Annotated in this window: 87 protein-coding genes and 1 pseudogene; 42 read left to right on the plus strand and 46 right to left on the minus strand. The window is 71.5% G+C overall.

Annotated elements, in window-relative coordinates; all coding sequences use genetic code 11:
• Positions 1-74: 74 nt before the first annotated feature.
• The 3 genes from ACFU5F_RS11635 to ACFU5F_RS11645 form a co-directional block, all read right to left on the minus strand.
• Positions 75-1,691: a CpaE family protein gene (locus tag ACFU5F_RS11635; RefSeq protein WP_383885358.1), complete on the minus strand. Its 1,617-nt coding sequence runs from the start codon at positions 1,689-1,691 to the stop codon at positions 75-77.
• A gap of 172 nt (positions 1,692-1,863) precedes the next feature.
• Positions 1,864-2,580: a Flp pilus assembly protein CpaB gene (cpaB, locus tag ACFU5F_RS11640; RefSeq protein WP_383885361.1), complete on the minus strand. Its 717-nt coding sequence runs from the start codon at positions 2,578-2,580 to the stop codon at positions 1,864-1,866.
• Positions 2,581-2,668: 88 nt separating this feature from the next.
• A complete protein-coding gene (locus ACFU5F_RS11645) occupies positions 2,669-3,550 on the minus strand; it encodes a hypothetical protein (protein WP_383885585.1) in 882 nt (293 codons plus the stop codon).
• 322 nt (positions 3,551-3,872) lie between these two features.
• Here ACFU5F_RS11645 and ACFU5F_RS11650 point away from each other — a divergent pair, with 322 nt between their 5' ends.
• The 3 genes from ACFU5F_RS11650 (at position 3,873) to ACFU5F_RS11660 (ending at position 7,373) form a co-directional block, all read left to right on the plus strand.
• On the plus strand, positions 3,873-5,594 hold the full coding sequence (locus tag ACFU5F_RS11650) for a chitinase (RefSeq protein ID WP_383885364.1): 1,722 nt from the start codon (positions 3,873-3,875) through the stop codon (positions 5,592-5,594).
• A gap of 100 nt (positions 5,595-5,694) precedes the next feature.
• On the plus strand, positions 5,695-6,384 hold the full coding sequence (locus tag ACFU5F_RS11655; RefSeq protein WP_383885367.1) for an RNA polymerase sigma factor: 690 nt from the start codon (positions 5,695-5,697) through the stop codon (positions 6,382-6,384).
• Positions 6,381-7,373, plus strand: coding sequence for a CU044_5270 family protein (locus tag ACFU5F_RS11660; RefSeq protein ID WP_383885370.1), 993 nt, complete (start codon positions 6,381-6,383; stop codon positions 7,371-7,373). The genes ACFU5F_RS11655 and ACFU5F_RS11660 overlap by 4 nt, the downstream gene beginning before the upstream one ends.
• 1 nt (position 7,374) lies before the next feature.
• Here the strand turns inward: ACFU5F_RS11660 and ACFU5F_RS11665 are convergent, their stop codons facing one another.
• Positions 7,375-7,878, minus strand: coding sequence for a hypothetical protein (locus tag ACFU5F_RS11665; RefSeq protein WP_383885372.1), 504 nt, complete (start codon positions 7,876-7,878; stop codon positions 7,375-7,377).
• 159 nt (positions 7,879-8,037) lie between these two features.
• On the opposite strand from ACFU5F_RS11665, the gene ACFU5F_RS11670 reads away from it, so the two are divergent.
• Entirely contained in the window at positions 8,038-8,547 is a 510-nt protein-coding gene (locus tag ACFU5F_RS11670; protein ID WP_383885375.1) for a SigE family RNA polymerase sigma factor, read from the plus strand.
• Between the two features lie 70 nt (positions 8,548-8,617).
• Positions 8,618-9,904 (plus strand): hypothetical protein, encoded by a 1,287-nt coding sequence (locus tag ACFU5F_RS11675; protein ID WP_383885378.1) that lies wholly within the window; start codon positions 8,618-8,620, stop codon positions 9,902-9,904.
• Between the two features lie 27 nt (positions 9,905-9,931).
• Here the strand turns inward: ACFU5F_RS11675 and ACFU5F_RS11680 are convergent, their stop codons facing one another.
• Positions 9,932-11,254 carry an Nramp family divalent metal transporter gene (locus tag ACFU5F_RS11680; RefSeq protein WP_383885380.1) on the minus strand — a complete coding sequence of 441 codons (1,323 nt, stop codon included), beginning with the start codon at positions 11,252-11,254 and terminating at the stop codon, positions 9,932-9,934.
• Positions 11,255-11,499: 245 nt separating this feature from the next.
• The gene (locus ACFU5F_RS11685) at positions 11,500-11,910 is read right to left on the minus strand and encodes an ATP-binding protein (RefSeq protein ID WP_383885587.1); all 411 of its coding nucleotides are present in this window, start codon (positions 11,908-11,910) and stop codon (positions 11,500-11,502) included.
• Positions 11,911-12,316: 406 nt separating this feature from the next.
• Here ACFU5F_RS11685 and ACFU5F_RS11690 point away from each other — a divergent pair, with 406 nt between their 5' ends.
• Positions 12,317-13,690 (plus strand): M14 family metallopeptidase, encoded by a 1,374-nt coding sequence (locus ACFU5F_RS11690; RefSeq protein WP_383885383.1) that lies wholly within the window; start codon positions 12,317-12,319, stop codon positions 13,688-13,690.
• A gap of 71 nt (positions 13,691-13,761) precedes the next feature.
• On the opposite strand, the gene ACFU5F_RS11695 is transcribed toward ACFU5F_RS11690, so the two are convergent.
• The 4 genes from ACFU5F_RS11695 to ACFU5F_RS11710 form a co-directional block, all read right to left on the minus strand.
• Entirely contained in the window at positions 13,762-14,451 is a 690-nt protein-coding gene (locus ACFU5F_RS11695; protein ID WP_383885386.1) for a hypothetical protein, read from the minus strand.
• Positions 14,452-14,573: 122 nt separating this feature from the next.
• A complete protein-coding gene (locus ACFU5F_RS11700; protein ID WP_383885389.1) occupies positions 14,574-14,987 on the minus strand; it encodes a RidA family protein in 414 nt (137 codons plus the stop codon).
• A gap of 16 nt (positions 14,988-15,003) precedes the next feature.
• Positions 15,004-15,765, minus strand: coding sequence for an IclR family transcriptional regulator (locus tag ACFU5F_RS11705; protein WP_383885392.1), 762 nt, complete (start codon positions 15,763-15,765; stop codon positions 15,004-15,006).
• A complete protein-coding gene (locus ACFU5F_RS11710; protein WP_383885394.1) occupies positions 15,762-17,105 on the minus strand; it encodes a sugar kinase in 1,344 nt (447 codons plus the stop codon). The genes ACFU5F_RS11705 and ACFU5F_RS11710 overlap by 4 nt, the downstream gene beginning before the upstream one ends.
• Before the next feature lie 142 nt (positions 17,106-17,247).
• On the opposite strand from ACFU5F_RS11710, the gene ACFU5F_RS11715 reads away from it, so the two are divergent.
• Together ACFU5F_RS11715 and ACFU5F_RS11720 are read left to right on the plus strand one after the other, a co-directional pair.
• A complete protein-coding gene (locus ACFU5F_RS11715) occupies positions 17,248-18,537 on the plus strand; it encodes an amino acid deaminase (RefSeq protein ID WP_383885396.1) in 1,290 nt (429 codons plus the stop codon).
• 50 nt (positions 18,538-18,587) lie between these two features.
• On the plus strand, positions 18,588-20,207 hold the full coding sequence (locus tag ACFU5F_RS11720) for an amidohydrolase family protein (protein ID WP_383885399.1): 1,620 nt from the start codon (positions 18,588-18,590) through the stop codon (positions 20,205-20,207).
• A gap of 9 nt (positions 20,208-20,216) precedes the next feature.
• Here the strand turns inward: ACFU5F_RS11720 and ACFU5F_RS11725 are convergent, their stop codons facing one another.
• Entirely contained in the window at positions 20,217-21,125 is a 909-nt protein-coding gene (locus ACFU5F_RS11725; RefSeq protein ID WP_383885402.1) for a trypsin-like serine peptidase, read from the minus strand.
• A gap of 244 nt (positions 21,126-21,369) precedes the next feature.
• Here ACFU5F_RS11725 and ACFU5F_RS11730 point away from each other — a divergent pair, with 244 nt between their 5' ends.
• The 6 genes from ACFU5F_RS11730 to ACFU5F_RS11755 all read left to right on the plus strand — a co-directional run bounded on the left by ACFU5F_RS11730 (position 21,370) and on the right by ACFU5F_RS11755 (position 27,710).
• A complete protein-coding gene (locus ACFU5F_RS11730; RefSeq protein WP_383885405.1) occupies positions 21,370-22,581 on the plus strand; it encodes a pyridoxal phosphate-dependent aminotransferase in 1,212 nt (403 codons plus the stop codon).
• 106 nt (positions 22,582-22,687) lie between these two features.
• Positions 22,688-23,095, plus strand: coding sequence for a hypothetical protein (locus ACFU5F_RS11735; protein ID WP_383885408.1), 408 nt, complete (start codon positions 22,688-22,690; stop codon positions 23,093-23,095).
• A gap of 148 nt (positions 23,096-23,243) precedes the next feature.
• Entirely contained in the window at positions 23,244-24,317 is a 1,074-nt protein-coding gene (locus tag ACFU5F_RS11740; RefSeq protein ID WP_383885409.1) for a substrate-binding domain-containing protein, read from the plus strand.
• 18 nt (positions 24,318-24,335) lie between these two features.
• Positions 24,336-25,526: a toxic anion resistance protein gene (locus tag ACFU5F_RS11745; RefSeq protein WP_383885412.1), complete on the plus strand. Its 1,191-nt coding sequence runs from the start codon at positions 24,336-24,338 to the stop codon at positions 25,524-25,526.
• The gene (locus ACFU5F_RS11750; protein WP_383885415.1) at positions 25,523-27,121 is read left to right on the plus strand and encodes a substrate-binding domain-containing protein; all 1,599 of its coding nucleotides are present in this window, start codon (positions 25,523-25,525) and stop codon (positions 27,119-27,121) included. The genes ACFU5F_RS11745 and ACFU5F_RS11750 overlap by 4 nt, the downstream gene beginning before the upstream one ends.
• Positions 27,122-27,125: 4 nt before the next feature.
• The gene (locus ACFU5F_RS11755) at positions 27,126-27,710 is read left to right on the plus strand and encodes a hypothetical protein (RefSeq protein WP_383885590.1); all 585 of its coding nucleotides are present in this window, start codon (positions 27,126-27,128) and stop codon (positions 27,708-27,710) included.
• Between the two features lie 157 nt (positions 27,711-27,867).
• Here the strand turns inward: ACFU5F_RS11755 and ACFU5F_RS11760 are convergent, their stop codons facing one another.
• From ACFU5F_RS11760 to ACFU5F_RS11790, 7 genes are all read right to left on the minus strand, one after another.
• On the minus strand, positions 27,868-29,031 hold the full coding sequence (locus ACFU5F_RS11760) for a hypothetical protein (RefSeq protein WP_383885418.1): 1,164 nt from the start codon (positions 29,029-29,031) through the stop codon (positions 27,868-27,870).
• A 94-nt stretch (positions 29,032-29,125) separates the two neighbouring features.
• Positions 29,126-29,911, minus strand: coding sequence for a PP2C family serine/threonine-protein phosphatase (locus ACFU5F_RS11765; protein ID WP_383885421.1), 786 nt, complete (start codon positions 29,909-29,911; stop codon positions 29,126-29,128).
• Between the two features lies 1 nt (position 29,912).
• The gene (locus tag ACFU5F_RS11770) at positions 29,913-30,674 is read right to left on the minus strand and encodes a VWA domain-containing protein (RefSeq protein WP_013001156.1); all 762 of its coding nucleotides are present in this window, start codon (positions 30,672-30,674) and stop codon (positions 29,913-29,915) included.
• 151 nt (positions 30,675-30,825) lie between these two features.
• A complete protein-coding gene (locus ACFU5F_RS11775; RefSeq protein WP_383885423.1) occupies positions 30,826-32,091 on the minus strand; it encodes a hypothetical protein in 1,266 nt (421 codons plus the stop codon).
• Between the two features lie 159 nt (positions 32,092-32,250).
• Positions 32,251-32,535, minus strand: coding sequence for a hypothetical protein (locus ACFU5F_RS11780; protein WP_383885426.1), 285 nt, complete (start codon positions 32,533-32,535; stop codon positions 32,251-32,253).
• 238 nt (positions 32,536-32,773) lie between these two features.
• A complete protein-coding gene (locus tag ACFU5F_RS11785; protein ID WP_383885429.1) occupies positions 32,774-33,763 on the minus strand; it encodes a serine/threonine-protein kinase in 990 nt (329 codons plus the stop codon).
• Between the two features lie 414 nt (positions 33,764-34,177).
• Positions 34,178-36,013 carry a phosphoenolpyruvate carboxykinase (GTP) gene (locus tag ACFU5F_RS11790; protein ID WP_383885432.1) on the minus strand — a complete coding sequence of 612 codons (1,836 nt, stop codon included), beginning with the start codon at positions 36,011-36,013 and terminating at the stop codon, positions 34,178-34,180.
• Positions 36,014-36,363: 350 nt separating this feature from the next.
• On the opposite strand from ACFU5F_RS11790, the gene ACFU5F_RS11795 reads away from it, so the two are divergent.
• The 4 genes from ACFU5F_RS11795 to ACFU5F_RS11810 all read left to right on the plus strand — a co-directional run bounded on the left by ACFU5F_RS11795 (position 36,364) and on the right by ACFU5F_RS11810 (position 40,244).
• Entirely contained in the window at positions 36,364-37,122 is a 759-nt protein-coding gene (locus ACFU5F_RS11795; protein ID WP_383885434.1) for a hemolysin III family protein, read from the plus strand.
• 136 nt (positions 37,123-37,258) lie between these two features.
• Complete coding sequence (locus ACFU5F_RS11800; RefSeq protein ID WP_383885436.1) at positions 37,259-38,839, plus strand: DHA2 family efflux MFS transporter permease subunit; 1,581 nt, start codon at positions 37,259-37,261, stop codon at positions 38,837-38,839.
• A 4-nt stretch (positions 38,840-38,843) separates the two neighbouring features.
• The gene (locus ACFU5F_RS11805; RefSeq protein ID WP_383885439.1) at positions 38,844-39,485 is read left to right on the plus strand and encodes a TetR/AcrR family transcriptional regulator; all 642 of its coding nucleotides are present in this window, start codon (positions 38,844-38,846) and stop codon (positions 39,483-39,485) included.
• A gap of 33 nt (positions 39,486-39,518) precedes the next feature.
• Positions 39,519-40,244 (plus strand): Mut7-C RNAse domain-containing protein, encoded by a 726-nt coding sequence (locus ACFU5F_RS11810; protein WP_383885442.1) that lies wholly within the window; start codon positions 39,519-39,521, stop codon positions 40,242-40,244.
• 156 nt (positions 40,245-40,400) lie between these two features.
• On the opposite strand, the pseudogene ACFU5F_RS11815 reads toward ACFU5F_RS11810, so the two are convergent.
• Positions 40,401-40,631: pseudogene (locus ACFU5F_RS11815) on the minus strand (transposase); the annotation flags it as partial.
• A gap of 834 nt (positions 40,632-41,465) precedes the next feature.
• Between ACFU5F_RS11815 and ACFU5F_RS11820 the strand changes: the two are divergent.
• From ACFU5F_RS11820 to ACFU5F_RS11830, 3 genes are all read left to right on the plus strand, one after another.
• Positions 41,466-42,047 carry a matrixin family metalloprotease gene (locus ACFU5F_RS11820; protein ID WP_383885444.1) on the plus strand — a complete coding sequence of 194 codons (582 nt, stop codon included), beginning with the start codon at positions 41,466-41,468 and terminating at the stop codon, positions 42,045-42,047.
• Positions 42,048-42,050: 3 nt separating this feature from the next.
• A complete protein-coding gene (locus tag ACFU5F_RS11825; RefSeq protein ID WP_383885446.1) occupies positions 42,051-42,686 on the plus strand; it encodes a hypothetical protein in 636 nt (211 codons plus the stop codon).
• Between the two features lie 118 nt (positions 42,687-42,804).
• Positions 42,805-43,125 carry a hypothetical protein gene (locus ACFU5F_RS11830; RefSeq protein WP_383885449.1) on the plus strand — a complete coding sequence of 107 codons (321 nt, stop codon included), beginning with the start codon at positions 42,805-42,807 and terminating at the stop codon, positions 43,123-43,125.
• A 125-nt stretch (positions 43,126-43,250) separates the two neighbouring features.
• Here the strand turns inward: ACFU5F_RS11830 and ACFU5F_RS11835 are convergent, their stop codons facing one another.
• Positions 43,251-43,622, minus strand: coding sequence for a hypothetical protein (locus ACFU5F_RS11835; RefSeq protein WP_383885452.1), 372 nt, complete (start codon positions 43,620-43,622; stop codon positions 43,251-43,253).
• Between the two features lie 204 nt (positions 43,623-43,826).
• Between ACFU5F_RS11835 and ACFU5F_RS11840 the strand changes: the two genes are divergently transcribed.
• On the plus strand, positions 43,827-44,108 hold the full coding sequence (locus ACFU5F_RS11840) for a MarR family winged helix-turn-helix transcriptional regulator (protein ID WP_383885455.1): 282 nt from the start codon (positions 43,827-43,829) through the stop codon (positions 44,106-44,108).
• 120 nt (positions 44,109-44,228) lie between these two features.
• Here ACFU5F_RS11840 and ACFU5F_RS11845 read toward each other — a convergent pair whose 3' ends face one another.
• From ACFU5F_RS11845 to ACFU5F_RS11865, 5 genes are all read right to left on the minus strand, one after another.
• Positions 44,229-46,688: a galactose oxidase-like domain-containing protein gene (locus tag ACFU5F_RS11845; RefSeq protein ID WP_383885593.1), complete on the minus strand. Its 2,460-nt coding sequence runs from the start codon at positions 46,686-46,688 to the stop codon at positions 44,229-44,231.
• A gap of 11 nt (positions 46,689-46,699) precedes the next feature.
• Positions 46,700-47,980, minus strand: coding sequence for a glycosyltransferase (locus ACFU5F_RS11850; protein WP_383885458.1), 1,281 nt, complete (start codon positions 47,978-47,980; stop codon positions 46,700-46,702).
• Positions 47,977-49,743: an ArnT family glycosyltransferase gene (locus ACFU5F_RS11855; protein WP_383885461.1), complete on the minus strand. Its 1,767-nt coding sequence runs from the start codon at positions 49,741-49,743 to the stop codon at positions 47,977-47,979. The genes ACFU5F_RS11850 and ACFU5F_RS11855 overlap by 4 nt, the downstream gene beginning before the upstream one ends.
• Positions 49,740-51,002: a glycosyltransferase gene (locus ACFU5F_RS11860; protein WP_383885463.1), complete on the minus strand. Its 1,263-nt coding sequence runs from the start codon at positions 51,000-51,002 to the stop codon at positions 49,740-49,742. Before ACFU5F_RS11860 ends, ACFU5F_RS11855 begins: the two co-directional genes overlap by 4 nt.
• Positions 51,003-51,215: 213 nt before the next feature.
• Positions 51,216-53,264, minus strand: coding sequence for a thioredoxin domain-containing protein (locus ACFU5F_RS11865; RefSeq protein ID WP_383885466.1), 2,049 nt, complete (start codon positions 53,262-53,264; stop codon positions 51,216-51,218).
• 190 nt (positions 53,265-53,454) lie between these two features.
• On the opposite strand from ACFU5F_RS11865, the gene ACFU5F_RS11870 reads away from it, so the two are divergent.
• On the plus strand, positions 53,455-56,868 hold the full coding sequence (locus ACFU5F_RS11870) for a tetratricopeptide repeat protein (protein ID WP_383885469.1): 3,414 nt from the start codon (positions 53,455-53,457) through the stop codon (positions 56,866-56,868).
• A 317-nt stretch (positions 56,869-57,185) separates the two neighbouring features.
• On the opposite strand, the gene ACFU5F_RS11875 is transcribed toward ACFU5F_RS11870, so the two are convergent.
• Complete coding sequence (locus ACFU5F_RS11875) at positions 57,186-57,431, minus strand: hypothetical protein (protein ID WP_383885472.1); 246 nt, start codon at positions 57,429-57,431, stop codon at positions 57,186-57,188.
• A 21-nt stretch (positions 57,432-57,452) separates the two neighbouring features.
• The gene (gene mca, locus ACFU5F_RS11880) at positions 57,453-58,304 is read right to left on the minus strand and encodes a mycothiol conjugate amidase Mca (protein ID WP_383885596.1); all 852 of its coding nucleotides are present in this window, start codon (positions 58,302-58,304) and stop codon (positions 57,453-57,455) included.
• A 250-nt stretch (positions 58,305-58,554) separates the two neighbouring features.
• On the opposite strand from mca, the gene ACFU5F_RS11885 reads away from it, so the two are divergent.
• Both ACFU5F_RS11885 and greA read left to right on the plus strand, forming a co-directional pair.
• On the plus strand, positions 58,555-58,953 hold the full coding sequence (locus ACFU5F_RS11885) for a DUF4307 domain-containing protein (RefSeq protein ID WP_383885475.1): 399 nt from the start codon (positions 58,555-58,557) through the stop codon (positions 58,951-58,953).
• A gap of 197 nt (positions 58,954-59,150) precedes the next feature.
• Positions 59,151-59,651 carry a transcription elongation factor GreA gene (gene greA, locus ACFU5F_RS11890; RefSeq protein WP_013001180.1) on the plus strand — a complete coding sequence of 167 codons (501 nt, stop codon included), beginning with the start codon at positions 59,151-59,153 and terminating at the stop codon, positions 59,649-59,651.
• 81 nt (positions 59,652-59,732) lie between these two features.
• On the opposite strand, the gene ACFU5F_RS11895 is transcribed toward greA, so the two are convergent.
• From ACFU5F_RS11895 to ilvA, 3 genes are all read right to left on the minus strand, one after another.
• A complete protein-coding gene (locus ACFU5F_RS11895; RefSeq protein ID WP_383885478.1) occupies positions 59,733-60,578 on the minus strand; it encodes an ABC transporter permease in 846 nt (281 codons plus the stop codon).
• The gene (locus ACFU5F_RS11900; protein WP_383885481.1) at positions 60,575-61,591 is read right to left on the minus strand and encodes an ATP-binding cassette domain-containing protein; all 1,017 of its coding nucleotides are present in this window, start codon (positions 61,589-61,591) and stop codon (positions 60,575-60,577) included. Before ACFU5F_RS11900 ends, ACFU5F_RS11895 begins: the two co-directional genes overlap by 4 nt.
• 184 nt (positions 61,592-61,775) lie before the next feature.
• Positions 61,776-63,005 carry a threonine ammonia-lyase gene (gene ilvA / locus ACFU5F_RS11905; RefSeq protein WP_383885485.1) on the minus strand — a complete coding sequence of 410 codons (1,230 nt, stop codon included), beginning with the start codon at positions 63,003-63,005 and terminating at the stop codon, positions 61,776-61,778.
• Positions 63,006-63,169: 164 nt separating this feature from the next.
• On the opposite strand from ilvA, the gene ACFU5F_RS11910 reads away from it, so the two are divergent.
• The 3 genes from ACFU5F_RS11910 to ACFU5F_RS11920 all read left to right on the plus strand — a co-directional run bounded on the left by ACFU5F_RS11910 (position 63,170) and on the right by ACFU5F_RS11920 (position 64,514).
• Positions 63,170-63,664 carry a MarR family winged helix-turn-helix transcriptional regulator gene (locus tag ACFU5F_RS11910; RefSeq protein WP_383885599.1) on the plus strand — a complete coding sequence of 165 codons (495 nt, stop codon included), beginning with the start codon at positions 63,170-63,172 and terminating at the stop codon, positions 63,662-63,664.
• Between the two features lie 113 nt (positions 63,665-63,777).
• Positions 63,778-64,269 carry a sigma factor-like helix-turn-helix DNA-binding protein gene (locus tag ACFU5F_RS11915; protein ID WP_383885488.1) on the plus strand — a complete coding sequence of 164 codons (492 nt, stop codon included), beginning with the start codon at positions 63,778-63,780 and terminating at the stop codon, positions 64,267-64,269.
• On the plus strand, positions 64,266-64,514 hold the full coding sequence (locus tag ACFU5F_RS11920) for a hypothetical protein (protein WP_383885491.1): 249 nt from the start codon (positions 64,266-64,268) through the stop codon (positions 64,512-64,514). Before ACFU5F_RS11915 ends, ACFU5F_RS11920 begins: the two co-directional genes overlap by 4 nt.
• Positions 64,515-64,530: 16 nt before the next feature.
• On the opposite strand, the gene ACFU5F_RS11925 is transcribed toward ACFU5F_RS11920, so the two are convergent.
• Positions 64,531-65,685, minus strand: coding sequence for a cystathionine gamma-synthase (locus ACFU5F_RS11925; protein ID WP_383885495.1), 1,155 nt, complete (start codon positions 65,683-65,685; stop codon positions 64,531-64,533).
• A gap of 141 nt (positions 65,686-65,826) precedes the next feature.
• Between ACFU5F_RS11925 and ACFU5F_RS11930 the strand changes: the two genes are divergently transcribed.
• The 3 genes from ACFU5F_RS11930 (at position 65,827) to ACFU5F_RS11940 (ending at position 69,862) form a co-directional block, all read left to right on the plus strand.
• A complete protein-coding gene (locus tag ACFU5F_RS11930; RefSeq protein WP_383885497.1) occupies positions 65,827-66,945 on the plus strand; it encodes a hypothetical protein in 1,119 nt (372 codons plus the stop codon).
• Positions 66,946-67,121: 176 nt separating this feature from the next.
• Positions 67,122-68,762 (plus strand): M48 family metallopeptidase, encoded by a 1,641-nt coding sequence (locus tag ACFU5F_RS11935; protein ID WP_383885499.1) that lies wholly within the window; start codon positions 67,122-67,124, stop codon positions 68,760-68,762.
• Positions 68,759-69,862: a hypothetical protein gene (locus ACFU5F_RS11940; RefSeq protein ID WP_383885501.1), complete on the plus strand. Its 1,104-nt coding sequence runs from the start codon at positions 68,759-68,761 to the stop codon at positions 69,860-69,862. The genes ACFU5F_RS11935 and ACFU5F_RS11940 overlap by 4 nt, the downstream gene beginning before the upstream one ends.
• A 52-nt stretch (positions 69,863-69,914) precedes the next feature.
• On the opposite strand, the gene msrA is transcribed toward ACFU5F_RS11940, so the two are convergent.
• Positions 69,915-70,427, minus strand: coding sequence for a peptide-methionine (S)-S-oxide reductase MsrA (gene msrA / locus ACFU5F_RS11945; protein WP_383885504.1), 513 nt, complete (start codon positions 70,425-70,427; stop codon positions 69,915-69,917).
• 209 nt (positions 70,428-70,636) lie between these two features.
• The gene (locus ACFU5F_RS11950; protein WP_383885506.1) at positions 70,637-71,680 is read right to left on the minus strand and encodes an NAD(P)-dependent alcohol dehydrogenase; all 1,044 of its coding nucleotides are present in this window, start codon (positions 71,678-71,680) and stop codon (positions 70,637-70,639) included.
• Between the two features lie 170 nt (positions 71,681-71,850).
• Between ACFU5F_RS11950 and ACFU5F_RS11955 the strand changes: the two genes are divergently transcribed.
• Positions 71,851-72,777 (plus strand): helix-turn-helix domain-containing protein, encoded by a 927-nt coding sequence (locus tag ACFU5F_RS11955; protein ID WP_383885508.1) that lies wholly within the window; start codon positions 71,851-71,853, stop codon positions 72,775-72,777.
• 136 nt (positions 72,778-72,913) lie between these two features.
• Here the strand turns inward: ACFU5F_RS11955 and ACFU5F_RS11960 are convergent, their stop codons facing one another.
• From ACFU5F_RS11960 to ACFU5F_RS11980, 5 genes are all read right to left on the minus strand, one after another.
• Entirely contained in the window at positions 72,914-76,306 is a 3,393-nt protein-coding gene (locus tag ACFU5F_RS11960) for a S8 family peptidase (protein ID WP_383885509.1), read from the minus strand.
• Positions 76,307-76,569: 263 nt separating this feature from the next.
• Positions 76,570-77,253, minus strand: coding sequence for an ABC transporter ATP-binding protein (locus tag ACFU5F_RS11965; protein WP_383885512.1), 684 nt, complete (start codon positions 77,251-77,253; stop codon positions 76,570-76,572).
• 62 nt (positions 77,254-77,315) lie between these two features.
• A complete protein-coding gene (locus ACFU5F_RS11970; protein ID WP_383885515.1) occupies positions 77,316-78,797 on the minus strand; it encodes an ABC transporter permease in 1,482 nt (493 codons plus the stop codon).
• Between the two features lie 177 nt (positions 78,798-78,974).
• Positions 78,975-80,228: an Ig-like domain-containing protein gene (locus ACFU5F_RS11975; RefSeq protein WP_383885518.1), complete on the minus strand. Its 1,254-nt coding sequence runs from the start codon at positions 80,226-80,228 to the stop codon at positions 78,975-78,977.
• 232 nt (positions 80,229-80,460) lie between these two features.
• On the minus strand, positions 80,461-80,799 hold the full coding sequence (locus ACFU5F_RS11980; RefSeq protein WP_383885520.1) for a hypothetical protein: 339 nt from the start codon (positions 80,797-80,799) through the stop codon (positions 80,461-80,463).
• Between the two features lie 110 nt (positions 80,800-80,909).
• Between ACFU5F_RS11980 and ACFU5F_RS11985 the strand changes: the two genes are divergently transcribed.
• Positions 80,910-81,227: a hypothetical protein gene (locus ACFU5F_RS11985; RefSeq protein WP_383885522.1), complete on the plus strand. Its 318-nt coding sequence runs from the start codon at positions 80,910-80,912 to the stop codon at positions 81,225-81,227.
• Positions 81,228-81,316: 89 nt separating this feature from the next.
• On the opposite strand, the gene hutH is transcribed toward ACFU5F_RS11985, so the two are convergent.
• The 3 genes from hutH to ACFU5F_RS12000 all read right to left on the minus strand — a co-directional run bounded on the left by hutH (position 81,317) and on the right by ACFU5F_RS12000 (position 85,387).
• Positions 81,317-82,855, minus strand: a complete 1,539-nt coding sequence (gene hutH / locus ACFU5F_RS11990) for a histidine ammonia-lyase (protein WP_383885601.1) — start codon at positions 82,853-82,855, stop codon at positions 81,317-81,319.
• Positions 82,856-83,258: 403 nt separating this feature from the next.
• Complete coding sequence (locus ACFU5F_RS11995; RefSeq protein WP_383885525.1) at positions 83,259-84,431, minus strand: diguanylate cyclase domain-containing protein; 1,173 nt, start codon at positions 84,429-84,431, stop codon at positions 83,259-83,261.
• A 122-nt stretch (positions 84,432-84,553) separates the two neighbouring features.
• On the minus strand, positions 84,554-85,387 hold the full coding sequence (locus ACFU5F_RS12000) for an enoyl-CoA hydratase/isomerase family protein (RefSeq protein ID WP_383885528.1): 834 nt from the start codon (positions 85,385-85,387) through the stop codon (positions 84,554-84,556).
• 421 nt (positions 85,388-85,808) lie between these two features.
• Here ACFU5F_RS12000 and ACFU5F_RS12005 point away from each other — a divergent pair, with 421 nt between their 5' ends.
• Entirely contained in the window at positions 85,809-86,558 is a 750-nt protein-coding gene (locus ACFU5F_RS12005) for a hypothetical protein (protein WP_383885531.1), read from the plus strand.
• 106 nt (positions 86,559-86,664) lie between these two features.
• Here ACFU5F_RS12005 and ACFU5F_RS12010 read toward each other — a convergent pair whose 3' ends face one another.
• The gene (locus tag ACFU5F_RS12010) at positions 86,665-87,828 is read right to left on the minus strand and encodes an adenylate/guanylate cyclase domain-containing protein (RefSeq protein WP_383885533.1); all 1,164 of its coding nucleotides are present in this window, start codon (positions 87,826-87,828) and stop codon (positions 86,665-86,667) included.
• A 311-nt stretch (positions 87,829-88,139) separates the two neighbouring features.
• Complete coding sequence (locus ACFU5F_RS12015; protein ID WP_383885535.1) at positions 88,140-89,027, minus strand: biotin--[acetyl-CoA-carboxylase] ligase; 888 nt, start codon at positions 89,025-89,027, stop codon at positions 88,140-88,142.
• A 319-nt stretch (positions 89,028-89,346) separates the two neighbouring features.
• Here ACFU5F_RS12015 and ACFU5F_RS12020 point away from each other — a divergent pair, with 319 nt between their 5' ends.
• The 4 genes from ACFU5F_RS12020 (at position 89,347) to ACFU5F_RS12035 (ending at position 92,480) form a co-directional block, all read left to right on the plus strand.
• Positions 89,347-90,954 carry an acyl-CoA carboxylase subunit beta gene (locus ACFU5F_RS12020; RefSeq protein WP_383885538.1) on the plus strand — a complete coding sequence of 536 codons (1,608 nt, stop codon included), beginning with the start codon at positions 89,347-89,349 and terminating at the stop codon, positions 90,952-90,954.
• 18 nt (positions 90,955-90,972) lie between these two features.
• On the plus strand, positions 90,973-91,182 hold the full coding sequence (locus ACFU5F_RS12025) for an acyl-CoA carboxylase epsilon subunit (protein WP_319362587.1): 210 nt from the start codon (positions 90,973-90,975) through the stop codon (positions 91,180-91,182).
• A 72-nt stretch (positions 91,183-91,254) separates the two neighbouring features.
• On the plus strand, positions 91,255-91,383 hold the full coding sequence (mmpB, locus tag ACFU5F_RS12030) for a morphogenic membrane protein MmpB (protein WP_383885541.1): 129 nt from the start codon (positions 91,255-91,257) through the stop codon (positions 91,381-91,383).
• 476 nt (positions 91,384-91,859) lie between these two features.
• The gene (locus tag ACFU5F_RS12035; protein WP_383885544.1) at positions 91,860-92,480 is read left to right on the plus strand and encodes a Maf family protein; all 621 of its coding nucleotides are present in this window, start codon (positions 91,860-91,862) and stop codon (positions 92,478-92,480) included.
• Between the two features lie 60 nt (positions 92,481-92,540).
• On the opposite strand, the gene ACFU5F_RS12040 is transcribed toward ACFU5F_RS12035, so the two are convergent.
• Complete coding sequence (locus ACFU5F_RS12040) at positions 92,541-93,023, minus strand: hypothetical protein (RefSeq protein ID WP_383885547.1); 483 nt, start codon at positions 93,021-93,023, stop codon at positions 92,541-92,543.
• Between the two features lie 393 nt (positions 93,024-93,416).
• Between ACFU5F_RS12040 and ACFU5F_RS12045 the strand changes: the two genes are divergently transcribed.
• The gene (locus ACFU5F_RS12045) at positions 93,417-95,189 is read left to right on the plus strand and encodes an acetyl/propionyl/methylcrotonyl-CoA carboxylase subunit alpha (RefSeq protein WP_383885550.1); all 1,773 of its coding nucleotides are present in this window, start codon (positions 93,417-93,419) and stop codon (positions 95,187-95,189) included.
• A gap of 153 nt (positions 95,190-95,342) precedes the next feature.
• Positions 95,343-95,954 carry a TetR/AcrR family transcriptional regulator gene (locus ACFU5F_RS12050; RefSeq protein ID WP_383885553.1) on the plus strand — a complete coding sequence of 204 codons (612 nt, stop codon included), beginning with the start codon at positions 95,343-95,345 and terminating at the stop codon, positions 95,952-95,954.
• Positions 95,955-96,089: 135 nt separating this feature from the next.
• On the opposite strand, the gene ACFU5F_RS12055 is transcribed toward ACFU5F_RS12050, so the two are convergent.
• Together ACFU5F_RS12055 and ACFU5F_RS12060 are read right to left on the minus strand one after the other, a co-directional pair.
• A complete protein-coding gene (locus ACFU5F_RS12055; RefSeq protein ID WP_383885555.1) occupies positions 96,090-97,082 on the minus strand; it encodes a DeoR/GlpR family DNA-binding transcription regulator in 993 nt (330 codons plus the stop codon).
• 194 nt (positions 97,083-97,276) lie between these two features.
• Positions 97,277-98,725 carry an NAD(P)H-quinone dehydrogenase gene (locus ACFU5F_RS12060; protein WP_383885558.1) on the minus strand — a complete coding sequence of 483 codons (1,449 nt, stop codon included), beginning with the start codon at positions 98,723-98,725 and terminating at the stop codon, positions 97,277-97,279.
• A gap of 214 nt (positions 98,726-98,939) precedes the next feature.
• On the opposite strand from ACFU5F_RS12060, the gene ACFU5F_RS12065 reads away from it, so the two are divergent.
• Both ACFU5F_RS12065 and ACFU5F_RS12070 read left to right on the plus strand, forming a co-directional pair.
• Positions 98,940-99,377, plus strand: a complete 438-nt coding sequence (locus ACFU5F_RS12065) for a gamma-glutamylcyclotransferase (RefSeq protein ID WP_045562870.1) — start codon at positions 98,940-98,942, stop codon at positions 99,375-99,377.
• A gap of 128 nt (positions 99,378-99,505) precedes the next feature.
• Positions 99,506-100,330 (plus strand): purine-nucleoside phosphorylase, encoded by an 825-nt coding sequence (locus tag ACFU5F_RS12070; RefSeq protein ID WP_383885561.1) that lies wholly within the window; start codon positions 99,506-99,508, stop codon positions 100,328-100,330.
• The last annotated feature ends 137 nt before the right edge of the window (positions 100,331-100,467 follow it).

A 100,467-nucleotide genomic window follows, 5' to 3' on the forward strand; every position in this document is an offset into this window, starting at 1 on the left:
CAGTGCGTGGATCGTCCGGCGTGCGGAGGTCGTCCGGCGTGCGCGGATGGTTCGGCGTGGCTGGGTCGGGGCGGTCATTGGGGGTCTCCCTCCAGGGCCGCGCCTGCCTCGCCGTTGACGGTCCAGCCTGCGTCGAAGCCAGGGAAGAAGAGGGGGACGGTGGCCTGGACCTCGGCTCGCATGACGGTGCCCGCGGGGGCGCAGTCGATGGCGGTGTCGGCCCAGGCGCCCGGGAGGTTCTGGGTGCCGGCGGCCTCGCAGGCGGCGGCCACGTCGCCGTCGACCGCGTAGGCGGCGGTGGCGGCGCGGGCGGCCTCGTCGGCGGCGTTGCCGGCGAGGGAGTAGGTGTAGCCGTAGAGGGCGGCCTGCCAGAGGATCGTCATGGTGATCAGGAGCAGGGGGAACATGCCGGCGAATTCGAGGGTCACCGAGCCCCGGTCCCCGCCCTTGCGGCGCAGGACCAGGGCGCCGCGGTCGGAGGTGGACCTGCGGCGGCGGCCGCTGTGGCCGTGTTCCGGTGCGGCGACCAGTTCCAGTTCCCCGGCGAGGGCCCAGATGGCCTGTTTGACGGTCGAGCGGGCGTCGAGGTCCTGGAGGCGGCCCGCGTCGACGACGGACTGGAGTTCCTTGAAGGCGGCGGGGACGGCGGCGCGGGCCACCTTGGTGCCGGTGACCTTCTCGACCAGGGAGGGCTGGATCTCCGTGGCGCGGGACAGGCGGTTGACGACCGTCAGGGTCTCCTCGGCCTTGCGGATCTGGAGGCGGTCCCAGAGGCGGACCATCCGTTTCGCGGCGCGTACCGCGATCACGTCCGGGGTGACCAGCAGGAGGGCGTGGTCGGCCATCTCCACGGCCGCCGCCGTGGCCGCGGTCATCTGCGAGCCGCAGTCGACGATCACCACGTCGTGCCGGGAGCGGAGCGTGGCCACCACCTGGCGGGCCACCCGGTCCGTCACCTCCTCGCCGCGCTCGCCCTCGGCGGGGGCCAGGAGGAGGGCGATACCGGTGTCGTGGGCGTAGACCGCCTCCTGGAGGACACGGGGGTTGAGGTCCGTGATGCCGGCCAGGTCGGCGACCGAGCGGCGGAACTGCACGTCCAGGTACGAGGCGACGTCGCCCGACTGGAGATCGAGGTCGAGGAGGGCGACCGTACGGCCGGACGCGCGGGCGGCGAGCGCGAGGTGCACGGCGGTGACCGTGGCACCCACTCCGCCCTTGGCGCCGCTGACCGTGACGACGGTGCCGCCGGGGCCGGTGTACAGCTCGGGTGTGGGGCTGCCGAGGTGGCGGCGCATACCGGCCGACCAGGCGGCGGCGGCCTGGACGCGTTCGGCGAGGGCCTCGTAGGACAGGGGCAGGTTGACGATGCCGCGGGCGCCGGAGTCCATGGCGGCGGTGAGGACGCCGGTGCTGGTGTCGGAGGTGACGAGGACGACGCCGACGGCCGGGAAGCGCAGGACGAGATCGCGGACCAGGTCCAGCGCCGGTACGGGGCCGATGCGTTCGTGGACGAGCACCACCTCCGGCAGTTCGTCCAGGGAGTCGGCGGCCAGCCGCGCCAGGGTGTCCAGCAGGGCGGTGGAGTCGGACACGTGGGGTGCCGGTTCGGCGTCGGCCAGCTGACCGAGCAGGGTGGTGAGGGCGCGGGCCGAGTCCAGGTCCCCGGCGGCGGGGAGGATGCGGATGGTCATCGGCGGATCCCCGTTCCGTTCGCGGACGTGCGCGGCTCGGCGGCTCCGCACCGGCCGGGTGCGCTCGTGTGCCGTGCCCCCAGGAGCATGCCCACCCGCATCGGCGTTCGACGCACCCTCGTTCGCGACTTCCCCGTGCGGACGTTCCGGACCGACCTCATCACGGGGCCTCCTACTTGTCCTCGTCGAGGGTGTACGAACGGTCGTCCGGCACGACGACGGTGGCCTCGCCGCCCCCCACGAGGGCGAGCCGGACGTGCTCGGCGAACGACTCGGCGAACGCGACGCGCTGGGCGTCGGCGGTGTCGAGGGCGAAGGTGATCGGGACGGCCTCGGTGGCCGTGCGCCGACGGTCGCTGCTGGACTGGCCGGATTCCAGGGGGGTCAACCTGCCGACGTCGATGACGCGGGCGTCGGTGACCATCAGCTTGGACGTGTCCTTCTTGGAGTCGCTGTCCTTCTCCTCGAAGGTGGCGTAGATGTTGACCCGCGAACCCGGGTTGATCTTCCCCGCCACACCGGTGGACGCGTCGATCAGGATCGCGATCTCCTGCTGTCCGGCTTCGAGTTCCGGCCGGTCGACGATCATGTCGGACTGGAGCAGGGAGCCCTTGCGCAGCTGGGTGACGGCGATCTTGCCGCGGAGCTCCGACAGATCGGTGACGGCGGTCCCGGACAGCCACCGCTCGGGCATCGAGATCCTCTCGAACTGGTCCGCCGTCAGCTCCTTGTAGGGTGCGATGTCGCCCTTGAGCCGGTACGCGGTCACCTCGGGCCCGACCTTCGCGTTCACGTCCCGGATCACCGAGAGCACCCCGGCGAAGGCGGCCAGGGCGCACAGGGCCGAGAGGACCAGCAGGATGACGCCGCGGCGCTGGCGTGAGTTCACCGATTCTCACCTCGTGGGGATGTGCCGGGCAGTTCAGCGGGCCTGCTGTCTCCGCATGCTCGCGGGCTGTGGAGTTGTCGTACGGCTGTCATACGGCCCCTCGGGGAAGGGCCTCGCGGGCCGCGTCGGCGGGGGGTTCCGGTTCCCGTAACGGGGCCGCGCAGAATCCGCAGCGGTCGCCGATGAGTTCGAGGCCGCACCAGTGGCACGTCTCACGGCGTACGGACGACACGAGCTGGTAGAGCACGGAGACGTCCGAGAGTCCGGCGGCGAACTCGACGAGCTTGCCGGTCCCCCACCAGCGCACCGACTCCTCGGGCAGCGGCACCGGCAGGGACCCCTGGACCTGCCAGTCCGGGGCGAGCGTCGCGGTGACCCAGTCGGAGGGCGGCTGCGGCCCCTGTGCGACGAGCAGCCGGGTGCCGAACTCGGGTCCGGCGAGGGGTTCCTGGCCGGTGGCGTCGAGCCGGACGAGCTGGGGCCTGGGGTTGGCCAGGACGGCGAACCGGGCGCCCGGCAGCCAGGACTTGGCGTGCGACTTCAGCGAGACCGGCACCCGGTCGAGCTTGGCGACGGAGCCGAGGAGGGCGCCGGCGTAGATGTAGTGCGCGAGGAGGCGTACGGAGGAGGCGAGGACTCCCGGGCTGAAGTCGCAGGCGGAGAGCTGCCGCAACTGCTGGGCCAGCAGGGCGAGGCCGAGCGGGGGCAGGTCCACGCCGAGCAGGGCGATGCGGTCGCTCTCCAGCACGGAACGGACCGTGTGCAGCCGCCGGGTGAGGGCCGGCGGGCCGGAGGCCGAGTGCAGGGCGATGACATAGCCGTGCTGCTCGATCAGCGCGTGCATGCCGAACAGGGAGGCTTCGAGGGTCTCCTGCGGCTGGACGACCGCGGGCGGGGTCTGCCGGTCGTGCGAGGGGAGCACCAGGCCGGAACTGGTGACGGCTATCGCGGTCGGCACGCTGCACACCACCCCGTTCGCTGCGGCGGGGTGGTCGCCCACCGCCTCAGCTGGCCCCTGTGAGGAGCGGCGTTCTGCCCGCCGCCCCTCCTGCATCCTCTTGCATCAGCACCATATCCACGGCATGGCCAGATCAACACCGGATCTCCTTGATCAACTCACGGAAGGTGCGGGCCGTATCCACACAGAGTGAGACGCATATGCCTCAACTCGGCAGGTGGAGAAGCCGGTTGGGGCACCCGTACGGGTGAACGACTTCCGGCCGGGAGTATTGACAACCCAATTGGTCTGGACCAGCGTACCGGGCATGGTCAGACACGGAAGACGCATACGCATGCGGACGAAAGCGCAGGGGCGGACACGGGGGCGGACTCGCCTCCGGCCGGGAGCCGTCACCACGGCCCTCGTCACCGCCCTCGCCCTCGGTCTCTCGCTCGTCGGCGCCGGACAGGCGTCCGCCGCCGACATCAACAACGTCAGGAACGCCGGATTCGAGTCGGGGCTCAGCGACTGGAACTGCTCGGCGGGCAGCGGCGGCGCCGTCACCTCCCCCGTGCACGGCGGTACGGCCGCGCTGCGGGCGACCCCGGCCGGGCAGGACAACGCCCGCTGCACCCAGACCGTGGCCGTCCGGCCCGGCTCGACGTACACGCTCAGCGCCTGGGTGCGCGGCGGGTACGCCTACCTGGGCGCGAGCGGCACCGGCACGACCGACGTCTCGACGTGGACCCCGGACTCGGCGGCCTGGAAACAGCTGTCGACGACCTTCACCACGGGCTCCTCGACGACCTCGGTGACGGTCCACACGCACGGCTGGTACGGGCAGGCCGCGTACTACGCCGACGACGTGTCCCTCTTCGGCCCGGACGGCGGCGGTGGCGGCGACCAGCCGCCCACCGTCCCGTCGGTCCCGGCCGGGGTGACGGTGTCGGGCTCGACCTCCTCCTCGGTGTCCCTGGCCTGGAACCCGGTCGCGGGCGTCACGGGCTACCACGTCTACCGGGGCGGGACGAAGGTCCAGTCGGTGACCGGCACGTCGGCGACGGTGACGGGGCTCGCGGCCTCCACCTCGTACACCTTCCAGGTGACGGCGGCGAACTCGGCCGGCGAGTCGGCGCGTTCGGCGACCGTGACCGGGACGACGACGGCGCCCCCGGGCGGTGGCACGGGTCTCCCGAAGCACGCCGTGACCGGGTACTGGCAGAACTTCGACAACGGGGCCGCCGTCCAGAAGCTGTCGGACGTGCAGGCGGGTTACGACATCATCGCCGTGGCCTTCGCGGACGCCACCGCCACGCCGGGCGCGGTGACCTTCGACCTCGACTCGGCCGGGCTCGACGGCTACACCGACGACCAGTTCAAGGCGGACGTCCGGGCCAAGCAGGCGGCCGGCAAGAAGGTCATCATCTCGGTCGGCGGTGAGCGCGGCACGGTGACGGTGAACGACTCCGCCTCCGCGACGAACTTCGCGAACTCGGTGCACGACCTGATGCGGACGTACGGCTTCGACGGCGTCGACATCGACCTGGAGAACGGGCTGAACGCGACCTGGATGACACAGGCGTTGCGGTCGCTGTCGGCGAAGGCGGGCCCGTCGCTGGTCATCACGATGGCGCCGCAGACCATCGACATGCAGTCGACGTCGAACGCGTACTTCCGGACCGCACTGAACGTCCAGGACATCCTGACCGTCGTCAACATGCAGTACTACAACAGCGGTTCCATGCTGGGCTGCGACGGCAAGGTCTACAGCCAGGGGTCGGTGGACTTCCTCACCGCCCTCGCCTGCATCCAGCTGGAGGGCGGCCTCGCTCCGTCGCAGGTGGGTCTGGGTCTACCGGCCTCGACACGGGGTGCGGGCAGCGGGTACGTCCCGCCGGCCGTGGTGACCAACGCCCTCGACTGTCTGACCCGCGCCACGAACTGCGGTTCCTTCAAGCCGCCGCGGACGTACCCCGACCTGCGGGGCGCGATGACCTGGTCGACCAACTGGGACGCCACGGCGGGCAACGCGTGGTCGAACGCGGTGGGGCCGCACGTGCACGGGTTGCCGTAGGCGGCCGGTGGTGACCCGCGCCCGACTGTGGCGCGGGTCACCGGAACCTCTCCCGCCGCCCGGAGAGACATGGGTGTGAGGTGGGAGAGGTGCATACGAGATGAGTGACCCCGAGCGGGCACCGGCGGAGGCGGAGTCCTCGGTCCGGGCGCGGATCCGGGCGGGCGACCGGGATGCCTTCGCGGAGATCTACGACGCGTACGCGCGGGCCGTCTACAACCACGCCTACCGGCTGACCGGTGACTGGTCGACGGCCGAGGAGGTGATGGCGGACACCTTCCTCGACGCCTGGCGCGCCCGGCGGCGGCTGGAGCCGGACGGCGGCTCGCTGAAGCCATGGCTGCTGGGCATGGCGACCAACAAGGCCCGCAACGCCAACCGCGGTCTCGCGCGCCGCCTGGCGTTCCTGGCCCGCCGGCCCGCCCCGCCCCCGGTGGCCGACTTCGCCGACGAGTCCGCCGGGCGGCTGGACGACGCCCGCCGGCTCGCGGCCGTACGCCAGGTGTACGGCCGACTGCGGCGCGCGGAGCGGGAGGTGCTGGCGCTGTGCGTGTGGGCCGGCCTCGACTACGGGCAGGCTGCCGAGGCGCTGGGTGTGCCGGTGGGGACCGTGCGGTCGCGGCTCTCACGGGCCCGCGCGCGGTTGACCCGTCTCACCGACGAACGGCTGCGCGCCGAGCGTGCCGAGCACGCGAAAGACACGGAACCCGGGCGCCGTCGCGGAGAGGTGCAGGGCGAGGCCGTGTTCGCGGCCCGTCCGCTCAAGGAGATCCAGGAGGGAACCCGATGAACGAGGAGCCGGCCCGACTGCTGCCGTCCCCGCCCGAACGGGACGTCCCGCCTGATCGCCTCGCCCACCACAAGGACCGTTTGATGCGACTCATCGACGACGCCCCGGCCACGACACCCGCCGCACCGCGGAGGCGGGTTCCCACACTGCCCCGCCCGGCGCTGTGGCTGCCCGCCGCCGCGCTGACCCTGGCCGGGGTGCTGACCCTCGGCCTGGTCACGACCACGGACTCCGGCGACGGCCCGCGGCCCTCCGACGGCGGGAGCGCCGTCGTCCTGCTCGACCGGATCGCCGACGTCGCCGCGCGGACGGAGGTCGAGCCGGTCCGCGACGACCAGCTGGTCTACGTCAGGAGCCTGACGGCCGGGGCGGAGGCCGTGGAGGACGGCCCGTACCGGCCCGGGAAGCTGCACCGGCGGGAGGTGTGGGTGTCGCAGGAGCCGGGCCCGGTGAAGCAGCTGGCCCTGCACTACGAGGACGGTGCCTACTCCCCGCTCCGGGAGCTGCTGCCGCCGGGATCGCCCGGCGTCCCCGCCGGGATCGACCGCCCCACCTACCGGTGGCTGGCCTCCCTGCCCACCGACCCCGACGACCTGCTGGCGGAGCTGTACCGCCTGACCAGGACCTGGAAGGGCGAGGAGAAGGCGCAGGCCGTCTTCGACCGGATCGGCGGACTGCTCGGCGAGACGGTCATGCCCCCGAGGACCGCCGCCGCGCTCTACGAGGCCGCCGCGAGGATCCCCGGGGTGACCCGTACCGACGACGCGGTCGACCCCGCCGGACGTCGTGGCGTCGGCATCCGCCGCGTCGACGCGCGCGCCAGGTGGGCCACCGAGTGGGTCTTCGACCGGGACACCCTCGCGTACCTCGGCGAACGCAGCCGGCTCACGGCGGACGGCCCGATGGGCACCAGGGGCACGGTCCTGAGCGAGACCGCGGTCCTGGAGCGGGCCGTCGTCGACGAGTACCGCGAGCGGCCGGGTTCGTAGGTCATCCCCTCGGGCGGTAGTGGCCGAGGACCTGGGCCAGGTGGGCGAACCACTGGTGGAGGCGTTCGCGCGGCTTGGCCTCGACCGAGCACTCGAAGAAGGTGCCGTCGGCGTGGATCACGGCGACCATGAGGGCCTTGCCGTTGCCGCTCGCCTTGTAGTGGACGCTGCGGATCTCGGGCCACGGGAAGTCGACGGAGACCCCGTGGTCCTCGAAGGCGACACCACCGGCGTCGACGACGACGGAGTTGTGACGGTCGACGGCCATGAACTCCGGCCCCTGCGACGGCCCCTCGCCCACGGGCGGCTGGGGGTAGGGCTGCCCGTACGGCTGCTGCGGCTGGGCGTAGGGCTGGGGCGGCTGCCCGTACGGCTGCGGTGGACCGGGCGGCGTGGGCGGGGGCGTGTACGGCGGGGGCGGGGGGCCGAAGCCCGGCCGGTCCCCCGGCGGCGTCCACGGCCGCGCCGGCGGTGGCGGCTGGTGCCCCTGCTCGGACTGCTCCATGACTGATCGTCCCCCTGCCCCGTGCTGATGCTCGTACGGCACCGTATCCCTCACCCACCCGTGAAACATTCCCCGGAGGCCACCGCATCAAGGGAGTGAGAGGCGGCGGAGCGAAGAAGCGGCCTGGGCCCACACGAGCTCGTTCAGGGGGAGCAGGAGATGAGACAAGTCCGCGCGGACGGATACCAGGAGTTCGCGGCGGCGCGCGCGGGGCATCTGTACCGGTCCGCATGTCTGCTCACCGGCGGGGACACCCATCTCGCCGAGGACCTCGTCCAGGAGACGCTCGGGCGGTTGTATGTGAAGTGGGGGCGGGTGCGGCGGGCGGAGAACCCGGCCGGGTACGCGCAGACCGTGCTGACCAGGACCTTCCTCGCCCACCGCAGGCGGCGCAGCAGCGGGGAACGGGCCACCGATGTACTCCCGGACGTGCCCGCCGCACCTGGATCCGACTCGTCGCTGCGGCTCACCCTCGTCGAGGCGCTGGCCCAACTGCCGCCCAAGGACCGGGCAGTGGTCGTCCTGCGGTACTGGGAGGACCGGTCCATCGAGGAGACCGCGACGGCGATGAACACCAGTTCGGCGGCCGTGCGCACCCGGTGCGTCCGCGCCCTCGCCCGGCTGCGCGCCCTGCTCGGGGACACGATCGGTGAGTACGCCACCCCCTGAGCAACCCCGCCGGATGCCGGCGGCACGCACGCCCACAGTCACACCCCACTCCGAGAAACGGTGGTTCGTCATGCCCCTGGACCAGCACGCAGACCCCTTCGAGGAAAGGCTCGGCGACGCCCTGCGCCGAGCCGGCGACGGCTTCGAGACCGAGGGACACACCCTGGTCGACGGCGGAGCCGCACGCGGCCGGCGGCGGCTGTTCCGGCGCCGGGCGGCGATGCTGGGCGGCGTCGCCGGGATCGCGCTGGTCGCCGTGGGCGGGGCGGTGCTGCTCCCCGGTGCCGGAGGCGGCAGCGGGAAGCAGTCCGTGGCGGCGGAGCGGTCCGGTGAGCCGGAGGTCAGGGACGACGACGGCAAGGTGTCCGGCGCCCAGCTCGTCGAGCGGCTCAAGGATCTGCTGCCGGAGGGGAGGCTGAGCGGGGAGTCCGCGCGCGGCACGGGCGCGGAGGAGGGGCCGTACGCACGGGTCGTGTACGACGACGGAGAAGGCGCGTCGGCGGTACAGCTGGCGCTCGGGCGGGTCGACCCCGACAGCGAGCAGGCCCGGCAGCTGACGGCCTGCCCCGACAAGGCGGCCGTCAGGTACGACTCCTGCACGGAGAGCACCCGGCCGGACGGCTCGCGCCTGATGCTCTTCCAGGGGTACGAGTACCCCGACCGACGCGTGGACACCAGACACTGGTACGCGCAGCTGGTCGACCCGGAAGGGTTCGAGGTGAGCGTCATGGAGTGGAACGCCGAGGCGCAGAAGGACGCGCCGGTCACCCGTGCCGAACCTCCGCTGTCCGTCGCCGCTCTGCGGGCGATCGTGACGGAGCCGCAGTGGCGCGAGGTCGTCGATGCCATCCCCGAGGACGAGGCGGAGGACGGGGACAGGCAGCCGTCGTCGACGGAGAAGCCCCGGACCGGTCCCGTCGACGCTCCGACGGTGGACGGTCTCGCCATCCGGAAGACGCTCCTCGGGCTCCTCCCGGAGGGGGTCCGCACCGTCGAGGAGGGCAATCAGGAGTCGGACTTCGCCCATGTCGTCCTCGACGACGGCAAGGGGCGGAGCCTGGTGCAGATCAATGTGCAGCCGGGGATGGCGGACCTCGCGGACTCGCTGTTCGACGCGGACGCCGAGACCCTGCCCGACGGCACGAAGGTCGCCACTCGGCAGGAGCCCGGCGAGAAGGGCGGCGAGGGGGTCGTGAGGTGGACCGTGGACACGCTCCGCACCGACGGGCTGCGGGTCGTGATCAGCGCCTTCAACTCCGGCGCCCAGCACACGGCCGCGACCCGCGAGACCCCCGCGCTCACCGTGGCGCAGCTGAAGGAGATCGCCACCAGCGGGACCTGGAGGACGATCGGCTAGCCGGTCCCGCCGCTCCTCACAGCGGGGTCAGAAGAAGTCCGCCCACGGCTGGTCCCAGATCTGCTTCACGGCCAGGACCAGGAACAGCAGGCCCGCGAGGGCCAGCATCGTGTTGCTGAGGACGCCGTTGCGCCATTGGCTCGGGGTGCGGGAGGAGTTGAGGAGCCACAGGAGGGTGGCGGCGAGGAAGGGGAGGAAGGCCGCGCCGAGGACGCCGTAGAGGATGATCAGGCGGAACGGCTGGCCCTGGAAGAGCAGGACGATGGGCGGGAAGGTCAGCCAGAGCAGGTAGGCGCGGAACGGCCAGGACTTCTCGCGCCGGCCGGAGGCGACCTCCTCACCCGTCACCGCCGCCTTGCGGCGGAAGCGCTCCACGAAGTCCGCGAACATCAGGCTCACGCCGTGCCAGACGCCGATGAGGGAGGTGTACGAGGTGGCGAAGAAGCCGATCAGGAAGAACTTGGCGGTGGCCGTGCCGTACTCGTCGGCCAGGATGTCGCCGAGCTGGATGAGGCCCTTGTCGCCGGAGGCGAGGGCGATGTTCGCGGAGTGCAGCAGTTCGGCGCCGACGAAGAGCATCGAGATCACGAAGATGCCGGTGGTGATGTACGCGACCCGGTTGTCGAGGCGCATGATCTTCATCCAGCCGGTGTTCGTCCAGCCCTTGGCGTTGACCCAGTAGCCGTACGCGGCGAGTGTGATCGTGCCGCCGACGCCGCCGATCAGACCGAGGGTGTTGAGGATCGAGTCCTTCTCGTCGGGCAGCACGGGCAGGAGCCCGGCGAAGGCGTCCGCGAGGTTGGGGGTGACCCTGATCGCCAGGTAGACGGTGACGACGAACATGACGCCCACGAGGACCGTCATGACCTTCTCGAAGATCTCGTACTTGTTGAACCAGACGAAGACCAGACCGCTCAGGCCGCACAGGACGGCCCACCACGTGAGGTCCATGACGTCCGGGAACAGCGCCTGCAGGGGCAGGGCGCTGGAGGACATCGCGGCCGCGCCGTACACGAAGCCCCAGATCACGACGTAGACGACGAAGAACCACGTCGTCCAGCGGCCGAGGCTCGCCCAGCCGTCGAAGAGGGTGCGGCCGGTGGACAGGTGCCAGCGGCCGGCCGCCTCGGCGAGGGAGATCTTGACGAGGCAGCCGATGACGGCCGCCCACAGCAGGGTGTAACCGAAGTTGCTGCCCGCGATCAGTGTCGCGACGAGGTCACCGGCGCCGACACCGGTCGCGGCGACGACGATGCCGGGGCCGATGTACTTCCAGCTGGATGCGCGGGGTGGGGGGTTGGGGCCGGATGGTGCGGGGGTGTCAGTGGGGTTTCCCGTGGTGTCCGCCATGCAGGTCAAGAAACCCCAAAGCTCCCGCCCGGACAAGAGGGCCTCCCCCGCCCTTCAGGAGCGCGGACAACCACACGGTCCCGCCCCCTCACAGGCGTGGACAACCACGCGGCCGCGCCCCTCAAGGGGCGGGGGGAACTGCGCGACCAGCCACGACGAACCGGCGGACGAACGACAACCCGAGCCCCCACCGAACGGCGGCCCCGGCAACCCATAGCCACCGAAGCCGCCGACCCAGCGGAGCGCTACGGCTGTCGCCGACCGCAGCCGTCCGACCCGCAGGTGCCGAGCTCGAACCACACGGTCTTGCCCGGCCCGTCCTGGTGGCAGCCCCATCGTCCGGCCAGCGCGTCCACCAGGAACATCCCCCTGCCGCTCTCCGATATCTCCGTCGTCGCCCGGCGCACCCGGGGCGGGCGGCCGTCCGCGTCCGACACCTCACAGCGCAGGACGCCGTGCGCGGCCGACAGAGTGAGCTTCAGCCGGCTCTCCGCGTGCACGAGCGCGTTGGTGACCAGCTCGCTCACCAGCAGCTCCGCCGTGTCGGTCTGGTCGAGCAGTCCCCATCCCTCCAGCTGCCGGCGCACCTGTGCGCGGGCCTGTGCGGCGGCGGTGGGACGGGGGTCGTACTCGACGCTCAAGTGGCCCGCACCCATGGGCGGTTGGGGGTACGAGGCGAAATGGGGGCCGGAATCCGGAAGGAGGCCCCCGGAGCGATGCAGCATGTCTCCAGGGTTGCCGCCGTACGTACGCGGCACACGGGGAGGATTACCCGTTTCCGGCTCTGCATATACCTGTTTCCTGCCTAATTACGTCCACAATGAGGGGCTTATGACACCTATTCACCCCTACGCGGTCGTGCGCGGCTTACGCGCCCGTCGGCCACCCTCCCACTCTTGACCTGGTCATGCCAGAGCCGCACCATGAGCGCCACACCCGCACGAGGGCCCGCCGGACGCCCCCAGGTCGTCGCCAGGCCCGAGGCACGTCGCAAGGATCCACCCCCCGCTCCACTCCCCGCTTCCGGAGACCCCGGAATTCCTGGAGAACAGAGGAGACTTCATGCGACTCCGCATACGCGGCAGATCGGCCAGGCCCGACGGCACGGGCAGGAGATCGGGCCGCCGCACCGCCGGCCTCGCCACCCTGCTGGCCCTCGCCCTCGCCGCCCCGGTCGCCGCGACGACCACGGACGCGACGGCGACCAGCGCCGAGCGGCCCAGGGCCTCGGCGGACGACATCCGCCAGTACGAGGTGCACATGCACTCGGACAGCAAGTCCCGCACGGCGCTGCAACAGGCCGGCGTGACCGTGGACGACGCCGACGACCACTCGGTCTTCGTCTCCGGACGCGCGGACCAGATCAAGAAGCTGCGGCAGCAGGGCTACGAGATCACCCGGCTCGGCGCGGCACCGGACCGCTCGAACGGCGAGGACGACGTACGCCTCTTCGACTTCCCGTCCGCCGACTCCCGCTACCACAACTACGCGGAGATGACGAACGAGATCAACTCCGTGGTCGCGGCGAACAGTTCGATCGCCAGCCAGCGGGTGATCGGCACGACGTACCAGGGCCGGAACATCGTCGCCATCAAGATCAGCGACAACGTCGGCTCGGACGAGGCCGAGCCCGAGGTGCTGTTCACCCACCACCAGCACGCCCGTGAGCACCTCACCGTGGAGATGGCGCTCTACCTGCTCAACGAGCTGACCTCCGACTACGGGACCGACTCCCGCGTCACCAACATGGTGAACAACCGCGAGATCTGGATCATCCCGGACATCAACCCGGACGGCGGCGAGTACGACGTCGCCACCGGCTCGTACCGCTCGTGGCGCAAGAACCGGCAGCCCAACAGCGGTTCGTCGGCCGTCGGCACCGACCTCAACCGCAACTGGAACTACCGCTGGGGCTGCTGCGGCGGCTCGTCCGGGTCGACGTCCTCGGACACCTACCGGGGTCCGGCCGCCGAGTCGGCGCCCGAGGTGAAGGTCGTCGCGAACTTCGTGCGCAGCCGGGTCGTCGGCGGGGTCCAGCAGATCAGGACCGGCATCGACTTCCACACCTACAGCGAGCTGGTGCTGTGGCCGTTCGGGTACACCACCGCCAACACCACGACCGGGATGACGGCGGACGACCGCAACGCCTTCGCGACGGTCGGCCAGAAGATGGCCGCGAGCAACGGGTACACGCCCGAGCAGTCCAGTGACCTCTACATCACGGACGGGTCGATCGACGACTGGCTGTGGGGCAACCAGAAGATCTTCGGATACACGTTCGAGATGTATCCGGGGTCGGCGTCGGGCGGCGGGTTCTACCCGCCCGACGAGGTGATCGCCCGCGAGACCTCGCGCAACCGTGACGCGGTGCTGCAGCTGCTGGAGAACTCGGACTGCATGTACCGGTCGATCGGCAAGGAGGCGCAGTACTGCTAGCCGTGACGTTCGTCCGGTGAGGGGGAGCCGCGGGACCGCCGAGGTGGCGGGTCCCGCGGCTCCCCGTCGCCCTACGGGGTGCTGTCCCCGGCCTCCGCCTCGTCGGAACCGCGGTCACCCTCGTCACCGCGGTCACTCGCGTCACCGCGGTCACCCTGGTCGTCGTCGAAGTACGCGTCCAGGACCTCGTCGATCTGCTTCTCCCAGACCGCGTGCTCCGACTTGGCCTTGGCCTCGATCTCCAGGAAGTACCAGCGGCGGTCGGGGGTGTGGACCGTGATCGTGAAACGCTTGCCGAAGCGGGGGGACTCCGTCTCGACCGCGCCGATCTCGTCCCAGCCGAAGTCGCACTCCTGGTCGTCCAGGCGCAGCCGTACGCCACGGCTGTCGGCGGTGATCCTCGCGCGGCGGTCGGAGGCCTCGAAGACCGGGCCGTCGGCCGGATCGTCCGTGCCGTCCGCGTCGTCCTTTTCGTCCCCGGCGTCTGCCGTGTCCTGCTCGGCCATGTCGTCGGCCGCCGCGTCCGTGTCGGCCTCGGCGGGTGCCTTGCCGAGGGACGGCTTCGGCGCCGCGGCGACGGCCGGCTCGTTCCGCTCCGGGGCAGCCTCGTCCGGCTCGACGGGCTCCGTCGGCTTGATGTCCTCCGGCTCCTCCTGCTTCTCCTTCTTCACGGACACCGGTGCCGTGAGTCCGGGGATGTGCGACGGGTCGACCGCGGCGGCGGCCAGGGGCTGGTTGTTCGAACCGATGCGCTGCTCCACAGCGGGCAGTATGGTCGACGATCCTGTGCCGGGGACAGTCGGGCCGGGCATATGTCCGTATCTGGATTTCCAGACCCCGCCCCGCCGCCCCGTGCCATCCGGACACGTCCGTACGAACGGGCTCAGGACGGGTCCAGGACCGCCAGTGCGTCGATCTCGATCAGGAGGCCGGCCGGGAGGCCCACGTACACCGTCGTGCGGGCCGCCGGGACCGCGGTGAGGTGTTCCTCGAAGTACGCGTTGTAGAGCGCGTTCATCTCGGCGAAGTGGTCCACGTCGGTGAGGTAGACGCGGATCATCATCACGTCGTCCCAGGTGGCGCCGCCCTCCTCCAGGATCGCCCGGACGTTGGCGAGGGTCTGGAGGGTCTGTTCGCGCAGGGTGGGGCCGGCGGGGGTGGGGGGCTCGCCCTCGACGGCCGGGAGGAAGCCGACCTGCCCGGCGACCTGGAGGATGTTGCCCTTCCGTACGCCGTGGGAGAACTTCGCCGGGGGTGTGGTGTGAGTCCTGGGGGTGAGGGCGATCTTGTCGGTCATCGGGGGTCCTTGTCCGTCATACGGGGTCTGACGTGGGGGTTCTGCCGGAGTACTCACCGCTGATCGCGTCCGCGGCGCGGCGGACCAGCGGGAGCAGGGTGAGGAGTTCGTCGGCGGTGACGACGACGTTGGGCGCGGAGACCGACATCGCGGCGACGACCCGGCCGTCGGTGCCGCGGACGGGCGCGGCCACGCAGTTGATGGACTCCTCGTGGCCGCCGAGGTCGGTGGCCCAGCCCTGCTCGCGGACCCGCGCCAGCTCCTTGAGGAAGGCGGGGGCATTGGGGGTCGAACGGGGCGTGTACAGGGGGTAGTCGAGCTTCTCCGCGAGGGCGCGGCGCTCTGCCTCGGGGAGGTCGGCGAGGAGCAGCTTGGCGACGGCCGCGACCGTGAGGGCGACCGGCCTGCCGATGCGGGAGTACATCCGGACCGGGTAGCGGCTCTCCACCTTGTCGATGTAGATGACCTCGTCGTCCTCGTGGACGGCGAGGTGGACGGTGTGGCCGCACGTCTCGTTGAGGCGGACGAGGTGGGGGTGGGCGATCTCGCGGATGTCGAGGTTCTCGACGGCCTCCTGGGCGAGGGCGAAGAGGCGGGCGCCGAGGCGGTAGCGCTGGTCGGACTGGCGGTAGACGAGGCCGTGTTCGTGCAGGGTCCGCAGGAGGCGCAGGGCCGTGGACTTGTGGACGCCGAGGCGGTCGGCGACCCGGCCGAGGTCGGCGGGCCCCTCGGCGAGCAGCGGCAGGATGCTCAGCGCGCGGTCGACGGTCTGGCTCATGGGGTGGGTACCTCCTCGGGGGCCTGCTCGGCCTGCGTCCAGCCGGGGCCGAGTCGAAGTCTCCCCCACGTGTCGTCGTCCAGGGCCGCCAGGCGCTCGGCGTGGTCGCGGGACGGCGGGGCGGCGAGGTCGCCGGGGGAGGTGAGGGCGGCGGCGGCCATGAGGTGGCCGTGGCGGAGGCGGGCGCGGGCGGGGAGGGCGCGCAGGGTGGCGGAGAGGAAGCCGGCGGCGAAGGCGTCGCCGGCGCCGGTCGCCGCCGCGATCCGGACCGTGAGGGCGGGGACGAAGGTGGTGGTGTCGACGGGGGCGGCGGCGAAGGGGGTCGCTTCGACGGGGGCCGCGGCGAAGGGGGGCGGGTCGGCGGGGGCGGCGACGGAGGTGGCCGGGTCCGTGGTCGGCCGGGTGCGCGTCGCCGTGGGGTCGCCTGCCGCGGGGGTGGGGTCGGGGGCGCGCCGGGGCGCCTCCGTCCTCGGTCCGGCGGGCGCCGTCGGGTGGAGTCGTGCTCGGGGGTGGACGTCGGCCGCTGCGGGCGGACACCCCCCGGTACACCCCCTTGCCGCCGTACGCGGCCGGGCCGTGGGGGCGGGCGGGCGTTCGAAGAGGGTGGCTCCGTGCGCTCCCTGTTTCACCACCAGGGTGCGCGGCTCCGGGAGGAGGGCGCGGATCGCCGGGGGGCCGCCCGTGACGCCCCAGGCTTCCTGGGCCTCGTCCTCACCCACGAAGACGAGGTCGGCGGTGCGGGCCAGTTCCAGGAGGACGTGGGGGCCGTGGGGGGTGCGCCACAGGCCCGGGCGGTGGTTGACGTCGAAGGAGACCAGGGGGCGGCCGGGGTGGGGGGCCGTCAGGTCGCGCAGCAGGGTCAGGCAGTCGTCGGACAGGGCCGCCGTGATGCCGGAGAGGTGCAGGACGCGTCCGGCCCGTGCCGCCGCGAGGTCCACGGTGGCGGGCGACATGGCCGAGGCGGCCGAACCGGCCCGGTAGTAGGCGACCTCGTGCGCGTCGGTGGCCCGGTCCCCCGCCGTACGGAAGTACACGCCCGTCGGCCGGGCCGGGTCCCGTCCGACGAAGGTCACGTCCACGCCGTGGCCGCCGATCGTCTCGACCAGGTGATCCCCGAACCCGTCAACCCCCACCCGGCTCACCCAGCGGACGGTGTGCCCGGCCGCCGCCAGCGCGCACGCGAGGTTGGACTCGGCGCCGCCGATGGCCCGGTCGAAGGAGGGGACGTCGGCGAGGCGTCCGGGGCGGGCGGGGAGAAAGGTGACCATGGACTCGCCGAGCGCGACGACGTCGACGCCGGCGGGTGCGGCGTCGGGGCGGCGGAGTCGGTCGACGGTCACGATGGTGCGGGCTCCTCCTGGCGTCGGCGGGGTGGTTTCGGCACCGTTGACCCGGTGTCGGCTGGGATGTTAGACAGCCGTGAACGCTATGTGCAATGGGCGTTGCATTGATTGCAACGCATGTCGTCAGGGAGGACCCCCCATGGGCGTCGAGAGTGCCGAAGCGCTGGCCCGGCTGGCCGCGGAACGCGTCGACCACCGCTTCAAGGGCCTCCCGCCGGACGCCGACGGCAGCACCGTGGCCGAGCTGGCGGACCGCCGCCTCAATCTGTTCACCGACGGTTTCACCACTCCCGTGCTCGCCCTGTCCGCCGAGCGCCTGGAGCACAACCTGGCGCTGATGGAGACCTACTCCGCCCGCCACGGCCTCGCCTTCGCCCCGCACGGCAAGACGTCCATGGCACCGCGGCTGTTCTGGCGGCAGATCGAACGCGGCGCCTGGGGCATCACCTTGGCCGTGCCCCATCAGGTGCGCGTGGCGCGGGAGTTCGGGATCGAGCGGGTCTTCCTGGCGAACGAGGTCGTCGACCCGGCCGCCCTGCGGTGGATCGCCGGCGAGCTGGCCGCCGACCCCGCCTTCCGCTTCGTCTGTTACGTCGACTCCGTGCGCGGGGTCGAGCTGATGGACGCGGCGCTGCGGGCCTCCGGGGCCTCCGCCCGGCCGGTCGACGTGGTCGTGGAGCTGGGCGCGGGCGAGGGCGCGCGCACCGGGGTCCGTACGGAGGCGGAGTGCGCGGCCGTCGCGGACGCGGTGGCCGCGGCCGGGACGCTGCGGCTCGTGGGGGTCGCCGGATACGAGGGCGAGGTGCCCCGGGCCGACCCCGAGCGGGTGGGCGCGTGGCTGCGCCGGCTGACCGCGCTGGCCGTCGACTTCGACAAGGCGGGCCGGTTCGCGGGGCTCGACGAGGTGATCGTCAGCGCGGGCGGCAGCGCGTGGTTCGACACGGTCGCCGAGGTGCTCGCGGAGCTTCCCGAACTGTCCCTGCCCGTACTGAAGTTGCTGCGGTCGGGCGCGTACGTCTCGCACGACTCCGGCCACTACCGCCGGCTCACCCCCTTCAACCGCGTTCCCGAGGAGGGCGCTCTGGAGCCCGCGTTCCGGCTCTGGGCGCAGGTCGTCTCCCGTCCCACCCCGGACCAGGCGTTCGCCAACGCGGGCAAGCGCGACGCCGCGCACGACCTGGACCTGCCGTCGGCCGAGGTGGTGCGGGACGCGGGCACGGGCGCGGTCCGCGACGCGGCCGGGATCACGGTGACGGGGCTGTCCGACCAGCACGCGTGGCTGCGCACCGAGGACGGGTCCGCGCTGGAGGTGGGTGACTGGGTGGGGCTGGGGCTCTCGCATCCGTGTACGTCGTTCGACAAGTGGAAGCTGATCCCGGTGGTGGAGGCGGACGGCACGGTCGTGGACTACGTGCGCACGTTCTTCTGACCCGCCGGTGGCCCTTCCCGATCCCGGCGCACTCCTCGGAGGTGACGCAGATGGACCTGGTGTTCCGTGATGCCGAGGTCGTCGACGGTTCCGGCGACCCCTCGTACCGCGCCGACGTGGTCGTGGGGGACGGCAGGATCACCACGATCGTCAAGGAGGCCGCCGCGGCCGGGTGCCAGCGGCCGCGGGCCCGGCGGGAGATCGACGCCGAGGGCCTGGTCCTGGCCCCCGGCTTCATCGACATGCACGCCCACAGCGACCTCGCGCTCCTGCGGGACCCCGAGCACACCGCGAAGGTGGCCCAGGGGGTGACGCTGGAGGTCATCGGCCAGGACGGGCTGTCGTACGCGCCGGTCGACGACCGCACCCTCGAAGAGGTCCGCCGCGCGATCACGGGCTGGAACGGCTACGGCGAGGACATCGACTTCACCTGGCGTTCGGTCGGCGCGTACCTGGACCGGCTCGACCACGGCTTCGGGGGTGAGGGCATCGCCGTGAACGCCGCCTACCTCGTGCCGCAGGGGACGGTCCGGATGCTCGCCGTGGGCTGGGAGGACCGGGAGGCGACGCCCCGGGAGCTGGACCGGATGCGGGAGCTGGTGGCGGCGGGCCTGCGGGAGGGGGCGGTCGGCATGTCGTCGGGGCTCACCTACACCCCCGGCATGTACGCGAAGGACGCCGAACTCACCGAGCTGTGCCGGGTGGTGGCGTCGTACGGCGGCTACTACTGCCCGCACCACCGCTCCTACGGGGCGGGCGCGCTCCGGGCGTACGAGGAGATGATCGCCCTCACCCGGGAGGCCGGCTGCGCCCTGCACCTGGCCCACGCCACCATGAACTTCGGCGTCAACGAGGGCCGGGCCCCGGAACTGCTCGCCCTCCTCGACGACGCGCTGGCGGCGGGCGCGGACATCACGCTCGACACCTACCCCTACACCGCCGGCTGCACGACGCTCGTGGCGCTGCTGCCGAGCTGGGCGGGAGAGGGCGGTCCGGAGGCGGTGCTCGCGCGGCTGCGGGACGACGAGACGGCCGAACGGGTCCGGCACCACATGGAGGTCGTCGGCGCCGACGGCTGCCACGGCGTGCCCGTCGACTGGGACACCATCGAGATCTCGGGCGTCACCGACCCGGCGCTGTCGTCGTACGTGGGCCGGACGGTCGCGCGGTCGGCCGAGGCGCGTGGCGAGGACCCGTGGGTGACCGCCCGGCGGATGCTCGTCGAGGACCGGCTCGGCTCCACGGTCCTCCAGCACGTCGGGCACGAGGAGAACGTGCGGACCGTCATGCGCCACCGTGCGCACACCGGCGGCTCGGACGGCATCCTGCGCGGCGACAAGCCGCATCCGCGGGCGTACGGGACGTTCCCGCACTATCTCGGCCGGTACGTGAGGGAGCTGGGCGTGCTCTCCCTGGAGAGTTGCGTCGCCCACCTCACCTCACGCCCCGCCGCGCGGCTCGGCCTCGCGGACCGGGGACTCGTCCGCGAGGGGTACCGCGCCGACCTGGTGCTGTTCGACCCGGCGGCCGTGGCCGCCGGGTCGACGTACGAGGCGCCGCGCACGCTGCCGACCGGCATCCCGTACGTCCTGGTCGACGGCCGTCCGGTCATCGAGGACGGCCGGCGCACGGACGTCCTGGCGGGCCGGGCGATCCGGCGTGGCGCCTGACGGGTTCCCCTACGGCCTGGGCAGGATGCAGCCGCTGCGGGTGAGGTCGAGCTTGTTGTCCACGCCGAAGCAGGCGGGGACGTGCCAGGTCTGCTGCCCGTAGTTGATGCCCGGGCGGACGGTCACGGTGCCGTTCGCGTCGACCTCGCAGGGGTTGTTGTCGGTGCAGCGCCCGCCGTCCTCGTTGCCCGTGTTGTTGACGCCGACGACCTTGCCGGTGGCGTTGTTCAGGACCGGGGAGCCCGAGGTGCCGCCGATGGTCCGGCAGGCGGAGGTGTAGCGGATGGAGTCCTTCCAGGTCCAGCTGCCCTCCTTCAGGCGGTACGCGTATCCGTCGACGGCGCAGCTGTAGGTCCGCTTCCAGTACCCGGAGACGACGGTGATGGGGGTGCCGGCGGCCGGGCGGGCGGTGTCGTAGACGAGGGCGTCGATGCCGTACGTGCTCTTGATCTGGGCGTACGTGGTGGTGAGCTGGTACACCGCCATGTCCGTGTCGGTCATCGTGCCGTACGCGATCTTGCTGGCGCGCAGCGTGCCGACGCGGGTGCCGGCGGAGTTGAGCAGGCCGAAGGTCCGGCTGGAGGCCCGGTCGACGAGGACCTGGCCGGGGGCCGGGAAGCCGGTCTCCAGGCAGTGGCCGTTGGTCATCACCAACGCCGGGTCGTTGTCCTCGGAGGCGGGCATGCGCACGACCGAGCCGGAACAGTTGCTGAGCGAGACGGTGCCGGCGAAGTTGACGGCCTTGACCGCCGGGGCCGGGGCCGCGAGATCGGCCACGGCCTTGTTCGCCGTGCCGACGACGGTGCCGACCGCCGACGTCACGGGAGCCGCCGCGGTTTCCGGCGCCGCGACCGCCGGTGCCGCGCCCGCCCCGGCAATGACCAGGGCGAACAGCGAGGCGACGAGAGGCTTTCTCATGTGGGGGTCCCCTCTTGCTACGTGGTGGGCCACGTGGGTGACTGAAGATCTTTCGGCCACCGCAGTTTGTCATGCGCATTGTGAAGGCCGGGTGATGGCCGAGCAAGGAGTTGGTTCCGGCCGCACGATCTTCGGCCACGGAGTGGCGGTCCGGAGGATGCCGAGGTGATCCGGGGGAGAGAGGGCGCCCCGGGTGGCGGAAAACACCACACGGAACGCGTTACCGGGCCGTAAGCTCACCGGCATGCAGGTGATTCAGTCGACGAAGCTTGCCAACGTCTGTTACGAGATCCGGGGCCCGGTGCTCGAGGAGGCGATGCGACTAGAGGCGGCGGGGCATCGGATCCTCAAGCTGAACACCGGCAACCCGGCGGCGTTCGGCTTCGAGTGCCCGCCCGAGATCCTGGAGGACATCCTCCGCAACGTGTCGTCGGCCCACGGCTACGGCGACGCGAAGGGCCTGCTCGCGGCGCGCCGCGCGGTGGTCATGCACAACCAGACCCTCGGTATCGAGACCGACGTCGAGCACGTCTTCATCGGCAACGGCGTCTCCGAGCTGATCGTGATGGCCATGCAGGGTCTGCTCGACGACGGCGACGAGGTCCTCGTCCCGTCCCCGGACTACCCGCTGTGGACGGCAGCGGTCTCGCTGTCCGGCGGCACGGCCGTGCACTACCGCTGCGACGAGCAGGCCGACTGGATGCCGGACCTCGCGGACGTCGAGCGGAAGGTCACCGACCGCACCAAGGCGATCGTCATCATCAACCCGAACAACCCGACGGGCGCGGTGTACGACGAGGCGATGCTGCGCGGCCTCACGGACATCGCGCGCCGCCACAACCTGCTGGTCTGCTCGGACGAGATCTACGACAAGATCCTCTACGACGACGCCACGCACACCCCGACGGCCTCGGTCGCCCCCGACCTGCTGACCCTCACCTTCAACGGCATGTCGAAGGCGTACCGGGTGGCCGGCTACCGGGTGGGCTGGATGTCGATCTCCGGTCCCCGCGCGCACGCCGACTCCTACATCGAGGGCCTCACGATCCTCGCGAACATGCGGTTGTGCGCGAACATGCCGGGGCAGCACGGGGTGGTCGCGGCGCTCAGCGGGCGCCAGACGATCAACGACCTGGTGCTGCCGGGCGGGCGGCTCAAGGAGCAGCGGGACGTCGCGTACGAGATGCTCACGCAGATCCCGGGCGTCACGTGCGTGAAGCCGAAGGGGGCGCTGTATCTCTTCCCGCGCCTCGACCCGAACGTCTTCAAGATCAAGGACGACCGGCGGATGGTCCTCGACCTGCTCCGGCAGGAGAAGATCATGGTGGTGCAGGGCACCGGGTTCAACTGGGCCGAGCCCGACCACTTCCGCGTGGTCACCCTGCCGACGGTGGGCGACCTGCGGTCCGCGATCACGCGGATCGGGAACTTCCTGGACGGATACGGGCAGGCGTAGGCGGCGGGGGGCGTGCCCCGAGCGGCGAGCCAGAGCTTTCGGACCTCACTCAACTTTAGACGAGATCTAAGGTAGAGTGAGCGTCCGAGAGCTTGGAGGCCATCCCATGTACGAGCCGATCCGCACGAAGTCGGTCCACACGATGGCCGGCACGACCTCCTCCGACTTCCCTCACCGTTCGCGTGAGGAGGAGCTGGACATCCAGCTCGCGGGCCACCTGGCGGCGCTGCTGACTGCCACCGACGAGCTCCGGGCGCTGACCCCCTCCGGCGACCTCGACGCGGCCGCGGAGGCGCTGGCCGCGCGGGTCGCGTGGCTGCGGGGCGGGCGGCCCCCGGTGCGGTCCGCCTCCGGCGGGGGCGAGGGGGATGCGGCCGCGCTGCACCGGCGCGCCCACGCGCTCGCGGGTCGGGCGCTGGTGGTCGCGGCGTCGCGGGCGGACACGGGGTCGGCGATCCTGGCGGCCGAACGGATGGACGCGCACGCACACGCGGCCGTACCGCTGAGCGCCTGACAGCTCGGGGGCGCGGGGTGCGCTGTCGGGTGCCGGCCCGGCGGCAGCCGCTCGGCGGCAGCCGTCCGTTGCGTTCCGGGACCACCGCTTCACCCCCCGTTCACCCGGAACGACGAGGAACGTTGGGTTCCGGGAGCACTCTCCCCGTGTGAGACGAATCGCAGGAATCGTCCTCGCGGTCCTGCTGATCGGCGGCGTGGTGGCAGCCGTCGTGGCAGGCCGGGACACCGGGGACACGAGCACGGCAACGAAGACCGTGCGAGGAGTGATCGGGTCGGAGAAGGCGGAGTTCTTCGCCGACCCCCAGGTGGTGAAGGCCCTGGCCGCCAAGGGCTACACCGTGAAGACGGAGACGTCGGGATCCTGGGCCATGGACGGCCTGGATCTGAAGGGGTACGACTTCGCGTTCCCGTCCAGCAAGGCACCCGCCGACGAACTGGCCGCGAAGTACAAGATCCGGGAGCCCCTCCCCCGCCCCTTCTACTCCCCCCTCGTCGTGGTCGCCCACCGGGACGCAGCCGAGGTGCTGCGCGGCAACGGGCTCGCCACGCTCGACAAGGACCGGGGCGTCCTCGACATGGCCGCCTATCTGAAGGCCGCCGAGAAGGGCCGGACGTGGCAGGACCTCAAGGGGTCCGAGAAGTACGGCGAGTTGATGGGGCTGCTCTACATCGCCACCACCGACCCGACCACCTCCAGCTCGGGCGCGCTCTACCTCGCCGCCGCCTCCAACGTCGCCAACGGCGGCCGCGTGGTCGCGAGCAAGGCGGACCTCGACCGGACCGCGCCCCTGATGCAGGAGCTGATCAGGGTCCAGGGCGCCCAGCAGCCCAGCACCGACGCGGCGTTCCGTGACTTCGTCAGCGGGGTCGGCAACCCGCTCGTGCTCGTCTACGAGTCACAGGTCGCCGCCCTGCTCACCGCGGGCCAGGACATCGACGACCTGGTCGTCCTCTACCCGGACACCACCGTCTTCAGCGACCACACCGTCGTCCCGGTCACCGACGAGGGCCGCGCGCTCGGCGAACTCCTCGGCACGGAACCGGCGTTGCGCGAGCTGGCCGCCCGGCACGGCTTCCGGCCGCAGGGCGCGGCCACCGAGTTCACGTCGGCGATCGCCGGCCACACCACACATCTGATGCAGAGGCTGACCGTCCGGCAGGCGCCCGTGCCCACCTCCGAGGTGCTGCACGAGATGGCGCGCCGGGCCAGGGGCCGGTAGGACGGGGGAAGACGACACATGACCATCGAAGACGGCAACGACGACACCACTTTCACCCTCACCCCTCCCGCGCCGGTAGCCGCCGTGCCCAGGGAGAAGGCCGGCGGACTCGTGCCGGTCGAGGAGTCCGTACGGACGGACATGGCGCGCAAGGCCGAGGAGTACGTGCGGGGGCTCACCGCTCTCGACGCGCGCTCCCCGGAGTTCGCCGGCCGGGTCGGGGAGATCACCTCGCTCGGCGCGGGCGAGATGCGCTCCGCCGCCGCTCAGTCCAACCGGATGCTGGAGCGCACCGTACACAGCCTGCCGGGAAAGGGCGGGGACGCACAGTCGCAGGTCGCGGGCTCACTCGTCGAACTCCGGCGCGTGGTGGAGGACCTGGACCCGCGCGAGCTGCCCGCGAACAAGGGGCGCAGGTTCCTGTCCCGGCTGCCGGGTGGCAACAAGCTGCGGGACCATGTCGCCAAGTACGCCTCCGCGCAAGGGACGCTGAACAGGATCGTGGGCTCCCTGCGCGGCGGGCAGGACGAACTGCGGCGCGACAGCGCCGCGTTGCAGACCGAGCGGGTCCGGCTGTGGGAGACCATGGGCAAGCTCCAGGAGTACGTCGTCCTGACGGAGGCCCTGGACTCGGCCGTCGAGGACCACATCCGGACGCACGTCGACGGGGCCGACCCGCAGCGGGGCGACACCCTGCGCGCCGATGTCCTCTTCCCCGTCCGGCAGAAGCACCAGGACCTGCTGACCCAGCTGGCCGTCTGCGCCCAGGGCTACCTGGCCATGGACGTCGTACGGCGCAACAACGAGGAACTGATCAAGGGCGTCGACCGGGCCGCCACGACCACGGTGTCGGCGCTGCGCATCTCCGTGATGCTCGCCTCCGCCCTCGACAACCAGCGAAAGGTCGTCGACCAGGTCAACGCCCTGCGCGGCACCACCGAGGACCTGATCCGGGGCAACGCCGAGATGCTGGCCACCCAGAGCGGCGAGATCCAGCGCATCGCCGCCGACCCGGCCGTCGGCGCGGAGACGCTCCGCTCGGCCTTCCAGCAGATCTACCGCACCCTCGACGCCATCGACACCTACAAGGTGCAGGCCACGGAGACCATGGCCGCGACCGTCGAGTCCCTGACCTCCGAACTCCAGCACGCGAGCCGGTACCTGGAGCGCAGCCGGAACCAGGGAGCGCTGGAAGGAGGCCTCGGATGAGCGCACCGACCAGAGCGGGGACGGTGGCCCGCACAAGAGCACGTACGGCGGCGGCCGTCGCCGCGGTGGCCTCGCTCGTACTCCTGGCCACCACCGCCTGCACCGCCGCGGACCGGGCCGGGCCCGACCCGGCGGAGGCCACCGCGTACACCCCCGGCACCCTCCGTGTCCTCGCCTCCAGCGAACTCGCCGACATGAAGCCGGTGCTGGAGCGCGTCGAGAAGGACACCGGGATCAGGGTCCGGCCCACCTACATGGGCACGCTCGACGCGGTCGACCTGCTCGCGCGGCGGGGGGCGAAGGACGCGTACGACGCCGTCTGGCTCTCCTCCAACGACTACCTGCGGCTCCGCCCGGACGCGGCGAAGCAGGTCGTGTCGGAGACACCGGTGATGTCCAGCCCGGTCGCGATCGGCGTGCGGAACGAGACCGTACGGAAGCTGGGGTGGAGGCCGGACACCGTCACCTGGTCGGACATCGAGAACGCGGTGGCGGACGGGAAGCTGACGTACGGCATGGCCGACCCGTCCCGCTCCAACTCCGGCTTCTCGACGCTCATCTCGGTGGCGTCGGGACTCTCCGGCGCCCAGGCCGCCCTCACGGACGCGGACGTGACGCGGGCGACGCCCCGGCTGAAGCGGTTCTTCGCGGGGCAGAGGCTGACGTCGGGGTCGTCGGGCTGGCTGGCGGCGGCGTACGACCGGCGCGGTGACGTCGACGCGCTCCTCAACTATGAGTCCGTGCTGACGTCACGCGCGGACCTGACGGTGATCCGGCCGCGCGACGGGGTCGTCACCGCCGACTACCCGCTGTCCTCGCTCGCGTCCACGGGCAAGGACGTCCGGGACGACGTACGCCGGCTCACGGACGCCCTGCGCACGCCGGACGTCCAGCGGCTGATCACCGAGCGGACACTGCGCCGCCCGGTCGTCGCCTCCGTCCCGCCCGCGGCCGGTCTCGACACCACGCGCCGCCGCGAACTCCCCTTCCCCGGCAGCCGGTCCGTCGCCGACGGCCTTCTCGACGCCTACGAGAACGAGCTGCGCCGCCCGTCGCGGACCGTGTACGTCCTGGACACCTCGGGTTCGATGGAGGGCGACCGGCTCGGCCGGCTGAAGACCGCGCTCACCGAGCTGACCGGTGACTTCCGCGACCGGGAGGAGGTCACGCTGATGCCGTTCGGGTCGGACGTGAAAAGCGTACGGACACATGTCGTACGGCCCGAGGACCCGAAGACCGGGCTCGACGGCATCCGCGCCGACACGCGGAAGCTGTCCGCCGCGGGTGACACCGCCATCTACACCTCGCTGCGGAAGGCGTACGAGCTTCTCGGCGCCGGGGAACGGGACACCTTCACCTCGATCGTGCTGATGACGGACGGCGAGAACACCGAGGGTGCGAGACCGGCCGACTTCGACGACTTCTACGGTCGGCTGCCCGCCGCCGACCGGCGGATCCCCGTCTTCCCGATCCTCTTCGGCGACTCCGACCGGGACGAACTGGAGCACATCGCCGACCTGACCGGCGGCCGCCTCTTCGACGCCCGGCAGGGCTCGCTGGACGGCGCCTTCGAGGAGATCCGTGGCTACCAGTAAGTTCATGACGTACGTCGAGTCCCGCAAGAACCTCACCGGCAGCGCCCTCGGGATCGCCGGGCTCGGACTGACCTTCGTGGGCGTCGCGGGACCGTACTGGCCGGTCGTGGTCGTCGGGCTGTACGGGGCGGGCGCCCTGCTCGCCCCGCCGGAGCGCCCCCCGCTGCCGGACTTCCCGGACCCGTCCGCCCAGCTCGACGAACTGCGCACCGACTTCGGCACCCTCCGGGAGTACCTGGCCGGCATCGAACTGCCGCCCGCCGCGTCCGGCCGCCTCACCGAGCTGACCGAACTGCTCACGGCCCTCCTCGACCCCGGCTGGGTCGCCGAGATCCTCGCCCGCGACCCCGAGGGCGTCCACGCCCTCTCCCGGGCCGTACGGCAGGACGTCCCCGAGGCGGTCGACACGTTCGTCCGCACCCGCTGGTGGACCCGGCTGACCCCGGGAACGGACCCCCCGGAACGGCATCTTGAGCGACAACTGGATTTGCTACAGCAGGAGTTGGGGCGTCTCGCGGTAGCACTGCGCGATGCGGAGGCTCGCCGCCAGGAGTCGCACACGCGGTATCTGGAGGACCGGTCGGGGTGAGGGGGCGGGGTCGGTTCGGACTCGGGTGCGGGTCCGGTGGGGGCTGATCGCGCAGGGCCCGATGCTTTCAGGGGCGGGGGGAACTGCGCGAGAAGCCCCACCGGGCCCGCACCTGCCGACGAACCCCAGACACCCCCACACAGGCAGCCGTCAGCCGTCAGCCCAGGTTCGCCAGGATCACGATCAGCAACACCACCCCCACCACCACCGCCAGCACCTTCACCACCGCGTAGGGAGACGGCGGCTGATCCGGCGGAGCCACCGGCGGGACCGGCACCGACGCGGCCCGGGGCCCGTTGAACACGTCGTGACCGGTGACCGCCGCCCGGGTGCACCAGGGGCACGTCGGCAGATGGGAGCCGTACGTGTGCAGGGGGCGCACCGTGCAGGCGCGCACCTCGCCGCGCTCCTTGTCGAGGGCGCGGAGCCACGCCTCGGCCTTCGGCCGGGCGTCCGGGTTCTCCACGCCCGCGCCGAAGGCGGCCCTGGCGAGGGTGAGGAGCTCGGTCGGCAGGACGGAGGGGTCGATCGTGCCGCGCGGGATGGTGACCCGCTCGGGGCGGACGACGTAACTGCAGCTCGCGGCGATGTTGTCCTTCACGGTCGACTCGGAGGCACTCTCGTGCGGGACCCCGCCGAAGGGGTGGTTGCCGGCGGTGAGCAGCTGGTAGACGAGGACGGCGAGGGCGAAGTCGTCGCTCTGCCGGGTCGCGGGGCCGCCCGCCTGCCGCTCGGGGGACGAGTAGTCGGTGGTGTGCATCAGGCACGGGAAGAGTTCGCCGGTGACCGGGTCGGTGAAGGCGATCGAGTCGCAGTCGAGGAAGGTGACGAAGCCGTTGGCGTCGACGACGACGTTGCTGCTGGAGAAGTCGCCGATGACGAGGTCGTCGTAGTGCATCCGGGCCGTCATGAAGGCGAGGTTCCAGGCGACGCCCAGCAGGAAGCGCCAGTCGGCCCGGTCCGGGAAGAGCTTGAGGCGCTGGACCCGGGTGAACAGGCCGACGAGCTGGACGTGCTGGGGTTCGCCGAACCGTCGCATGGCGTAGCCGAGGAACTCGCCGTTCGTGCCGCGGGCGATCGCGGTGGGCCAGGCCAGCTCGGGCGGCTGGCTGGCGTCCGTCGGGCGGGCGGCCAGCGGGGACATCGTGAGCATGCGCGCCAGCCGCCGTTCCTGGTCCGGCCCGGGGGTGTCCCGGTAGATCTTGACGACGATCCCGGTGTCCCCCTCCACGGGGAACACCGCCGCCTGCCCGCCGCCCTTCAGCGGCAACTCGGCCAGCGTGACCCGCTTGCCGTCGAGAAAGACCGTGCGGCCGCTCATGGCCGTACCTCCGAATGTCATGGGGCCGGTCGCCGCCGCGCGGATGCGTCGTCCTGGAGCCGCGACCGGCAGGGTCGTCCGCCGTGCGGGGCGGTCACCGCCGGTTCGTACGCACGGCTCGCAGCAGGGTCTTGTCGTCCGCGTTGAGTGCGGTGAGGCGGTCCGAGCGCAGGAGGGCGGCCAGGTTGGGGTCGCGGTCGTCCTCGGGGGCGGCGTCGAGGGAGCGGAAGACGGCCTCGGCGAACGAGGTGTTCGGCGACGAGGCGCCGTCGGCCGACCGGTTGAGCATGGCCTGGGCCAGCCCGTCCGTGGAGAGGAGCACCCCGTCGACGCCGTCGTCCGCGACGCACTCGGTGCGGGTCCAGCGCCCCACGTCCGGCGAGGTCAGGAACACCGTCTCGTTGCTGTACTCGCTCACCGCCGCGGCCTGCGGCAGCAGATGGAACTGCCGCTCCCCGTCCTCCGTCCCGGACCGTACGACGACGAAGCCGTCCCCGACGGTGACATGGCCGATCCAGCCGGGGGCGAGCACCACCACCGTGAGCGTCGTCGCGAAGTCCTGCGCGTCGGCCCCGGTCAGGTCGAGGAACTCCTCGCTCACGTCGTGCAGGGCATCGCGCAGCAGCTCGTGCACGGCCTCCCCCGGCGCCACCCCCACGGCCGCCTCGGCCCGCCGCGTGAAGTGCTCGGTCGCCAGCCGCACCGCGAGCCGCGAGCCCTCCTCCGACCGGGGCCGGCTGCCGGCCCCGTCGGCGACGGCGAGCACGGCGACCGAGGACGTGGCGGCGGCGGCGCACGCGTCCTGGCAGGGCAGGCCCTGGCGCCGGTGCCGGTAGCCCTCGACGCTCAGGCCGTGGATCCGCCAGGGCGCGGCGGTCACCTCACGCCTCCCAGGCCGGGCGCTGTGTCTTGAACTGGCTGAAGATCTTCTCGAACACCTCGTCCCCCGCCCCCTTCTGCTCGGCGTTGGCGCTGGCGGACATCATCTGGAGCAGCTCCCGGAAGGGGAATCCCTGAATCCGGGCGTTGAACTTCGGCGCGAACGCCTTCAGCACCTGCTCGCCCCGGTCCGTGATCCCGCCGACCCCGATCGCGTACAGCCGGAACCGGCGGGCGCTCTGCTCCTCGGCGAGGACGGGGACCAACCGGTGCCAGGAGTCGGTGAGATGACCGGTCGGGTCGGTGGGCAGGCCGTCGGTGACGAGGCAGATCTGCGGCCGGTAGTACTGCAGCCCCGAGGCCCGCAGTTCGCTCTTGCGGGCCGCGACGATGTGCATCGCCAGCTCCAGCGCCTCGGTCATCAGGGTGACGCCGGCGGCCGTGAGCTGCGGCGCCTGGAAGGCGTGCGCGGGTATGAAGGGGCTCGTACGGGTGCGCGGGTCGAGGAGCTGGGGTCCACGCCAGGCGCCGACGCCCTGTCCGCCGAAGGTGACGACGGCGACCTCCACGCTGTAGCTGAGGCTGACGTCGTCGTGGAGTTCGCGGGTCCACTCGGCGAGCGCGTTGTTCAGTGTCTGGATCGGCGGGCCCGCCATGGAGCTGGACGTGTCGAGGCAGAGCACGAGCGGCATGCGCTGGGCGTTGTTCTCGAACTCGATGTCGGCGTACTCCGCCGGCAGCGTGGGCGGGTATTCGCGGTGCATGGTTCTTCCCCCTGTGCCTGTGTGGTGCTGATGCCTCTGGTGGTGCTGATACCTCTGCTGTCGCCTGTGCCTGTGCCTGTGCCTGTGCCCGTACTGCTGGTGCGGTGGCCGGTGCGGGGCGGGCGGTGGGTGCCGGCCGGTGCCGCGGGGGTCACCTGGGTGTTCCCTTCGCGTGCCGGGCGGCGGTGGGCGGGAAGGCGTACAGGACGTCGGAGTCGTGTTCCCGCGCGTCGGTGACGTCGACGAGCGCGCCGGGCGCGGGCGGTGGCCGGCCCGGTTCGGCCCAGACGGCCCGGCGCAGCACCCGGTCCAGCTCGACATAGCCCTGCGGGTGGAGTTCGGTCCGTACGACGGCGGTGCGGGCGTGCGCCGGGCGGGCCCCGACCTGGCGCCCGTACCGGGGCGCGGGCGCGGCGCGCAGCCGGGTGGTGGCCTCGTCCCCACCGCCGGTCCCGGCGCCATCGCCGAGCGTGGCGTCACCCCTGAGCGCAGGACCACTGCCGTGCGCAGTGCCACCGGCGGCCCCACTGCCCGCGCCCGACGCACCACCGCCACCGGCCCCGCCGCCACGGGCCCCGTTGCCGACGCCGGGCCCGCCGCGCGCCGCGTGCGCCGGTGCCGTCCGTCCGGGCCCGCCGGGAGCCCGCCCCGAGGGCACCGCCCGGTGCCCCACGGCCACCGGGCCCCTGGACCGCCGGATCACGATCACGAAGGCGAGCAGCAGCAGGGCGAGCAGGAGACACATCCAGAACGCGGTCCAGGTGGCGCTGCTGTACCCGGCGGGTTCGCCGTCGGCGGTGCCGGCCTGGTCACCGCCCCGCTTCCCGCCTCCCTGCTGGGCGCTGGTGCCGGGCGAGGTCGTGGCGGGCGGCTTCTCCTCGTTCTCCGCCGGGCCGATGGCGTCGACATGGGTGCGGACGTCGGCGGCCAGACCCTCGTCGATCAGCGTTCTGCCGTCCAGGGGACCGGATTGCGCGCCCTTGCTCTCGATCAGCTCGCACACCAGCGTGCGGTCGACGCAGAGGCCCGCCTCCTTGAGAGCGCTCATCGGGCCGGGTCGCAGCCGGTCGATGCGGGCGTCCGGGTGGACGAGCCGCCCCTCGGCCAGGACCAGCAGCGCCGTACCGCCCTCACCGGTGGCCTTGCCCTTCGGCACCCGGACGATGAGCGGGTAGCGGTCCCTGCGCAGGGTCTCGATGTCCTGGTGCCGGCGCTCCTCGATCTCCTCGTACGCCAGGGGCTCGTCCAGCGTGATCACGACGGGGCCGTCCTTGATCACGCCGGCCCAGCACTCCAGCTGCTCGGTGAGCCGGTCGGCGCACGCGTCGGGGACCGCCACGGCCGCACCACCCGGCACGAGTGCGACCAGCGACCCCACCAGTACACCGACGAACGACAAACGCCCGATCGCACCCATCGCACCAACCCCCCGTGGCCTGAAAGGCACGCCCCCGCGGCCCTGAAAAAGCCCATCCCATAGTGGAGCAGGTGGCCGGGCGGCCGGAAGGGTTTGGTGAATTCCGCCGGTGGAGTTTCGGCGACGTTCGTCAACTTACGATCAGTACGCTTTTCACTTCTACAACTTGAACACCTGATGGCAACGGCTGAACATCTGTCGCGCCCGGTCCACCCAGTCATTGGCCAGCGCGTCGAAGTCCGCCTGGGTGATGCGGCACGTCAGCGGCAGATCGCACACGCCGGCGAGACAGGGGCGCGGCCCGCGCACGTCCCAGACGGAAAGCATGGGGATCAATTGTTCTGTATTCCAGGCGTTCGATGCGGCCGCCGCGATGGCGAGTTGGTCCTGCCGGAGGAAATGCCCGTCCGTCGCGAAGGCCACGAGAAGTCTTTTGGTGGTCATGAATCTCACCGTGACCAGGCGCCCCGCCTCATGGAGATCGAATCTCAGGGACACGGAAACGGTGTCGTGGACCGTGTGGTAATTCCGCCGGGCGACCCAGTTCTGCACCAACTGCCGCCAGTGCGTGCCGAGGTCGTATATCTCGCCGTTCAGGGAAGGAGGCGAGTCCCGACCCACGGAGGCACGGCCGCTCGGGTAGGAGGCTCTGTTCGCGTAGGAGTCGCTGTCCGGGAAGGAGTCAGGCGCCGTCACGGACCACCGCCCCGGCGACCATGACGTCGGTCAGACCGGCGTCGAGCAGTGCCTGCGCGTGGAGCAGCAGACAGGAGGGGACGGACTCGCTCGTCGTACGGCGCAGATGACGCTCCTTCAGCTCCTCGTACCGCACCTCGATGGTCCGGGCCACCTGCGGCGGCGGCCACACCTCGGCGCTCGCGTCCTCCTCCACCAACTCGGCCAGGATCTCGGCGAGCGACGGCCGGTCCTCGGGCCGCTTGGCCAGGCAGCGGGCGATGACGGGCCGCAGTCCCGCCGGTACGCCGTCGAGCCGGGGCTCGCCCCGGACGACCTCCACGCGCACGCCTTCGCCGCTGCCGTGCGGTGAGCGGCCCGTCAGCGCGTACACCAGGACCCCGCCGAGCGAGAACACATCGCTCGGCGGGCCGACGCGGGCGCCGCGGATCTGCTCGGGCGACATGAACGGCGGGGTGCCGACGACGACACCGACGCGGGTGAGGCCGGGGGCGCCGTCGACGCGGGAGATGCCGAAGTCGATGACGCGGGGGCCGTCCTGGGCGAGCAGGACGTTGGCCGGCTTGAGGTCGCGGTGGACCACGTGGGCCGCGTGGATGGCCTGCAACGCCTCGACGAGTCCGGCGCCGAGGGGGCGGACCTGGGCCTCGGGGAGCGGTCCGTCGGCGCGGACGGCTTCCGCGAGGGAGGGGCCGGGGACGTACAGGGTGGCCAGCCAGGGAAGTTCGGCGGTGGGGTCGGCGTCGACGACGGCGGCGGTGTAGGCGCCGCCGACCAGGCGGGCGGCGGCGACCTCGCGGGCGAAGCGTTCGCGGAACTCGGGTTCTGCGGCGAGTTCGGGGCGGGCGACCTTGACGGCGACCTCGCGGCCGGCGGGTGAGCGGCCCAGGTAGACCCAGCCCATGCCGCCCGATCCCAGGCGGCCGACTATCTTGTACGGGCCGATCTTCAGGGGGTCACTTACGGGTGTACGCACCCCGCTCACCTCATTTCGGGGTTCGGTGCGGATGTCCCGAGTGTCCCGCGAATTCCGGTGCGCGGCAGCCCTTTTCGCCCCCTCCGCCCCTACCCGTCCCTCTTCCACTCTCGGCTTCGCTCGACCGGGAGGTGCCCCCATCCAGGGGCTGCGCCCCTTCGACCCCAGCCGTCCGCCCGGTGGGGACTGATCGCGCAGTTCCCCGCGCCCCTCAGAAAGCAGGGACTGCGCCCCGTGCTTCTTGCTTTCAGGGGCGTGGGGAACTGCACGAGAAGCTCCACCGGAGCCACACCCGAACCCCCGAGCCACCAGGGCCCTTACCACCCGGCGCACAAAAAATCCGCGACCGGCCGAGGAGACGTCGCTGGTCAGGGCAACCCATATCCGGCCGGTCGCGGAGCATCACCGCGGAGGTCAGCCCAGCCGGCTCACCAACGCCCGGTACTCCTCCCACAGCTCCTTCGGCGTGTGCTCACCGAAGGTGTTGAGGTGCTCGGGCACGAGCGCCGCCTCCTCCCGCCACACCTCCTTGTCGACCGTCAGCAGGAAGTCGAGGTCGGACGCGGAGAGATCCAGCCCCTCCGTGTCGAGCGCCTGCGGCGTCGGAAGGATGCCGATCGGCGTCTCCACACCCTCCGCCCTGCCGTCCAGCCGGTCCACGATCCACTTCAGGACGCGGCTGTTCTCGCCGAACCCGGGCCAGACGAACTTGCCCGCGTCGTTCTTGCGGAACCAGTTGACGTAGTAGATCTTCGGCAGCTTCGCCTGGTCCTTGCCCTTGGCGACATCGACCCAGTGGCCCATGTAGTCGCCCATGTTGTAGCCGCAGAAGGGCAGCATCGCGAACGGGTCGCGGCGCAGTTCGCCGACCTTGCCCTCGGCGGCCGCGGTCTTCTCGGACGCCACGTTCGCGCCCAGGAACACCCCGTGGTTCCAGTCGAAGGACTCCGTCACCAGCGGCACCGCCGTGGCACGGCGGCCGCCGAAGAGGATCGCCGAGATCGGCACGCCCTTGGGGTCCTCCCACTCGGGCGCGATGATCGGGCACTGCGAGGCGGGCACCGTGAACCGGGCGTTCGGGTGGGCGGCCGGCGCCTCGGCGTCCGGCGTCCAGTCGTTGCCCTTCCAGTCGGTGAGGTGGGCCGGGGTCTCCTCCGTCATCCCCTCCCACCACACGTCGCCGTCGTCGGTCAGCGCCACGTTGGTGAAGACCGAGTTGCCCCACAGCGTCTTCATCGCGTTGGCGTTGGTGTGCTCACCGGTGCCGGGCGCGACGCCGAAGAACCCGGCCTCGGGGTTGATGGCGTAGAGCCGCCCGTCCTCACCGAACCGCATCCACGCGATGTCGTCGCCGATGGTCTCGACGGTCCAGCCCTTGACGGTGGGCTCCAGCATCGCCAGGTTCGTCTTGCCGCACGCCGACGGGAACGCGGCGGCGACGTACTTCGGCTCGCCCTGCGGCGGGGTCAGTTTGAGGATCAGCATGTGCTCGGCCAGCCAGCCCTCGTCGCGCGCCATCACCGACGCGATGCGCAGGGCGTAGCACTTCTTGCCGAGCAGCGCGTTGCCGCCGTACCCGGAGCCGTAGGACCAGATCTCGCGGCTCTCGGGGAAGTGGGAGATGTACTTGGTGCTGTTGCAGGGCCACGGCACATCGGCCTGACCGGGCTCCAGCGGGGCGCCGAGGGTGTGCACGGCCTTCACGAAGAAGCCCTCGGAGCCCAGCTCGTCCAGCACCGGCTGTCCCATACGGGTCATGGTGCGCATGGAGACGGCGACGTACGCGGAGTCGGTGATCTCGACACCGAGCGCGGAGAGCGGTGACCCCAGCGGACCCATGCAGAACGGCACGACGTACATCGTGCGCCCGCGCATCGAGCCGCGGAACAGGCCCTTCTCGCCGTTCTCGCCCTGGAAGATCTTCCGCATCTCGGCGGGGGCCTTCCAGTGGTTGGTCGGGCCCGCGTCCTCCTCCTTCTCCGAACAGATGAACGTACGGTCCTCGACCCGGGCGACATCGGTCGGGTCGGACGCGGCGTAGTAGGAGTTCGGGCGCTTGATCGGGTCCAACCTGCGGAAGGTGCCCTTCTCGACGAGCTCCCCGCACAGGCGCTCGTACTCGGCCTCGGATCCATCGCACCAGACCACGTTGTCCGGCTCGGTCAGTTCGGCGATCTCGTTCACCCACGCCACGAGTTCTCGGTGCGTGGTCGGGACGGTGGAAGGGGGAGCCGCGATGTCGCGCGCCACGATTGCTCCTAAATGAGGGATTTTGTGTTGGAGGCCCCGTGGGGGCTGCGACCCGGATGCTTCATCAGTGATGCCCTTGGCGCTCATCCGGTGCCGACCGCACTCATTTGATCATCCGACGGGAGCGCCCATATGTCCAGAGGGGCGCCCACGTGAGCATGGTGACCATCACCACTCACCGAATCCGACCCGAGAGGTTTCCCTGTGTCACCGCCGCATCACCACGCGTGTCCACGCACGGTCCCGCGGCCTCCCCTTCGGCGGCGCCGCGTGAGATGATGGCCACTTCCGTGCGCACGAACAGACCGGACGGTCCCGTAAGTTACGGTTCCGTAGGTACGATGCAAGGCATGACAGCGTCCGTCCCCGATGCGCACCCGGAGACGCCGGCCGACAGCCGCACGTCCGACGCGCGATCCCTGCCGCACCAGATCGCCCACACGATCACCGACGAGATCCAACAGATCACCGGTGAGATCAAGCCCAGACTCCGGGGCTGGCTCCATCTCGGCATGTTCCCGGCCGCACTCGTCGCCGGCCTGGCGCTCACCGCTCTCGCGGGTTCCACGCGCGGACGCATCGCCTGCGGGATCTTCACCCTCACGGCCTGCCTGCTGTTCGGCGTGAGCGCGCTGTACCACCGGGGCAACTGGAGCCCGCGCATGGACGGCATCCTGCGCAGGCTGGATCACGCCAATATCTTTCTGATCATCGCGGGCACCTACACTCCGCTGACGATGCTGCTCCTGCCGGGCGCCAAGGGGCAGTGGCTGCTGTGGGGCATCTGGGCGGCGGCGCTGGCCGGCATCATCTTCCGCGTCTTCTGGGTGGGCGCCCCGCGCTGGCTCTACACCCCGTGCTACATCGCGATGGGTTGGGCAGCCGTCTTCTTCCTGCCCGACTTCATGCGCACCGGCGGCATCGCCGTCCTCGTCCTGGTGATCGTAGGCGGCGTCCTCTACAGCGTCGGCGGCGTCATCTACGGCCTCAAGCGCCCGGACCCGTCACCGCGCTGGTTCGGCTTCCACGAGGTCTTCCACTCCCTGACGCTGGCGGCGTTCATCACGCACTACGTGGGGATCTCCCTGGTGGCGTACCAGCACGCGTAGCGCGCCGACCCGCGTTCTCCAAGGCCACGGCTTTCGAGCCGTGGCCTTTTTCGTGCGCCCGGACGACCTGGCGGCAGGGACGCAAAGGCGGTGCATGTATTGACAGTTACTCTATTTTGACAGCTACTCTCACTTCATGGCTACTGTCACTCAGTGTCCCCCCTCCCGACCCGACCCCCGCCGCTGGTGGGCCCTCGGCGCCCTCGTCGCGAGCATGCTGGTGCTCGGTTTCGACACGACGATCCTCAACGTGGCGCTGCCGACCATGGCCGGGCAGCTCGGCGCCGGCACCGGACAGCAACAGTGGATGGCGGACGCGTACATCGTCGTGTTCGCGGCCCTGATGCTCCCGGCCGGACTCCTCGGCGACCGGTTCGGACGGCGGCGCATGCTGATCGCCGGGCTCGGTGTCTTCCTCGCCGGGTCGGTCGTGGGCGCGCTGGCCCAGGACGTGAACGCGGTGGTGGCGGCCCGCGCCGTGATGGGGATCGGCGCCGCGCTGGTCACCCCGCTCGCCCTCTCGGTCCTGCCCTCACTCTTCGCCCCCGACGAGCGCGCCAAGGCCGTCGGCATCGTCTCGGCGGGCTCCACGCTGGGCCTGCCGCTCGGCCCGATCATCGGCGGCTGGCTGCTCGACCACTACTGGTGGGGTTCGGTGTTCCTGATCAACATCCCGATGGCGGCGGTCGGCGTGGCCGCCTGCGTCTTCCTGCTGCCCGAGACCCGGGACCCCGCCTCGCCCAGGGTCGACCCGGTCTCCACCGCGCTCACCGCGGCCGGACTCGGCTCGCTCGTCTACGCGATCATCGAGGCACCCACACGCGGCTGGACCGACCCCCTGGTCCTCGGCATGCTCGCCGTCTCCGTCGTCCTGATCACCGCGCTGGTACTGCGTGAGCGCCGGGCCGTCCGCCCCATGCTCGACATGGGACTGCTCGCCCACCGCGGCTTCCTCTTCAACGCCCTCGCCGCGACCCTCGTCATGTTCGTGCTGTCCGGTCTGATGTTCGTCCTGCCGCCGTACCTCCAGGCCGTCCTCGGCAACGACGCCCTGGGCACCGGCGTACGGCTGCTGCCCCTGATGGGCGGTCTGCTGGTCGGCGCGCGGGTCGCGCAACCGGTCGTCGTCCGCTTCGGGTCCCGGTCCGTGGTCAGCGCGGGCCTGGTGGTGCTGGCCTTCGCCGCCCTCCTCGGCAGCCGTACGACGGCCGGCTCCGGCTACGGATTCACGGCACTGTGGCTGTCGGTCGCCGGAGCCGGCTTCGGGCTCTCGATCGTGCCCGCGATGTCCGGCGCGCTCGGCACCCTGCCCGCCGACCGGGCGGGCAGCGGTTCGGGGCTGCTGATGACCTTGCGTCAGGTGGGCGGCGCGATCGGCATCGCCCTGCTCGGCAGCCTGCTCGCGGGCGTCTTCCGGGACCGGCTCGACACCGCCGGGCTGCCCGCGCCGGCCGCCGAGACGGCCGGGGAGTCGGTGGTGGCGGCCCACGCGGTAGCCGAACGGACGGGCGCGGCCCCACTCCTCACCTCCGCGAACGCCTCGTACGTCCACGGCATGGGCCTCGTCCTGCTGGTGTGCGGCTGCGCGGCCCTGGTCGCGGCGCTGTTGGCCGCCGCTCTCCTGCCGAGCACGCCGACGGCGAAGGAGGGCGGAGGCACCGGCGGCGAGGTCACCGGGCCTGACCTGGCCGACGCGCGGGCCGATACCCGACAATGACCGCATGACGGCCGCACGCCCCCGCACCCCCACCGCCACCCCCGCCGACCGCCCCGCGCTCGGTCTCCGTGAGCGGAAGAAGATCAAGACCCGCGAGGCGATCCGTGCCGCGACCTACGCGCTGGTCGAGGAGCAGGGCTACGACGCCACGACGATCGAGCAGATCGCCGACCGGGCGGAGGTGTCGCCGTCGACCGTCTTCCGCTACTTCCCCACCAAGGAGGACATCGTCCTCACCGACGAGTTCGACCCGGTCCTCATGGAGGAACTGCGGGCCCGGCCGGCGGACGAACCCTGGACGGACAGCATCCGGCACGTGATGCGCGAGGCGATCCGCACGGGCGTCGAGGAGGACGCGGCGGTGGCGCGGCTGCGCACACGCCTGATGGTCCAGGTCCCCGCGGTGCGCTCGCGCATGATGGAGAGCATGTCGGTGACGGGCCGCATGCTCTGCACCGCCGTCGGTGAACGCACCGGCCGGGACCCGGACAGCCTGGAGGTACGGGTCTACGCCATGTCCCTGATCGGCGGCCTGCTGGAGGCGTCCCTCTACTGGGCCGAGAACGGCCACCGCGACGACTTCGCCGAGCTCGTCGACCGCACCCTGACCACGCTCCAGCACGGCCTGCCGAGGGAAATTCCCTGAACCCGCGCCCCTCCCCCGTGCCATCCTGACCAGGTGAGAGCCGCCGAGATCCACATCGAAGTCGCCCCCGAACTGGCCCTGTTCGTGCCCCATGGCCGCCGTGCGGGCGCGACCTTGCTGGCCACGGACGGGGTCTCGACCCTGGGCCACGTGGTCGAGTCCCTCGGGATCCCGCTGACGGAGGTGGGCGCGCTGGTCGTCGACGGCCACGAGGTCGCGGTGTCCCACATCCCGGCGCACGGCGAGTCGGTGACCGTACGCCCGGTGGAGCGCCCCCAGCGCGTCCCCGGCGCCCCGCTCCGGTTCCTCCTCGACGTCCACCTCGGCACCCTCGCCCGGCGCCTGCGCCTGCTGGGCGTGGACACGGCCTACGAGTCGACGGACATCGGCGACCCCGCCCTGGCCACCCGCTCCGCCACCGAACAGCGGGTCCTCCTCAGCCGCGACCGTGGCCTGCTGCGGCGCCGCGAACTGTGGGCCGGCGCGTACGTCTACAGCACGCACCCGGAGGAGCAACTGGCCGACGTGTTGGCCCGTTTCGCCCCCGACCTGCACCCCTGGACCCGCTGCACGGCCTGCAACGGCCTCCTGAAACCGGCGACGAAGGAACAGGTCGCCGACCGCCTGGAGGGCGGTACCCAGAAGTCCTACGACGTCTTCGCCCAGTGCGACGCCTGCGGCCGGGCGTACTGGAAGGGCGCGCATCATGAGCAGTTGGAGGCGATCGTGCGGGAGGCGTTGAGGGGGCGGGCGGGGTGAGCGGGGCGGGCCCGTCAGGTCTCCCTTTTCAGGGCCCGCCGGCGACGGGATCTGAGGGCGCCGGACCCGCATGCTCACCGAGTCGATCGCGCAGCGGGACCGGTCCAACTCGTCGCGCGAGCCGGGCTCGTCGAGGACCAGGCGATGGAGCTTGGCCCGCACCCTGACCTTCGACCACTCGGCAAATCGGCAGTGAGCCGTCGCCCCCGACAGACCGAACGACGCAGCGGGCAACTGCTGCCACGTGCGGCCCGACGTGGCCATGAACACGATCACGGCCAGCACCTCACGGCCGCCATGCCGGCGGCGGCCACCGCCCTGAGGCCGAGAGGGCGCCTCCGGTACCACCCGCTGGAAATACTCCACAACTCGTCCGGCATCAGCCACTCAACGATCCCCGCCACGAAGCACGCCCTACCGAGGCAGCCAAAAGAGATGACTTCTCAGGCATCGCACCCTCATCGGCAGTCTCTGACGGACCACGAGAACCACAGAGCCCCTGAGAGCTCACCATCATCGCGCTCTGTTTGGTGTCATACGATCGCCGCGTTATCGACACCGGTCACAGCAACGCCGGCAGCGGCGGCATGAGTCGTGCGATCAAGTTCGTCTCCGCGCCACCTTCGGGTTCCGCAGCGCCACGAACCAACGACTACGCACACTGTGTCACCACCCGCCGAGCCCGTGGACACCCCCACATCGATCTACCCCCATGACCCGCGCTACCAGACAGCCGGTTCAACTGACATGTGCAGGTGACAGGTTGACAAAGAGCGCCCGCTTGACGTGACCCTGACCACAGCTGAATTCCGTGGCTGGAGACATCCCTGCGACATAGGGTTGGACAGCCCCCGTTCACGATCAGTGATGGGCACGCCAAGGACAGCGCGACCGCGATCAGCGAAACGTCCACGGACGGGCCCGGGCCGCCAGCTGCACACGGAAGGGGGTACATAGAGCGCCGATGACTAGATGGACGCGCGTTCCACGCAGAGCACTGCGACAAGAAGGAATCGCCAGGGGGTGCGGTCCGTACACGATGGATCAGCGTCCAGAACGGGGCCATCAGACACATAGAGGGCCTGAAAATCTACGCGCCTTTTCCATGGATCGCACATTATCTCACGTAACACGGATCGCTGGAATCAATACTACATATTCACCTTGCCCACTCCCGGAATACGGGATTTGCGACGCAGTTGAAGTGAAAGGGGAGATCACATGAGACGCCACATTCCACGAGGGCTGGACAGGACACGTCAGGTCAGAACAAACAGGACCCCTCTTCGTACAGTGGTGCTCTGCACCACTGTCGCCACACTCACAGTCCTCGGTCACGCCACTACCGCCACCGCCGACTCCCGGGGCAATTCATCAGTGGACAATAAAGAGATCCGCTGGGAGGACGAGACGAAGTTCGATGACGCTCGGAAATGGGCGCACACCGCCTGGAACAATAAGAAGTACAACTTGACAACCATCAAGATCGCTCCGGATGAGTGGGACACCATCACCGACCTTGAGTGGCGCGACGAGAACCGCAGCGATGTCAAATGGGTTGGCGCCTGGGGTGGACTACCAGGCGCGGACAGAATATACCTGAACAAGCACTTTCTGGACAATGGAAAGAAATACGGCAAGAAAGGTTGGCGCAGGAAAGCAGCCGCGCACGAACTCGGCCATGCGCTCGGCCTTTCCCACAAGGTCAACGGAACACTCATGTCAAAGACCATCGGCTACATCCCCGGAAACGCTCGGCCGACCTCAACTGACCGCAAGGCATACCACGACCTCTGGGACTGATCAATGATCAAGAAAAAGGCCATCATCATCTCCACAGCCGCAGCCGTGATTCTAGGTGCGGGCGGCATCGGCGCCACTGTCTACTGGAACGAATACGAGCCAAACGTTCCCGAGACCGAAGAGATGCACCTGACGTACGACGTCGATTTCTCCGTGGACGAGAACCTTGCAGGTGGCGCCCAGGATCTCTTCTACGGAAAGGTCACGGCCCTGAAGGGCCAGAAGGACCTTGGCATGGGCCCCGAGACCCAGTTCGCGGTCGCAGTGCAGCGCGTCTTCAAGGGAGATGTCACCGGTACCATCGTCGTCAACCAGCAGGGTGGCACCACCGATGAAGGAACCCTTGTCCTTCCCGAGGGCGACAACCTACTGCAAGTGGGAAAGCGTTACCTGTTCGCCACGAATTATCATGAGGAGCAGCGATTCAACACGCTGATTCCTGTTTATGGCGACCAGTTGATCCCTGATACCGAGGCCCCGGCCCCCGGCGTGCCGGACGCTGACGGCAACGGGCAGTCCACCATGTCGGACCGGTGGGTGAAGGCGGTCAAGAACCAAAATGACCTCTCCTCCGCACCCCCGGAGGTTGAGCCGACCGAGGAACCGGACGAGGACCCGACGCCGAAAGCCAGTCCCTGACGGCAGCCGCCGCAAAACCCGGAGATCCGCCCCCTGCCCACGTGCGCCATACGGGAGTAACCCCGGCGACCGCTCGCGACGGCCCCGGGACAGCGCCGGTCCGACAAGGAGACCGACGATGCATCTTCCCTCACGCGCACGTGTACGAGTGAGGGCGGTGTTCCTCGGGGCACCCGTCTCCGACCGTGCGGCACAGGAGGCGGACACCGGGCCGATCAGCGTCGAGGAGCTGTCGATCCCCCACCCTTCTCCCGAGATGTGGGCCGCCTTCCTCGCGAGCGCCCGGCGTCGTAGAGCCCGATGCTCGTGGGCGCGAAAGGCAGACCTGCCCGGCATCACGGCCGAGGAGATCAGCAGCACTCTCGTCGGTGCCTCTCTCCTCACCCCCGAGGTACGTCAACAGAGGCGACAGGAACAGCAGTTCGTGAAGGTCTCCTGATGCCGGACGAGCGGGTGGCGGCTGCCGTGCGGCGGGGGACCGCTTCATGGGTTGGAGCGTCCGCCAGGGTCGATCCGGGGCATGTCGGCGAGCCGCCCGGGCAGCGGCGGCGACGGCAAGAGGCGTCACGCCGCGCGGAGTTGGAGGATGTCGAGGGTGCCGTCCCCGCCGGCGAGGCGCCGGTTCCAGGGGGTCGAGGCCGAGTCGGGGAGGGTGGCTGCGCAGGACGAGCCGTTCGCCCGCCGCCGATGCCACGACGATCTCGGCGCGTCGCCGGGCGACAGCGACACCCGGTCCGCCCGGTGGGGCTCGGCGAGCAGCCCTCCGTCGGTGGCGACGAGCGCGAACGGCCGGCCGTCGGTCAGTCCGAAGCGGTGTACCCGCGTGCGGGACGCGTTGAGCAGGCGCAGACGCACGTGCTCGGTGGTGACGTCGACGTACGGCGTGAGCGTGCCGCTGACGCTGACGGTGTCACCGAGCGGGCCCGCGCCGCTCATCGTCGGCCCCGACTCGTCGAGTCGGTTGTCGGCGTGGAACCGCTTGTCCTGGACGATGACCGGGATGTCGTCGACGCCGTACCGGTGCGGGAGTCCGTCCGGTCCGGTCGTCGGGTCGTCGGGTCGTCGACGAGGACCAGGCCGGCCACGCAGCGGTACAGGTGCCGGGTGGTCCGCCCGTGCGGGTGCGGGTGGTACCAGAGCGTGGCGGCCGACTGGTCGGTGAGCGGGCTGGTCGACCGGCTGGAGCGCAAGGGATTCGTCCGCCGGACGCGGGACCAGGCCGACGGCCGCCGGGTGATCGTCGAGATCGACCGGGACCACGTGGCGAGTTTCGGCGCCCTGTTCGCCGACTTCGTCACCGGCCTGGAGACGCTGTACGCCGGCTACACCGATGAGCAGCTCGACGTGATCCTCGACTTCCTCCGCCGCTCGGCCGCCGTCCAGCAGCAGGCCACCGGCAAGCTGACCGGGCAGGCCATCTGACGATGCCCGCGACCGCCCCCCGCGCCCCCGCACACGACCAGGCCCCGCACCCGACGGATGTCCGCCGAGTGCGGGGCCATGGGCCTCAGGGAGCCGCGTCCGGGGCGCGGCCGCTGCGCGTCAGCGGCGTCGTACGTCCCCCTTCCCGCACGCCACGCCGTCCCCGTCCCGGTCCAGCTTCAGTGGGTCGTCCCCGCCGTTGACCTTCAGGCGGCCGTAGTCGTTCTTCTTGAGCCACGCGCAGCGGGCCGCCGTCGTCCTCCCGACCTCCGCCGGGAAGGCCGTCGGGACGCAGACGTTGGCCGAGCCGTAGTGGCGGTCGCAGCCGGAGATCGTGGGGCTGACCTTCTTGGATCTGGTCTTCTTCTGCGGGCCCGTGACCTTGCCCTTCGGGGCGTCCGCGAAGTCGTGGACGTGGGCCGAGGGGGCGTCACCGGAGGCGACGGCCAGGGCGGACGGGCCCTGGAGGTGGACCCATTCCGCGACCGACGGGACGCCGTTCGCGTCGACCGCGAAGAGCATGTACCAGCCGGGCGGCGCCAGGTTGGGGTTGCTCGTCACGTTGAGGTCGATGTTGTTGCCGTCGACGGACAACGGCAGGTCCACGAACCGCTGGTTCGGGTCCGAGGAGTGCGTGACCGCGGCGGGGCGGATCAGTTCCGCCTTCACGATGGGCCGGTCCACCGTGATCCGCTGCGTGTCGCCGTACACCCACTCCTTGTCGATCACCGACGTGATCTTCGGGCGGGGGCCCTTCAGGAGGTACGGCGGGGTGTAGACCGACACGTCGTGGTTCCAGGAGCCGTTGCCGGGGTTGTCACCCGTCGTCATGACACGGCCGTCGGGGAGCAGGAACGCCGAGGAGTGGTAGCCGCGCTCCTCCGGGTCCGCCGCCACCGGGTCGAAGGTGTTGGTCGCCGGGTCGTAGAGCGACGACTCGTAGACCGGGTCGGCCCGGTTGTGCAGGGCGCCGCCCGTCTCCAGGACCTTGCCGTCGGGCAGGAGTACCGCGGAGACGTACATCTTGCCCTGGTTGCCCGTCTGGGCGACCTTGCCGTTGCCCAGGTCCACCGTGCCCTGCGGGATCGGCGGGCCCGCGACGTACGCCGGGTTCGCGGCCTTCAGGTCGATGACGTCCGTCAGACGGTTCGCCTCCGGGTTGGACTCGATGTTGCCGCCGCCGAGCGTCAGGACCTTCTGGTCCTGGGCGGGAGGCAGCAGCACGCTCGCGGACTGGTCACGCTGGTCCTTGTTCTGCAGGCCCGGGACGGACGTGATCGTGTTGGCGCCGTAGTCGTAGAGGGCGCTGCCCGTGCCGGGGATGTTGTTGCCGAAGACATGGCTGCCGGAGTAGAAGAGGCGGCCGTCCTGCATGAGGATCATGGACGGGTACAGACCCCAGTACGACCAGGTCTGGTTGACCTTCCACAGTTCGAGCCACTTCTGTTCGGCGTCCGACCACAACTCGGCCGTCACCGACCCCGTGGAGTCCTCGCGCAGACCGCCGAACGAGATGACGTCACCGTTGCCGAGGATCGTCGCCGACGGGTACCAGTGGCCGTCGTTCATGTCATTGGTCTTGCTGTACGTCTCGGTGACCGGGTCGAAGACGTACGAGTCCTTGTAGCCCTCGTAGCCGTGACCGCCCGCCACCGGGTACGCCTTGTTCCCGCTCATGACGAGGACACGGCCGTCGTCCAGCTGCACATGGCCCGCGCAGAACATGTCGTCCGGGGTCGGGATCTGCTTGTACGTGCCGTTCTTCGGGTCGTAGACCGCGGACGTGAACGTCCCCGCCTCGAACATCTGCTCGCTGTTGCCGGAGCCGGCGATCAGCAGCACCTTGCCGTTGTTGAGGACGACGGAGTGCATGGAGCGGACGGGGTTCTGCGTGGGCAGCACGTCCCAGCGGCCGTTCAGACACTCGTCCGGCGTGCCCGTGCACTGCGGCTGGGGGACGGGGTCGGCGACCTGGTCCATCGTGTAGTCGTCGGTGGTGACGGAGCCGGTGCCGTAGACGGAGACGCCCCAGGTGATCCGGTCGGTGCCCGCCGGGATCTCGGGGGTGCGGACGGTCGCCTCGGTCCAGCTCCCGGCCATGTCCAGCGTCTTGAGGTCGGTCCAGTACTGCCAGCCGGCCGTGGTGTCGTGCCGGAAAAGGGTGACGGAGGTGTCCGGGGTCGTCGACTTGTACCAGAGGGCCAGGTCGTACTGCTTGCCCACCGTGACCGGGGGCGCACAGGCCGCCGACTCGGTGATGAGTGCCTTGCGGTCGCCGGACACCCGGCGGGTCAGCTCGACCTTCATGGCCTTGGTGCCGGAGTGGGCGCCCGACACCGTGGTGAAGGTGAAGTCGTTGTCGCCCCAGCCGGACTTCTCCCAGCAGTACGGCATGCCGTCGCTGCCGGCGGTCTCGAACCCCGGGTTCTGGACGAGGTTGGCGGCGGACGCGGACTGCGGCGAGACCAGCAGCAGGCCGGCGGCGAGTGCCCCGACCCCCAGCAGGGCGGTACGTCGTCTGACCCTGGGCAGGGGCCCGGGTCTGCGGCGGGCCCCGAAGCGGGCCCGCAGACGGCTCATCGGATGGTTCTTCACACTGCTCTCCTTGCCGGCTCGGCCTGCTTCTGCTGGGCCTGCTCCTGTTCGGCCTGCTTCTGCTCGCCGCGCTCCCCACGGCGAGATGTCGTGCGCGGCAGACGGCGAGACGCCTTCCGCGGCAGATACACCAGCGCCTCGGTCGCCACGAAGCGCAGGACGAACGTCGTCACCAGGGCGAGCGCGGTCGCGGACAGCGCCCCCATCCCGAACCGGGCGACGAACAGGGCGATCAGCGGGATGCGCAGCACCAGATCGGCGTTGGCGAGCAACGCGAACCGGCCGACGCGGTCCCACCCCTTGCGGTGCCTGCGCCGCTCGCGGAAGCACAGGTGCTCGATGAGGAGGAAGTTCCAGAGGACCCCGAGCTGGTTGGCGAGGATCTCGGCGGGGAGGTAGTGCATGCCGGCCGAGGTGAGGGCGTACAGGGCGGCCAGGTTCGGCAGGAAGCCGGTGACGCCGATCAGCCCGAAGACGAGCATGCGGGCCACGGGCGAGGCGGTGCGCAGTCCGACGAGGTGGCGCAGGAAGCGGAAGCCCTCCCGGGCGGTGGACTTGGACTCCCCGGCGTACCGGTCCTGGAAGACGAACGGCACCTCGGTGACCCGGCGCGGGCGGCTGCGCACGGCGAGTTCGAGGAGGATCTTGTAGCCGAGCGGCTGGAGGACGTCGGCGGTGACCGCGCTGCGGCGGATCGCGAAGAAGCCGCTCATCGGGTCGCTGATGCCGTGCAGCCGGCGTGGGAAGAGGGACTTGGTGAGCCAGGTCGCTCCCCGGGACACGGCCACGCGGTAGCCGCCCGCGAGCCCGGCCCGGCTGCCGCCCTCGATGTACCGGGAGGCGACCACCAGATCCGCTGCCGACCGCTCCCCGGTCGCCACCAACTCCGGTACCAGCGACGGCGGATGCTGCAGGTCGCCGTCCATGACGACGATCCAGTCGCAGCCGGCCGCCCTGATGCCCTCGACGACCGCGCCGCCGAGTCCGCCGACCGGTTCGTCGCGGTGCAGCACGGTCACGGGGAACGGGCAGTCCTGCGCGACCCGGTCGATCACCGCCGGGGTGTCGTCGGTGGAGTCGTCCACGAAGACGACCTCGCAGGGCAGCCGTCCGGGCACCGACTCCGTGATGCGGTGCAGCAACTCCCGTACGTTGGCGGACTCGTTGAAGGTCGGTACGACGATGGTGACGGCGCCGGGCTCGGGGACCTCGGCGCCGCGTACGGCCGGGTCGCCCAGTTCCTCTCGGGCCGTGGACTCGTAGCTCCCGCCGGTCATCGCTCACCCCCGGCGGCCTCGGTGTCGCGGGCGCGTTCGTCTTCCGTCCCGGTCCCGCGTGCGCGTTCGTCTTCCGTCGCCCCGGTCCCCCGTGCGCGGTCGTCGCCGCCGGCCACGATCCTGCGGATCTCGATCCGGTCCTCACCGGTGCCGAAGGTGGCGACCGGCGTCGAGTTCTCCATCGCGCGCCGTACGTTGGGCAGGTCGACCGCGTCGCGCCGGACGGTCGGGGAGGCCACCACGTAGTCGAGGTCGCGCCAGCCGCGCGGCATCGTCCTCGTCACCGCCGGGTCGAGGTCGGCCTTGTAGAACCAGATGACGCCGAGGCCCGGCTCGTACCCGTGGTGGACGAGGTCGAGCCAGAGCGCGTCGTCGACCAGGACACGGGTGTCCCCGGGATCGTCGACCTCACGTCCGAGCCACGCGGCGGCCTTCTGGTAGGGCGCGTTGGCGTTGAACGTCATCGCGGTGTGGTTGCCGTCGTACCAGCGGGGCGCCACGTACGCCGTCGCGAGGGCGGCCAGGGCGACGGCGACCGTGCAGCGCGCCCAGACCAGGGGGCGCGGTTCCGTCGCGCTCCGGCCTCTGCGCAGGATGCCGTGGGCGACGCTCGCCGTGCCGCCCGCGAGGACGAGCGCGAGGAAGGGCAGGGCCTGCAGGACGTACATCGCGGGCAGATAGCCGGGGCGCAGGGCCATGCCGGCGAGGATCGCGACGGCGAGGGCGGGGCCGGCGAGGGCGCGCGCGGTCACCGACCAGCGCCAGGTGAGCAGGAGCAGCAGCGCGCCGGCGAGTCCGCCGAGGGGCAGGACACGGTCGTAGTACAGCCAGGACTGCAGGACGCCGTGACTGCCCGTGCCCTCGGTGAGGATGAAGCCGGAGCCGGGGCGGCTCATCTGGTAGACGACGCCGTCCCACAGCGAGACATGGCCGGCGCCGGGGATCAACTCGCCCTTGAGCAGGGCGAACAGGGGGTACGAGGCGCCGATCAGGACACAGGCGGTGATCGCGCCGGTGAGGGCGAACTTCCGGGTGTCGCGATGGCTGTGCCGCCACATGGTGAGGAGCACGGCGGGCAGGACGAGGAGCATCGTCTCCTTGGTGAGCACGGCCGTGGCGGCGGCCAGCCCCGCGCCGAAGTGGTGCCAGAGGTGACGGTTCGGTGAGGCGGCGAGGCAGAACGCCAGCAGCGTCCACATCACCGCGATGTTGTCGAGGAAGATCTCCCGCTGGAGCACCACCGACAGCGGGGACAGTCCGAAGAGGACCATGCCGAGGCCGGCGGCCCAGCGGGGCAGGGAGAGGCGGCGGCCGAGGACGTAGACGAGGACGGCACTGGCGGCGCTGATCAGCAGCATCACCACGCGCATGGAGCCGACGGTCATCGACTCGGGGGCGAGCTGGGCGGGGATCCAGGTCAGGACGGCGAGCTGGATCCAGCCGAGCGGCGGGTGGTCGTACCAGTAGGTGTAGTGGGCGAGTCCCCTGCCCTCCTGCACGGCCCAGGCCTGCGCGAGGTAGGTGCCCTCGTCGTCGCTGAGGGCCGGGTAGTCGGCGATGTTCCACCCCTGCACGATCATGATCGCGACGAGGAGGAGACCGCAGAGGATCAGGTCGGGGCGCGAGTCGCGCAGCCGCGTCGGTGCGGGCGGAGGCGAAGCGGACGCGGTCGTTCGACCGGTCGAACCGGTGGCGGGCGCAGCTGTCCGCTGCGCGGGGACCTTGACCTCGGTCTGGGTCGCCGCGGGAAGTGTGGAGGTCACGCAGGAACGTCCTCTCGGTCCACGTGCGCGAGATGTGCGCCGACGTGACTGGTCAACTCCCAGTCGTTGCGGCCGCGTTGCTCACGCCACACCGCGCGTACGGCGGCGAGGGCGAGGAGCACCTGGTAGAAGGGGCCGCCCACGATCAGCTTGACGTAGTGGGTGAACCGGACGCGCAGGCCGTACTGCCGGCCGAAGTCGTGCAGTCCGACGACCTCGAACACGAAGGTGACGAGCGCGGTGACGGCCGGCAGGAAGGTGATGAAGGCGACGCCGACGGGGACGTCGAGGAACAGGGCGACGGCCACGTTGAGCGGGATGATCACCCCGGAGACGGCCTGGAGATACGGCGTCATCAGCGTGTAGCGGGCCAGCAACCGCTGCCGGAAACCGGGCAGTTGCTTCCAGTCCCGCTTCCGGTAGACCTGGAGGAAGCCCTGGTTCCAGCGGGTGCGCTGTTTCATCAGCGACACCAGGCTGCCGGGGGTCTCCTCGCGGGTCACCATGTCGGAGTCGTAGGCGACGACGACCTTCTTGCCGACGCTCGACAGCCGTACGCCCAGGTCACAGTCCTCGGCGAGGCAGTCGGGGTCCCAACCGCCGGCTTCCCGCAGGACCAAGGTCCGTACGAACACGGTGTTGCCGCCGAGCGGGATGAACCCTTTCTGCGCATGCAGATGCAGCCGGGACCGGAACCAGAAGAAGTACTCCAGGCAGTTGCGCAGGCTGTACCAGCTGGAGTGGAAGTTGATGAGCTGCACCCCGCCCTGCACGACGTCGGCGCCCGTGGTGCGGAAGGCGTGGTCGACATGGGACAGCAGTTCGGGATGGACCTGGTCCTCGGCGTCGAAGACCCCGACGACGTCGCCGCGGCAGTGCGGCAGGGCCGTGTTCATGGCCCGGGGCTTGTTCTTCTTCTCGTGATGGTCGACGACCACGCGGACCCGGGGGTCGCGCCCCTCGGCCGCCCGGGCCACCGCGGTGGTCTCCGGGTCGTCGTGTCCGACGATCACGATGATCTCGAAGTGGTCGTGGCTCGATTCGAGCAGTCGTTGGATGGTGTGGTCCAGCACGGCCTGTTCATGGCGTGCGGGCAGCAGCAGTGAGAACGAGACATGTTCGTCGCCGTCCGGTCTGCTGAACCGGGTGGAGGCGAGCACTTCGGGCGTACGCCACGCGTGCATCTGCCACCACAGAGTGAAAGCCGCCATCCAGAACAAGGCGAGCGAGACGACGGCTATGAGGACAGACGTCAGCAAAAGAGATCCCCCCGGATCCGAATACCCCCTGACGCGCGGGGAGTTACTCCCGTCGCGTCACTGTGAGGAGACTAGGGGGAAACTGTGAACCGGGGGAGCCCTTCCGATAAAAACCGTGTTTCCGTTCGAGGGAACATGTAGTCGCATGTGTCCGCACACCGACCCGTTTTCCCATAGTTGTTCGATCTTGTCCGGGTCTCTGACCGGCGAGTTTCAGCCGGTCGAGGCCACCCCGAGAGCCGCCCGCAACCGGTCGACATCGGTCGTGGGAGCGTCACAGGTGAAATTGCGGCAGACATACGCGGCCGGTTCGCCCCCGACGAGCGGACGGCCCGCCAGCAGCGGCAGCTCGTCGCCGTCCGCGGCGCCCACCGCGACCACCGCACCCGGCGCGGTCCCCAGCAGCGCCGCCCGGTGCAGTTCCCGCCGCCCCGGATGCCCCTCCGGCCCCACGACCGCGACCTCACGCGGCCCGTCGAGCAGCGCCTCCGCCGTCGCCAGGCCCCACCCGATGAACCTCGGCGCACGCGGACCCAGCGCCCTCACCACACCCAACGCCCGCTCGGCGGCGCTCCGATGGGGCTCCGAGCCGGTGTGCGCCGCATAGGCCAGCAGCGCCCCGGCCGCCGCGCTCCACCCCGACGGCGTGGCGTTGTCGGTCGGGTCCTGCGGCCGCCGGATCAGCTTCTCCGCGTCACTGGCGGTGTCGTACAGCGCCCCCGACTCCTCGTCGACGAACCGCGCGAGCACATGGTCGAGCAGGAACCCCGCGAACTCCAGCCACACCCCCTCCCCCGTGACCGACGCGAGCGCCAGGAACCCCTCCGCGACGTCCGCGTAGTCCTCCAGCACCCCCGCGTTGGCCCCCACCTGCCCGTCCTTGCTGGTCCGCGCCAGCCGCGCCCGCTCGTCCAGGTGCAGACGCACCAGGAGGTCGGCGGCGGCGATCGCGGCGTCCACCAGGTCGGGGCGGTCGAAGTAGGCGCCGGTCTCGGCGAGCGCGGCGACGGCGAGCCCGTTCCAGGCGGCGACCACCTTGTCGTCCCGGCCGGGGGCGGGGCGCCGCGACCGCGCCGCGAGCAGCCGCTCCCGCACCGACTCGATCCTCTCGGCGTCGAACACGCCCTCGTGCTGCGGAAGTTGCAGCACGGACGCACCCTCCTCGAACGTGCCCTCCTCCGTGACCCCGAAGTACTGCGCGGCGAGCCGCCCGTCCTCCTCTCCCAGCACCTCGGTCAGCTGCTCGGGCGTCCAGACGTAATAGGCCCCTTCCACGTGCTTCCCGGAACCGGTGCCGTCGTCGCTGTCGGCATCCAGCGCGGAGGCGAACCCGCCCTCGTTCGTCCTGAGTTCACGGACCAGGAAGTCGGCCGTCTCCAGCGCCACCCGCCGGGCCAGCTCGGAGCCGGTGGCCCGCCAGAGGTGGGCGTAGACCCGGCAGAGCAGGGCGTTGTCGTACAACATCTTCTCGAAGTGGGGCACGACCCACTCACGGTCGACCGAGTACCGGGCGAAGCCGCCGCCGAGCTGGTCGTAGATACCGCCGCGGGCCATCCGCTCGCACGTGTCCCGCGCCATCTGCAGCGCGCCCTCGGAGCCCGTGCGCGCCGCGTGCCGCAGCAGGAACTCGATCACCATCGACGGCGGGAACTTGGGCGCCCTGCCGAACCCGCCGCGCGCCGCGTCGTACTCCCGGGTGAGCCCCAGCAGCGCCTGCGCCAGCTCGTCCTCCCCGGGCACGTCGACCGCCGCGAACTTCAGCTCCCGCCCGGAAAGATCCCGCACGACCTTCCCGGCGACCTCGGCGACCTCGTCCCGCCGGTCCGCCCAGGCGGCCCGCACGCCCTCCAGCACCTGCCGGAAGGAGGGCATCCCGTGCCGGGGCGCCGGCGGAAAGTACGTCCCGAAGTAGAACGGCTCCTCCTCCGGCGTCAGGAACACGGTCATGGGCCACCCACCCTGCCCGGTCGCCGCCTGCACGGCCTCCATGTACACGGCGTCGACGTCGGGGCGCTCCTCGCGGTCGACCTTGATGGTGACGAAGTGGGCGTTCAGGTACTCGGCGGTCTCCCGGTCCTCGAACGACTCGTGGGCCATCACATGGCACCAGTGACAGCTCGAATAGCCCACGCTCAGCAGCACCGGCACACCCCGCCGCCGCGCCTCCTCGAAGGCCTCGGGCGACCAGGGCCACCAGTCGACCGGGTTGTCGGCGTGCTGGAGGAGGTAGGGGGAGGTCTCGTGGGCCAGTCGATTCGCCATGGTCACCATCATTCCCCAGTACCCGGGTATCGCAGTTCGGCACGGACACGCGTCCCGGCCCCACGCGTCCCCCTTCCGCACGCCGAGCCCCGGCGCCCGGTCCCCGCACGGGATCACGCCCTCTCGATTAGTCGCGCCCCCCGCCCCACACTGGCCGAAGGCAACCGTTTCGGCGAAGGGGGACGTTGTGATGCGGGACAGCCACCGGGGGGAGGCCGAAGGACTGCTGGTCCGGGCGGTCGAGGAGGAGGTCCGCAGGTCGGGCGGGCGTACCGACGGGGTGGTGCTCCTGGGCCGTGCGCGCGCCGCGCTGGACACGATGGCGCGCAACGCCGCGGAGGAGTACGAGGCGTACACCCGCGCACTGGACGAGTCGCAGGCCGGCCGGCTCACCTTCGGCCAGCGCTACGCGAAGGAGGGTGCCGGAACTCCCCTGCTGGTCGCGGGCGTTGCCGCCGGGACGGCGGTCGTGGCCGACCTCTCCTTCGGTGTCGACGCCGGCACCGCCGTGAGCACGGGCCTGATCGTCGGCATCGCGAGCGCCGTGGCCACCGTCCTGAAGGTCACCGCCTCCCATGTGCCCGCGGCCCACCACCGCGCGGGTGCCCTCGGCCAGCCCGGCGGCCCCGAGCAGCTGCGGCTGCAGTGGCTCACGGCGCTGGAGGTGCGCGGGATACGGCCGTTCCTGGACCAGCAGCGCGTGCTCGCCGCCTCCACGCCGAAGAAGAAGGCCCCCCAGCTGCGCGGCGCCGACAAGAGCGCGGCGGCGCGGCGGCGCAATGTGCTGGAGCAGTCGTTCCTGCAGATCCCTGAGTCGGACGACCGGTTCGCCGGGCGGCGCACGGAGATGGGGAAGATCCGCCAGTGGGTGCAGGCGGCCCGCGCCGAGACCGAGACCCGGCCGACGGTCGTGGTGCTGCACGGCGCGCCCGGCTCCGGCCGCACCGCCCTCGCCGTGCGCGCGACCCACGAGCTGCGGGACTACTTCCGCGGCGCCTGCGTGGTCGATCTGCGCGCCGACAGCCCGGAGGAGACCCCGCTCTCCACCCGGGACGCGCTGATGCATCTGCTGAATCGTCTCGGCGCCCCCCGCGACCAGCTCCTCTTCCGTGAGCGCACTTCCCAGGACCAGCAGGTCAAACGGCTCAGCGAGCTGTACCACCAGCATCTGACGGCCCTGCCGGTGACGATCGTCCTGGACGACGCCTCCGACCCCGAGCAGGTCCGCGTCCTCGTCCCCGAGCGCTCCGACAGCCTCGTCCTGGTCACCGCCCGCTCCGCGCTCGCCCTGCCCGCCGACCTCCCCGCCTGGATCCACCATCTGCCCGTCGAGGCGCTCGACGGTGAGGGCACGCAGGAGCTGCTCGGCATGGCGGCGCAGGACGCGTCGGCACTGCGGGCGGGGGCAGGGGCGGGTGCGGCGAGCTCCCGGGCGTCGGCGGGCCCGTCCGCGGCCGCGTCCGCGGGTGTGTCCGGGGGCTCTGGGGGCGCGTCCGCGGGATCGCCGGCAGGCGCGTCGGCCGGGCCACTGACCGGCGCGTCCGCGGGATCGCACGCCGGCACGTCCGCCGGGGTGCCGGCCGCGGGTGCCCCGGCGGCGTCCGTCTCCTACGACACCGCGTCCGTCGCCCGGATCCGGCACCTGTGCGGCGGCCTGCCCCTGGCCCTGCGCATCGCCGGTTCGTCGCTGGGCCCGCGCACGCCGGAGCGGCTGGCCACGGACCTCGGCGCGTACGGCCCGGTCGAGCCGGTGGAACGCTCCCTGTGGCTCCGCTACACCGACCAGTCGGACCCCTCCCGACGGCTGTTGCGCCGCCTGGCGCTGGCCGGCCGCGCCTCCCTGGGCGCGGCGGCGGCCGCCTCCCTGCTGGCCACCGACGAGACGGAGGCGACCCGTCACCTCACCGCCCTGGCCCGCGCGGGCCTGATCGACCACGTCCACGGCAACCGCTACCGCCTGCACGACCTGGTCCGCGCCTTCGCCCACGCCCGTCTTCTCGACGAGGAGGAGCCGAGCGAACGTACGGCCGCGCAGGAACGCCTGATCGTCACCTACGCCGATCTCGCCGACTCCGTCCTGCGGCTGGTCGACGGCAACATGTCGACCCGCTCGGACCGCTTCGGCCAGCACGGCTTCGTCTCCCTGGACGAGGCGCTGCGCTGGCTGGACGACGAGACCAGCTTCATCACCGCCACGCTGCGGCACGCGGAGGGCGTGAACCAGGCGGCGGTCCTCAGTCTCCTCGGTGCCCTGTGCGACTACTGCCTGCTGCGCGGCGACCTCTACCGCCTGGGTGAGCTGAGCGAGCTGGCCCAGTCGGTGGACCAGGGCCTGCTGACCCGTTCGGTCCAGTGGCGTACGGGCATCGCGGCCCGTCAGCTGGGCGAGCTGGACAAGGCCCGTACGACCCTCGCGTCGGTCGTCGGCCTCTACCGGGAGACCAACCACGACGCGGGCGCCGCCCGTGCCCTGTGTTCCCTGGGCATCACCCTGCACCACCAGGGCAACCTGACCGAGGCGGCGGAGAAGCTGCTGGAGGCGCTCCAGCTCCAGTCGGCCCCCCAGCTGGCGGCGGACCGCGCGTGGACGATGCACGCCCTGGCGGCGGTGGAACGGGACCGCTCCCATCTGGCGGACTCCCTGGACCTGCTGACCCGCGCGCTGGTCATCCACCGTCAGCAGGAGTCCCTGCACGGCGAGGGCTGGGCCTACTTCCAGCTGGGCCAACTGCTGTTGCGCATGGGCGAGGTGGCGCGCGCGGAGCGCGAACTGCGCACCGCCCTGGACCTGTTCGGCCGTACCCGCGACACGCGGGGCCAGGCGTGGTCCATGACCCAGCTCGCCCGCGCCCGTCTCGTCGCCGGTGATCCTTCCGCCGCCGTCGACGGGCTCCGCCAGGCCCTCTCCCGCCACCGCGACAACGAGGACGCCCGTGGGGAGGCCTGGAGCGGCTACTACCTCGGCCAGGCCCTGGAGGAGACCGGCACCCTCGACCAGGCGGTGCGCGAACTGGAACGCTCGCGCTCGATGTTCTCCCGTATGCGCGACGTCTACGGCCTGGCCTGCGCGAGACACCACTCCGCCCGTGTCACCCGCGACCAGCGGGCGGTCCAGACGGGATCGCTGCGCAACTCCGGCTTCGCCCGCCAGCTCCTCGTCGACGCCCGCGCGGACTTCCAGCGCATCGGCGTCGCCCACGGCGAGGCGTGGACGTGTCTGGAGCTGGCCGTGGTGGACGCCGGCAATAACCGCACCCCCCAGGCTCTGGATCTGTGCGAGGAGGCGACCCGTCTCTTCACGTCCTACGGCGACCGCCGCGGCGAGGACTGGGCGCGCTTCCTCAAGTGCACCCTGCTGCCGTACGCGGCGCCCGGCGGCGTCGAGATCGGCACCGCCGTCGCCCAGGAGGACCTGGCCCACCTGTCGCGCACCGCCCACCCGCTGCGTGACGAGAAGCTCACCGAGTACATCGAGGCGTACGCGCTGCTGCTGGAGCGGGGCGTGAACCTGGAGAGCGGCTGGCGTGCCTGGACCCTCGGCATGGTCCCGAACCGGCACGCGCGGGAGGTGATGGGGGTGCCGGTGACGGGCGGGCCCGGGTGAAGAACGAGGGTTCGCCCCGGACAGCCGCCACAGCGACGCTCACGCGCCTCCGCGCCTCCGCGCCTCCGTGTGCCGCCTCGGGGCCGCGCCGTGCGCCTCCGCGCCGCGGAACGCCGACGCGCGGACACCCCTCTCTGGGCTCCGCTCCGCCGGGGCGCTGCCTCGCGGACGCCCTGCGCCGACGCCCAGCCGCGCCGCCTCGGGGCCGCCCGTGGGTCTCCGGGACGCCGTGCGCCTCCGCGACACCTGAGCGGTGTCACGGAGTCACGCCGTCGGCCGGTGTCACGGAGGCACGGCGCCGGCCGGTCGCCCGGCGGTCAGCCCTTGGCCGGGGTCGTCCTGCCGCTCGCTTCCGTCGCCGTCTCCTCGACGGAGGCGTCCGGGTCGGGCGACTCCTTGAAGTCGACCTTGCCCATGTGCTTGTTCATGGACTTCATCAGACCCCAGACGGCCAGAGCCATCACCGCGAAGACGATGAAGCCGAGGACGCCGGGGGTGACCTTGTCCTTGTCCAGCTCCTTGGCGAGGGGGACGAGGTGTGTGACTGCCAGGCTTACGCTCATGCCTGGCATTGTCCCCCAGGGCTAGCGGATGCCCGCAAAGAGGTCGTCCTCGGGGAGCGAGGTGTCCACGAGGGACTTCGCCAGCTCGTACTCCTCGGTGGGCCAGACCTCCTTCTGGATCTCCATCGGCACCCGGAACCAGCCGCCGTCGGGGTCGATCTGCGTGGCGTGGGCGATGAGGGCCTTGTCACGGATCTCGAAGAAGTCGGCGCAGGGCACGTGCGTGGTCAGGGTGCGGTCCTTGTGCTCGGACTCGTCCCAGCGCTTGAGCCAGTCGCCGTAGGGGGACTCCATGCCGCGGGCCACGAGGGCGTGGTGCAGCGCCTCGGTGCGGGGGCGGTTGAAGCCCTGGTTGTAGTACAGCTTCTGCGGCTGGTACGCCGCGCCGTACTCGCCCTCGGGGTACTTCTCGGTGTCCGTCGCGCCCTCGAACGCCACCATCGAGATCTTGTGGGTCATGATGTGGTCGGGGTGCGGGTAGCCGCCGTTCTCGTCGTAGGTGGTGATCACCTGGGGACGGAACGCGCGGATCTTCCTGACCAGCTCGCCGGCCGCCTTGTCGACGTCCTCCAGGGCGAAGCAGCCGTCGGGGAGGGGCGGCAGGGGGTCGCCCTCCGGCAGGCCGGAGTCGACGAATCCGAGCCACTCCTGGCCGACCCCGAGGATCTCCCGGGCCTCGTCCATCTCCTTCTTGCGTACCTCGTGAATGTGCTCCTCGATGTACTTGTCGCCCTGCAGTTTCGGGTTCAGGATGGAGCCGCGTTCTCCGCCCGTGCAGGTCACGACCAGCACGTCCACCCCCTCGGACACATACTTCGCCATGGTGGCCGCACCCTTGCTCGACTCGTCGTCGGGGTGTGCGTGCACGGCCATCAGTCGCAGCTGGTCAGTCAAGACTCATTCCCTCGTCACTCGGCGCCCGGCCTGAACTTCGGTGACTCGGCCCGGCGCGATCCGGTGAGTCCATAGTGCCGTCCCGCTCGGACACCCGGTGCGGGGCGGCCGTCAGGCGCTGGGCGGGGGGCTTCTATAGTGACGGCATCGGGGGGCGGGATATTCCCGGTCCGAGGCGGGGACGCCCTGCCGGGCGGCACGCTCCCGGCCCCTTTCCGAGAGGACGACCATGACGACGGCGAGCACGCGGCTTCCCGAGGGCCGCTACGGCCGCTCCGTGGACGAGCGCGCCGACCGCAGACTCAAGGTCATCGGCAGCGTCCTCGGCGCCGCCCTTCTCGTCCTCATCGGCTGGTTCGCCTACCACTACGTGGCCGGCAACAGGATCAGCGTCGAGATCTACACCTTCGATACCTCCGCGCGTTCGGTGAAGGTGCACCTCAGGGGCGACAAGGACGCCGGTGTCGACGGCTACTGCACCGTGCGCTCGCAGGCCGAGGACGGCACCGAGGTCGGCCGCGCCGACTTCCGCTTCGCCGCCAACACCACGGACATCGACACGACCGTCACCCTGAGGACGACCTCTCGCGGCACCTCGGCCGAACTCCTGGGCTGCCACGCCGGCTGAAGCCCGGCCCGCCTCGGGTCCCGGTCCGCCCCGCCTCTCCGACTCGGAACCTTGACCTGCGCCGACGTAACGCTTGTGGTTTATGTCCTCCCCCTTCGGCCACCGAATTGTTAGGCTCGTGGTTTCGCCCACTCGAGAAGGAACATTCTTCTGTGTAGGGCGATGCTTTGTATTCCCAGTACCTACGAGGAGCACCTGTGACCCAGACCAGCGAGAACGTCACCTGGCTGACCCAGGAGGCGTACAACCAGCTCAGGGCCGAGCTGGACTACCTGTCTGGTCCCGCGCGCACGGAGATCGCCGCCAAGATCGCGGCCGCGCGCGAGGAGGGCGACCTGCGCGAGAACGGCGGGTACCACGCGGCCAAGGAGGAGCAGGGCAAGCAGGAGCTCCGGGTGCGCCAGCTGACCCAGCTCCTGGAGAACGCCAAGGTCGGCGAGGCGCCGGCGTCGGCGGACGGCGCGGTGGCGCCCGGCATGGTCGTGACGATCGCCTTCGACGGCGACGAGGACGACACCGTGACCTTCCTGCTCGCCTCCCGTGAGTACGCCAGCTCCGACATCGAGACCTACTCGCCGCAGTCCCCGCTCGGCTCGGGCGTGACCGGCAAGAAGGTCGGCCAGGACGCGCAGTACGAACTGCCGAACGGCAAGTTCGCCTCGGTGAAGATCCTCAAGGCCGTGCCCTACCAGAGCTGATCGCGCATCCCCGCCCGTCCCCCGGCCCCCGGCGCCCCTTTCGGTGCCGGGGGCCCGGTCGTGCACCGGGCCGGTCGCGGCTCACGCCGACGCCGAGCGGTACTTCCGTACGGACAGGGTGCGGAAGACGACGATGATCAGGACCGACCAGATCAGCGAGGCCCACACCGGGTGCTGCATGGGCCAGGCGTCCGACGGGGACACCCCGGGGTTGCCGAACAGTTCGCGGCAGGCCTGGACGGTGGCGCTGAACGGGTTCCAGTCGGCGACATGCTGCAGCCAGGGCGTCATCCGGCTGGAGTCCACGAACGCGTTCGACACGAACGTGACCGGGAAGAGCCAGATCAGCCCGCCGGAGGTGGCCGCCTCGGGGGTGCGCACGCTCAGACCGATGAGCGCGCCGATCCAGGTGAAGGCGTACCCGAGCAGGAGGAGCAGACCGAAGGCGCCGAGCACTTCGCCGATGCTGGTGTGGGTGCGCCAGCCGACGAGCAGGGCGACCACGGCCAGCACGGCCAGGGTGAGTGCCGTCTGGACCAGGTCGGCGAAGGTCCGTCCGGTGAGCACGGCCCCGCGAGCCATGGGCAGGGAGCGGAAGCGGTCGATGAGCCCCTTGTGCATGTCGTCGGCGATGCCCGCACCGGCGCCGGCGGTGGCGAAGGTGACGGTCTGCGCGAAGATCCCGGCCATCAGGAACTCGCGGTAGACAGCGGGATCCGTGGTGCCGCCGACGTTCATGGAGCCGCCGAAGACATAGCTGAACAGCACCACGAACATGACGGGCTGGATGAGTCCGAAGATCACCATCTCCGGAATGCGTGACATTCTGATCAGATTTCTTTGGGCGACGACCAGTGAGTCCCGGAGGGACCGCGTGATCGGATTGCCGGGCGGTGCGACCCGGACGGTGCCCGAGACGATGCTCATCCCGTCCCCTCCTTCCTTCGGCCCCGGCTTTTGGTGTCGGGGGTCCCGCCGTGGTCCTCGGCCTCGTCCTTCGCCTCGGCCAGATGTCCTGTGAGCGAGAGGAAGACGTCGTCCAGGGTGGGGCGGCGCAGGCCGATGTCGTCGATCTCGATGCCCCGGGTGTCTAGTTCGCGGATGACCTCGGCGAGGAGCTTGGCGCCGCCGGTCACGGGGACGGTGAGCCGGCGGGTGTGCTCCTCGACGGCGGTGTCGCCCTTGCCGAAGCCGGTCAGCACCTCGACGGCGTCCGGGATGCGCTCGCGCTGGTGCACGACGACCTCGACGCGTTCCCCGCCGGTGCGGGCCTTGAGCTGGTCGGAGGTGCCGCGGGCGATGACCCGGCCGTGATCGACCACCGCGATGTCGTGCGCGAGGTGGTCGGCCTCTTCGAGGTACTGGGTGGTGAGCAGCAGGGTCGTACCGCCGGAGACCAGCTGCTTGATCACGTCCCACAGCTGCTGGCGGTTGCGCGGATCGAGGCCGGTCGTCGGCTCGTCCATGAACATCACCGGCGGCGACACCACCAGCGCGGCCGCCAGGTCGAGCCGGCGGCGCATGCCGCCGGAGTACGTCTTTGCGGGCCGGTCGGCGGCGTCGGCGAGATGGAACTGCTCCAGCAGCTCGGCCGCGCGCACCTTCGCGTCCTTGGACCGCATCTGGTAGAGCCGGCCTACCATCTGCAGGTTCTCACGGCCCGTCAGGTATTCGTCGACGGCGGCGAACTGGCCGGAGAGACCGACCGAGCGGCGTACCGCGTCGGGGTCCTTCAGCACGTCGATGCCGGCGACGACGGCTCTGCCGCTGTCGGGCCGCAGCAGGGTGGTGAGGCATCGGACGGTGGTCGTCTTCCCCGCGCCGTTCGGCCCGAGCAGACCCAGGACGGTGCCCTCGGGAACATCGAGGTCCACGCCGTCGAGGGCTCTTACATCGCCGAAGGTCTTCACCAGGCCTTCGGCATGGATGGCGCCTGGCATGTGTTTTCTCCGCGTCTTAGGGGTTCCTTCGCAAAGCCTGGGTTTGTACGTTTTGGTCTGCCCGGGTGGTGGCGTGGGCCACATCGACGAGCCGCACGAGACAACACCCTAACGCGATGTATCGCGTCTCTCAATGGACTTTCCCGAACGAGTGACGGACGGTCTGCCGAGGGCGCGACGGACCTCAGTCGATGACGATGTATCCCGCCTCGCGCAGAGCGTGGTCGACCTCGGCGCAGTGCGTCGGCCCCCTCGTCTCCAGGTGCAGTTCGACCTCGACCTCCGTGAGCCCGAGCCGGGGGTCGGTGCGGACGTGGCTCACGTCGAGGACGTTGGCGTCGACCACCGACAGCACCCCGAGAAGGGTCGCGAGGGCACCGGGGCGGTCGGTCAGGCGGAGGCGAACCTGCAGGTAGCGGCCGCCGGCGGCCATGCCGTGCCGCAGGATGCGCTGCATCAGCAGCGGGTCGACGTTGCCGCCGGAGAGCACCGCGACGACCGGACCCTCGAAGGATTCCGGGTCGCGCAGCAGGGCGGCGACGGGGCTGGCGCCGGCCGGTTCCACGACCAGTTTGGCCCGCTCCAGGCAGAGCAGCAGGGCGCTGGAGAGGTCGTACTCCGAGACCGTGCGGACCTCGTCGACCAGTTCGGCGACGATGCCGAACGGCACGTCGCCGGGGCGTCCGACCTTGATGCCGTCAGCCATCGTCGCCGGGTTCGGCACCGCCAGGGGGAGCCCGGCGGCCAGCGAGGGCGGGTACGCGGCCGCGCCCTCCGCCTGGACGCCGACAACGCGCACGTCCGGGCGCAGCCCCTTCACGGCGACCGCGATGCCCGCCGCGAGCCCGCCGCCGCCGACCCCGACGACGATCGTGCGCACCTCGGGGCACTGTTCCAGGATCTCCAGGCCCACCGTGCCCTGACCAGCGATGACGTCATGGTGATCGAACGGGTGGATGAACACCGCGCCCGTCTCTGCCGCGTACTCCTGGGCGGCGGTCAGCGTCTCGTCGACCACCGTGCCGTGCAGCCGCACCTCGGCGCCGTACTCCTCGGTCGCGCTGATCTTCGGCAACGGGGCGCCCTTGGGCATGAAGACCGTGGAGCGCACGCCGAGCAGCGAGGAGGCGAGGGCGACGCCCTGGGCGTGGTTGCCGGCGCTCGCGGCGACGACACCGGCGGCACGTTCCTCGGGCAGCAGGCCCGCGATACGGACGTACGCGCCCCGCAGTTTGAAGGACCCGGTCCGCTGGAGGTTCTCGCACTTGAGGTGCACCGGCGCGCCGACGAGCTGCGTCAGATGCCTGCTGCCCTCCATGGCGGTGACACGTGAAACGCCCGTAAGCATCTTCTGCGCGCCCCGCACGTCGTCGATCGTCACGCGCGGAAAGGAGTCAGCCGTGCTGTAGCTCATGACCACAGTCTCGCAGTTCACAGGGCCCGAACGCGGGTGTGACCAAGGGGCGGGACCGGGTTTCACCGGGGCCCGTACACCCCACGCCCGGTCCGCGTACTCTGTCCCCCAACCCAGCGCCCCACGCATGAATTGAGCCTTTGGCCATGCCCACAACACCTGAAATGTCGATGGACATGACGACCGTCGGTGAGAACGGTCTTCTCGACACGCTGCAGCACGAGGTCGCGGTGTTCGCACGCCGTGCCGAACAGACCCGGCTCGGCGGCGTGGGGCAGGTGCGCAACTCCATGGACCGTGCCGCCTACCTGCTGCTCAACCGCCTCGACAAGGAGGGGCCGATGGGCGTCAAGGCGCTCGCGGCGAGCATGGGGATCGACTCCTCGACGGTCACCCGCCAGGTGGCGCCGCTCGTGGACACCGGACTCGTCAAGCGGACCTCGCACCCGGAGGACGGCCGGGCGGTGGTGCTGCAGCTGTCGCCGCGCGGGCTGTCCCGCCTTGAGGAGGTACGTTCCTCCAGGCGTCGGCTGATGGCCGAACTCACGCAGGACTGGGCCCCCGAGGAGCGTGAGGCCTTCTGCTCCCTCCTCACCCGTTTCAACACCGCCCTCTCGTCCCGCATGGCCGCGGCGCCGGAGGCACCGTCGGCCTCCTGACTCTTGACCGCGCCCCCGCTCCTGGCCTCATATGAGACCGGGCTCGTCGTACACGGCGGACGAAGCCACACGGGCCCCGTTCCCTTCAGGATCGGCCTCAGGCGGGAGGCGTGGTGCGAGATCGGCAGGTGGCTCAGGACGCCCGCCGGGCAAGGGAGTTCGAGGCGTTCGTCGCGGGTGCGGCGGGGCGGCTGCTGCGGACCGCCACGCTGCTCACGGCGGAGCCGCCGGACGACAACCCGCGCGCGCGGCGGCTGCTGACGCACGCCCTCGCCCATACGTACGCCGGCTGGGACCGGCTGCGCGGCGAGGACCCCTATGACCTGACCCGGCAGCGGCTGGCCGTCCGCTTCGCGCGCGGGGCGTGGCATCACCACGGCCTCTTCCGTCCGCCGCCCGGCGGGGTCCTGGCCGTTCTCGGCCCGCAGGAGCGGCTGGTCCTCGTCCTGCGGCTCCACGAGGGGGTCGCCGCGGAGCAGACGGCGGCGCTGCTCGGGCTGCCCGTGGAGCGCGTGACGTCGATCTGTCTGCGCGCGATGGCGACGCTCCTGCATCCCCCGCGCGAGGCGGCCGCCAAGAAGGTGGTGGAGGTGGCTCCGTCATGAGTCTGCGCAACCGTGAGTCGGCCGTACGGCAGATCCTGGAGCGGGGGTCGGTGCAGGTGCCGCCCGATCTGTGCGCGGCGGCGGTACGGCGCGGCGGGCGCCTGCTGCGGCGCCGGACAATGGCCCGGCACGTGCTGTGGCTGGTGCTGGCGGCCGCCGTTGTCGCGTTCACCGTGTGGGCGCTGACGGTCCGTCCCTGGGTGGAGCCGCCGTCGACGACGACCCCACCCGTGACGGGCTGGTGAGTGCCCGGGACTGGGCCTAGCCCAGGGCCTGCTGCAGGTCCTCCAGCAGGTCGTCGACGTTCTCGATGCCCACGGAGAGGCGGACGAGGTCGGCGGGGACCTCCAGGGCCGAACCGGCCGCCGAGGCATGCGTCATGCGCCCCGGGTGCTCGATCAGGGACTCCACGCCGCCCAGGGACTCGCCGAGGGTGAACACCCGGGCCCGGTTGCAGACCTCGACGGCCGCCTCCTCGCCGCCGCTGACCCGGAACGAGACCATGCCGCCGAACGCCTTCATCTGCTTGGCGGCGACCTCGTGCCCGGGGTGCTCGGGCAGCCCCGGGTAGAGCACGCTCGACACGCGCGCGTGCCGGGTGAGCATGTCGGCGACCTTGGTGGCGTTCTCGCTGTGCCGGTCCATGCGGACGGCGAGGGTCTTGGTGCCGCGCAGCACCAGCCAGGAGTCGAAGGGGCCGGCGACGGCGCCCATCGCGTTCTGGTGGTAGGCCAGCTCCTCGCCGAGTTCCTGGTCACCGACGATCAGCGCGCCGCCGACGACGTCGGAGTGGCCGCCCATGTACTTGGTGAGCGAGTGCACGACGACGTCCGCGCCGAGCGCGAGCGGCTGCTGGAGGTAGGGGGTGGCGAAGGTGTTGTCCACGACCAGTTTCGCGCCGGCCTCGCGGGCGATCTGGGCGACGGCCGGGATGTCGGTGATCCCGAGCAACGGGTTGGAGGGGGTCTCCACCCAGACGACCTTCGTCCTCGGGGTGAGGGCGGCCCGTACGGCGGCGGGGTCGGCGGTGTCGGCCACCGACCAGTCCACGCCCCACCGGGAGACGACCTTGGCGAAGAGGCGGAAGGTGCCGCCGTAGGCGTCGTTGGGGATGACCACGTGATCGCCGGGGCCGAGCAGCGTACGCAGCAGGCAGTCCTCGGCTGCCAGGCCGGACGCGAACGCGAGGCCGCGGCGGCCGCCCTCCAGGGCGGCGAGGTTCTCCTCCAGCGCGGTGCGGGTGGGGTTGGCGCTGCGGCTGTACTCGTAGCCGCCGCGCAGGCCCCCTACGCCGTCCTGCTTGTAGGTCGAGACCTGGTAGATCGGCGGGACGACCGCGCCGGTGAGGGGATCCGCGGTGTTGCCCGCGTGGATCGCGAGGGTCTCGAAGTGCTGGCTGGTGTGGCTGTCGCTCATGGGTACCGAGCGTAAGCGGTCGCGGGGTTTCTGGGCGCCTCGTGTCCGGCGGCTCCGCCGGGGGCGGTGCGGCGACGGGAGTTGTCCACAGGGGGCCGGGCGGGTTGGGCAATTGCCGGCCGGGTCTGGAACCCTTGTGGCATGGAGATTCTCTGGGTCCTGATGGCGATGTTCATGATCGGCTTCGTGATGTGGCCGGTCCTGGCGCGTCGCAGGGCCGGTATTCAGCAGGTGGAGGCGGGGCACCCGGACGCGGCGGACCCGGCGGACTACGGGTTCGTGCGACAGGAGCTGCTGGACGTGCGGATGCCGGGCCCCGACCAGGATCTGTTGGACGTGCTGGACGTGGTGCAGCGCTCCCATGACTACCGGGCGGCCAAGCAACTGCTGGCGGGTACGGAGGCAGCCGGCGAGGTCCGGTGGCAGCGGGTGCAGGCGTTCGCGGGTGCGGCGGCCCTGGAGCTGGCGCAGCGGCCCGGCGGGGTGGGTGAGACGCCCGGCGGGCAGTGGCTGCGGGTGTGGCGCGCGGAGGCGCCGAAGGACGCGGGCGGCGCGGCGGTGCACGCGGAGTTCCTGGTGCAGCAGGCATGGCGGACGTCGACGCCCGGCACGGACGACTTCCGGATCATCATGGAGGAGGCGAGAGCGGCGTGCGGTGACGCGGCGCTGCTGGCGCCGGGTGACCCGGTCCCGTACATCATCGAACTGTCGGTGGCGCGCGGGCTGGCGTACTCCCGGGCGGAGTTCGAGCAGCTCTGGCTGAAGATCCTGGACCGCGCCCCGGACCACATGGGCGCGCACTTCGCGGCCCTGCACTACTGGTGCGAGAAGTGGCACGGCTCGCGGGAGCTGGCGTACTCCTTCGCCGAGTCGGCGGCGGCCCGGGCCCGGCAGGGGTCGCTGCTGGCCGCCATGCCGCTCTTCGCGGTCTTCGAGCACCTGCCCGAGGTGAACCTGGTGCAGGGCTTCTACCAGAGCGAGGTCGTCACCAAGGCGGTCCACGGGGCCCTGTTCGCGGTGCACGCGGCGCGGCCGGACGACCCGATGCTGGCCCATGTCCGTCATCTGCTGGTCTTCTTCCTGGTCCGCTCCGAGCGCTGGTCCGAGGCCATGGACCAGCTCGTGCACGTCGACGGTCACGTGGGCGCCCTGCCCTGGACCCTCACCTCCGACCCGGCCGCGGACTACGCGATATACCGTGCCCTGGCGGTGGCGGGCTACGAGGCGAACGGGGGGAGTCCCGCGACGCTGCCGCACTGAGGCGACGCCGCCGGGTTCCGGCAGATCAGTAAAACCTTGCGACCCCGCACATCCGTGCGAAATACTCCGCCCCTCACACCTTTTGGTCATGGACACGCCCTAGCTCGTCCACTTTTGGCCAGTTTCACCGCGTAACCGATCGTTCGCGATCTTTCCCGTGGGGGGACCTCTGCCCAATGGGCGCGACCCTGCGCGCACTGCGCGCCCTCGTGCTGCTCGCCGGCTTCCATCTGCTCGGCGTGCTCCTGCTGGCGGCGCTCGCCGGCGCCGACTACCTGCTCCATCTGCACGCTCCGTCCGGTGTCGCCGCCAAGCTCTACGTGGTCTCCGTACTGCTGGCGATCCCGCTGGTCCGCGGGCTGTTCATGCTGCGGACGCCGAAGGGCGAGGATCCGCCGGGCCTGGCGGTGACGGAGGCCGAGGAGCCAGGACTGTGGCGTGCTGTCCGCGACCTGGCCGAGGCGGTCGGCACCCGGGCGCCCTCCCGGATCGTCCTGACGGCCGACGTCAACGCCGCCGTCAGCGAGGACGCCCGGCTGCTCGGCCTGCTGGCCGGTGCGCGCCATCTCTACCTCGGCGTCCCGCTGGCCCAGGGCCTGACCGAGGCGCAGCTGCGCGCGGTCCTCGCCCATGAGCTGGGGCACTACTCGAACGCGGACACCCGGCTCGCCGCGATCACCGCCCGCGGCCGGGCCCAGGTACTGCGCACCATCGGGCACTTCGAGGAACGCGCCGACCGGACGGCGGGACGCGAGCGGGTCCGGCTGGAGAAGAAGAACGCCAAGGCCGCGGCCAAGGGGAAGAAGACCAAGGAGATCGACACGGCGGGCGCGGGCATCACGTACCGCGCGATGGCGTGGATCTACATCGGCTACGCCAAGCTGTACATCCGCGCCACGCTGACGAGTTCGCGCCGCCAGGAGTACGCCGCCGACGCCGCGGCCGCCCGGATCGCCGGCCGCGACGCCGCCGCGTCGGCGCTGCGCGAGATACCGGCGCTGGACGCCGCGTTCGGCTTCTACACGAACAGCTACGCCACGCTCGGCGCCGAGGCCCGGCTGCTCCCGCCGCGCGGCGAGTTCTTCGGCGGCTACGGGCGGATGCTCTCCGCCCGCCAGCTCGAACTGGTCGGCCTGCGCACCGAGTTGCCCACCGAGCCGGCCTCGCCGTACGACTCGCACCCGCCCATCGCCGACCGGGTCGGGCGGATCGAGGCGCTGCCCGCCGACGGCCGCGCGGACGAGGCCCGGGGCCCGGCGCTCGGTCTGCTCGCCGACCCCGACCGGACCCTGGCGGCGCTGGAGGACGCGGTCCTCACCGAGGACGTCCTGCGGTTCCGGCGCACCGGCGGCTGGCAGGAACTGCTCGACGGTTCGATGGCCGCGAACCTCGCCTCCCTCGACACCGCGCTGCACCGGGCGCTGGCGATGTACACCCAGGGCCACCCGTCCCTGGCCGCGCTCCTGAAGGTGATCGACGACGGGCAGCTGTGGCAGCTGGCTCGGCGGCTGCCGCTGTCGGACCGGGCGGCCGAGGCGCGGGGCCGGGCCTTTCGCGAGTTCGTGCGGCCCGCGCTGACGGAGGCGTTGCAGGGCATGGTGCTGGCCGAGCTGAGCGCCCGCGCCCGGCTGAGCTGGGAGTTCTCCTGGTCGGAGCCGGCCGTGGTGCGGCTGCCGCCCGCGCCGGACGGCACCGAGACCGACCTGGGCGCCGCGATCGCCGCCGCGGTCGCCGACCACCCCGACACGGGCCCGCTGCGGGCCCTGCTGCCCGCGCCCCAGGGCCCCGCGACCCGAGGAACGGACGCACCGCGATGACCGTACTGCTGTGGGTACTGGCCGTCCTGGCGGTCCCGACCGTGCTGTTCGGCCTCTGGATGGCCTGGGTCTTCCTCAAGGAGTTCTTCTCCCCCGCCACCGACGCCGACGCCGGCCGGAGCGCCGCCGAGGCACTGGGGCTGCTGCCGGCGGAGCGCCAGAACGTCACGCTCGCGGGTCCCCTCCCGCCGGGCCACGAGCCGGCGCTGGCCGCCGTGCGCGGCGGCGACTGGAAGGCGGCCGCCAAGCTGATGCACGACGCCGGCCGGGACTGGGAACGCCGGTCGTTCACCGCGTACCTGCTGGGCGAGATCGCGGCGAAGGAGGACGACTGGCTGCTCGCCTGGGAGTCGGACCGCCCCGACGACCCGGACGCCGCCGTCGTACGGGCCCGCAGCACCGTGGTCCTGGCCTGGGACCTGCGCGGCGGGAAGAAGGCCGAGTACACGACCGGCGAGCAGTTCGGCGGCTTCCACCGGATGCTGGAACGTTCCCGCGCGGAGATCGGCCGGGCGGCGGCGCTCGGCCCCGACGACCCGACGCCGTACGTGACCGAGATCTGGGTGGCGCTCGGGCTCGGCTACCCGCACTCCGCGATGGACCGGCTGTGGGCGGAGATCACCGCCCGGGCCCCGCACCACTACGAGGCCCACTTCTCGGCGCTGCAGTACTGGTGTGCGAAGTGGCGGGGCTCGCAGGAGCTGGCGGCGGAGTTCGCCGAGCGGGCGGCGTCCGGGGCACCGCTGGGCAGCCTGCTCACCGCGTTCCCGCTGATCGCGCACTTCGAGCACGACACGTCGGACGACAGCGGCGTCGACCGTACGCCGAGGATGATCGGCCGGGTGGACGCCGGCCTCGCGGACGCCGCCGCGGCCGACCCCCGCCACCCGCGCCTGCCCGAGCTGCGGCACCTGCTCGCGTACTACCTCGCGCTGCAGGACCGCGACGACGCCGCGCTCGAACAGTTCAGGCTGGTCGACGGGTACGTCAACGCCCTGCCGTGGCGCTACGCGGGCGACGGCGAGGCGATGGCCGCGTTCTACTGCCGCATCCGGAACGCGTCGGCGCGGGCGGTGGCGGCGGGGGCCGCGACGGACTGAGCCGGCGACGGGCCCGGTCACCGCCCCTCGCCGGGCCGCCCGGCCGTCGCCGTCAGCCCTGCGAGCGGGCGGGCAGCCGCCAGCCCGGGCGCGGGAAGTGGCAGGTGTAGCCGTCCGGGTAACGCTCCAGGTAGTCCTGGTGCTCGGGCTCGGCCTCCCAGAAGGGGCCGGCCGGCTCCACCTCGGTGACGACCTTGCCCGGCCACAGCCCGGAGGCGTCCACGTCCGCGATCGTGTCCTCGGCGATCCGCTTCTGCTCGTCGTCCACGTAGTAGATCGCCGAGCGGTAGCTCATACCGATGTCGTTGCCCTGGCGGTTCCTGGTGCTCGGATCGTGGATCTGGAAGAAGAACTCCAGGAGTGCGCGGTAGTCGGTCCTCGCCGGGTCGAAGAGGATCTCGATGCCCTCCGCGTGCGTGCCGTGGTTGCGGTACGTCGCGTTCGGCACGTCCCCGCCGGTGTATCCGACCCGGGTCGCCGTCACGCCCGGGAGCTTGCGGATCAGGTCCTGCATCCCCCAGAAGCATCCACCCGCCAGCACCGCCCTCTGCGTCTGCGCAGTCATCGGAGCCCCTCCACTCTCTGTCAGCTCGGTCCCTCGGGCCGCCCGGTCCGCGAACCGCCGGCCCCTGCCCACCTCCTCAACGCGGGAGGGTTCCGTGCGATTCCGCGCCCGTCCGAGCGCCCCGGCGGCTCTCTCGCGGTGCCCCCGGGGAGGCGGGAGCCCCCGGGGAAGCAGGGGCCGCGCCCGCCGCTCGCCCGGGGGCGGTCCGCTCAGATGGTGGAGGTGTCGATCACGAACCGGTAGCGGACGTCGCTCGCCAGCACCCGCTCGTACGCCTCGTTGATCTGGTCCGCGCGGATCAGCTCGATCTCGGCGCCGAGGCCGTGCGCGGCGCAGAAGTCGAGCATCTCCTGGGTCTCCCGGATGCCGCCGATGCCGGAGCCCGCGAGGGTCTTGCGGCCGGCGATGACCGAGAAGAGGTTGAGGGCGACCGGCTCCTCGGGGGCGCCGACGTTCACGAAGGCGCCGTCGGTCTTCAGCAGGGAGAGGTAGGCGTCCAGGTTCAGCGGGGCCGAGACCGTCGACAGGATCAGGTCGAAGGTGCCCGCCAGCTCCTTGAACGTCGACTCGTCGCTGGTCGCGTAGTAGTGGTCGGCGCCCAGCTTCAGGCCGTCGTCCTTCTTGCGCAGGGACTGCGACAGGACGGTCACCTCGGCGCCGAGCGCGTGCGCGAGCTTGACGCCCATGTGACCGAGGCCGCCGAGACCGACGACGGCGACCTTCTTGCCGGGGCCGGCGTTCCAGTGCCGGAGCGGGGAGTACGTGGTGATACCGGCGCACAGCAGGGGTGCGGCCTCGTCGAGGGCGATGCCGTCGGGGATGCGCAGGGTGAAGGCCTCGTCGACGACGACCTTCTCCGCGTAACCGCCGTAGGTGGGCTCGCCGTCCTTGCCGATGGCGTTGTACGTGCCGACGTTGCCCTGGAGGCAGTACTGCTCCAGACCGGCCCGGCAGTTCTCGCACTCCCGGCAGGAGTCGACCATGCAGCCGACGCCGACCTTGTCGCCGACGGCGAACTTGGTGACGCCGGAGCCGACGGCCTCGACGACACCGGCGATCTCGTGGCCGGGGACCATGGGGAAGATCGCCTCGCCCCAGCCCTCGCGGGCCTGGTGGATGTCCGAGTGGCAGATACCGGCGTACTTGATGTCGATCAGCACGTCGTGCTCGCCGACCTCGCGGCGCTCGATCGTGGTGCGCTCCAGCGGAGCCTTGGCGGCGGGCGCCGCATAGGCGGCGACAGTGGTGGTCATGCCGGGATTCTCCTGATCGTCGTCCGCATCCGGCCTGCCTTCCGGCCGGGTACGACTGTCAGCCTGCCCGACATCGCGAGGCTCACCCAGGTCACGGCTTTGCGTACGTCCGCCGGTCCTACCACTGGCGGGGTCAGGCTCCCAGGCGTACGACCGTGAATACTTGCCGTATGGACGAACAGCCCGAGACCCCGCAGGAACCGCCCCCCGGCGAGACCGGGACCGCCGGCGCGCTGGACCGGCGCGCCGAGCTGAGCGAGTTCCTGCGCACCCGGCGGGCCCGGCTGAAGCCGGAGGACGTGGGGCTGCCGTCGTTCGGGCGGCACCGGCGTGTTCCCGGGCTGCGCCGGGAGGAGCTGGCGCAGCTCGCGGGAGTGTCCGTGGCGTACTACACACGGCTGGAGCAGGGCAACGGGCGCAACGTGTCGGCGGAGGTGCTCGACGCCATCGCGCGCGCCCTCCGGCTGACCGACGCCGAGCACGCGCACCTCACCCACCTCGCGAAGCCGAAGGCACACAAGAAGAAGCGGTCGGCCCGGCCCCAGCAGGTGCGCAGCGCCCTGCGGCAGCTGATCGACAGCCTGGACGGCATCCCCGCGTACGTCACCGGCCGGCGCGCGGAGATCCTCGTCTGGAACCGGATGGCGGCGGCGGTGTTCGGGGACTGGTCGGAGCTGCCCGCGCAGGAGCGGAACTGGGCGCGGATGGTGTTCCTGCGGCCCGACTACCGGGATCTGTACGTCGACTGGGAACAGAAGGCGACCGACATCGTCAGCTACCTGCGGATGGACGCGGGCTGTCATCCGGACGATCCGCTGCTGTCGGCGTTGGTCGGCGAGCTGTCGGTGAAAAGCGAGGAGTTCCGGCGGCTGTGGGCCACGCACGACGTGAAGGAGAAGAGTCACGGCGTGAAGCGCATGCGTCACCCCCTGGTCGGTGACCTGACCCTCTCCTTCGAGACGCTGCAGCTGCCCGACGATCACGAGCAGAGCCTGATCACCTACCACGCCGTACCGGGCTCCCCCTCCGCCGATGCCCTCCGCCTCCTGGCCAGCTGGGGCGCGGACGCGACCCGGACACCGAAGGTGACGCCGTAGATGGCGCCGTAGCCGGAGCCGCGGCGCCACCGTGCGTCGCACGCGTCCCACCCGCCGTCGGTCACGTGCCGAAGCGAGCCGCCGGAGCCGCCGGGCGCGCGAGGCGCTCGGCGGCATCGGCTCACATGAACTCCCCTCACCTGCCGACGTACGCGTCGTGGATCGTCACCTTCGACGTGTTGCCCTGCTTGTCGGTCACCTCGGCGCGCAGCGACACGCTCTTCCCCGCCGCCGGGGTCCGGTGCGTGAACGTGCCCTTCCGGAGTACGACCTCGGTCCACTTCCAGCCGTCGTCCGACACGTACACGGACAGCGACCCGAGGTTCCGGCCGGCGGCGGCACCCTGCACGGTGACGCGGACGGTGGCCCTGCCGCCCGCCGGAGCCGTGCTGTCGAGGCCCAGGAAAGGGGCTCCGAAGCGGACCGTGGAGACCGGCAGCCTCGTGTCGCGCGCGGTCTTCTCCGAGGTGAAGGTCCAGCTCGCGTCGATCCGGGACGAGGCCCTGGCCAGGCCGGCGGACCGGGTGAGGGAGGTCGTCAGACGGTAGGCGGCGCGCCCCGCGGGGACCTTGAACTGGCCCGACCCGTCCAGCGCGTCCTCGCCCGAGGCGAACGTCTCGCCGTCGCGGTACAGCGTGGTCGTCACCTTCTCGTAGAAGGACGCCCCCGCGTGCCCGCGGCCGTCGGCGAACATCGGCAGCATGCCGTACAGGTACGCGCCGTCACGCCGGATGCCGTGGGTCCCGGCGATCCGCGGGCCGAAGATCCCGACGTTGAAGGTCTGTGCGTACGTCCGGCCCGCCCGGTAGGCGCGGCTGTCGCCGGTCGTGTAGTACGCGTCCAGGAGCGGGAAGCCCTGCTCGTCCTGCGCGCCGTACTGTTCGAAGTCGAGGGTCCACTTCACGTCGGCGGCGGAGAGGTACAGCGTGTGCCGGCCGGGCAGCGGTCGCGGGACGCCCACGGCGGGCGAACCGGAGCCGCCGGGAAGCTGGGCCCAGGCGAGGACCGCGCCCTTCTTCCCGGAGCTGGACGCACCGAGGCCGGCCCGCACCGTGGCCAGCTCGCCCTTCGTCCAGTGCCGGGTGTAGCCGGTGGCGAGCTTCGCTGCCTCGCCTCCGGCGGCGGTGGCGTACTGCGCGGTGCCGCCTGCGGTCCACTGGCCGGCCCAGGTCTGGGTGAGCCTGCCGCCGGGGGTCCCCGGGCCCAGGTGAGCGGTACCGAACCCCGTGTACGTGTCGAGGAGCCAGCCGAAGGAGTAGTCGTTCCCGCCCACCGTCAGGGCGAACTCCGGTGCCGCGAGGGCCGGTTCGGCGGTGGTGTCGGGCACGGTGATGTCCACGGGCCTCGTCGTTCGGGCGTCCAGGGTGAGGGAGATGTTCCGGTCGACGGTGAGCGTCGGCCGGGACAGCCAGTCCACGCCCTTGGTGGAGTCCTCCGGGTCCACGACGATCCCGGCGTCGAGGATGTAGGCGCCCGCGGGCACCCGCAGATCGACCGTGCCGTCCGGGTCGTACGGCGTGAACCACCGGTCCCGGGCGAGCCCGGAGACTCCGGTCAGGTCGAGCACGTGGTGCACGGCGGGCCCGCCGTCCCGGCCGACCGTCCTCAGCGTGACGTCGTACGACTCCGCCTCGCGCAGGACGGCCGCCGCCGTGCGGACGCCCTGCCCGCCGCCCTGGGCGGTGACGTACGCGGAGTAGGCGCCGTCGAGCTTCCCGCCGAGCCTGGTGTTCACGATCAGGTCGACGGCGGCCCGGCCGCGGGCCGGGACGGTGACCTTCCTGGCGCCGAGCCTGAAGAATCCGGCCGGCGCGGGCCCGCCCTTCGGGTCGATGCCGGTCACCGCGAGGCGGAGGGTGACGGGCTTGCCGCCGAGGTTGCGGTAGGTGAGCTTCCTGGTCACCGGTTCGTCGTCGGCGTGCGGCCACTGGTGGACGCCGAAGTCGACCGAGACGGGCTTGGCGACGATCTTCTGCTTGACCGCCCGGTCGACGCGGATACGGCCCGAGCCCTGCTCGAAGGGGGTGTACGGGCCCCCCTTGGCGGACGCGAACAGGGCCGCCTTCAGTTCGGCGTACGTCCACTTCGGGTGCCGCTGCTTGAGGAGGGCGGCGGCGCCGGCGACGTGCGGGGTCGCCATCGACGTACCGGAGATCGTCAGATAGCCCTTGGGTTTCTGGCCGACCTCCCGTTCGATGACGCTGCCCGGGGCCGCGGCGGCGGTGATGGCGACGCCTGGCGCGGTCACGTCGGGTTTGATCCGGCCGTCCTTGGCGGGGCCCCGGCTGGAGAACGAGGCGAGCCTGTCCCTGTCGTCGACCGCGCCGACGGTGAGCGCGGCGGCGGCGCTGCCCGGCGAGCCGACCGTCCCCGCGCCCCAGTCGCCCTCGTTGCCGGCGGCGACCACGAAGAGGATGCCCTTCTCGGCGGAGAGCTTGTCGATCTGCGCCTCCATGGGGTCGGTCTCGGGGGTGTCGCCGCCGCCCAGGCTGAGGTTGACCACGTCGGCGCCCTGCGCGGCGGCCCAGTCCATGCCGGCGACGATGCCGGAGTCGTCGCCGTAGCCCTCGTCACTGAGCACCTTGCCGTTGAGCAGGTCGGCGCGGGGCGCGACGCCCCTGTACTTGCCCTTGGAGCGGGCTCCGGTGCCCGCCGCGATGGAGGCGACGTGGGTGCCGTGGCCGTACCGGTCCGTGGTGTCGGGTGAGGCGGAGAAGTTCTTGGCGGCCTTGACCCGGCCCTTGAGGTCCGGGTGGGTCGTGTCGATGCCCGTGTCGAGTACGGCGATGGTGACGCCCTTGCCGTCGAAGCCTGCCTTCCACACCTTCGGGGCGCCGATCTGCGCGACCGACCTGTCGAGGCTGACCTTGCGGACGCCGTCGAGCCAGATGTGGGCGACCCCGGTGGCGGTGGTGCCGTCGGCGTCGGTGACCGCCTTCCACAGCGCGGCCGCGTCGTCCCCGGGGGTCAGCAGCGCCTCGGCGTTCAGCGTCCGCAGGGTGCGGCGGACCTTGGTGCCGCCCGCGTCCCGGACGTCGGCCCGGGCGCCGGCGGCCCTGCCGGTGTAGCCGACGATCAGCTTCAGGCCCTGCTTCTGGGAGGCGCGGGTCGCCGCCCTGTTCAGCAGGGTCACGTCGAACAGGCGCCGGTCGACGCGGCCGGCGGAGATGAGCCGGGCCGCGTCGGCCGGCAGCACATAGGTGTGGCCGTCGGCCTCGCGCAGCTTCACCGGGACGCCCGCGCGGCCCTCGGCCCGCTCCATGCCGAGCACCCGGCCCTCGTGGTCGACGAGGACACGGTCACCGGTGACGAGGGTGATACGACGGGCCGCCGCCCTGCCGGCCCCGGTCGCGTAGGCCGGGTCCGCCACGTCGGTCACGCCCGCCAGGCCCGTCGCGCCCACCACGCCCGCCACGCCCGCCACGCGCTCGGATATCGCGGACGCCGGGCCGGTCGGGCCCATCGTCAGCGCCACGGCCGACACCGTGGCGATCGCGACCGTGCACGCGCTCCTGCTGTGTCTGCGCAAGTCTCCCCCTCGATCCGGTTCATCCAGTTCATCTGATTCATCTGGTTCATCCGGCCAGGGGACCTTCCGCACACATACGCGTCAATTCCCCCCGGTCTACGCAGTATGACCGGGGGTCAACTCATGTCACCTACCTCGCGAGTGGGCGCAAAGCGGCGAACCCGGGCCACACGCGGCCCGCACGCGCCCGGACTCCACACCCACGCGCCCCAGCGCACCGGGAACTCGTCGGGCATGCCGCACAGTTGCTCACGTTCCGGCGCTCACGCCCCGGCGTTCTCCTTCACCGTGATCCGCCCCTTGCGGATGGTCGCGACCCGAGGGGCCTTCCTCGCCAGCGCCGAGTCGTGGGTGACCATGATGAAGGTGAGGCCGTGCTCCTTCCACAGCGTCTCCAGCACCTCCATGATCTCGTCGCGCATGGACTCGTCGAGGTTGCCGGTGGGCTCGTCCGCGAGCAGTACCTTGGGCCGTTTCACCAACGCGCGGGCGATCGCGACGCGTTGCTGCTGGCCGCCCGACAACTCGGCCGGGAGATGCCCGAGCCGTTCCCCGAGCCCCACCGACTCCAGCGCCTCCGCGGCCCGCTGCCGCCGCTCCCTCGCCCTGACCCCGAGCGGGACGAGGGCCGTCTCGACGTTCTCCTGCGCGGTCAGCGTCGGAATCAGGTTGAAGCTCTGGAAGACGAACCCGATGTTCGCACCGCGCACCCTGGTGAGTTTCGCCTCCGACAGTCTCGCCATGTCGGTGCCGTCGAGTTCGACGCTCCCGTCGGAGGGCCTGTCCAGCCCGCCGAGCATCTGCAGCAAGGTGGACTTCCCGCCCCCGGTGGGTCCCTGGATGACCAGCCGGTCCCCGTCGGCGACGGTGAGATCGACCCCGTCGAGCGCGGTGACGGTGTCCTTGCCGCGTGTGTAGCGCTTGGTCACGCCGGTCAGTACGTACATGTGCGACTCCCTGAAGTTCGGATAAACCTGGCTGCGGGCGGGGATGTCCGGCCGCCGCTCACCTACTCGACGCGGCGCAACGCGTCCGCCGGCCGCAGCCGGGACGCCCGCCAGCCGCCGAACGCTCCCGCGATCAGCCCGCCGGCGACGGCGAGCCCCACCGCGACGGCGATCGTCGTGAGGCCGACGGGCGCCGTGAGCGCCACGTCCAGCGCGCTGGTCGCCGCCTGGCGGCCTCCGCCGGGGAAGCCGCCGCCACCGGGCCCGCCCGCGCCCGGTCCGCCGAACCCGCCGCCGCCCGTCGCCCCGACCTCCGCCTGCAGCGTCGGACTGATCGCCGTGATGACGTACGCGCCACCGAGGCCCAGCGCGATTCCGAGCGCACCGCCCACCAGGCCGTTGACGACGGCCTCACCGACGACCTGCCGGGTCACCTGCCCCGACTTCCACCCCAGCGCCTTGAGCGTGCCGAACTCCCGCACGCGTCGCGACACGGCCGACGAGGTGAGAAGACCGGCGACCAGGAACGCGGCCACCAGCACCGCGATCGACAGCCACTTGCCGACGTTGGCGGCGAGGTCCGAGGCCGTCGACAGCGATCCGGAGACCGTGTCGGCGAGGTCGGCGGAGGTGGTGACGGTCGTGCCGTCGATGTTCTTCTGGATGGCCGCCTTGACGCTGTCGATCCGCTGCGAGTCGCTCGCCTTCACATAGATCGTGGTGATCTTGCCCTGGGAGTCGCTGAGCGTCTGCGCCTGCTTCAGCGGCATGTAGAGATCGGCCGCCGCGTCCCCGGTGTCGGGCGTGGCGATCCCGATGACCCGGTACGTGACGCTGTTGATCGTGACGCTGCCACCGACCTTCAGCTCCTTCTCCTTGGCGTACGACCTGTCGGCGACGACCACCTCGGCGTTCGTCTCGGACGTCTTGAACGTACGACCGCTGGTGATCTTGGAGGAGGTCAGCGGGCCCAGCGCGGGCTCGGTGACGTCCGTGCCGTACACGGAGTAGTTGTCGACGTCGAACTGGGCGCCGCCGCCCTCGACCCGCCCCTCGGGCTGCCCGGTGCCGCCGGCGCCCGGACCGCCCCGCTGCTGCCCCTCGGCGCCCTCGTCCTGCTGGACCTGTCCGCGCCGGAACTGCCCGTCGACCTTGATGACCTGGAGGCTGAGACCGCCGACGGCCCGCGCGACACCCGCCTGCTCACCGACCTCGGCGACGGTCGAAGTAGCCAGCGTCTGGAAGCCCTGCACCCGGACGAGATCGCTGCTCTGGTTCTCGTCGGAGTCGTCGTCCTGGGCGTCGAACTCGAACCGGGGGCGGTCACCGCCGTCCTCGCCGGCCGCGGCGGCGGCCTTGGTGACGGTCATGTCCGTGCCCAGGCCGTAGAGGGACTCCAGGACCTTGCCCTGGGCCTTCTCCATGCCGGAGGAGACGGAACTGACCACGATGACCAACGCGATGCCCAGGGCGAGCCCGGAGGCGACGACGAGCGCCGCCTTTCTGCGGCGGCGCAGTTCGCGCCTCAGGTAGGTGAAGAACATGGCGGCAAGCTAGGGACGCCGCGTGATGAAGGGATAAGTCCTCGATAAGAGCCCGATGAGAACCCCGTACTCGGCCCGGGAAGCACCGATGCCGCCCCTGGGTGTCACAGGGGCGGCATCGGTGCTGCACAGCTCCGGGCGGCTACCGTCGGCCGCGCGCGCTACGGATGACGGGGATCAGGCCGCCGAACCGGCCTTCCAGTCGGCCCAGCTCATGTTCCAGCCGTTGAGGCCGTTGTCCGGGGCGACCGTCTTGTCGCCGGTGTTCCGGATGTCCACGACGTCACCGATCATGGAGTTGTCGTAGAACCAGGCGCCCTCGGTGTCGGGGTCGTTGGCACCCTTGCTGTCGTTCAGACCGACACAGCCGTGGCTGGTGTTGACGTTGCCGAAGACGGAGTCGGCGCCCCAGTAGTTGCCGTGGATGAAGGTGCCCGAGGTGGTCAGACGCTGGGCGTGGGGGACGTCCTTGATGTCGTACTCGCCCTTGCCGTCGTCGTCGGTGAACCCGACCGTCGCGCCGTTCATCCGGGTCTCCGTGAACCTCTCGGAGATCACCATCTGACCCTGGTACGTCTTGTTCTCGGGCGAACCGGCGGAGATCGGGATGGTCTTGACGACCTTGCCGTCCCGCATGACCTTCATCGTCTTGGTCTTGGCGTCGACGATGGAGACCTGGTTGCGGCCGATCTTGAAGGTCACGGTCTTCTGCTGCACACCGTAGACACCGTCGGCGCCCTCGACCCCGTCGAGCGCGAGCTTCAGGGTGACGGTGGAGCCGCCCTTCCAGTACTCCTCGGGGCGGAAGTCGAGGCGGTTGGCGTTGAACCAGTGCCCGACGACCTCCTGGCCGGAGCTGCTGGAGACGGTGATCCCCTTCTGCACGGCGGCCTTGTCGGTGATCGCCTTGTCGAAGTTGATCGAGACCGGCATACCGACGCCGACGGTCGAGCCGTCCTCCGGCGTGAAGTTGCCGATGAAGCTGTTGGCGGGCGAGACCGTGGTGAACGCCGCGTTCTCGTGGGCCTCGCGCCCCTCGGAGTCCTCGGCGGCGGCAGTGATCTTGTAACCCGTGGACCGCTCCAGCTGCGCGCTCGGCGCCCAGCTCTTCTTGTCCGCGGATATCTCGCCGTCGACGGCGGTGCCGTCGGAGGTGGTCATCTTCACCTGGGTGAGCGTGCCCTTGCTCACGGTGACCTTGGCCGAGTTGTTGATGGAGGCGTTGTCCGAACCGTCCTTCGGCGTGATCTTGATGTCGGCCTCGGAGGTCTTCTCGGCCGCCGACTTGTCGGCCTGGGCCTGGGAGGAGTCACCGCCGTCACCCCCGGATCCCTTGTCGCCGCCGCCCCCGCTGCACGCAGAGAGCACCAGCACCCCGCCGAGCAGTGCGGACGCGACCGTCAGGCCCCTGCGCCGCTTACTGTTCGTCATCACACGCTTCTCCATCGTTGCCGAATCCCCAAAACCCCGAAGATCCCCGTTAGCACTTAAACACCACGACGGCGCCGAGCCGTTCCGCTGCTGCGGATATGTGGGATACGCCACTCCACTCGCAACGGATCGTCGGCGACCCGGCGGGTGCAGAAGTGACTGGTGCGCTCCGTGAGACGAAAGAACCCCGGGCGGCGGTTGCCGCCCGGGACCATCGATTTCCCCCGACCGCTCAGCCGCGCGCGTCTTCCTCTTCGCCCTCATCATCCTCGTCGAGACCCCATTCCGGCGAATCGGGGTCGTAGTCGATGCCCTCGCTGCTCCAGGAGGCCTGGGCCAGTTCGACCCCGGGGACCTCCCCGACCAGGTCGAACGGGTCGACCAGGTAGGCGAGGGCCTCCGCGGTGTCCTCGGTCACCGCGCTCTCGGCGTGTACCCGCTCATCGGCAGGCATATCGGAATCGGCCGCGATCCGCCGCAGAGCGGCCCCGGTGACGGCCTCCACGTCCTCGACCTCCACCACCAATTCGACGCGTAGCCGGACAAACTGCGATGTCTCCGTTGTGCTCATGCCCCGGAGCGTACGGCTCACGGGGCACGCGACTTTCCCGCGACCCGCGCCTTTCACTAGCATCGCTCCCTACGGCCAATTCGCCAGCGTCACAAGGGGATCGATATTCCGTGTCCGTCGCACGTCGCGCGTCGTCCACCGCCCGCCGGTCGTTGGTGACCGCCACCGCCGCGGGCACCCTGCTGGGCGCCCTCTGGTTCGTGCCGTCCGCCAACGCGACCCAGGACGCGGCGGTGCGCGAGCGGACGACCACGGCGTCCGACCCGGCCACCACCACCGGTGACACCCGCGAACTCGCCGACACCGGCAGCCCGAACACCACTCCCTACGTCATAGGCGGCACCGCGATGCTCGGCCTGGGCGCGGCCTTCGTCGCCTACTCGATCCGCCGCGAACGCGAGTACCCCGAGGCCCCGCACGCCCTGTGAGCATCGAGACGCCCGGGCGCGGGCCCGCATCCTGAGGGGCGCGGGGCACTGCGTACGGCCCCGCCCCATCCGCGCCACCCGTCCGTCGGTCAGGCGAGCGCCCCGGTCACGGACTCCGCGGCCGCGACCAACCGCCCGTCCCTGACGAACGCGTCGGCCGACGCCAGGTCGGGCGCGAGGAAACGATCCGGCCCCGGCCCCTCGACCCCGGCCGCCCGCACGGCTTCCACCACGGCCCGCGTGGCGGGCGCGGCCACCAGCCCCTCGCGCAGCTCGACCCCCCGCGTCCCGGCGTACAGTTCCACGGCCAGCACCCGCGTCAGGTTGTCCACGGCGGTCCGCAGCTTGCGCGCCGCCGCCCAGCCCATGGACACATGGTCCTCCTGCATCGCGGAGGACGGGATGGAGTCCGCCGACGCCGGTACGGCGAGCCGCTTCAGCTCACTCACCAGCGCCGCCTGCGTGTACTGCGCGATCATCAGCCCGGAGTCGACCCCGGCGTCGTCCGCGAGGAACGGCGGCAGCCCGTGCGAGCGGTTCTTGTCGAGCAGCCGGTCCGTCCGCCGCTCGGCGATCGAGGCGAGGTCCGCCACGGCGATGGCGAGGAAGTCGAGGACGTAGGCGACCGGCGCCCCGTGGAAGTTGCCGTTGGACTCGACCCTCCCGTCCGGCAGGACGACAGGGTTGTCGACCGCCGCCGCCAACTCCCGCTCGGCGACGAGCCGCGCGTACGCGAGGGTGTCCCGCCCGGCCCCGGCCACCTGGGGGGCGCACCGCACCGAGTACGCGTCCTGCACGCGGGGCGCGTCGTCCTGGTGGTGCCCGGTGAGCCCCGAACCCTTCAGTACGGCGAGCATGTTGGCCGCCGAGGCCGCCTGCCCGGGATGCGGGCGGATGGCGTGCAGTTCGGGGGCGAGGACCCGGTCCGTGCCGAGCAGGGCCTCCAGGGAGATCGCGGCGGTGATGTCCGCCGACGTGTACAGCCTCTCCAGGTCGGCCAGCGCCATGACCAGCATGCCGAGCATGCCGTCGGTGCCGTTGAGGAGGGCCAGCCCCTCCTTCTCGCGCAGTTCGACGGGGGCGATGCCGTGCTCGGCCAGCAGCTCGCCGGCCGGCCGTACGACCCCGTCCGGCCCCTCGGCGTCACCCTCGCCCATCAGGGTGAGCGCGCAGTGCGAGAGCGGCGCCAGGTCCCCGGAGCAGCCGAGGGAGCCGTACTCGTGGACGACGGGGGTGATGCCGGCGTTGAGCACGTCGGCCATGGTCTGCGCGACCTCGGGCCGGACACCGGTGCGGCCCGAGCAGACGGTCTTCAGCCGCAGGAACATCAGCGCGCGGACGACCTCGCGCTCCACCCTCGGCCCCATGCCGGCGGCGTGCGAACGGACGATGTTGCGCTGGAGCCGGGCCCGCAGTTCGGGGCTGATGTGCCGGGTCGCGAGGGCGCCGAAGCCGGTGGAGACGCCGTAGACGGGCTCCGGCTTGGCCGCCAGCGCGTCCACGATCTCGCGGGCCGCCGCGAGCGCGGCCACCGCTTCGTCGGAGAGCTCGATCCGGGCGCCGGCGCGCGCCACGGCGAGGACGTCGGCCGCGGTGACCCCGGACGTCCCGAGGACCACCGTGTCCACAGAGTGCATATCCATATTCAGGATCGTAGGGACTGAATCGCCGAATGTCACGACCGCGCCAGGGAAGGGCTCCTTACTCAAGCCCTCCACCTCCGCGCACGACCTCTCCGGAACTCGGCGACCCGGCCCCCAGCTATCCGCGTAGATCAGAATCTGATCAGAGAACGATCAGGAAACACTTCGAGATTGATCAGAATCGCCAGGTCAGAGCCTTGAGGGTTCCCACACGCGCGTAGGGTCGAAATACCGGACGACGCGGGGCCGCGTTCCGGCGGGAGCCGTCCGCCCCTGCCCTCCCCCTGCCCCGCTCCTTCCGCACCGCCGACCGGCCCACGGCCCACTCCCCCCTGGCCGTGGGCAGCCCAGGGACCGCGTGTCGACTCGACCCCGCGCGCGGCCCGCCCTAGGGGGACCGGCGCCCTCGAATGCGGCGCCGGTCCCCCGGGTGCGCGGGATCGGCCGGCGCGGGCGGCCGGTCCGCCAGACTGACGACCGGGTCCTCGGCACCCTCCCCCTCACGCCCCGCCACGACCGGCTCCACGGAGCCGGCGGCCTTGGCCCGGTACTGCGCCGCGTCGGCCAGCCGGAACAGCCGCCGGGCGGAGCGCAACGGCCCGATGGGATCACCGGTGGAGGCGACGCCGCACGCGACCCCGTCGCCCGGCTCCAGCTCCCTCGCCCGTCCGCAGAGATCCGTGGCGACCCGTACCACCTCGTCCGCCGACGGCCCCACCGCCAGCAGACAGAACTCGTCCCCGCCGAGCCGGGCGACCAGCACCCGGGGCAGCTCGGCCGCGCAGCGCGACAGCACGGACCCGAAACGTTCCAGCAGTTGGTCCCCCACCGCGTGCCCGTGGGAGTCGTTGACCTTCTTCAGGCCGTTGAGGTCGCAGACGACGAGGCTGATCACGGTGCCGTCGCGCCGGTGCGCCTCCATCGCCTCGTCCAGGCGGAGATCGACCGCACGCCGGTTGCCGAGCCCGGTGAGGGGGTCGGTGAAGGCGAGCCGCCGTGCCTCCTCCAGCCGCTCGGACTGTGCGAGCCCGGCGGCCACGACCGAGGCCAGGACGGTCGCGAAGGCGGCGTCGCCGCCGTTGAAGACGGGCTCCCCGGCGGGCCGGGCCACATACAGCTCGCCCCACGCCCGGCCGTTCAGCACCACGGGCGCCACCACGCAGCAGCCGCGGCCCCGCCGACGCAGGGCGGCGACCCGCTGGTGGCAGTAGCCGCCCGGGCGCCTCCCGCCGACCGGTCCGGCGGCCGTCTCCACCCAGGCGTTGGGCTCACCGCCCTCCAGCCACCGCTCGTGCAGGAACTCCGCGATCTCCGGGAACTCGTGCACCGGGTACGTCTCCTCCTCGGGGAACTCCTCCTCGTCCGCCGCCCGCCTCCCCACGTTCACGAGCACCCGCAGCAGCCCGCGGTCCCGCTCCCACACGGACAGCGCGGCGAAGCTGCCCGACAGGGCCCGGCACGACCCGTCCGCGGCCGCCCACCACGTCTCCGGCGACGTACGCGCCCCCGCCATCCCACGGGCCAGCGCCACCACGGCCCTCAGCCGCCTGTCCTCTCCCATCTCCCCAGGCTAGGGAGCTTTGGGATGATATGGGAGATTGGTGAAGCGAACAGGGGTACGTCCGGCCGCGCGACCGTCGGCTCCACGGCCACCCCCTCCGGCGGTGACCCACGGCCTCGCCGTCACTCGCCCGGCCAGTCCGGCTTCCGCTTCTCGTTGAAGGCGGCCACGCCCTCCGCCCGGTCCCCCGAGAAGGCCACCGAGCGCCAGGCCGCGTCCTCGACCTCAAGCCCGGCCCGCAGGTCCAGTCCCTGCCCGAGCCGCAGCGCGCGCTTGGCCGCGCGCAGCCCGACCGGCGAGTTCGCGGCGATCCGCGCGGCCAGCGCCAAGGCCTCCGCCCGGTCCCGCCCCTCCTCCACCACCTGGTCGACGAGCCCCAGTTCCCGCGCCTCCCCGGCCTCCAGCCGCCGCGCCGTGAAGATCAGCTCGGCCGCCCGCGCGGCCCCCACCCGGCGCGGCAGCAACTGCGTGCCCCCGCCCCCCGGGATCACCCCCACCGACACCTCGGGCAGGCCCACGACCGCCGTACGGTCGGCCACGATCAGGTCGCAGGACAGGGCGAGTTCGAAGCCGCCGCCCAGCGCGAAGCCGTGCACGGCGGCGATCGTGGGCATCGGCAGTTCCAGCACACCGGTGTACGCCGCCCGCGCGACGGGCCGCTGCCGGAGCAGATCGGCGTCACTGAAGGAGTTCCGCTCCTTCAGGTCCGCCCCCACACAGAACGCCCGCTCGTGCGTGGACGTCACCACGACCACGCGGACGTCACGGTCGGCGGCCAGCGCCCCGCACGCCGCCGTGACGGAACGCGCCATGTCGGTCGACACGGCGTTCATGGCCTTGGGCCGGTCGAGCGCGAGTTCGGCGACGAAACCGTGCCGCCGCACCACGACGAACTCCCCGAACCGCCGCTCCTCGTCCGCCTCTGCCGCCCGCTCCACTGCCGCACCGTCACCCATAGAACCCTCCGGTTAACGCGGGTTAACTCTCCTGTGAGTCCGATCATCGCAGCCACCCCCGCCCGGCGAAAACCCCGGACGAGGCCGCCCCCGAGACGCGACCGCACCGCCGTCATCCGCGCGCCCGGCGCCCACCCCAACGAGAGCCCCCGCGGGGTGCCCCCTTGACGTACCCCGACGATCTTCTCCACGTACGAGTGACATCCCGGCCCTCTCCGGCCCCACCGCCCATCCCGGCACATAATCTGCGCTCCGCCACAGGCGCACCGGCGGACACGGGCGCGTAGGGGAGGGACGAACCATGACGACGGACACGGCCACCCGGCCGACACCGGCACCACCACGAGCGCCCCGGGAGGCACCGACGCCGGCCGCGGCAACCCCGCCGGGGCCTGCGGGAACCCCGAGGCCGCCGGGGGTCGTGACCGCCACGGCACCCCGCTCCCCCGCCCCGTCGGCGCCCTGGCTGCCGTCTGCGGTGCCGTTCTCGCCCCTCGCCTCCGGCACGGTCGGCGGCGCCCCCGACGGGGCGGCGCCCCGGCCGCGGGGCCGGCACCGGCGGCCCCGGCCCCGCAAGCTGCTGTTCGCGGTGGGCGGGATGGCGCTGGCGGCGGGGGCACTGAGTCTGCTGCGGGTGGCCTCGGACCCCGTCGGCGGCGGCACGAGCGCGGCGGGCCCGGCGCCGAGCGCGGCGGACGGCTTCACGGACGAGGCGACGACGGAGGCCGGTACGACGGTGGGCGACGAGCCCCCCGCCGACGCGGGAACCCCGACCGCCGACGCCCCCATGGGCGGCGGCAGCGCGGCCTCGACCACACCACCCTCCCCCGGCGCGACCGCCCCGACGCCGACCCCCTCCGCCATCCCGCCCGGCCCCGGCATCGGAGTCGAGATCCCCTCCGACTCCTCCGACTCCTCCGGCCCCGGCGCCCGCGACGACCGCGACGGCACCCCGCCCGCCCCGGACACTCCCCCGACGGCCCGCACTCCCGAGTCCCCCCGCCCCGCTCCGCCCGCACCCACCGGCCCGCCGGCGGCGGCGCCCCAGCAGCCGGCCGGCCCCGACTCCCCGGCCGACCCGGGTGACACCACCACCCCCACGAAGCCCACGAAGCCGGGCCTGTGCGTCCCCCTCGTAGGCCTCTGTGTCGACGACACCCTCGGCGGGTGACAAGGCTCCCGATGCTGGAGGGACGGCCGAGCCGTCCCTCGGCGGACGACGGCCCCGGCAGAAACAGGCGGCAGGCAGCGGCAGCGGCAACGCCGCCCGGACCCCCTCAGCCCTTCCCCGGCCTCCGCGAGAGCAGCCACGGCTGGACGACGCCCAGGCCGCGCACCGGGCGCTGCCACATCGGCTGGAGCGCGAAGCGGTACGTCGGAGGTTCCTCGCCCTCCTTCTCCGCGGCGGCCGCGGCTTCGGCGGCCTCGGCCTCGGAGGCGGGGGCCTCGCCCGTGCGGGTCAGCTCCTCGGCGAAGGCACCGTCGACGAGGACCGCGTCCTTCGGCGCTATCGAGGTGAGCCGGCTCGCGAGGTTCACGGTCGAACCGAAGACATCGCCCATCCGGGTCGTCACCGTGCCGAAGGCCATGCCGACGCGCAGCTCGGGCATGGTCTCGTCGTTGGCCATGGTCTCGATGAGACGCAGCGCGATCTCGGCGGCCACGCCCGCGTCGTCCGTGGCGTACAGGACCTCGTCGCCCAGGGTCTTGATGAGCCGGCCGCCGTTCGCCGCCACGAGGTCCGCGGCGGTGGTCTCGAATGCCTCGACCAGTTCGCCGAGTTCCTCCTCCTCCATACGGCGGGTGAGGCGCGTGAACCCGACGAGGTCGGCGAAGCAGACCGCGAGCCGCCGGTCGACCATCTCCTCGTCGTCCGCGGCCTGCACGACCCGCCCGGTGGCGGCGGCCAGCTGACGCCGCCAGACGTAGACGAGGAACTCCTCCAGCTCCGGCAGCAACAGCTCGATCAGCGGGTACGTCACCTCGGTCCGGGTCATCCCCGGCTCCGGCGGCTCGGTCAGCCCCTCCAGGAAGGAGTCGATCTGCCATTCGGCGAGCCGCGCGGTGGTCTGTCCGGTCGACCGGGCCACCTGCACCGCCATGGCCTCGCTGAGCAGCCCCGCCTCGACGAGACCGGCGAGCCGGCGCAGCGCGAGGACGTCCGCCTCGGTCAGCGCCTTGGCCTGCCCGATGTCGGCGAAGCCCATGGCCCGCCAGAAACGGGACGCCAGTTCCATGGAGACGCCCGCGCTGCGCGCCGCCTGGAAGGGGGTGTACCGGCGCTCGGCCCCGAGGATCAGCCCTTCGAGCCGCAGCGCCAGCGGGTCCTCCTCATCGGCGTCCACGTCATGGGGCTCCGGCCGCTCGAGCGAAGCCGAGAGCGGGGGCGGCTCCACGCGGTCGTCCGCGTCCGTGCCGGAGCCCGTGTCCTCGACGCTCACTCCTGCTGCCCTTCCGATCTCCCGCGGTCACGTACTCGACCGGCCTCAACTCTACGGCAGGTGTGCGCCAGCTCACTCCGTGAGGTGGGCCGAAGGGTGCGTACCCCTTCCGGGGGACGGCGCCCGGCGTGGGCGCGCGCCCCTCGGAACGCGTGCCCGGCGCCCCACTGCCGCCCTCCGGACCCGCCCTCGACGACCGGACGGGCGCGGACCGCCTCCACGCGCCCCCGAGTGCCCAAGCCTCGCCGCCCCCACACGTCACGGCACCCCCACACGTCACGGCACCCCCACAGGGCACACCGCCCCGCCCGTCAGGCGGGCCGCAGATGCACGATGTCCCCCGCCCCCACCGGCTCCTGCACCCCGTCCTCCGTGGCGAGCACCAGACGGCCGTCCCCGTCCACCGCCACGGCCTCCCCCACGACCGACCGGTCCCCGGGCAGCTCGGCGCGCACCTTCCGCCCCAAGGTCGCGCACCCGGCGGCGTAGGTCTCCTGGAGACCGCTGGCCGAGGGGTCGCCGCCGGCGGCCCGCCACCGTCCGTACCACTCCTCCAGCGAGCGCAGCACGGCCCGCAGCAGCGGATCGCGGTCCGTGGTCACGGCTCCGGCGAGCAGCAGGGACCCGGCCGCGGGCACCGGCAGCTCGTCCTCCCGCAGGCTGACGTTGATGCCGATACCGATCACCACACCGTCCGCTCCGGCGCGCTCGGCGAGGATGCCGCCGGCCTTGCGCTCCTGGCCGCCCACGGTCACCAGCAGGTCGTTGGGCCACTTGAGTGCCGTGTCGACGCCGGCGGCCCGGGACAGCCCGGTCGCGACGGCCACGCCGGTGAGGAGCGGCAGCCAGCCCCAGCGCTCCACGGGCACCTCGCCCGGCTTGAGCAGGACCGAGAAGAACAGGCCGGAGCGCGCGGGCGCGGTCCAGATGCGGTCGAGGCGGCCACGGCCCGCCCGTTGCTCCTCCGCGACGAGCACGGCGCCCTCGGAGAGCCGGTCGGCGCGCCCCGCGAGGTCGGTGTTGGTGGAGTCGATGACCGGCAGCACGTCCAGGGAGCTCCACAGGCCCCCTTCGCGGATCAGCGCACGGCGCAGGGAGGTGGAGTTGAGGGGCGGCCGGCCGAGGTCGGACCAGCGGTCCGACCTCGGCTCACCCGGTCCGCTGGACGGGTCACCCTGTGCACCTGGTGGGTTCGTCATGCAACCCACCCTAGGTTTGACATCCTCCGCCCCGCGAGAAGAGGACGGATTCCAGCCCTGACGAGCTGAGGTTCACGGGCGCTCGATCACTCTCGTGATGTCGCCCCTCCGACGTGTCCCGCCGCGACGCTCCGATCGCGCAAGCGGAAGGGGTCAGGAGTGTGGTAAACGCCGCACTGCCGAACGGAAGGCGCAGCACTACGCTACGGATGAGTAACCCCACACACTTCTGAGCACGCACCAGCAGCACCGCGTACGCACCGAGCAGCACGTACCGAGTCCCTCACGTCCCCATCAGCAGGCAGGGAGCCGCATCCCGATGTCCGAGCCGGAAGAGTCGGCGAGCCCGACGAGCACCGACATTCACACGACCGCGGGAAAGCTCGCGGATCTGCAGCGCCGTATCGACGAGGCGACGCACGCCGGCTCCGAGCGCGCCGTGGAGAAGCAGCACGCCAAGGGCAAGCTGACGGCCCGCGAGCGGATCGAACTCCTCCTCGACGAGGACTCGTTCGTGGAGTTCGACGAGTTCGCCCGCCACCGCTCCACCGACTTCGGCATGGAGCACAACCGCCCCTACGGCGACGGCGTCGTGACCGGCTACGGCACGGTCGACGGCCGCCCGGTCGCGGTCTTCTCCCAGGACTTCACCGTCCTCGGCGGTTCCCTCGGCGAGGTCTTCGGCCAGAAGATCATGAAGGCGATGGACTTCGCCCTCAAGACCGGCTGTCCCGTCATCGGCATCAACGACTCCGGCGGCGCCCGCATCCAGGAGGGCGTCATGGCCCTCGGCATGTACGGCGAGATCTTCCGCCGCAACACCCACGCATCCGGCGTCATCCCCCAGATCAGCCTCGTCGTGGGCCCCTGCGCCGGCGGAGCCGTCTACTCCCCCGCGATCACCGACTTCACGGTGATGGTCGACCAGACCTCGCACATGTTCATCACCGGCCCGGACGTCATCAAGACGGTCACCGGCGAGGACGTCGGCTTCGAGGAACTGGGCGGCGCCCGCACCCACAACGCGACCTCCGGCGTCGCGCATCACATGGCGGGCGACGAGAAGGACGCCATCGAGTACGTCAAGCAGCTCCTCTCCTACCTCCCCTCCAACAACCTGAGCGAGCCCCCGGCCTTCCCCGAGCAGGCGGACCTCGCCCTCACCGACGAGGACCGCGAACTCGACACGCTCGTCCCGGACAGCGCGAACCAGCCGTACGACATGCACGCGGTCGTCGAACACGTCCTGGACGACGCCGAGTTCTTCGAGACCCAGCCCCTGTTCGCGCCGAACATCCTCACCGGCTTCGGCCGCGTCGAGGGCCACCCGGTCGGCATCGTCGCCAACCAGCCCATGCAGTTCGCCGGTTGCCTGGACATCGACGCCTCCGAGAAGGCCGCCCGCTTCGTGCGCACCTGCGACGCCTTCAACGTCCCGGTCCTGACCTTCGTCGACGTCCCGGGCTTCCTCCCCGGCGTCGGCCAGGAACACGAGGGCATCATCCGCCGGGGCGCCAAGCTCATCTACGCGTACGCCGAGGCCACCGTCCCCCTGATCACGGTCATCACCCGCAAGGCCTTCGGCGGCGCCTACGACGTCATGGGCTCCAAGCACCTCGGCGCCGACCTCAACCTCGCCTGGCCCACCGCCCAGATCGCCGTCATGGGCGCCCAGGGCGCGGTCAACATCCTCCACCGCCGCACCATCGCCGCCGCCCCCGAGGCCGAACGCGAAGAGGTCCGCGCCCGCCTCATCCAGGAGTACGAGGACACCCTCCTCAACCCCTACACCGCGGCCGAACGCGGCTACGTGGACGCCGTCATCATGCCCTCCGAAACCCGCCGCCACCTCGTCCGCGGTCTTCGCCAACTCCGCACCAAGCGCGAGTCCCTGCCCCCGAAGAAGCACGGAAACATCCCCCTCTAGCCCTGCTGGGAGCCAGACATGACCATCAAGGTCGTACGGGGAAACCCGACCCCGGAGGAGCTGGCCGCCGCCCTGGCGGTGGTCCGGGCCCGCGCCGCGGCGGCAGCCACCGAGCCGCCCGGCGCGCCCGCCCCCCGCGACTCCTGGTCCGACCCGTCCCGCATCGCCGCGCACCGCCTGCCGGCCCCGGGCCCCGCCACCTGGAGCCGCACCTACTGGCCCGGCTGAGCGGAACCCGCCCTACCGATCTGAGTACGCGTACTCAGGCGCCAGGCCCTCCGGGCGGCGCACCATCGCAGCATGCTCTGGTCCGACCCTGAGAACGAGCCGCCGAAGGAACTGCGCGACACGCAGGCCATGCTTCGGCGGCTCGGCCTCCTCATGGCCTTCGCCATGCTCCTGGCGATGCTGGTTCTGGGCCTCCGCTGAGCCCACCCTCGAAGCCACGGACGGCAGGTCATGGCGCCGTACCGGTGTCGGCCGCGTTCGGGCCGAGGGGGGGCGGGCCCAAGGCGGACCGGCGGGCCAGGCGCGTACGGCGAGAGAGCATGTGCCCCAAGGTCAAGTCGGACGGTCAGCCCGCGTACGACGAGAAGAAGTTGCGGCCCCAGGCCGAGTCGCACGGGTCAGCGGCATACCGCGAGAAGAAGTCGTGCCCCCAGGCCCCACGGGGCAGGTCGGCCGCGTACGGCGAGAAGGAAGCGTGCCGGGGGTGTGTCCGCCCGCAGCGGTTGGAGCGTCAACCCCCTGAGCTTCCCAGCAGACCGATTCCGCGCCGTTCCGCGGACGGACACCCCCGGCGCGCCCCCGACCCACCCCCCACCCCGAGGCGACCACCCGCCCACCGGCGGGGACGCCACCCCACGCCAGCCACGATCGGCACCCCCGCCGATACCCTGACCCCCATGACCGACCAGCAGCCCCGCCGCCTAGTCCTCGCCTCCCAGTCCCCCGCCCGGCTCAACCTGCTCCGCCAGGCCGGCCTCGCCCCCGAGGTGATCGTCAGCGGCGTGGACGAGGACGCCGTCACCGCCCCCACCCCCGCCGACCTGGCCCTCGCCCTCGCCGAGGCCAAGGCCTCCGTCGTGGCGGCGAAGCCCGAGGTGAAGGGCGCCCTGGTGATCGGCTGCGACTCGGTCCTCGACCTGGACGGCCGGGCCCTGGGCAAGCCGGCGAACGCCGAGGACGCCACCGCCCGCTGGAAGTCCATGCGTGGCCGCGCCGGCACACTCCAGACGGGCCACTGCGTCTACGACACGGCCACCGGCCGCCACACCTCCGCGACCGCCTCCACCGTCGTCCACTTCGGCAACCCCACCGACGAGGAGATCGCCGCGTACGTCGCCTCCGGCGAGCCCCTCCACGTGGCGGGCGCGTTCACCCTCGACGGCCGCTCGGCCCCGTTCATCGACGGCATCGAGGGCGACAACGGCAACGTGATCGGCATCAGCCTGCCCCTGCTCCGCCGCCTGCTGGCCCACCTGGGCGTAGGCATCACCGAACTGTGGGCGCCCCCCGCGAAGTGACACGACGGGACACCCGACCCACCGGGGCGTGCGCCCGACACGCCGGGCGCACCCACCCCGTCAAGAACCCCCGGGAGCCGCAGGAGCGGCCGGGGCAGCCGGAGCCGCAGGAGCACCCTGCTCCGGCACAGCGGCAGCATCGGCACCCCCACCCTGCCGGTCGTACGTCATCAGCGTGAGCAGCACGAGCCCCAGCACCACCATCATGAACACGAACGCGCCCCACCCGACCAGCCCCACGGTGAGCGCGCCCAGCAGCCCGTGCACGACGGCCACGCTGATGAGCAGGATCCTCCCGAGCCCGGCGGCGGGCCGGTTGCGGAGCGCGACGAGCAGGGCGACGACACCGCAGAGGACGAAGTAGAGGCCGAAGACGACACCCCCGGCCTTCGTGGAGAGGGACATCGCGTCCGGATCCAGCCCGGCGAGTGACATCTTCTGCCGGTCGACGACCGTGCCGAGGAACCACTGCAGCCCGGCGATTCCGAGCCCCTCCGCGAACAGCACGAACGCCGTGACCACCGCAACCGGTCTGCGGATCACCGGCCCCACCCACTTCCCACTCTCGTCCTGCTGTTCTCAGCGCCTCGCGGGCCCACGTCGTTACCCCAGGTAGGTGTTCGAGACATCGCGAACGCTACTAACGGGTAAACCCCGGGACAAGGGTTCTCACGAGAGCAAAGAATCGTTGGGCCATTAGTAGGGACTCCACAAAGAAACCCAACCGGCCGCAGCGCGGCCGCACAGAGACCTTGACCACATCAGAGGGCTAGGGTTTCCGTATGGAGTCCTGCGCAATGCTGTGCGACAAGGGATTTCGCGGGTTGAGTGAGCCTCGATTCACGCTCCGTGTGGGCAAGCTCACCATTGTGGACGGGTCGAAACGCCGTGTCGGCAGTCCCTAAACTCGGCTTGTTTCAAGGAGAGGGAGCCATCGTGCGCAAGGTGTTGATCGCCAACCGAGGCGAAATCGCTGTCCGCGTCGCCCGGGCGTGCCGGGACGCCGGGATCGCGAGCGTGGCCGTGTACGCCGATCCGGACCGGGACGCACTGCATGTGCGGGCCGCGGACGAGGCGTTCGCCCTGGGCGGTGACACTCCGGCGACCAGCTACCTGGACATGGGCAAGGTCCTCCAGGCGGCGAAGGACGCCGACGCCGACGCGGTCCACCCCGGCTACGGCTTCCTCTCGGAGAACGCGGAGTTCGCCCAGGCGGTCCTGGACGCGGGTCTGATCTGGATCGGCCCGCCCCCGCAGGCGATCCGCGATCTGGGTGACAAGGTGGCGGCCCGTCACATCGCCCAGCGCGCCGGCGCGCCGCTCGTCGCGGGCACCCCCGACCCGGTCTCCGGCGCGGACGAGGTCGTGGCCTTCGCGGAGCAGCACGGTCTGCCGATCGCGATCAAGGCGGCGTTCGGCGGCGGCGGCCGCGGCCTGAAGGTCGCCCGCACCCTCGAAGAGGTCCCGGAGCTGTACGACTCGGCCGTCCGTGAGGCGGTCGCGGCGTTCGGCCGGGGCGAGTGCTTCGTGGAGCGCTACCTCGACAAGCCCCGCCACGTGGAGACCCAGTGCCTGGCCGACTCCCACGGCAACGTGGTCGTGGTCTCCACCCGTGACTGCTCCCTGCAGCGCCGCCACCAGAAGCTGGTCGAGGAGGCCCCGGCCCCCTTCCTGTCCGACGCGCAGAACGCCGAGCTGTACGCGGCGTCGAAGGCCATCCTGAAGGAGGCCGGCTACGTCGGCGCCGGCACGGTGGAGTTCCTGGTCGGTCTGGACGGCACGATCTCCTTCCTGGAGGTCAACACCCGCCTCCAGGTGGAGCACCCGGTCACCGAGGAGGTCACCGGCATCGACCTGGTCCGGGAGATGTTCCGGATCGCGGACGGCGAGGAGCTCGGCTACGACGACCCGCCGATGCGCGGCCATTCCTTCGAGTTCCGCATCAACGGCGAGGACCCGGGCCGTAACTTCCTCCCGGCCCCCGGCACCGTCACCACGTTCACCCCGCCCAGCGGCCCCGGTGTCCGCCTGGACGCGGGCGTGGAGTCCGGCAGCGTGATCGGCCCGGCCTGGGACTCCCTCCTGGCCAAGCTGATCGTCACGGGCGCCACCCGGCAGCAGGCGCTGCAGCGCGCGGCCCGCGCCCTGGACGAGTTCACCGTCGAGGGCATGGCCACCGCGATCCCGTTCCACCGCGCGGTCGTCCGGGACCCGGCGTTCGGCCCCGAGCTGACCGGCTCCAGCGACCCGTTCACGGTCCACACCCGCTGGATCGAGACCGAGTTCGTCAACGACATCAAGCCCTTCGCGGCTCCCGCGGACACCGAGGTCGAGGACGACGCCGACCGCGAGACGATCGTCGTCGAGGTCGGCGGCAAGCGCCTGGAGGTCTCCCTCCCGGCCGCTCTCGGTATGACCCTGGCCCGCACCGGCCTCGCGGCGGGCGCCAAGCCCAAGCGCCGTGCGGCGAAGAAGTCGGGCCCGGCGGCGTCCGGCGACACCCTCGCCTCGCCGATGCAGGGCACCATCGTCAAGGTCGCCGTCGAGGAGGGCCAGGAGGTCAAGGAAGGCGACCTGATCGTCGTCCTCGAGGCCATGAAGATGGAGCAGCCCCTCAACGCCCACCGCTCCGGCACCATCAAGGGCCTCAGCGCGGAGGTCGGCGCCTCCCTCACCTCGGGCGCGGCCATCTGCGAGATCAAGGACTGACCGCACGCAGGAAACTCCCCCCGCGCCCCACGTTTTCAGGGGCGCGGGGAACTGCGTGAGAAGCCCCACGCACCCGCAGCCGCCCCACCACACCGATCACCCGAACTCTTAGGCTGAAGACACCCCGGCCTGAAGAGAGCAGGTGACGCCACCATGGCCCCCACCCCGGTCAAGCCCCCCGCAGCCGACCGGAGGCCCATGCGGGCGGACGCCCGCCGTAACCACGCCCGCCTGCTCACCGAAGCCCGCCTCGCCTTCGCGGCCCATGGCACCGGGGCCTCGCTGGAGGACATCGCCCGCCGCGCGGACGTCGGCATCGGCACCCTCTACCGCCACTTCCCCAACCGCCAGGCCCTGCTGAGCGCGGTCTTCGAAGAGGCCGTGGGTGACCTGCTGGCCCGGGCCCGGACACAGCTCGAAGCGCCCCGGCCCTGTGCCGCCCTGGTCGCCTGGCTGCGCGACATCATCACCCGTGCGGGCGAATACCGGGGTCTGGCCCAGGCCCTGATGGCGGTCTCGTACGCGGACTCCCGCGCCGAGGACGAGGACATCTCGGACCTGGCCCGGTGCTGTGCCCCGATCCGTGAGGCGGGCACCGCCCTGCTCCGGCGGGCGCAACACGCCCACGCCGTACGGGACGACGTGGCGATCGGCGACCTGCTCCAGCTCACCCACGCGATCGCGCTGGCGGCCGAGGAGACCCCGGACGATCCGGAGTTGGCCGACCGCCTGCTGACCCTGACCCTGCGCGGCCTGAGGCCGTAGCCGCCGTACGAGCCCCCGGCGCGAGCCGACGGCACCTCCGGGCGAAGCGCCTCACGGGTCCGTCCCGCGCGAACGACCCAGCGGCGTACGACCGCACAGGACGACCGGGCCCCGGGCCCGACCACCACGGCGTGGCTACCGGCGCCGCAGGTCCGCGACCCGGGCCGCCCGCTCCCGCTCCCGTTCACCGACCGGCGGCTGGTCCCCCAGGACCGTGGCGGTGCGCAACTGGGGCGCGGTGCCGTGGACCTGGTTGCGCCGGGGGCCCGGCAAGGGCACGTCCCGGCGCGAGGGGCGCGCGGGGACGGGCTCGCCGCCCGCAGCCCCGGCCACGGAGATCTGCACACCCTGATCGGCCAGGGCCTGCAGCTCGGTGACCGCACGGTCGTCATGACCGGGCGGGTCGTCGGTGACCAGTCTGGTGATCACATCGGTCGGCACCGTCTGGAACATGGTGTCGGTGCCGAGCTTGGTGTGATCGGCGAGGACGACGACCTCGGCGGCGGCCTGGACCAGCGCACGGTCGACGGACGCCGACAGCATGTTGGACGTGGACAGGCCGCGCTCTGCGGTCAGTCCGCTCCCTGAGAGGAAGGCCTTGGAGACACGCAGCCCCTGGAGGGACTGCTCGGCGCCGGAGCCGACCAGGGCGTAGTTGGAACCGCGCAGGGTACCGCCGGTCATCACGACCTCCACACGGTTGGCATGGGCCAGCGCCTGGGCCACCAGCAGGGAGTTGGTGACGACGGTCAGCCCGGGGACCCGCGCGAGCCGGCGTGCCAGCTCCTGCGTGGTGGTCCCCGCCCCGACCACGATGGCCTCGCCCTCTTCGACGAAGCTCGCGGCGAGGTCGGCGATGGCCGTTTTCTCGGCGGTCGCGAGATGAGATTTCTGCGGAAAGCCGGACTCCCGCGTGAACCCGCCCGGCAATACCGCACCGCCGTGCCGGCGGTCCAGGAGTCCTTCTGCCTCCAGAGCGCGCACGTCCCGCCGTACGGTCACTTCGGAGGTCTGGACGACGCGGGCGAGCTCACGGAGCGACACGGCTCCGTTGGCCCGCACCATTTCGAGGATCAATTGACGACGTTCTGCAGCGAACACGAAACTGACAGTAACGCCAACGACCATCTGCTTTCAGCAGTTTGCGCCGAATAGCAGAAGTTGTTCGCAGGGTGGTGCGAGGAGTGATATAGGGGCCATCCGGGACGGAATGCGTCACACAGCCCGCACACCGCCCGCACACCGCCCGTGACACAGCACGCCACGCGATCCCGCCGGACCACCGGTCGTACGGACCCCTCGGAGGCCCCTCGGGCGCCCCCTCAGACGCCTCCGTCGGCCTTGCGCGTGTGGAGCTGGCGGGCCACCTCGGCGATCGAACCCGACAGGGACGGGTACACGGTGAAGGCGTTCGCGATCTGTTCGACGGTCAGGTTGTTGTCGACCGCGATCGAGATGGGGTGGATCAGCTCCGAGGCACGCGGCGCGACCACCACGCCGCCCACGACGATCCCGGTGCCCGGCCGGCAGAAGATCTTGACGAAGCCGTCCCGGATGCCCTGCATCTTGGCGCGCGGGTTGCGCAGCAGCGGCAGCTTCACCCCGACGGCCTCGATGACCCCGCTGTCCAGGTCGGCCTGGGTGTAGCCGACGGTGGCGATCTCGGGGTCGGTGAAGACGTTGGACGAGACGGTCTTCAGGTTCAGCGGGGCCACCGCGTCGCCGAGGAAGTGGTACATGGCGATACGGCCCTGCATGGCGGCCACGGAGGCGAGCGCGAAGACGCCGGTCACGTCACCGGCGGCGTACACGCCCGGCGCACTCGTCCGGGAGACCTTGTCGGTCCAGATGTGCCCGGACTCCTTGACCTTGACCCCGGCCTCCTCCAGGCCCATGCCCGCGCTGTTGGGGATGGCGCCGACGGCCATCAGACAGTGCGAGCCACTGATGACCCGGCCGTCCGCGAGCGTCACCTCGACCCGGTCCCCCACCCGCTTGGCGGACTGGGCCCGGGACCGCGCCATGACGTTCATACCGCGCCGGCGGAACACGTCCTCCAGGACGGCGGCGGCGTCCGGGTCCTCGCCCGGCAGGACGCGGTCGCGGCTGGAGACGAGCGTGACTCGGGACCCGAGTGCCTGATAGGCGCCGGCGAACTCGGCACCGGTCACACCGGACCCGACGACGATCAGTTCCTCGGGCAGCTCGTCCAGGTCGTAGACCTGCGTCCAGTTGAGGATCCGCTCGCCGTCGGGCTGCGCGTCGGGCACCTCACGCGGATGGGCGCCGGTGGCGATGAGCACCGCGTCGGCGGTGAGCGTCTCCTCCGAGCCGTCGGCGGCGCGCACCACGACCTTGCGCGACCCGTCGAGGTCCTGCTGCCCCTGCAGCCGCCCGCGCCCGCGCATCACCCGCGCGCCGGCGCGGGTGACGGAGGCCGTGATGTCGTGCGACTGCGCCAGCGCGAGCCGCTTCACACGCCGGTTGACCTTGCCGAGGTCGACCCCGACGACACGCGCGGGCGTGTCGATGTACGGAGTGTCGTCGGCGACGATGATGCCCAGCTCCTCGTAGGAGGAGTCGAAGGTGGTCATCACCTCGGCCGTCGCGATGAGGGTCTTCGACGGCACGCAGTCGGTCAGCACCGACGCCCCGCCCAGACCGTCGCAGTCCACGACGGTCACCTCCGCGCCGAGCTGCGCGGCCACCAGCGCCGCCTCATAGCCGCCGGGTCCGCCACCGATGATCACGATCCGAGTCACATGCCCCATTGTCCCGCACGAGCCCGGGTACCAACGAGCCGGGGGGTACGGGACGGGGTGATCGGCCCGCAGGGTCATCACCAGGGGCGCGGGGCGGTGACATGTGCGGCCCCGCCGCGTGGGCGCGACCAGGTGCGACGAACCCGCACCCGCGAGACAACGGGCATCCCCACCCCCTCAGGCGCCCGGCCCCCCGAGCGGAGCGCTCCCGTACCCTCTCCCCATGTCGCTCTACGCCGCCTACGCCGGCAACCTGGACTCGCGCCTGATGTCCCGCCGGGCCCCCCACTCCCCGCTGCGCGCCACCGGCTGGCTGAACGACTGGCGGCTGACCTTCGGCGGCGAGCACATGGGCTGGGAGGGCGCGCTGGCCACGGTCGTGGAGGCACCGCGCTCCCAGGTCTTCGTGGCGCTGTACGACATCGCCCCCATGGACGAGGACGCGATGGACCGCTGGGTCGGCGTCGGCCTCGACATATACCGCCGGATGCGGGTCCGTGTGCACACCCTGGACGGCGAGGAGCCCGCCTGGGTCTACGTCCTCAACGGCTACGAGGGCGGGCTGCCCTCGGCCCGCTACCTGGGCGAGGTGGCGGACGCGGCCGAGTCGGCCGGCGCACCCCACGACTATGTGATGGAACTGCGCAAACGCCCCTGCTGAGGGCGCGGGCCGGGGCGTGCGGGACCGCCGCGCGCCCGGCCGCACGGTTGGAAACGACAAGGCAACGATCCCGATCCGGTACGCCTCGTCATCTACGCGCGTAGGCCCGAACCGGATACCCTCGTCGCGTGAACGCATCTCTTCTTCCGGACGACATCCAGGGCGACCCGTACGCCGCCGCCGACGCCGCCGCCGCGCGCCTGCGCGAGCTGACGGGCGCCGAGACCCACGACGTCGCGCTTGTGATGGGCTCCGGCTGGGCCCCGGCCGTGGACGCGCTCGGCGCCCCCGAGGCGGAGTTCCAGGTCACCGAGCTGCCCGGCTTCCCGCCGCCGGCGGTCGAGGGGCACGGCGGCAAGGTCCGCTCGTACCGGATCGGCGACAAGCGCACGCTCGTCTTCCTGGGGCGCACCCACTACTACGAGGGCCGCGGTGTCGCCGCCGTCGCGCACGGCGTCCGTACCGCCGTCGCCGCCGGTGTGAAGACGATCGTCCTCACCAACGGCTGCGGCGGTCTCCGCGAGGGCATGCGCCCCGGTCAGCCGGTGCTCATCAGCGACCACCTCAACCTGACGGCGACCTCGCCGATCGTCGGCGCCAACTTCGTCGACCTCACGGATCTGTACTCCCCACGCCTGCGCGCCCTGTGCAAGGAGATCGACCCCTCGCTGGAGGAGGGCGTCTACGCGCAGTTCACGGGCCCCCACTACGAGACCCCGGCGGAGATCCGGATGGCCCGCGTGATCGGCGCGGACCTGGTCGGCATGTCGACGGTCCTGGAGGCCATCGCCGCGCGCGAGGCGGGTGCCGAGATCCTGGGCATCTCCCTGGTGACCAACCTGGCGGCCGGCATGACGGGCGAGCCCCTGAACCACGAGGAGGTGCTCCAGGCGGGCCGCGACTCGGCGACCCGTATGGGAGCGCTGCTGACACAGGTCCTGAACCGGCTGTAGCGCGCAGGGCTCCGCCGGGGGGCGCGTACTCGGCCGCGGACCGGTGGGGGCTTTTTCCCGCAGTTCCCCGCGCCCCCAAGAGCACCAGGCCCCCGCGCCCCTGAAAAGCACGGGGCGCAGCCCCTGCTTTTCAGGGG

It is taken from the genome of Streptomyces sp. NPDC057438, assembly GCF_042802995.1.
Lineage (GTDB): Bacteria > Actinomycetota > Actinomycetes > Streptomycetales > Streptomycetaceae > Streptomyces.

Excerpts from the sequence above, each read along its gene's own strand:
- ACFU5F_RS11760 (WP_383885418.1), bottom strand. The coding sequence starts at position 29,031 with ATGAGCGGCCGCACGGTCTTTCTCGACGGCAAGCGGGTCACGCTGGCC.
- ACFU5F_RS11930 (WP_383885497.1), top strand. The coding sequence starts at position 65,827 with ATGGAGATTCTCTGGGTCCTGATGGCGATGTTCATGATCGGCTTCGTG.
- ACFU5F_RS11775 (WP_383885423.1), bottom strand. The coding sequence starts at position 32,091 with ATGGGTGCGATCGGGCGTTTGTCGTTCGTCGGTGTACTGGTGGGGTCG.
- ACFU5F_RS11685 (WP_383885587.1), bottom strand. The coding sequence starts at position 11,910 with ATGGGTGCGGGCCACTTGAGCGTCGAGTACGACCCCCGTCCCACCGCC.
- ACFU5F_RS11980 (WP_383885520.1), bottom strand. The coding sequence starts at position 80,799 with ATGAGCACAACGGAGACATCGCAGTTTGTCCGGCTACGCGTCGAATTG.
- ACFU5F_RS11830 (WP_383885449.1), top strand. The coding sequence starts at position 42,805 with ATGCATCTTCCCTCACGCGCACGTGTACGAGTGAGGGCGGTGTTCCTC.
- ACFU5F_RS11725 (WP_383885402.1), bottom strand. The coding sequence starts at position 21,125 with ATGAGAAAGCCTCTCGTCGCCTCGCTGTTCGCCCTGGTCATTGCCGGG.
- ACFU5F_RS11850 (WP_383885458.1), bottom strand. The coding sequence starts at position 47,980 with ATGACCGGCGGGAGCTACGAGTCCACGGCCCGAGAGGAACTGGGCGAC.
- ACFU5F_RS11750 (WP_383885415.1), top strand. The coding sequence starts at position 25,523 with ATGAGCGCACCGACCAGAGCGGGGACGGTGGCCCGCACAAGAGCACGT.
- ACFU5F_RS11885 (WP_383885475.1), top strand. The coding sequence starts at position 58,555 with ATGACGACGGCGAGCACGCGGCTTCCCGAGGGCCGCTACGGCCGCTCC.
- msrA (WP_383885504.1), bottom strand. The coding sequence starts at position 70,427 with ATGACTGCGCAGACGCAGAGGGCGGTGCTGGCGGGTGGATGCTTCTGG.
- ACFU5F_RS11800 (WP_383885436.1), top strand. The coding sequence starts at position 37,259 with ATGGCTACTGTCACTCAGTGTCCCCCCTCCCGACCCGACCCCCGCCGC.
- ACFU5F_RS11965 (WP_383885512.1), bottom strand. The coding sequence starts at position 77,253 with ATGTACGTACTGACCGGCGTGACCAAGCGCTACACACGCGGCAAGGAC.
- ACFU5F_RS11705 (WP_383885392.1), bottom strand. The coding sequence starts at position 15,765 with ATGAGCCAGACCGTCGACCGCGCGCTGAGCATCCTGCCGCTGCTCGCC.
- ACFU5F_RS11675 (WP_383885378.1), top strand. The coding sequence starts at position 8,618 with ATGCCCCTGGACCAGCACGCAGACCCCTTCGAGGAAAGGCTCGGCGAC.
- ACFU5F_RS11735 (WP_383885408.1), top strand. The coding sequence starts at position 22,688 with ATGTACGAGCCGATCCGCACGAAGTCGGTCCACACGATGGCCGGCACG.
- ACFU5F_RS12025 (WP_319362587.1), top strand. The coding sequence starts at position 90,973 with ATGACCATCAAGGTCGTACGGGGAAACCCGACCCCGGAGGAGCTGGCC.
- ACFU5F_RS12065 (WP_045562870.1), top strand. The coding sequence starts at position 98,940 with ATGTCGCTCTACGCCGCCTACGCCGGCAACCTGGACTCGCGCCTGATG.
- ACFU5F_RS12000 (WP_383885528.1), bottom strand. The coding sequence starts at position 85,387 with ATGGGTGACGGTGCGGCAGTGGAGCGGGCGGCAGAGGCGGACGAGGAG.
- ACFU5F_RS11995 (WP_383885525.1), bottom strand. The coding sequence starts at position 84,431 with ATGGGAGAGGACAGGCGGCTGAGGGCCGTGGTGGCGCTGGCCCGTGGG.
- ACFU5F_RS11655 (WP_383885367.1), top strand. The coding sequence starts at position 5,695 with ATGAGTGACCCCGAGCGGGCACCGGCGGAGGCGGAGTCCTCGGTCCGG.
- ACFU5F_RS11900 (WP_383885481.1), bottom strand. The coding sequence starts at position 61,591 with ATGCCAGGCGCCATCCATGCCGAAGGCCTGGTGAAGACCTTCGGCGAT.
- ACFU5F_RS11660 (WP_383885370.1), top strand. The coding sequence starts at position 6,381 with ATGAACGAGGAGCCGGCCCGACTGCTGCCGTCCCCGCCCGAACGGGAC.
- ACFU5F_RS11700 (WP_383885389.1), bottom strand. The coding sequence starts at position 14,987 with ATGACCGACAAGATCGCCCTCACCCCCAGGACTCACACCACACCCCCG.
- ACFU5F_RS11875 (WP_383885472.1), bottom strand. The coding sequence starts at position 57,431 with ATGAGCGTAAGCCTGGCAGTCACACACCTCGTCCCCCTCGCCAAGGAG.
- ACFU5F_RS11715 (WP_383885396.1), top strand. The coding sequence starts at position 17,248 with ATGGGCGTCGAGAGTGCCGAAGCGCTGGCCCGGCTGGCCGCGGAACGC.
- ACFU5F_RS11955 (WP_383885508.1), top strand. The coding sequence starts at position 71,851 with ATGGACGAACAGCCCGAGACCCCGCAGGAACCGCCCCCCGGCGAGACC.
- ACFU5F_RS12050 (WP_383885553.1), top strand. The coding sequence starts at position 95,343 with ATGGCCCCCACCCCGGTCAAGCCCCCCGCAGCCGACCGGAGGCCCATG.
- ACFU5F_RS11635 (WP_383885358.1), bottom strand. The coding sequence starts at position 1,691 with ATGACCATCCGCATCCTCCCCGCCGCCGGGGACCTGGACTCGGCCCGC.
- ACFU5F_RS11670 (WP_383885375.1), top strand. The coding sequence starts at position 8,038 with ATGAGACAAGTCCGCGCGGACGGATACCAGGAGTTCGCGGCGGCGCGC.
- ACFU5F_RS11730 (WP_383885405.1), top strand. The coding sequence starts at position 21,370 with ATGCAGGTGATTCAGTCGACGAAGCTTGCCAACGTCTGTTACGAGATC.
- ACFU5F_RS11650 (WP_383885364.1), top strand. The coding sequence starts at position 3,873 with ATGCGGACGAAAGCGCAGGGGCGGACACGGGGGCGGACTCGCCTCCGG.
- ACFU5F_RS11825 (WP_383885446.1), top strand. The coding sequence starts at position 42,051 with ATGATCAAGAAAAAGGCCATCATCATCTCCACAGCCGCAGCCGTGATT.
- ACFU5F_RS11795 (WP_383885434.1), top strand. The coding sequence starts at position 36,364 with ATGACAGCGTCCGTCCCCGATGCGCACCCGGAGACGCCGGCCGACAGC.
- ACFU5F_RS11920 (WP_383885491.1), top strand. The coding sequence starts at position 64,266 with ATGAGTCTGCGCAACCGTGAGTCGGCCGTACGGCAGATCCTGGAGCGG.
- ACFU5F_RS11970 (WP_383885515.1), bottom strand. The coding sequence starts at position 78,797 with ATGTTCTTCACCTACCTGAGGCGCGAACTGCGCCGCCGCAGAAAGGCG.
- ACFU5F_RS11835 (WP_383885452.1), bottom strand. The coding sequence starts at position 43,622 with ATGAGCGGCGCGGGCCCGCTCGGTGACACCGTCAGCGTCAGCGGCACG.
- ACFU5F_RS11755 (WP_383885590.1), top strand. The coding sequence starts at position 27,126 with ATGACGTACGTCGAGTCCCGCAAGAACCTCACCGGCAGCGCCCTCGGG.
- ACFU5F_RS11950 (WP_383885506.1), bottom strand. The coding sequence starts at position 71,680 with ATGACCACCACTGTCGCCGCCTATGCGGCGCCCGCCGCCAAGGCTCCG.
- ACFU5F_RS11770 (WP_013001156.1), bottom strand. The coding sequence starts at position 30,674 with ATGCACCGCGAATACCCGCCCACGCTGCCGGCGGAGTACGCCGACATC.
- ACFU5F_RS11820 (WP_383885444.1), top strand. The coding sequence starts at position 41,466 with ATGAGACGCCACATTCCACGAGGGCTGGACAGGACACGTCAGGTCAGA.
- ACFU5F_RS12015 (WP_383885535.1), bottom strand. The coding sequence starts at position 89,027 with ATGACGAACCCACCAGGTGCACAGGGTGACCCGTCCAGCGGACCGGGT.
- ACFU5F_RS11895 (WP_383885478.1), bottom strand. The coding sequence starts at position 60,578 with ATGAGCATCGTCTCGGGCACCGTCCGGGTCGCACCGCCCGGCAATCCG.
- ACFU5F_RS11975 (WP_383885518.1), bottom strand. The coding sequence starts at position 80,228 with ATGACGAACAGTAAGCGGCGCAGGGGCCTGACGGTCGCGTCCGCACTG.
- ACFU5F_RS11720 (WP_383885399.1), top strand. The coding sequence starts at position 18,588 with ATGGACCTGGTGTTCCGTGATGCCGAGGTCGTCGACGGTTCCGGCGAC.
- mca (WP_383885596.1), bottom strand. The coding sequence starts at position 58,304 with ATGGCCGTGCACGCACACCCCGACGACGAGTCGAGCAAGGGTGCGGCC.
- ACFU5F_RS11680 (WP_383885380.1), bottom strand. The coding sequence starts at position 11,254 with ATGGCGGACACCACGGGAAACCCCACTGACACCCCCGCACCATCCGGC.
- mmpB (WP_383885541.1), top strand. The coding sequence starts at position 91,255 with ATGCTCTGGTCCGACCCTGAGAACGAGCCGCCGAAGGAACTGCGCGAC.
- ACFU5F_RS11845 (WP_383885593.1), bottom strand. The coding sequence starts at position 46,688 with ATGAGCCGTCTGCGGGCCCGCTTCGGGGCCCGCCGCAGACCCGGGCCC.
- ACFU5F_RS11780 (WP_383885426.1), bottom strand. The coding sequence starts at position 32,535 with ATGACCACCAAAAGACTTCTCGTGGCCTTCGCGACGGACGGGCATTTC.
- ACFU5F_RS12060 (WP_383885558.1), bottom strand. The coding sequence starts at position 98,725 with ATGGGGCATGTGACTCGGATCGTGATCATCGGTGGCGGACCCGGCGGC.
- ACFU5F_RS11870 (WP_383885469.1), top strand. The coding sequence starts at position 53,455 with ATGCGGGACAGCCACCGGGGGGAGGCCGAAGGACTGCTGGTCCGGGCG.
- ACFU5F_RS12055 (WP_383885555.1), bottom strand. The coding sequence starts at position 97,082 with ATGGTCGTTGGCGTTACTGTCAGTTTCGTGTTCGCTGCAGAACGTCGT.
- ACFU5F_RS11935 (WP_383885499.1), top strand. The coding sequence starts at position 67,122 with ATGGGCGCGACCCTGCGCGCACTGCGCGCCCTCGTGCTGCTCGCCGGC.
- ilvA (WP_383885485.1), bottom strand. The coding sequence starts at position 63,005 with ATGAGCTACAGCACGGCTGACTCCTTTCCGCGCGTGACGATCGACGAC.
- ACFU5F_RS12035 (WP_383885544.1), top strand. The coding sequence starts at position 91,860 with ATGACCGACCAGCAGCCCCGCCGCCTAGTCCTCGCCTCCCAGTCCCCC.
- ACFU5F_RS12020 (WP_383885538.1), top strand. The coding sequence starts at position 89,347 with ATGTCCGAGCCGGAAGAGTCGGCGAGCCCGACGAGCACCGACATTCAC.
- ACFU5F_RS11865 (WP_383885466.1), bottom strand. The coding sequence starts at position 53,264 with ATGGCGAATCGACTGGCCCACGAGACCTCCCCCTACCTCCTCCAGCAC.
- ACFU5F_RS11925 (WP_383885495.1), bottom strand. The coding sequence starts at position 65,685 with ATGAGCGACAGCCACACCAGCCAGCACTTCGAGACCCTCGCGATCCAC.
- ACFU5F_RS11940 (WP_383885501.1), top strand. The coding sequence starts at position 68,759 with ATGACCGTACTGCTGTGGGTACTGGCCGTCCTGGCGGTCCCGACCGTG.
- ACFU5F_RS11745 (WP_383885412.1), top strand. The coding sequence starts at position 24,336 with ATGACCATCGAAGACGGCAACGACGACACCACTTTCACCCTCACCCCT.
- ACFU5F_RS11665 (WP_383885372.1), bottom strand. The coding sequence starts at position 7,878 with ATGGAGCAGTCCGAGCAGGGGCACCAGCCGCCACCGCCGGCGCGGCCG.
- ACFU5F_RS11805 (WP_383885439.1), top strand. The coding sequence starts at position 38,844 with ATGACGGCCGCACGCCCCCGCACCCCCACCGCCACCCCCGCCGACCGC.
- ACFU5F_RS11690 (WP_383885383.1), top strand. The coding sequence starts at position 12,317 with ATGCGACTCCGCATACGCGGCAGATCGGCCAGGCCCGACGGCACGGGC.
- ACFU5F_RS11910 (WP_383885599.1), top strand. The coding sequence starts at position 63,170 with ATGTCGATGGACATGACGACCGTCGGTGAGAACGGTCTTCTCGACACG.